At 34.3% G+C, this 115,343-nt stretch carries 108 protein-coding genes and 2 tRNA genes (1 of these 110 running past the window's edge); 62 read left to right on the plus strand and 48 right to left on the minus strand.

Annotation, left to right across the window (positions count from 1 at the left end; genetic code table 11):
- Positions 1 to 162 precede the first annotated feature (162 nt).
- Together AC061C_RS02095 and AC061C_RS02100 are read right to left on the minus strand one after the other, a co-directional pair.
- Positions 163 to 408, minus strand: a complete 246-nt coding sequence (locus tag AC061C_RS02095) for a GIY-YIG nuclease family protein (protein WP_478289822.1) — start codon at positions 406 to 408, stop codon at positions 163 to 165.
- A gap of 45 nt (positions 409 to 453) precedes the next feature.
- Positions 454 to 528, minus strand: a tRNA-Pro gene (locus AC061C_RS02100).
- Between the two features lie 404 nt (positions 529 to 932).
- Between AC061C_RS02100 and AC061C_RS02105 the strand changes: the two genes are divergently transcribed.
- The 6 genes from AC061C_RS02105 to AC061C_RS02130 all read left to right on the plus strand — a co-directional run bounded on the left by AC061C_RS02105 (position 933) and on the right by AC061C_RS02130 (position 6,338).
- Positions 933 to 1,700 (plus strand): ParA family protein, encoded by a 768-nt coding sequence (locus AC061C_RS02105; RefSeq protein ID WP_309759200.1) that lies wholly within the window; start codon positions 933 to 935, stop codon positions 1,698 to 1,700.
- Positions 1,701 to 1,704: 4 nt separating this feature from the next.
- On the plus strand, positions 1,705 to 2,604 hold the full coding sequence (locus AC061C_RS02110) for a ParB/RepB/Spo0J family partition protein (RefSeq protein WP_478289823.1): 900 nt from the start codon (positions 1,705 to 1,707) through the stop codon (positions 2,602 to 2,604).
- A complete protein-coding gene (locus tag AC061C_RS02115) occupies positions 2,604 to 3,161 on the plus strand; it encodes a DUF5683 domain-containing protein (protein WP_478289824.1) in 558 nt (185 codons plus the stop codon). The genes AC061C_RS02110 and AC061C_RS02115 overlap by 1 nt, the downstream gene beginning before the upstream one ends.
- Positions 3,162 to 3,217: 56 nt before the next feature.
- A complete protein-coding gene (dapB, locus tag AC061C_RS02120; protein ID WP_478289825.1) occupies positions 3,218 to 3,949 on the plus strand; it encodes a 4-hydroxy-tetrahydrodipicolinate reductase in 732 nt (243 codons plus the stop codon).
- A gap of 85 nt (positions 3,950 to 4,034) precedes the next feature.
- On the plus strand, positions 4,035 to 5,621 hold the full coding sequence (gene lepB / locus AC061C_RS02125) for a signal peptidase I (RefSeq protein WP_478289826.1): 1,587 nt from the start codon (positions 4,035 to 4,037) through the stop codon (positions 5,619 to 5,621).
- A gap of 90 nt (positions 5,622 to 5,711) precedes the next feature.
- Positions 5,712 to 6,338: a WbqC family protein gene (locus tag AC061C_RS02130; RefSeq protein WP_478289827.1), complete on the plus strand. Its 627-nt coding sequence runs from the start codon at positions 5,712 to 5,714 to the stop codon at positions 6,336 to 6,338.
- Positions 6,339 to 6,353: 15 nt separating this feature from the next.
- Here AC061C_RS02130 and AC061C_RS02135 read toward each other — a convergent pair whose 3' ends face one another.
- The 6 genes from AC061C_RS02135 to AC061C_RS02160 form a co-directional block, all read right to left on the minus strand.
- Entirely contained in the window at positions 6,354 to 7,400 is a 1,047-nt protein-coding gene (locus AC061C_RS02135; protein ID WP_478289828.1) for an endonuclease/exonuclease/phosphatase family protein, read from the minus strand.
- A gap of 43 nt (positions 7,401 to 7,443) precedes the next feature.
- Positions 7,444 to 8,313, minus strand: a complete 870-nt coding sequence (locus AC061C_RS02140; RefSeq protein WP_478289829.1) for a rhomboid family intramembrane serine protease — start codon at positions 8,311 to 8,313, stop codon at positions 7,444 to 7,446.
- Positions 8,314 to 8,366: 53 nt separating this feature from the next.
- Entirely contained in the window at positions 8,367 to 9,113 is a 747-nt protein-coding gene (locus tag AC061C_RS02145) for a rhomboid family intramembrane serine protease (RefSeq protein WP_478289830.1), read from the minus strand.
- Entirely contained in the window at positions 9,110 to 10,951 is a 1,842-nt protein-coding gene (gene mutL, locus AC061C_RS02150; protein ID WP_478289831.1) for a DNA mismatch repair endonuclease MutL, read from the minus strand. The genes AC061C_RS02145 and mutL overlap by 4 nt, the downstream gene beginning before the upstream one ends.
- 164 nt (positions 10,952 to 11,115) lie before the next feature.
- Positions 11,116 to 11,691 (minus strand): 6,7-dimethyl-8-ribityllumazine synthase, encoded by a 576-nt coding sequence (ribH, locus tag AC061C_RS02155; protein WP_309760475.1) that lies wholly within the window; start codon positions 11,689 to 11,691, stop codon positions 11,116 to 11,118.
- Positions 11,692 to 11,797: 106 nt separating this feature from the next.
- Positions 11,798 to 12,571, minus strand: a complete 774-nt coding sequence (locus AC061C_RS02160) for a tetratricopeptide repeat protein (protein ID WP_478289832.1) — start codon at positions 12,569 to 12,571, stop codon at positions 11,798 to 11,800.
- 231 nt (positions 12,572 to 12,802) lie between these two features.
- On the opposite strand from AC061C_RS02160, the gene recF reads away from it, so the two are divergent.
- From recF to AC061C_RS02210, 10 genes are all read left to right on the plus strand, one after another.
- Positions 12,803 to 13,882 (plus strand): DNA replication/repair protein RecF, encoded by a 1,080-nt coding sequence (gene recF, locus AC061C_RS02165; protein WP_478289833.1) that lies wholly within the window; start codon positions 12,803 to 12,805, stop codon positions 13,880 to 13,882.
- A gap of 79 nt (positions 13,883 to 13,961) precedes the next feature.
- The gene (locus AC061C_RS02170; protein WP_478289834.1) at positions 13,962 to 14,657 is read left to right on the plus strand and encodes a thioredoxin domain-containing protein; all 696 of its coding nucleotides are present in this window, start codon (positions 13,962 to 13,964) and stop codon (positions 14,655 to 14,657) included.
- Positions 14,658 to 14,667: 10 nt separating this feature from the next.
- On the plus strand, positions 14,668 to 15,339 hold the full coding sequence (locus AC061C_RS02175; protein WP_478289835.1) for a DUF2461 domain-containing protein: 672 nt from the start codon (positions 14,668 to 14,670) through the stop codon (positions 15,337 to 15,339).
- A 15-nt stretch (positions 15,340 to 15,354) separates the two neighbouring features.
- The gene (locus AC061C_RS02180; protein ID WP_478289836.1) at positions 15,355 to 16,422 is read left to right on the plus strand and encodes a glycosyltransferase; all 1,068 of its coding nucleotides are present in this window, start codon (positions 15,355 to 15,357) and stop codon (positions 16,420 to 16,422) included.
- A gap of 2 nt (positions 16,423 to 16,424) precedes the next feature.
- Positions 16,425 to 18,272, plus strand: a complete 1,848-nt coding sequence (asnB, locus tag AC061C_RS02185; protein WP_478289837.1) for an asparagine synthase (glutamine-hydrolyzing) — start codon at positions 16,425 to 16,427, stop codon at positions 18,270 to 18,272.
- A 49-nt stretch (positions 18,273 to 18,321) separates the two neighbouring features.
- Positions 18,322 to 19,335, plus strand: coding sequence for a UDP-N-acetylmuramate dehydrogenase (gene murB / locus AC061C_RS02190; RefSeq protein WP_478289838.1), 1,014 nt, complete (start codon positions 18,322 to 18,324; stop codon positions 19,333 to 19,335).
- Between the two features lie 124 nt (positions 19,336 to 19,459).
- A complete protein-coding gene (locus tag AC061C_RS02195; RefSeq protein ID WP_478289839.1) occupies positions 19,460 to 20,074 on the plus strand; it encodes an FMN-binding negative transcriptional regulator in 615 nt (204 codons plus the stop codon).
- 99 nt (positions 20,075 to 20,173) lie between these two features.
- Positions 20,174 to 21,280, plus strand: coding sequence for a glycosyltransferase (locus AC061C_RS02200; RefSeq protein WP_478289840.1), 1,107 nt, complete (start codon positions 20,174 to 20,176; stop codon positions 21,278 to 21,280).
- A complete protein-coding gene (locus tag AC061C_RS02205) occupies positions 21,271 to 21,822 on the plus strand; it encodes an RNA polymerase sigma factor (RefSeq protein WP_309756908.1) in 552 nt (183 codons plus the stop codon). The genes AC061C_RS02200 and AC061C_RS02205 overlap by 10 nt, the downstream gene beginning before the upstream one ends.
- Before the next feature lie 328 nt (positions 21,823 to 22,150).
- Positions 22,151 to 22,972, plus strand: coding sequence for an energy transducer TonB (locus tag AC061C_RS02210; protein ID WP_478289841.1), 822 nt, complete (start codon positions 22,151 to 22,153; stop codon positions 22,970 to 22,972).
- A gap of 56 nt (positions 22,973 to 23,028) precedes the next feature.
- On the opposite strand, the gene AC061C_RS02215 is transcribed toward AC061C_RS02210, so the two are convergent.
- The gene (locus AC061C_RS02215) at positions 23,029 to 23,880 is read right to left on the minus strand and encodes a M48 family metalloprotease (RefSeq protein ID WP_478289842.1); all 852 of its coding nucleotides are present in this window, start codon (positions 23,878 to 23,880) and stop codon (positions 23,029 to 23,031) included.
- A 143-nt stretch (positions 23,881 to 24,023) separates the two neighbouring features.
- Here AC061C_RS02215 and AC061C_RS02220 point away from each other — a divergent pair, with 143 nt between their 5' ends.
- The 4 genes from AC061C_RS02220 to AC061C_RS02235 all read left to right on the plus strand — a co-directional run bounded on the left by AC061C_RS02220 (position 24,024) and on the right by AC061C_RS02235 (position 28,383).
- Positions 24,024 to 24,176 (plus strand): hypothetical protein, encoded by a 153-nt coding sequence (locus AC061C_RS02220; RefSeq protein ID WP_478289843.1) that lies wholly within the window; start codon positions 24,024 to 24,026, stop codon positions 24,174 to 24,176.
- A gap of 44 nt (positions 24,177 to 24,220) precedes the next feature.
- A complete protein-coding gene (lipA, locus tag AC061C_RS02225; protein WP_478289844.1) occupies positions 24,221 to 25,120 on the plus strand; it encodes a lipoyl synthase in 900 nt (299 codons plus the stop codon).
- Positions 25,121 to 25,187: 67 nt separating this feature from the next.
- Positions 25,188 to 26,183, plus strand: a complete 996-nt coding sequence (gap, locus tag AC061C_RS02230; protein ID WP_478289845.1) for a type I glyceraldehyde-3-phosphate dehydrogenase — start codon at positions 25,188 to 25,190, stop codon at positions 26,181 to 26,183.
- 28 nt (positions 26,184 to 26,211) lie between these two features.
- Entirely contained in the window at positions 26,212 to 28,383 is a 2,172-nt protein-coding gene (locus AC061C_RS02235) for a tetratricopeptide repeat-containing hybrid sensor histidine kinase/response regulator (RefSeq protein WP_478289846.1), read from the plus strand.
- A gap of 1 nt (position 28,384) precedes the next feature.
- Here the strand turns inward: AC061C_RS02235 and AC061C_RS02240 are convergent, their stop codons facing one another.
- Both AC061C_RS02240 and lpxK read right to left on the minus strand, forming a co-directional pair.
- Positions 28,385 to 29,197 carry a purine-nucleoside phosphorylase gene (locus AC061C_RS02240; protein ID WP_478289847.1) on the minus strand — a complete coding sequence of 271 codons (813 nt, stop codon included), beginning with the start codon at positions 29,195 to 29,197 and terminating at the stop codon, positions 28,385 to 28,387.
- The gene (gene lpxK / locus AC061C_RS02245) at positions 29,169 to 30,218 is read right to left on the minus strand and encodes a tetraacyldisaccharide 4'-kinase (RefSeq protein WP_478289848.1); all 1,050 of its coding nucleotides are present in this window, start codon (positions 30,216 to 30,218) and stop codon (positions 29,169 to 29,171) included. Before lpxK ends, AC061C_RS02240 begins: the two co-directional genes overlap by 29 nt.
- A 96-nt stretch (positions 30,219 to 30,314) precedes the next feature.
- Here lpxK and AC061C_RS02250 point away from each other — a divergent pair, with 96 nt between their 5' ends.
- The 4 genes from AC061C_RS02250 to rluF all read left to right on the plus strand — a co-directional run bounded on the left by AC061C_RS02250 (position 30,315) and on the right by rluF (position 34,076).
- Positions 30,315 to 31,409, plus strand: coding sequence for a Nif3-like dinuclear metal center hexameric protein (locus tag AC061C_RS02250; RefSeq protein WP_478289849.1), 1,095 nt, complete (start codon positions 30,315 to 30,317; stop codon positions 31,407 to 31,409).
- 3 nt (positions 31,410 to 31,412) lie between these two features.
- Positions 31,413 to 32,192 (plus strand): zinc ribbon domain-containing protein, encoded by a 780-nt coding sequence (locus AC061C_RS02255; protein ID WP_309758218.1) that lies wholly within the window; start codon positions 31,413 to 31,415, stop codon positions 32,190 to 32,192.
- A 38-nt stretch (positions 32,193 to 32,230) separates the two neighbouring features.
- A complete protein-coding gene (locus tag AC061C_RS02260) occupies positions 32,231 to 33,073 on the plus strand; it encodes an alpha/beta fold hydrolase (protein WP_478289850.1) in 843 nt (280 codons plus the stop codon).
- A gap of 181 nt (positions 33,074 to 33,254) precedes the next feature.
- Positions 33,255 to 34,076: a 23S rRNA pseudouridine(2604) synthase RluF gene (gene rluF / locus AC061C_RS02265; protein WP_478289851.1), complete on the plus strand. Its 822-nt coding sequence runs from the start codon at positions 33,255 to 33,257 to the stop codon at positions 34,074 to 34,076.
- 62 nt (positions 34,077 to 34,138) lie between these two features.
- Here rluF and xrtN read toward each other — a convergent pair whose 3' ends face one another.
- The 9 genes from xrtN to argS all read right to left on the minus strand — a co-directional run bounded on the left by xrtN (position 34,139) and on the right by argS (position 45,081).
- Positions 34,139 to 35,443, minus strand: a complete 1,305-nt coding sequence (xrtN, locus tag AC061C_RS02270) for an exosortase N (RefSeq protein ID WP_478289852.1) — start codon at positions 35,441 to 35,443, stop codon at positions 34,139 to 34,141.
- The gene (locus tag AC061C_RS02275) at positions 35,374 to 37,872 is read right to left on the minus strand and encodes an XrtN-dependent VIT domain-containing protein (RefSeq protein WP_478289853.1); all 2,499 of its coding nucleotides are present in this window, start codon (positions 37,870 to 37,872) and stop codon (positions 35,374 to 35,376) included. The genes xrtN and AC061C_RS02275 overlap by 70 nt, the downstream gene beginning before the upstream one ends.
- A gap of 64 nt (positions 37,873 to 37,936) precedes the next feature.
- Positions 37,937 to 38,230, minus strand: coding sequence for a winged helix-turn-helix domain-containing protein (locus AC061C_RS02280; protein WP_417945710.1), 294 nt, complete (start codon positions 38,228 to 38,230; stop codon positions 37,937 to 37,939).
- 2 nt (positions 38,231 to 38,232) lie between these two features.
- Complete coding sequence (locus AC061C_RS02285) at positions 38,233 to 38,847, minus strand: hypothetical protein (RefSeq protein WP_478289854.1); 615 nt, start codon at positions 38,845 to 38,847, stop codon at positions 38,233 to 38,235.
- Positions 38,848 to 38,939: 92 nt separating this feature from the next.
- On the minus strand, positions 38,940 to 39,866 hold the full coding sequence (locus AC061C_RS02290; RefSeq protein ID WP_478289855.1) for a magnesium transporter CorA family protein: 927 nt from the start codon (positions 39,864 to 39,866) through the stop codon (positions 38,940 to 38,942).
- 221 nt (positions 39,867 to 40,087) lie between these two features.
- Positions 40,088 to 40,969 carry a bifunctional 5,10-methylenetetrahydrofolate dehydrogenase/5,10-methenyltetrahydrofolate cyclohydrolase gene (locus AC061C_RS02295; RefSeq protein WP_417945716.1) on the minus strand — a complete coding sequence of 294 codons (882 nt, stop codon included), beginning with the start codon at positions 40,967 to 40,969 and terminating at the stop codon, positions 40,088 to 40,090.
- A 77-nt stretch (positions 40,970 to 41,046) separates the two neighbouring features.
- Positions 41,047 to 42,408 (minus strand): signal recognition particle protein, encoded by a 1,362-nt coding sequence (gene ffh / locus AC061C_RS02300; protein ID WP_309756915.1) that lies wholly within the window; start codon positions 42,406 to 42,408, stop codon positions 41,047 to 41,049.
- Positions 42,409 to 42,533: 125 nt separating this feature from the next.
- Entirely contained in the window at positions 42,534 to 43,250 is a 717-nt protein-coding gene (locus tag AC061C_RS02305; protein WP_478289856.1) for a hypothetical protein, read from the minus strand.
- Positions 43,251 to 43,302: 52 nt separating this feature from the next.
- The gene (gene argS, locus AC061C_RS02310; protein WP_478289857.1) at positions 43,303 to 45,081 is read right to left on the minus strand and encodes an arginine--tRNA ligase; all 1,779 of its coding nucleotides are present in this window, start codon (positions 45,079 to 45,081) and stop codon (positions 43,303 to 43,305) included.
- Between the two features lie 294 nt (positions 45,082 to 45,375).
- Here argS and AC061C_RS02315 point away from each other — a divergent pair, with 294 nt between their 5' ends.
- Positions 45,376 to 47,784: a TonB-dependent receptor gene (locus AC061C_RS02315; RefSeq protein ID WP_478289858.1), complete on the plus strand. Its 2,409-nt coding sequence runs from the start codon at positions 45,376 to 45,378 to the stop codon at positions 47,782 to 47,784.
- A gap of 110 nt (positions 47,785 to 47,894) precedes the next feature.
- On the opposite strand, the gene AC061C_RS02320 is transcribed toward AC061C_RS02315, so the two are convergent.
- Positions 47,895 to 48,902 (minus strand): 3-oxoacyl-ACP synthase III family protein, encoded by a 1,008-nt coding sequence (locus AC061C_RS02320; protein ID WP_478289859.1) that lies wholly within the window; start codon positions 48,900 to 48,902, stop codon positions 47,895 to 47,897.
- Positions 48,903 to 49,189: 287 nt separating this feature from the next.
- Between AC061C_RS02320 and AC061C_RS02325 the strand changes: the two genes are divergently transcribed.
- Positions 49,190 to 51,601: an alpha/beta hydrolase family protein gene (locus tag AC061C_RS02325; protein WP_478289860.1), complete on the plus strand. Its 2,412-nt coding sequence runs from the start codon at positions 49,190 to 49,192 to the stop codon at positions 51,599 to 51,601.
- A gap of 228 nt (positions 51,602 to 51,829) precedes the next feature.
- On the opposite strand, the gene AC061C_RS02330 is transcribed toward AC061C_RS02325, so the two are convergent.
- The 3 genes from AC061C_RS02330 to AC061C_RS02340 all read right to left on the minus strand — a co-directional run bounded on the left by AC061C_RS02330 (position 51,830) and on the right by AC061C_RS02340 (position 54,070).
- Positions 51,830 to 52,777, minus strand: a complete 948-nt coding sequence (locus tag AC061C_RS02330) for an ABC transporter ATP-binding protein (RefSeq protein ID WP_478289929.1) — start codon at positions 52,775 to 52,777, stop codon at positions 51,830 to 51,832.
- A 103-nt stretch (positions 52,778 to 52,880) separates the two neighbouring features.
- Positions 52,881 to 53,576 carry a YiaD family glycine zipper/OmpA-like lipoprotein gene (locus tag AC061C_RS02335; protein ID WP_417970556.1) on the minus strand — a complete coding sequence of 232 codons (696 nt, stop codon included), beginning with the start codon at positions 53,574 to 53,576 and terminating at the stop codon, positions 52,881 to 52,883.
- Between the two features lie 17 nt (positions 53,577 to 53,593).
- Positions 53,594 to 54,070, minus strand: a complete 477-nt coding sequence (locus tag AC061C_RS02340; protein ID WP_478289861.1) for a hypothetical protein — start codon at positions 54,068 to 54,070, stop codon at positions 53,594 to 53,596.
- Positions 54,071 to 54,248: 178 nt separating this feature from the next.
- Here AC061C_RS02340 and htpG point away from each other — a divergent pair, with 178 nt between their 5' ends.
- The 4 genes from htpG to AC061C_RS02360 all read left to right on the plus strand — a co-directional run bounded on the left by htpG (position 54,249) and on the right by AC061C_RS02360 (position 59,680).
- Positions 54,249 to 56,150, plus strand: coding sequence for a molecular chaperone HtpG (htpG, locus tag AC061C_RS02345; protein ID WP_478289862.1), 1,902 nt, complete (start codon positions 54,249 to 54,251; stop codon positions 56,148 to 56,150).
- A 1,294-nt stretch (positions 56,151 to 57,444) separates the two neighbouring features.
- Positions 57,445 to 58,044: an REP-associated tyrosine transposase gene (locus tag AC061C_RS02350; protein WP_478289863.1), complete on the plus strand. Its 600-nt coding sequence runs from the start codon at positions 57,445 to 57,447 to the stop codon at positions 58,042 to 58,044.
- Between the two features lie 248 nt (positions 58,045 to 58,292).
- Positions 58,293 to 58,904, plus strand: coding sequence for a porin family protein (locus tag AC061C_RS02355; RefSeq protein ID WP_478289864.1), 612 nt, complete (start codon positions 58,293 to 58,295; stop codon positions 58,902 to 58,904).
- Positions 58,905 to 59,242: 338 nt separating this feature from the next.
- Positions 59,243 to 59,680 (plus strand): carboxypeptidase-like regulatory domain-containing protein, encoded by a 438-nt coding sequence (locus AC061C_RS02360; RefSeq protein WP_478289865.1) that lies wholly within the window; start codon positions 59,243 to 59,245, stop codon positions 59,678 to 59,680.
- Between the two features lie 115 nt (positions 59,681 to 59,795).
- Here the strand turns inward: AC061C_RS02360 and AC061C_RS02365 are convergent, their stop codons facing one another.
- The gene (locus AC061C_RS02365) at positions 59,796 to 60,263 is read right to left on the minus strand and encodes a hypothetical protein (protein ID WP_478289866.1); all 468 of its coding nucleotides are present in this window, start codon (positions 60,261 to 60,263) and stop codon (positions 59,796 to 59,798) included.
- A gap of 497 nt (positions 60,264 to 60,760) precedes the next feature.
- On the opposite strand from AC061C_RS02365, the gene AC061C_RS02370 reads away from it, so the two are divergent.
- Complete coding sequence (locus tag AC061C_RS02370) at positions 60,761 to 64,012, plus strand: S41 family peptidase (RefSeq protein ID WP_478289867.1); 3,252 nt, start codon at positions 60,761 to 60,763, stop codon at positions 64,010 to 64,012.
- Between the two features lie 314 nt (positions 64,013 to 64,326).
- On the opposite strand, the gene AC061C_RS02375 is transcribed toward AC061C_RS02370, so the two are convergent.
- Positions 64,327 to 65,880, minus strand: coding sequence for a DUF2254 family protein (locus AC061C_RS02375; protein WP_478289868.1), 1,554 nt, complete (start codon positions 65,878 to 65,880; stop codon positions 64,327 to 64,329).
- 533 nt (positions 65,881 to 66,413) lie between these two features.
- Here AC061C_RS02375 and AC061C_RS02380 point away from each other — a divergent pair.
- Both AC061C_RS02380 and AC061C_RS02385 read left to right on the plus strand, forming a co-directional pair.
- Positions 66,414 to 67,706 carry a M20/M25/M40 family metallo-hydrolase gene (locus AC061C_RS02380; protein WP_478289869.1) on the plus strand — a complete coding sequence of 431 codons (1,293 nt, stop codon included), beginning with the start codon at positions 66,414 to 66,416 and terminating at the stop codon, positions 67,704 to 67,706.
- Positions 67,707 to 67,891: 185 nt separating this feature from the next.
- Entirely contained in the window at positions 67,892 to 68,284 is a 393-nt protein-coding gene (locus tag AC061C_RS02385; RefSeq protein ID WP_417979342.1) for a DUF2721 domain-containing protein, read from the plus strand.
- 67 nt (positions 68,285 to 68,351) lie between these two features.
- Here AC061C_RS02385 and AC061C_RS02390 read toward each other — a convergent pair whose 3' ends face one another.
- Entirely contained in the window at positions 68,352 to 70,469 is a 2,118-nt protein-coding gene (locus AC061C_RS02390; RefSeq protein ID WP_478289870.1) for a TonB-dependent receptor domain-containing protein, read from the minus strand.
- A 147-nt stretch (positions 70,470 to 70,616) separates the two neighbouring features.
- On the opposite strand from AC061C_RS02390, the gene AC061C_RS02395 reads away from it, so the two are divergent.
- The 11 genes from AC061C_RS02395 to AC061C_RS02445 all read left to right on the plus strand — a co-directional run bounded on the left by AC061C_RS02395 (position 70,617) and on the right by AC061C_RS02445 (position 80,652).
- A complete protein-coding gene (locus AC061C_RS02395) occupies positions 70,617 to 72,005 on the plus strand; it encodes a DUF1800 domain-containing protein (protein WP_478289871.1) in 1,389 nt (462 codons plus the stop codon).
- 10 nt (positions 72,006 to 72,015) lie between these two features.
- Entirely contained in the window at positions 72,016 to 73,185 is a 1,170-nt protein-coding gene (locus tag AC061C_RS02400) for a DUF1501 domain-containing protein (RefSeq protein ID WP_478289872.1), read from the plus strand.
- A gap of 56 nt (positions 73,186 to 73,241) precedes the next feature.
- Complete coding sequence (locus AC061C_RS02405; RefSeq protein ID WP_478289873.1) at positions 73,242 to 74,138, plus strand: DMT family transporter; 897 nt, start codon at positions 73,242 to 73,244, stop codon at positions 74,136 to 74,138.
- 67 nt (positions 74,139 to 74,205) lie between these two features.
- Complete coding sequence (locus AC061C_RS02410; protein WP_478289874.1) at positions 74,206 to 74,559, plus strand: DoxX family protein; 354 nt, start codon at positions 74,206 to 74,208, stop codon at positions 74,557 to 74,559.
- A gap of 4 nt (positions 74,560 to 74,563) precedes the next feature.
- Complete coding sequence (locus AC061C_RS02415) at positions 74,564 to 75,172, plus strand: alpha-ketoglutarate-dependent dioxygenase AlkB family protein (RefSeq protein WP_478289875.1); 609 nt, start codon at positions 74,564 to 74,566, stop codon at positions 75,170 to 75,172.
- Positions 75,173 to 75,217: 45 nt separating this feature from the next.
- Positions 75,218 to 76,045 carry a sterol desaturase family protein gene (locus tag AC061C_RS02420; protein WP_478289876.1) on the plus strand — a complete coding sequence of 276 codons (828 nt, stop codon included), beginning with the start codon at positions 75,218 to 75,220 and terminating at the stop codon, positions 76,043 to 76,045.
- A 118-nt stretch (positions 76,046 to 76,163) separates the two neighbouring features.
- The gene (locus AC061C_RS02425) at positions 76,164 to 76,442 is read left to right on the plus strand and encodes a DUF2805 domain-containing protein (RefSeq protein ID WP_147673428.1); all 279 of its coding nucleotides are present in this window, start codon (positions 76,164 to 76,166) and stop codon (positions 76,440 to 76,442) included.
- Between the two features lie 59 nt (positions 76,443 to 76,501).
- Positions 76,502 to 76,846, plus strand: coding sequence for a hypothetical protein (locus AC061C_RS02430; protein WP_478289877.1), 345 nt, complete (start codon positions 76,502 to 76,504; stop codon positions 76,844 to 76,846).
- 1 nt (position 76,847) lies between these two features.
- A complete protein-coding gene (locus AC061C_RS02435; protein WP_478289878.1) occupies positions 76,848 to 77,789 on the plus strand; it encodes an alpha/beta hydrolase in 942 nt (313 codons plus the stop codon).
- A gap of 53 nt (positions 77,790 to 77,842) precedes the next feature.
- Positions 77,843 to 79,711: a M61 family metallopeptidase gene (locus tag AC061C_RS02440; RefSeq protein ID WP_478289879.1), complete on the plus strand. Its 1,869-nt coding sequence runs from the start codon at positions 77,843 to 77,845 to the stop codon at positions 79,709 to 79,711.
- Between the two features lie 230 nt (positions 79,712 to 79,941).
- Positions 79,942 to 80,652, plus strand: coding sequence for a DUF4369 domain-containing protein (locus AC061C_RS02445; RefSeq protein WP_478289880.1), 711 nt, complete (start codon positions 79,942 to 79,944; stop codon positions 80,650 to 80,652).
- A gap of 132 nt (positions 80,653 to 80,784) precedes the next feature.
- On the opposite strand, the gene AC061C_RS02450 is transcribed toward AC061C_RS02445, so the two are convergent.
- The 7 genes from AC061C_RS02450 to idi all read right to left on the minus strand — a co-directional run bounded on the left by AC061C_RS02450 (position 80,785) and on the right by idi (position 84,444).
- Positions 80,785 to 81,249, minus strand: a complete 465-nt coding sequence (locus tag AC061C_RS02450; protein WP_478289881.1) for a hypothetical protein — start codon at positions 81,247 to 81,249, stop codon at positions 80,785 to 80,787.
- 125 nt (positions 81,250 to 81,374) lie between these two features.
- A tRNA-Thr gene (locus AC061C_RS02455) sits at positions 81,375 to 81,448 on the minus strand.
- A 78-nt stretch (positions 81,449 to 81,526) separates the two neighbouring features.
- A complete protein-coding gene (locus tag AC061C_RS02460) occupies positions 81,527 to 81,793 on the minus strand; it encodes a hypothetical protein (RefSeq protein WP_099713324.1) in 267 nt (88 codons plus the stop codon).
- A 68-nt stretch (positions 81,794 to 81,861) separates the two neighbouring features.
- Positions 81,862 to 82,824, minus strand: coding sequence for a type I phosphomannose isomerase catalytic subunit (locus tag AC061C_RS02465; protein WP_478289882.1), 963 nt, complete (start codon positions 82,822 to 82,824; stop codon positions 81,862 to 81,864).
- Between the two features lie 151 nt (positions 82,825 to 82,975).
- Positions 82,976 to 83,434 (minus strand): peroxiredoxin, encoded by a 459-nt coding sequence (locus AC061C_RS02470; RefSeq protein ID WP_478289883.1) that lies wholly within the window; start codon positions 83,432 to 83,434, stop codon positions 82,976 to 82,978.
- Positions 83,431 to 83,841, minus strand: coding sequence for a 6-pyruvoyl trahydropterin synthase family protein (locus tag AC061C_RS02475; RefSeq protein ID WP_309757837.1), 411 nt, complete (start codon positions 83,839 to 83,841; stop codon positions 83,431 to 83,433). Before AC061C_RS02475 ends, AC061C_RS02470 begins: the two co-directional genes overlap by 4 nt.
- Before the next feature lie 75 nt (positions 83,842 to 83,916).
- Positions 83,917 to 84,444, minus strand: a complete 528-nt coding sequence (gene idi / locus AC061C_RS02480) for an isopentenyl-diphosphate Delta-isomerase (RefSeq protein ID WP_417970493.1) — start codon at positions 84,442 to 84,444, stop codon at positions 83,917 to 83,919.
- Between the two features lie 168 nt (positions 84,445 to 84,612).
- On the opposite strand from idi, the gene AC061C_RS02485 reads away from it, so the two are divergent.
- From AC061C_RS02485 to AC061C_RS02505, 5 genes are all read left to right on the plus strand, one after another.
- Positions 84,613 to 85,074, plus strand: a complete 462-nt coding sequence (locus AC061C_RS02485; RefSeq protein ID WP_417970491.1) for a GNAT family N-acetyltransferase — start codon at positions 84,613 to 84,615, stop codon at positions 85,072 to 85,074.
- A gap of 149 nt (positions 85,075 to 85,223) precedes the next feature.
- Complete coding sequence (msrB, locus tag AC061C_RS02490) at positions 85,224 to 85,784, plus strand: peptide-methionine (R)-S-oxide reductase MsrB (RefSeq protein WP_478289884.1); 561 nt, start codon at positions 85,224 to 85,226, stop codon at positions 85,782 to 85,784.
- Between the two features lies 1 nt (position 85,785).
- Positions 85,786 to 86,397, plus strand: coding sequence for a peptide-methionine (S)-S-oxide reductase MsrA (gene msrA / locus AC061C_RS02495; protein ID WP_478289885.1), 612 nt, complete (start codon positions 85,786 to 85,788; stop codon positions 86,395 to 86,397).
- A 200-nt stretch (positions 86,398 to 86,597) separates the two neighbouring features.
- Positions 86,598 to 87,905 (plus strand): amidohydrolase, encoded by a 1,308-nt coding sequence (locus tag AC061C_RS02500; RefSeq protein ID WP_478289886.1) that lies wholly within the window; start codon positions 86,598 to 86,600, stop codon positions 87,903 to 87,905.
- A 237-nt stretch (positions 87,906 to 88,142) separates the two neighbouring features.
- Complete coding sequence (locus tag AC061C_RS02505; protein ID WP_478289887.1) at positions 88,143 to 88,631, plus strand: nuclear transport factor 2 family protein; 489 nt, start codon at positions 88,143 to 88,145, stop codon at positions 88,629 to 88,631.
- A 131-nt stretch (positions 88,632 to 88,762) separates the two neighbouring features.
- Here the strand turns inward: AC061C_RS02505 and AC061C_RS02510 are convergent, their stop codons facing one another.
- Positions 88,763 to 90,325 (minus strand): NAD(P)/FAD-dependent oxidoreductase, encoded by a 1,563-nt coding sequence (locus AC061C_RS02510; RefSeq protein WP_478289888.1) that lies wholly within the window; start codon positions 90,323 to 90,325, stop codon positions 88,763 to 88,765.
- A 70-nt stretch (positions 90,326 to 90,395) separates the two neighbouring features.
- Here AC061C_RS02510 and AC061C_RS02515 point away from each other — a divergent pair, with 70 nt between their 5' ends.
- A complete protein-coding gene (locus tag AC061C_RS02515) occupies positions 90,396 to 90,635 on the plus strand; it encodes a hypothetical protein (protein WP_309757850.1) in 240 nt (79 codons plus the stop codon).
- Positions 90,636 to 90,641: 6 nt separating this feature from the next.
- Here AC061C_RS02515 and AC061C_RS02520 read toward each other — a convergent pair whose 3' ends face one another.
- Complete coding sequence (locus tag AC061C_RS02520) at positions 90,642 to 91,460, minus strand: purine-nucleoside phosphorylase (protein WP_478289889.1); 819 nt, start codon at positions 91,458 to 91,460, stop codon at positions 90,642 to 90,644.
- Between the two features lie 62 nt (positions 91,461 to 91,522).
- On the opposite strand from AC061C_RS02520, the gene AC061C_RS02525 reads away from it, so the two are divergent.
- The 6 genes from AC061C_RS02525 (at position 91,523) to AC061C_RS02550 (ending at position 96,375) form a co-directional block, all read left to right on the plus strand.
- Positions 91,523 to 92,269: a DUF547 domain-containing protein gene (locus AC061C_RS02525; protein ID WP_478289890.1), complete on the plus strand. Its 747-nt coding sequence runs from the start codon at positions 91,523 to 91,525 to the stop codon at positions 92,267 to 92,269.
- Between the two features lie 20 nt (positions 92,270 to 92,289).
- Positions 92,290 to 92,625 carry an arsenosugar biosynthesis-associated peroxidase-like protein gene (locus tag AC061C_RS02530; RefSeq protein ID WP_309757859.1) on the plus strand — a complete coding sequence of 112 codons (336 nt, stop codon included), beginning with the start codon at positions 92,290 to 92,292 and terminating at the stop codon, positions 92,623 to 92,625.
- Positions 92,622 to 93,689, plus strand: a complete 1,068-nt coding sequence (gene arsS / locus AC061C_RS02535; RefSeq protein WP_478289891.1) for an arsenosugar biosynthesis radical SAM (seleno)protein ArsS — start codon at positions 92,622 to 92,624, stop codon at positions 93,687 to 93,689. Before AC061C_RS02530 ends, arsS begins: the two co-directional genes overlap by 4 nt.
- A gap of 107 nt (positions 93,690 to 93,796) precedes the next feature.
- Positions 93,797 to 94,768 (plus strand): arsenosugar biosynthesis arsenite methyltransferase ArsM, encoded by a 972-nt coding sequence (gene arsM / locus AC061C_RS02540; protein ID WP_309756965.1) that lies wholly within the window; start codon positions 93,797 to 93,799, stop codon positions 94,766 to 94,768.
- Between the two features lie 53 nt (positions 94,769 to 94,821).
- Positions 94,822 to 95,415, plus strand: a complete 594-nt coding sequence (locus AC061C_RS02545; RefSeq protein ID WP_478289892.1) for a TIGR04282 family arsenosugar biosynthesis glycosyltransferase — start codon at positions 94,822 to 94,824, stop codon at positions 95,413 to 95,415.
- 6 nt (positions 95,416 to 95,421) lie between these two features.
- On the plus strand, positions 95,422 to 96,375 hold the full coding sequence (locus tag AC061C_RS02550) for a 1-acyl-sn-glycerol-3-phosphate acyltransferase (protein WP_478289893.1): 954 nt from the start codon (positions 95,422 to 95,424) through the stop codon (positions 96,373 to 96,375).
- Position 96,376: 1 nt separating this feature from the next.
- Here AC061C_RS02550 and AC061C_RS02555 read toward each other — a convergent pair whose 3' ends face one another.
- From AC061C_RS02555 to recQ, 4 genes are read right to left on the minus strand one after another with little or no spacing between them, the layout of a single operon-like run.
- On the minus strand, positions 96,377 to 97,405 hold the full coding sequence (locus tag AC061C_RS02555) for a VOC family protein (protein WP_478289894.1): 1,029 nt from the start codon (positions 97,403 to 97,405) through the stop codon (positions 96,377 to 96,379).
- Positions 97,406 to 97,417: 12 nt separating this feature from the next.
- The gene (locus AC061C_RS02560) at positions 97,418 to 98,209 is read right to left on the minus strand and encodes an SDR family oxidoreductase (RefSeq protein ID WP_478289895.1); all 792 of its coding nucleotides are present in this window, start codon (positions 98,207 to 98,209) and stop codon (positions 97,418 to 97,420) included.
- Positions 98,199 to 98,903, minus strand: coding sequence for a TIGR04283 family arsenosugar biosynthesis glycosyltransferase (locus AC061C_RS02565; RefSeq protein WP_417983972.1), 705 nt, complete (start codon positions 98,901 to 98,903; stop codon positions 98,199 to 98,201). The genes AC061C_RS02560 and AC061C_RS02565 overlap by 11 nt, the downstream gene beginning before the upstream one ends.
- A gap of 49 nt (positions 98,904 to 98,952) precedes the next feature.
- Positions 98,953 to 101,148 (minus strand): DNA helicase RecQ, encoded by a 2,196-nt coding sequence (recQ, locus tag AC061C_RS02570; protein ID WP_417979315.1) that lies wholly within the window; start codon positions 101,146 to 101,148, stop codon positions 98,953 to 98,955.
- A gap of 85 nt (positions 101,149 to 101,233) precedes the next feature.
- On the opposite strand from recQ, the gene AC061C_RS02575 reads away from it, so the two are divergent.
- From AC061C_RS02575 to lptB, 4 genes are all read left to right on the plus strand, one after another.
- Complete coding sequence (locus tag AC061C_RS02575; protein ID WP_478289896.1) at positions 101,234 to 102,199, plus strand: KpsF/GutQ family sugar-phosphate isomerase; 966 nt, start codon at positions 101,234 to 101,236, stop codon at positions 102,197 to 102,199.
- Positions 102,199 to 103,014: a twin-arginine translocase subunit TatC gene (gene tatC / locus AC061C_RS02580; RefSeq protein ID WP_478289897.1), complete on the plus strand. Its 816-nt coding sequence runs from the start codon at positions 102,199 to 102,201 to the stop codon at positions 103,012 to 103,014. The genes AC061C_RS02575 and tatC overlap by 1 nt, the downstream gene beginning before the upstream one ends.
- Complete coding sequence (locus AC061C_RS02585) at positions 103,007 to 103,360, plus strand: carboxymuconolactone decarboxylase family protein (protein ID WP_417946575.1); 354 nt, start codon at positions 103,007 to 103,009, stop codon at positions 103,358 to 103,360. The genes tatC and AC061C_RS02585 overlap by 8 nt, the downstream gene beginning before the upstream one ends.
- Before the next feature lie 104 nt (positions 103,361 to 103,464).
- Positions 103,465 to 104,205 (plus strand): LPS export ABC transporter ATP-binding protein, encoded by a 741-nt coding sequence (gene lptB / locus AC061C_RS02590; protein WP_417946574.1) that lies wholly within the window; start codon positions 103,465 to 103,467, stop codon positions 104,203 to 104,205.
- A gap of 85 nt (positions 104,206 to 104,290) precedes the next feature.
- Here lptB and AC061C_RS02595 read toward each other — a convergent pair whose 3' ends face one another.
- Together AC061C_RS02595 and AC061C_RS02600 are read right to left on the minus strand one after the other, a co-directional pair.
- Positions 104,291 to 105,154, minus strand: coding sequence for a glycoside hydrolase family 25 protein (locus AC061C_RS02595; protein ID WP_478289898.1), 864 nt, complete (start codon positions 105,152 to 105,154; stop codon positions 104,291 to 104,293).
- A 10-nt stretch (positions 105,155 to 105,164) separates the two neighbouring features.
- The gene (locus AC061C_RS02600; protein ID WP_478289899.1) at positions 105,165 to 105,881 is read right to left on the minus strand and encodes a CDP-alcohol phosphatidyltransferase family protein; all 717 of its coding nucleotides are present in this window, start codon (positions 105,879 to 105,881) and stop codon (positions 105,165 to 105,167) included.
- Positions 105,882 to 106,165: 284 nt separating this feature from the next.
- On the opposite strand from AC061C_RS02600, the gene AC061C_RS02605 reads away from it, so the two are divergent.
- Together AC061C_RS02605 and AC061C_RS02610 are read left to right on the plus strand one after the other, a co-directional pair.
- Positions 106,166 to 107,236, plus strand: coding sequence for a putative type IX sorting system protein PorV2 (locus AC061C_RS02605; RefSeq protein ID WP_478289900.1), 1,071 nt, complete (start codon positions 106,166 to 106,168; stop codon positions 107,234 to 107,236).
- A gap of 24 nt (positions 107,237 to 107,260) precedes the next feature.
- Positions 107,261 to 108,400, plus strand: coding sequence for a lipoprotein N-acyltransferase Lnb domain-containing protein (locus AC061C_RS02610; RefSeq protein ID WP_478289901.1), 1,140 nt, complete (start codon positions 107,261 to 107,263; stop codon positions 108,398 to 108,400).
- A 97-nt stretch (positions 108,401 to 108,497) separates the two neighbouring features.
- On the opposite strand, the gene AC061C_RS02615 is transcribed toward AC061C_RS02610, so the two are convergent.
- The 6 genes from AC061C_RS02615 to AC061C_RS02640 form a co-directional block, all read right to left on the minus strand.
- Positions 108,498 to 109,892: an exopolysaccharide biosynthesis polyprenyl glycosylphosphotransferase gene (locus AC061C_RS02615; protein WP_478289902.1), complete on the minus strand. Its 1,395-nt coding sequence runs from the start codon at positions 109,890 to 109,892 to the stop codon at positions 108,498 to 108,500.
- 201 nt (positions 109,893 to 110,093) lie between these two features.
- Positions 110,094 to 111,437, minus strand: coding sequence for an O-antigen ligase family protein (locus AC061C_RS02620; RefSeq protein ID WP_478289903.1), 1,344 nt, complete (start codon positions 111,435 to 111,437; stop codon positions 110,094 to 110,096).
- A 3-nt stretch (positions 111,438 to 111,440) separates the two neighbouring features.
- Positions 111,441 to 112,520, minus strand: coding sequence for a glycosyltransferase (locus tag AC061C_RS02625; protein ID WP_478289904.1), 1,080 nt, complete (start codon positions 112,518 to 112,520; stop codon positions 111,441 to 111,443).
- The gene (locus tag AC061C_RS02630; protein ID WP_478289905.1) at positions 112,520 to 113,635 is read right to left on the minus strand and encodes a glycosyltransferase; all 1,116 of its coding nucleotides are present in this window, start codon (positions 113,633 to 113,635) and stop codon (positions 112,520 to 112,522) included. The genes AC061C_RS02625 and AC061C_RS02630 overlap by 1 nt, the downstream gene beginning before the upstream one ends.
- Complete coding sequence (locus tag AC061C_RS02635) at positions 113,635 to 114,636, minus strand: glycosyltransferase family 2 protein (RefSeq protein ID WP_478289930.1); 1,002 nt, start codon at positions 114,634 to 114,636, stop codon at positions 113,635 to 113,637. Before AC061C_RS02635 ends, AC061C_RS02630 begins: the two co-directional genes overlap by 1 nt.
- Before the next feature lie 2 nt (positions 114,637 to 114,638).
- On the minus strand, positions 114,639 to 115,343 hold the 3' portion of the coding sequence (locus AC061C_RS02640; protein WP_478289906.1) for a glycosyltransferase family 2 protein. It continues 840 nt past the right edge of the window; the window shows 705 of its 1,545 coding nt (coding positions 841–1,545); its start codon lies off the right edge, out of view — the gene reads right to left on this strand; its stop codon occupies positions 114,639 to 114,641.

A 115,343-nucleotide genomic window follows, 5' to 3' on the forward strand; every position in this document is an offset into this window, starting at 1 on the left:
GTGATTTCGAAAAAAGTAAGTAGAAGTAAAACATTGCTTTTAAAAATAAAAAAAGCCGAACGATATCGTTCGGCTTTTGTCGGGGTGGCAGTGTTTATTCCGAAAACGGAAATTCGAACCTGCGGCCTTCCCGATTTGCAATCGGGACGCGATAACCATTGCCTATTTTGAAATTAATGCTTCTATTTTAACTTTACTTTTCCACTTTTTTATTTCCTGCTCGCGTGCAATTGCTAAAGATTTTTGGTCAAATAATTCAGAATAAACGACTTCCCAATCTTTGGCTCTTGCTGTAAATCCTTTATGAGCACTCAAATGACGTCGCAATCTTTCTTCTACAACCATGGAAGTAGAACCTACATAATAGATTTCGTGAGTTTTCGAAAAAAGGATGTAGACGTAAAACATTGCTTTTAAAAATAAAAAAAGCCGAACGATATCGTTCGGCTTTTGTCGGGGTGGCAGGATTCGAACCTGCGGCCTCCTGCTCCCAAAGCAGGCGCGATAACCGAGCTACGCTACACCCCGAAAGCGGGTGCAAATATACAATTCTTTTTAGCTTCTGCAAAACATTTTGAAAAATAAGAACAGTAATTAAATTGCAATTGCTACAACTTTTAAAATAGCACCAAAAACCTTTGTACAGCGAACTCTTTTTAGCCCAGATGGGAGCGAAAAGCTTTGCAGCATCACTGCTTTATTTTCTAGAACTAAAAGAGCGACTGAAAGAAGCTCCTTTTAGGGCTTTAGAAAATTTAGTAGTGATGCAAAAACTTGTAGCGTACAGCTGGATAAGCTCCTAGAAAGCAAAATTTAATTTGAAAATGACCCTACACAATATCCGACTAATCAAGCTTTAACGAATGTTAACAAAATAGATTTTTAGAAACCATAAATAATTGTATTTTTACGGTTCAAAATTTAGAAAATAAATGGGCAAAATCATCGCGATTGCTAATCAAAAAGGAGGAGTAGGAAAGACTACAACATCAGTTAATCTTGCTGCTTCATTAGGGGTTTTAGAAAAAAAAGTATTACTTATTGATGCTGATCCACAGGCAAATGCTTCTTCAGGATTGGGGATTGATGTTGAATCTGTTGAAATAGGTACGTATCAAATTTTAGAACACAGTCACACTCCGAAAGAGGCCATTGTAAAATGTTCTGCACCAAATGTGGATGTTATTCCATCACATATTGATCTTGTCGCTATTGAAATCGAATTAGTCGATAAAGAAAATAGAGAATACATGCTAAAAAAAGCATTGGAAAGTATTAAAGATGAGTATGATTACATCATTATTGATTGCGCTCCGTCACTTGGATTACTTACTCTGAATGCGCTGACTGCAGCTGACTCAGTTGTAATTCCTATTCAATGTGAGTATTTCGCTCTAGAAGGTTTAGGAAAATTATTGAATACGATAAAAAGTATCCAGAAAATTCACAATCCAGATTTAGATATTGAAGGACTTTTGTTAACCATGTTTGATTCTAGATTGCGTTTATCTAATCAAGTAGTTGAGGAGGTTCAAAAACACTTCAACGATATGGTTTTTGACACAATTATTCAAAGAAATGTGAAACTGAGCGAGGCTCCAAGTTTTGGAGAAAGTATAATAAACTACGATGCGACTAGCAAAGGAGCAATTAACTACTTGCATCTTGCCCAAGAAATAATTAAGAAAAATAGCAAATAGTTTTATGGCACAAGCAATTAAAAAACAAGCCTTAGGAAGAGGATTATCTGCATTATTGAAAGATCCAGAAAACGATATCAAATCCGTAGACGACAAAAATGCTGATAAAGTTGTAGGAAATATTATTGAGCTTGAAATTACTGCAATTGAGATAAATCCGTTTCAACCTAGAAGCAATTTCAATGAAGAATCGCTACGAGAATTAGCCACATCGATTAAGGAATTAGGAGTTATTCAACCCATTACGGTTCGTAAATTAGAGTTTAATAAATACCAATTGATATCTGGAGAACGCCGTCTTCGTGCCTCTACTTTGGTAGGCTTGACGACTGTTCCTGCTTATATTCGTATTGCAAATGATAACGAATCACTTGTCATGGCCTTGGTTGAAAATATTCAACGTCATGATTTAGATCCCATTGAAATTGCGCTTTCTTACCAACGCCTGATTGACGAAATTCAATTGACTCAAGAGCAAATGAGTGAGCGTGTTGGAAAAAAGCGTTCTACAATTGCGAATTACTTAAGACTTTTGAAACTAGATCCAATTATCCAAACAGGTATCCGTGACGGATTCATTAGTATGGGTCATGGACGCGCCATCATTAATATTGAAGACCAAGAGGTACAAACTGATATTTATCAAAAAATTGTTAGTCAAAATCTATCTGTTCGCGATACCGAAACACTAGTAAAAAACCACCAAGAAAGTTTAAAACCTAAGCCTGCAGGCAAACCAAAAGCAGCTTCATTTGAAATTGCAGATGCACATAAAAGTACTTTTACAAACTACTTTGGAACCAAAGTCGATGTTAAAGTAGCTGGGAATGGCAAAGGGAAAATTACTATACCATTTCATTCTGAAGAGGATTTCAACAGAATTATTAAATTAATAAACGAATAGTGCATAAAATAATTTTCATAGGTCTATTCCTTTTAGTCATTGGTAATACTGTTGTTTGTGCCCAAACAGAAACAGCAGCACTTGTAGTTAAAGACTCTTTGAAATCTAATGATATTGATCCGTTAACTCCTGCAAAGGCGGCTTTTTACTCTGCTGTTTTACCTGGTTTGGGTCAAGCTTACAACAAAAAATATTGGAAAATCCCGCTTGTTTACGGTGCTTTAGGTACTAGTATTTATTTTTATATTGACAATAATAAAAAATACCATCAATACCGAGACGCTTACAAAAGTAGACTTGAAGGATACACCACCGATGACTTAGCTTTTTTGGATAACAATCGATTGATTGCCGGACAAAAATTTTACCAAAGAAATCGAGATTTATCAGCCTTAGTCACCTTAGCATTTTATGCCTTGAACATCATTGATGCAAATGTCGATGCTGCATTAATACAATTCAATGTAGATGAAAACTTATCGATACGACCTGTTCTTTATCCCAATGATGTAACATTAAAGACTAATGTGGGACTAACTTTTAATTATAATTTTTAGAGCGAAAGCAATTCGATGCTTCGTTGTCTAAAATTGAAACCATAATATACAATCAAATGAAAATTGCGCTTTTAGGATACGGTAAAATGGGTCAGGTAATTGAACGAATTGCACTGGAAAGAGGCCATGAAATCGTTTTGAAAAAAGACGAGAACAATACGTTTGAAGGCCTTTCTATCGCTGACGTAGCCATTGATTTTAGTGTTCCAACGGCTGCAGTAACTAATATTTCTAGTTGTTTTCATGCCAATGTTCCCGTTATTTCAGGAACTACAGGCTGGTTAGATCATTACGATGAAATGGTAGCGCTGTGTGAGGAAAAGAATGGCGGTTTTATTTCTAGTTCTAACTTTAGTTTAGGAGTGAATGTTTTCTTTGAGCTTAATGCGTATTTGGCAAAAATGATGTCTAAATTCAAAAATTACTCTGTGATAATGGAGGAAATTCATCATACTCAAAAACTTGATGCTCCAAGTGGTACCGCAATTTCATTAGCCGAAGGTGTTATCCAAAATAGTTCATACACCAATTGGACATTAGAAAAACCAAAGACAACCAACCCGAGCGACAGCGAACAGGCGAAGCAAATTCAAATCGAAGCGAAAAGAATAGGTACAGTTCCAGGAACCCACACGGTAACTTATAATTCTGAAGTAGATGCCATTGAAATCAAGCATACTGCACACAATCGTGAAGGATTTGCTTTAGGTGCCGTAATTGCAGCCGAATGGATTGTAGGCAAACAAGGTGTTTTTACAATGAAAGATGTATTAGAATTAGATGCATAAACTTTCATATCGATAGATTTTTAGAAATCATAAACCGTTCAAATTTTAGAAAAAACAAATAACTCGTTAATCAAATAAACATATTATGTCAACATATCAATGGTTTGTATTCTTTCTGCTGGTGCAAATAGTTCATTTTTTAGGAACATGGAAATTATATGAAAGTGCCGGAAGAAAACGTTGGGAAGCTGCAATTCCCGTATATAATGCAATAGTTTTGATGAAAATAATAGGTCGACCAACCTGGTGGACAATTTTACTTTTTATCCCTATTATTAATCTCATTATGTTTCCTGTAATTTGGGTAGAAACACTACGTAGTTTTGGAAAACGTTCAGGATTAGATACTTTTTTAGTACTAATAACTTTAGGATTTTATATTTATTACTTGAATTATGCTCAAAAATTAGAATACGTAGCAGATAGAAGTTTGGTACCTCACAACAAAACTGCTGATACTGTTAGTTCGTTACTTTTTGCAATTGTAGTAGCAACAATAGTTCATACCTATTTCATACAACCCTTTACCATTCCAACTCCATCATTGGAAAAATCATTACTAGTAGGTGACTTTTTGTTTGTAAGTAAGATGAATTATGGCGCAAGAGTTCCTATGACTACTGTTGCTTTGCCTATGGTTCATGATTCTATTCCGTTGACAAAAAACAAATCTTACTTGACTTGGCCTCAATTGCCTTATATGAGATTGCCTGGAATTCAGAATATTGATCGTACGGATATTGTTGTTTTTAACTGGCCCGTAGATACAGTTTATAGGTTTTTTGACACTTCAAAAAGACGTGCTTTTAAACCAGTTGATAAAAAATCAAACTATGTAAAAAGATGTGTTGGAATTCCAGGAGATAACCTATCTATTAAAGACGGAATGGTATATATCGATGGTAAAATTTTACAATTACCAGAAAGAGCTAAACCCCAATTCTCTTACAAAGTAGCATTGGACGGTAAAACACCAATCGATTTTGAATATTTACTGAAAGAAATGGATGTTACCGATCCAGTGATGTTTACGGATCAAACCAAAAGAGATACCTTGTTTTTTAGTGCTTTGACAGATGCCAGCGCTGAAAGATTAAAAAATATACCCGGAATCACCGGAGTTACCAGACAGATAGCTACCGATATTGACCAAGCTAATAATGGAAAAGGGGTATTTCCACATATCAATAAGTGGAACAGTGATAATTACGGACCGATCTATGTTCCAGAAAAAGGGAAAACCGTTGCTTTGACAGTTGAAACCTTACCGTTTTACAAAATGATCATTACTGATTATGAAACTGCTGAAAATGACGTTAAAAACGAATTACAGGTAAATGGAACGGAAATAAGAATCAATGGTAAAGTAGTAAAAGAGTACACTTTTCAACAGAACTATTACTGGATGATGGGTGACAATCGTCACAACTCAGAAGACAGTCGTTATTGGGGATTTGTTCCTGAAAATCACATTGTTGGGAAGCCCATTTTTATTTGGTTAAGTTGGGATACTAATGGGAAAGGCTTGAATAAAATACGTTGGGACCGAGTTTTTACAACAGTTAGCGGCGACGGACAGCCACAATCCTATTTAAAATACTTCCTAATTGCTTTAGCAGCATTTTTCATAGGAGAATATTTTTGGAAAAAAAGAAAATTAGCTAAACAATAGTCAAAAGTTTGAAAGTCAGAAGTCATAAAGCCTATAGCCAATATAGCTTTATGACTTTTTACATTAAAATGATAATACATTACAACAAATATGAATATTCTCCTTCACCCAACTTACTTTCCATCAATTAGCCATTTTGCTGCCATGGTGCAATCAGAAAGTATCACCTTTGAAGTTGCCGATAATTTTCAGAAACAAACCAACCGCAACAGAGCTTATATTTATAGTCCAAATGGCATTCAGTTATTAAACATTCCTATAAAACATTCGAAAGAAAGTCATCCAAAAACGAAAGATATTAAAATTGAAACGGATTTTGATTGGCAAAAACAACACTTCAAATCACTGGAAGCAGCTTATAGAAGTTCGCCTTTTTTTGAATTTTTTGAAGACGATATCAGACCTATTTTCGAAAAAAAACATACCTTTTTAATAGACTTGAATTTTGAAGTTTTAGAAATTCTTTTCCACTGTTTTCGAATCAAACTAGATTACAAAACGACAACAGCATACATTCCAGAGGTTGATCCCACTATTATTATGGATTTTCGAACTTTAGTAAATGGAAAAAAAGATACTTCTTCTTTTGAAAGTTACACACAGGTTTTTGATGACAAACATGGTTTTATCAACAATTTAAGTGTGTTAGATTTGCTGTTTAACGAAGGGAAATACGCCATGGATTATTTAAAAAACCAACGCCTTAGTATCAAATAAAAAAAAGATTTGTGATCACTCCAGAGACAATCTGGCCATAATAGGAAAATGGTCTGAATTTATGAATTGTGGGAAGTTTTCGAATTTTTTCACTTTCATTTTTTCATCAGCAAAAATGTAATCAATTCTAGCTGGATAATATCGGAACTTATAGGTTTCTCCAAATCCTTTACCAGCCTCTTCAAAGCTATCTTTCAACTTCCCTTTGATATTGCGATACACATACGAATACGCACTGTTATTCATGTCACCACAAATAATCATAGGATAGATACATTTTATTTTATGCTCTTTAAAAATCTCTGCCTGCTGCTGCTGCTGCTTGAATGCTTTGCTTATACGTCTAAATAAAACTTGCGATTTCTGCTGATTCATAGCATCAATATTTTCATCAATTTCATTTACATCAGGCGATATTTTAATGGATTGGATGTGCATGTTGTACACTCTGATAATGTCTTTTCCTTTCTTGACATCTGCAAAAACAACGTTGTTACTAGAATTTGGGAAAATGATATTTCCTTGGTCAATAATTGGGAATTTAGAAAAAATAGCTTGACCCGTTTTAATTTGGTTGCCGTCTGTAAAAATATATCGGTGCGGATACACTTTCAAATCAATATTTGCTGATGACGAGTACTCCTGAATACACAAAATATCTGGGTTCTTATCATTAATAAAGGTGAGAATATCAGCTGGCACATCGTCTCTTTCGATCCATTTAAACACATTAAAAAGACGAACATTATAACTCATTACCGTAAAATCTTTTTCGGCTATTGGAAGTTCAAGAGAAGAGAATTTATAAAATTTATTTATAAAAGTAATCCCAATCAATAACACCAAACCCGAGACAATTAATTGCTTTTTAAATTGAAATGCCCAATAGACAAAAAACAACCCATTAAATATGAAAAAAAGCGGCATAAATAGCGTCAATACAGACAAAAGCGGGAAAGATTTGGGAGCCAAAAAAGGCAAAACATAGGCAATAAAGGTCACTATAGTCAGCACTATATTCAAAAAAAACATTCCTTTATTAAACCATGAAAGATTCCTCATTTTCTCTATTTTTTAAATTAAAGCATTCAAAAATTTCGTGTTATTATTTACCTACTTTAAATAAGAATTCTTTTTCCTCACTGCTCAAGCTATCATAACCAGATTGGCTAATTTTATCCAAAATCTCATCAATTTGTTGCTGTGATTTATCTTTTGTAACGATTTTTGAAACTGACTTCACCTCTGGCCGGCTGTAATTTTTGTGAACTTTTTTGAAAGGTGTTGACGGCTTTTTTTGGAACAAATTTGTAAAAAAATCAACAAAGCGAGATACAACTTTACTTAAATCAGTTCCATTCTGAAGCAATTTAATAAAAATAAATCCAAACAGAGCTCCAGCTAGATGAGAAATGTGTCCGCCCATATTTTCAGATCGCAATTGCATCAAATCGATAACAAGAATAACAGCTGTAACATGCCATAACTTGACATTTCCAATAATCAATAACCGCAGATCCATCAACGGATAATAGGTTGTTGTAGCAACTAAAATAGCCATAATAGCTGCTGATGCTCCCACAATAGGTGCATTTATATTCAGCAAATAAAAGATCAGAACATAACTAATCCCTGCAAAAATAGCGCTTAATATATACAGCCCAAACAATTGCTTGGATGTAAAATAGGTCATAAACAATCTGCCTGAAAAATTTAGAACAATCATATTAAAAACGATATGCATGATGCCGCTATGAAAAAAAGAATACGAAAGCAACGACCATGGTTTCCAGAGTAATAGCGCCCCATTAGATGATAAACTCACATAATTAAGGTAATCAATATTGATACCCAACAAAGATAAAAGTGCAAAAAACAACCACGGAATCACAAACAAAGCCACATTCCAAAAGATTAGCCGAGTCACTATTCCTCCTATCTTGTATTGTACTTTCAAGTCATCAATAATATTCATATATTTTTAATATTTGGTAGCCGATTTTAATTGTCTAAAAAAACTATTTTATTTTAATTCCATCGGTTTTGATTGAACTGATTTTTCTTCCAATACCACATAATAATAAATCCAAACAAAGCACCACCAACGTGCGCAAAATGGGCTATTCCTCCACCTCCAAAAATAGATTTTCCAGAAATACCCAAATATAAATCAACTAATACTAAGCCGGGTACAAAATATTTTGCTTTAATTGGTACAGGAATAAACATCAAAGCCAATTCAGCATTAGGAAACATAAAAGCAAATGCTACAATTATCCCATAAATAGCTCCCGATGCACCAACTGCGGTACCCGCAAAAGCACTAGTAAAGTTTTGAAAATCTCCAGCTGCTATAAATTGCTGCCATCTAGTATCAATTTTACCCTCGTTCAATAATTGTAAAATATCTTGTTTAGGAAATCCATTAGCGATTAGCGTATTCAAACCATCTTGAAAATAGTAATAATTGACACCCGTATGCAACAAAGCAGCGCCTAATCCGCAGGAAATATAGAAAAATAAAAATTTCTTACTTCCCCAGATTTGTTCTAATGCTGAGCCAAAAGAGTACAACGCAAACATATTGAAAAAAATATGCATAAAACCCCCATGCATAAACATGTGTGTAATAGGTTGCCACAATTGAAAGTCTTTATTTTCTGGAAAATATAAGGCTAATATTTTATAGGCCACATCACCTATTACCAGTGTACCTACAAAAAAAAGTACATTTATAATTATTAATTGTTTTACGGTTTCAGTTACGTTTCTCATAATGCAAATTTTTTATCTAAATCTTCCACACGCATCGTGATGAAAGTGGGTTTGTGAAATGGGGAAACATTGGGGTCTTTACAGGCAAAAAGTCCGTTAACCAAGTTCTCCTGTTCTTTTTCGGTTAAGTGTGTTCCTGTTTTTACCGCTAAACTTTTGGCCATAGATTTGGCAATTGTATCGTTTTGACTAAAGCTACTCTCTGGAATTCCGTCCTGCAAATCGCTTAATAATTGTTCTAAAACCAATGACACTTCGCTTTCCGTTACATTCACTGGAATTCCTGAAATAACAACATGATCGGTGTTGTTTTCTTCGAAGACAAATCCAGTGTTCATTAATGATAATTGTAATTCACCGATGAGTTCCATTTCGCTTGACGAAAAAAATAGATTCAAAGGAAATAACAGCTGCTGGCTAGATGCTTGATTCACAGTCATATTTACTAAAAACTGCTCATACAAAACCCGTTGATGCGCCCTTTGCTGATCTACAATTACCATTCCTGATTTGATTGAAGAAACAATGTATTTTTTATGAATTTGATACGTTTTATGAACAGAATGTTCTACTTCTTCGTCATTAAATAAAGAAGAAGTCACTTCTTCATTTTCAAAAGTCATCTGTCCTATTTCGTCAGTATCTTGTTTTAAACCTACGTATAAACTTTCCCAATTAGATGTTGGCTCTGGTTTTCTATAACTGGAAAATTGCTTACTGGGTTTATCCTCAGCAAAAGGATTGAAAGTACCATCTACCTGAATTGTTGGCGTAGCACCTTCTAAATCTTTATAATGATACGGTGTGTCCAGATTAGCATCGCGGTCAAAATCTAAAACGGGAGCAACATTAAACTGTCCTAAGCTATGTTTTATGGAAGCTCTTAAAATAGCGTAAAGCGCGTGTTCATCATCAAACTTAATCTCCGTTTTAGTAGGATGAATATTTATATCTATTGTGTTTGGAGGCACCGATAAATATAAAAAATAACTGGGTTGCGTACCGTCTTTCAATATTCCGTCATAGGCAGCCATAACCGCATGATGCAAATAACCACTTTTAATAAAACGATCATTGACAAAGAAAAACTGTTCGCCACGATTTTTCTTTGCAAATTCTGGTTTGCTTACAAATCCCTGAATGGTAACTATTTCTGTTTCTTCCTGAACAGGTACTAATTTTTCATTGGTTTTGCCCGTAAAAATAGTAACAATACGTTGGCGTAAAGTTGAAGGCGGCAAATTGAACATTTCACTACCATTGTGGTAAAAGGTGAAATGTATTTGTGGGTGAGCCAAAGCTACGCGTTGAAATTCATCGATAATATGGCGGTATTCCACCGTATCCGACTTTAAGAAATTACGTCGCGCTGGAATATTAAAAAATAAATTTTTGACAGCAAATGAAGTTCCTTTAGGCAAAACAGCAACGTCCTGAGATACAAATTTACTACCTTCAATGATAATATGGGTTCCAAGTTCTTCTTGTTCTTGCTTGGTTTTCATTTCTACATGAGCTATAGCAGCAATAGAGGCTAAAGCTTCTCCACGAAACCCTTTGGTATGCAAAGAAAACAAATCTTCGGCTTGACGAATTTTGGAAGTGGCATGACGTTCAAAACACAAACGCGCATCAGTAACATTCATTCCCAAACCATTATCAATTACTTGCACTAAGGCTTTTCCAGCATCTTTAATAATTAATTTAATATCCGTCGCTCGTGCATCAACTGCATTTTCAAGAAGTTCTTTGACCACTGAAGCAGGTCTTTGAACCACTTCACCAGCAGCAATTTGATTGGCAACATGATCAGGAAGTAATTGTATTATACTCGACATTAAAAAATTTAGGTTTAAAGTTTAAGGTTTAAAGTTTTTTAAAACCAAGAAATACAAATTTAATGAATTTCTATTTGGAATAATAGCTTAATCATTTTAAAAAAAACAAAAAACCTATACTGTTTTAGATAACAGTATAGGTTCATTAAGTAGTATGTTTAAAACTATTCTTTCAATTCTAAAGGCCCAGCCTCATCCAACTGGAGTGCTCCAGCAGACAGTAAGTGTTGATTATCAACTTGATGAGACAAAGAAGCTTGTTGACGAATATAAGCCATTTTTATAGCGGCAATTGCGGCCTCAGTTCCTTTATTTCCATGAATTCCTCCACTTCTATCAATAGATTGTTGCATGGTATTATCTGTTAAGACACAAAAAATAACTGGAATATCCGTTTGAACATTCAAGTCTTTTATGCCTTGCGCTACGCCTTCACATACAAAATCAAAATGTTTGGTTTGTCCTTGAATGACGCATCCTATAGCAATTACAGCATCTACGTTTTGTGTTTGCAACATTTTCTTGGAACCGTAAATCAACTCAAAACTTCCCGGAACATTCCAACGAATAATATGCTGAGCAGGAACTTGGTTTTCTAAAAGGGCTTCAAAGGCGCCTTTAAACAGACCTTCTGTTATGGAATCATTCCATTCTGAAACAACAATCCCAAAGCGAAAATTTTTTGCGTTTGGGATTGAATTTTTATCGTAATCGGATAAGTTTTTATTTTCGGTAGCCATTTGCTTTTAGTATTTTGATTATAGAATTTTGATTTCAGATCTTAAAGATAGCATTTTGAAATCAAAAATATCCAATCTTAAATCACCAATCTTGTATCATTGTTTACTATTGTGCTAATCCTATCAAAACATCAACTGAAGCAGCCTCTGGAGTTCCTTCAAAATTGTCTTTAATGTCTGTGAAATATTTTAATGCATCCGCTTTGTTCCCTAAAGCTAAAGCTACTTTTCCAGCTTTTAATAGAAAACGTGGTGTTGTAAAATCATTTTTATTTGACTCAGCCGCTTTTACATAATTCTCTAAAGCTTCTTGAGGTTGATTTTTTTGAGAATATGCATCTCCTATCGCTCCTTTTGCCACAGCGCTTAAAACAATATCATCTGATTTAAATTTACTTAAATAATCAATTGCTTCAGTATATTTTCCTGTGTTCAAATAAGCAATTCCAGCATAATAGTTAGCTAAATTTCCTGCATCAGTTCCAGAATATTCATCGGCAATTTTTAAGAATCCAAATTTACCTTCTGAACCATTAAGCGATAACTTATACAAAGAGTCACTTGCTACTCCATCAGTTGCTTTTTGGAAATTTTGTTGTGCTACAAACATTTCATTAGCTGCTTCCTCTTGTTGAGGAGCCGCAACAAATCTCTGATATCCTAAATATCCAATTGTAAAAATTGCAGCAGCAGCAACTAAACCAATAATCACTTTTTGATTTTTAGCAACCCAATCCTCAGTTCTTGAAGCTGTTTCATCTAATTTAGAAAAAACTTCAGCTGTCGTGCTGTCTTTATCGTCAATGATTACTGCTTCAACTCCTTCGTTTACCTCTTTTTCTTTTGGTGTTTTATATCCTCTTTTGTTATAAGTAGCCATTTATTTTAATTTAGTGAGTCGCAAAAATAAAATTTTTATTCAAACCCACGCAAAAAATATGCTTTAATATTAAAAAAAATTATACCCAAACAATCTTTCTGGGCCAAGCCAAAATAATTTTCATAGAAAAAATAGAAAAGTACTTTATATGGATATTTTTCAATAATTTGCACCCACTTTGAAAAAGTCCTCAAATAATATCAAAGTTCCCCATAACAGTAAGCTTTTTCCATGTATCTAAAAAAAATTTCATTATTCAATTATAAGAATTTTTCAGAAGCAAATTTTGATTTTGACAGTAAGATAAATTGTTTTGTAGGCAAAAATGGAATTGGAAAAACAAATGTGCTGGATGCCATATACCATTTATCTTACGGGAAAAGTTATTTCAATCCGCTAGCGGTTCAAAATATTAAACACGGAGAAGAATTCTTTGTAATTGATGCTGAATTCGAAAAAAACGAAAGAAATGAACAAATTCTTTGCAGTTTAAAAAAGGGGCAAAAAAAAATCTTGAAACGCAACGGCAAGGCTTACGACAAATTCTCAGATCACATTGGCTTTATTCCTTTAGTTATCATTTCTCCTGCTGACAGGGATTTAATTGTAGAAGGAAGCGAAACCAGAAGAAAATTCATGGACAGCGTGATTTCCCAACTGGATTCCCATTATTTACAGCAACTCATTCAATATCAAAAAGTAATGAGCCAACGCAATGCTTTATTGAAATATTTTGCATTGAATCATGTTTTTGATACCGATACACTCTCTATATATAATGAGCAACTCAACGGTTTTGGCGCTTATATTTTCGAGAAAAGAAAAGAATTTATTGGCCAGTTTATCCCTATCTTCAACACGCATCATCAAGCTATAACGGGTTCGCAAGAAACGGTTCAATTGGTATATGAAAGTCATTTATACGAAAAAGACTTATTGACTTTATTACAGGAAAACATTAATAAAGACAGAGCTTTACATTACACAAGTGTAGGGATTCACAAAGACGATTTAGCATTTGAAATTGATCAACATCCAATTAAAAAATTTGGCTCCCAAGGACAGCAAAAATCGTTTCTAATCGCCTTGAAACTGGCTCAATTTGAGTTTCTAAAAAAACAAAGTGGTGTAAAACCCATTTTACTTTTTGATGACATCTTTGATAAATTAGATGAAAGTCGGGTGGCAAAAATTATCGAAATGGTCAACAGCGATACTTTTGGGCAACTTTTTATTTCAGATACGCATCCGGAACGTACTGAAGCCATTGTAAAATCGACGCATCAGACGTATAAAATTTTTAATTTATAACTTTTATTTAGTACCTCATTGCATTCAAAAAATTGAAAAATTACCTAATTTAGCGTATTCAATTTTAAACACCACTACAATGAAATTCCCTTCTATATGCTACGCAATCTTACTTTTTGTTGTTTTTTCCTGCCAAGGACAAAATTCGGAGGCAATCAAAACAATTGATGCAAAAGCCTTTGCAGAAAAAATTGCAACAACACCAAAACAACAAATTCTGGATGTGCGAACTCCTGACGAATTCTCTTCTAACCATATTGAAAATGCCAAAAATATAAATTGGCTTGGAAGTACTTTTATTTCCGATGTAGAAAAAATGGACAAATCAGTGCCCGTTTTTGTATATTGTAAAAGCGGCGGAAGAAGCCAGAAAGCAGCTGAAAAACTAAATGAATTAGGCTTTACAACCATCTATCAGCTAGAAGGTGGCATACTAAAATGGGAGGCTGCGGGTCTTTCTAAACCCAGTAACAAAAAAATAGGCCTTTCGCTCCCAGAATACGATAAGCTGTTACAATCTGATAAAAAAGTCTTAATTAATTTCTATGCAGAATGGTGTGCACCATGCAAAATAATGACGCCTTACATATTACAGATGCAAAAAGATTTAGGTGAGGAAATAGTAATCATTCGACTGGATGCCGACAAAAACAAAACCGTTATGGCAGCCTTAAAAATCAGTGAACTTCCTACCTTATTATTATATGACCATGCAACAGTAACATGGAAACATTCTGGATTTATTAGCGAAGCAGATTTAAAAAAACAACTATAATAGGCCAACTATGCTTTCAAAAGATACACTACAATTTCTAGATGACTTAAAAGCCAATAACAATCGCGATTGGTTTTTGGATAATAAAAAACGCTACGAAGCTTTCAAGAAAGATTACCAACTCCTAGTAGCTGATTTATTGGATGCTATGAAACCACTAGATCCTTCATTGGAAATGCTCGAAGTAAAAAATTGTACCTTTAGAATCAATCGTGACATTCGGTTTTCTAAGGACAAGACTCCTTATAAATCACATTTAGGCATTTGGCTTTCCTCTGGGGCAAAAGGCTTGAATCGTTCGGGTTATTACATTCATTTAGAAAATGGATCCAGCTTTATTGCTGGCGGCTTGTATTGTCCTGAAGCCAATGATTTAAAAAAAATGCGCAAGGAAATTGCTTATTTCCATGAAGACTTGGAAGCAATTCTAAACGAGAAAGAGTTTAAAAAAGAGTTCAATGACTTTGATCGAGATGAAAAAAATACGCTAAAAAATCCGCCAAGAGGCTACGAAAAAGAACATCCCGCTATCGATTTATTAAAATTAAAAAGCTTTGAGTCCTCGCAGAAAATTAATTTTTCAACAGCTGGAACAAAAGATTTCGTTACTACTGTAAGTAAAAAATTAATCCTTTTAAAACCTCTAAATGACTTTATCAATAGAGCATTAACGTCTGAGTAATTATAGTTTACACTGATGAAAAAAAAGAAAATACTCTTTCTAGGAGAAACCTACAGGGCCGATGCCATCACTTGGATGGATGGCCTCAAGGAATTTGGTGGTTTTGAAATTGTTACCTGGGAATTAAAAACGCCAAGTAATTGCATTCATAACCGAATTTTAAGGATTTTCGAATTTAAATTGGCTATTTTTAAAATTAGGAAAATAATAAAAACACAAAGACCAGATATGGTAATTGCAGAACGAACAACCAGTTATGGTTTTCTTGCAGCATTATCTGGCGTAAAACCAATTGCCATTGCACAACAAGGCAAAACCGATTTATGGCCTGAAAAATCGATTTCATTACCGTTAAAAAAATTGCTGCAATACTATGCTTTCAAAAAAGCAGATTTAATTCATGCTTGGGGACCTGTAATGACCATTTCAATGATAGAGGCCAATGTGGATATGAATAAAGTTTTGGTTTTACCAAAAGGAATTGATCTGGTTAAATTTAACAATCAAAACACCGCCAATCCTGAAAAAATTTGTGCCATTGTAACGCGTTCTTTATTGCCAGAATACCGCCATGATATTATCTTAAAATCATTTGCCATTTTAAACCAAAAAGGAATTGATTTCGTACTTACCATAATAGGGGACGGAACACAACTTTCTAAATTAAAAGATTTAGCAAAAGATTTAGACATCGAAAATAAAGTAAACTTTACGGGAAGAATTCCAAATACTGAATTACCAAAACTGTTACAACAATCTAATATTTACATTAGTATGCCCATCACCGAGGGTGTTTCAGCTTCTTTATTTGAAGCATTGGCTACTAATTGCTACCCAATTGTAACTGATATTGTAGGAAATAAAAGTTGGATTACACACCGCAAAAACGGACAATTAGTTACAATTGATGATTACAGAATGCTTGCAGACGAATTAATCTGGGCCTTTAAAAACGAAAAATACCGCAACGAAGCTGTAGCAAACAATCGATTATTTTTAGAAAAAAATGCTGATTACTCCATAAATATGAAAATTATTGCCAATAAATACCACGAATTAATCAACAACAATAGCCCCAATTAACTATGTGTGGCATTAATGGAATTTTACATTTACAAACCCAGAAAAAAGTTGATGAACGTATTTTAACAAAAATGCGAGATTCTCTAGAGCATCGCGGACCTGACGATAAAGGGATTTTTATAGAAAAAAATATTGGAATTGGTCATAGAAGGCTTTCAATTTTAGATATTTCATCATCAGGACACCAACCTTTTGTCTCCGAAAACAGCCGCTATGTGATGACTTACAATGGTGAAATCTACAATTTTAAAGAATTTAATCCCGAGTTAAAAAGTAGTGGATTTGATATTAAAACCACTTCAGATACCGAAGTTTTAATGAAATTATTTCAATTGCATGGTTTAAAAATGCTCAACCGCCTCAACGGTATGTTTGCCTTTGCTATTTGGGATAAATTAGAAAAAAAGCTAACTCTTGTTCGGGATAGAATGGGTGTTAAGCCTTTATATTATTCTTTTTATAACGAAACATTTTATTTTGCCTCCGAACAAAAAGCACTTTTCACGGCTGGAGTTCCACTCAAAATGGCGCAAGATGGACTGGAAGAGTATATTTTTAACCGATTTGTTGCTGGAGAAAACACGCTATATCAAAACGTAAAAAAAGTATTACCCGGACATGTCATGACCATTGACGAAGATGGAAAAACCACCGCAGAAAAATGGTGGGATCTTAAAAGAGAAATTCAAAACCAACCTAAAATAAAAAATCCGGTAGAATGGTTTCGAGAAACGTTTGATGATTCTGTAAAAATGCGAATGGTGAGCGACGTTCCTGTAGGTGTTATGCTCAGCGGCGGACTGGACTCCTCCTCGATATTGGCTTCATTGCACCATCAAAAATACAAAGACATACAAACCTTTAATATTGGTTTTAGAGAGAAAGAACACAACGAAGCACATTTGGCTAAAATGATGGCAGAGAAATTCAATTATGGATTTAAAACCATGCAATTAGAAGACAAAAATCTTTATGACCAATTAATAAATGCTACTTATTTTCAGGATGAGCCCGTCATGCATTTAAGTGAGCCGCATCTTTTAGCGCTTTCACAAATGGCAAAACCTGCTGTAAAAGTGTTACTTTCTGGTGAAGGTGCCGATGAGTTGATGGGCGGTTATAAGCGCTACAAAGCCTTACAACATCCATCTCTTCTGCATGTGATTACGCTACTTGGCAATTTCGATCTGTTTTCAAAAAAACCACTGCACAATAAACTGTTGCGTTTTGCTCAAATTCAGAAAAAATCAGATCTCGTTTTATTTAATGGTTCGAATATCTATCCTAAGGATATTGCAACCACTTTTGGGATAGAAGAAACACCCACAAACGAATACCGAAAAAAAATATACGAAGAAGCAAAATCATTGTATCCAAATAATCTTCGGCGACAAGCACTTTACTTTGACCAACATACTTATTTATGCTCCCTTTTAGACAGGAATGATCGTTGTACCATGGGCGCATCGATAGAATGTAGAGAACCATTCTTGGACCCGAGGTTAATTGTTGGATTAGGATCATTAGAGGATAAATTACTTTTTACAGGAATAAAAGGAAAATTCATCCTAAGAAACGCCATGCAAGACCGTTTGCCAGATGAAATTTTAAAATTCATAAAAGTAGGATTGAGCGCACCTTGGGGTGATTACATTACAAAAAGTCCTGCTTTTAAAGACGAATTAGATTCTTTCTCGAAAAGTGATTTATTTCAAATGCCTTATTTTGAACACATCAACATTCAAAAATTGGTACGTAAATTACAGCACGGTGACACACAGATGACACCCTATATTATGCCTCTGTTTATGATGCATATCTGGATGAAAACCTATGCAACTAAATTTTAATGCTTACTTTTGGCGCAGCACAGAACAATTCAAAAAAGCCCTCTCTTTTATGGAAATAGTACCTAATTTCTCTTTAAAAAAATACAATACTTTTGGCATTGAAGCCAAAGCAAAACAATTCGTTGCTGTTCATTCTGTACACGATTTGAAAATGATTTTACAGGAAAACAAAGCACAACAAAAATTTATTTTAGGTGGTGGAAGTAACATGCTTTTGACCAAAGACATTGATGCATTGGTGATTCATATCGATTTGAAAGGAAAGAGAATAATTGAAGAAAACGAAGATTTTGTTTGGGTCGAAAGTCAGGCTGGCGAAAGTTGGCATGAATTTGTACTGTGGACTATCGATCAAAATTTTGGCGGTTTAGAAAACATGTCACTCATTCCAGGAAATGTGGGAACTACGCCAGTCCAAAACATTGGTGCTTACGGAACCGAAATAAAAGACACTTTTGTTTCCTGCGAGGCAATGGCAATAGAAAGTCTGGATATGAGAACGTTCACAAAAGACGAATGTAATTTTGGATACCGAGAAAGCGTTTTTAAAAACGAAGCAAAAAATCAATACATTATCACATCGGTTGTTTTTAAATTGACAAAAATCAATCATAAAATCAACACTTCTTATGGAGATATTTCGGGAGAACTAGCGAAAAATAACATCTCGAATCCAACATTAAAGGACGTGAGTAATGCCGTGATTAGTATACGTCAAAGTAAATTGCCAGATCCTAAAGAATTGGGAAACAGTGGTAGTTTTTTTAAAAATCCAATTTTATTAAAATCAGATTTCGAAAAAATACACCAGCAATTTCCTGAAATGAAATACTTTGATATTTCGGAAACCGAAGTAAAAGTTCCTGCAGGATGGCTTATAGAACAAACTGGTTTTAAAGGAAAGCGTTTTGGTGACGCCGGAATACACAAAAATCAGGCTTTGGTTTTAGTAAATTATGGCACTGCAACAGGACAAGAAATTTTGAATGTTTCAAGGGATATTCAAGAGACGGTTTTCAAAACTTTTGGTATTCATATTGAGGCCGAGGTTAATGTGATTTAGATTTCAGCTGGCAGCGTTCAGTCGCAGTTTTCAGTTTAAAAAAATCGGAATTATATATTAATTTCAGATTGTCGATACCAAAATAGTATTTCAAAACTTCTAAATCCTAATTTTTAAATTAAAGATGTACACTCCAGAAATCTACAAAAATGAAAATCAAGAAGAAATCAAAAAATTTCTTCTTGAAAATAGCTTTGGCATTTTAATCAATCAAACAAACGGAAAATTATGTGCCACACATATACCGTTAGAACTAGAAACTACTACAGAGGGTAACGCTATTTTATACGGCCATATTTCCGCCGAAAATCCACAAGCTGAAGGGTTACAAAATAACGATGAAGTTTTAGCAGTATTTTCAGGACCTCACAGTTATATTTCTTCCTCGTGGTATGATCATGAAAATGTGCCAACATGGAATTATATTGCCGTTCATGTGTATGGAAAAATCAAAATTATTGAAGGAGAAGCCGTCATCGAATCCTTAAAAAAGCTAGTTGATAAGTATGAGAAAAACTCACAAAATCCTATTCGAGTAGAAAATCTATCCAAAAAAACCATGATGCAAAGTCGCGGAATTGTAGCCTTTGAAATTGAAATAACTGAAATTCAAGCTACAAAAAAAATGTCTCAAAATCGTGACGATAAAAACTACCAAAATATCATTACCGAGTTGAAAAAAGTCAATACAAATCAGTCCATAGCAGTTGCAAACGAGATGAAAAAATGCCCTATATAAATTCTTTCGAAATTCACATATTCTATTTACAATTTACAATTCTATTCCTACCTTTGCACTCGTCGTAAAATACAAGATTACAAACTCACTAAACGCAAAATGCTTATACTAATTCTTTACTTTTTTATCTTTATTGTTGTTGTTCAAATTTCATATTACTTGGGCGTTTTTGGGAAATTTGCTTTTGCGAAAGCACAAAAAATTACGCCAAAAAGAATACCTATTTCGGTAATTGTTTGTGCTAAAAATGAAGAAGATAATGTACTTAATTTTATTCCGTTACTTGCGGAACAAAACTATCCTGATTATGAAATCGTGCTCATTGACGATGCCTCTAGCGATGCCACTTTAGATATTTTTGAAGGTTTTGAAAAGCAATATTCCAATATTCGTTTGGTAAAAGTACAGAACAATGAAGCCTTTTGGGGAAATAAAAAATACGCACTTACTTTAGGCATAAAAGCGGCCAAAAAAGAGTACTTGTTATTTACTGACGCTGATTGTTACCCTACATCAAAGGATTGGATAACCGCTATGAGTTCGCAATTTACGATGCAAAAAACAATTGTTTTGGGTTATGGCAAATATGAAAAAATACCGAATTCATTCCTGAATAAAATCATTCGTTATGAAACTTTATTAACGGCAGTTCAATATTTTTCATGGGCAAAAATAGGACATCCATATATGGGTGTAGGTAGAAATTTAGCCTATAAAAAAGATGAGTTTTTCAATGTAAATGGATTTATAGAACACATGCAGGTTCGTTCTGGAGATGATGATTTATTTATAAACCAAGCTGCAAATGGCAAAAACACAACCATTGCTTATGCAACGGAAAGCTTCACACTTTCTAAACCAAAAACGTCCTACACTGATTGGTTAATACAAAAAAGAAGGCATGTTGCTACTGCACATCATTATAAACTACTTGATCAATTACAATTAGGAACATTTTATTGTTCTCAATTACTATTCCTTTTGCTTCCCATCGTGTTATTAGCATTCCAATTTCAATGGATATTAGTTTTAAGTTTATTTGCGTTACGCTATATAGTGGCATGGATTGTGGTAGGATTTTCAGCAGGTAAACTAAAAGAAAATGATATTAAATTCTGGTTCCCGCTAGTTGAAATAGCCCTAATCTTAACTCAAATCAATATCTTTATTGCAAATATATTCTCAAAACCGGTACATTGGAAATAAACAAACAAATAGAGAAAGCAAAACAAGGCGATCAAGTTGCCTTTACTTTTCTATTGGATTATTATTGGAATGAAGTCTATGGCTTTATGCTAAAACGTACAGAAAACGAGACCAATGCCGAAGATATAACTATCGAAACCTTCTCCAAAGCTTTCGATAAAATAGCAACTTACAACTCCGAATTCCAATTTAATACTTGGTTGATTGCTATTGCAAAAAATGTTCACATCGATTTATTGCGAAAAAAGAAATCTAGTCTTTTTATCGAAATAACCGATGATCAGGATCGGCAAGCCTACAATATAGCAGACACTACACCATCTGCTGAAGATGAATTGATTACTGAGCAAAATCTTTCCCGATTACTCCAATTCATCAAAGAATTAAAACCACATTATCAAGAAGTTATTCAGTTGCGCTATTTCCAAGAATTGAGTTATCAGGAAATTGCCAATAAAATTGAGGAACCTTTAAGTAATGTGAAAATTAAATTACTTCGAGCCAAAAAACTACTAGCCGAAATTATTCAGAATAAAAGATAGTGCATTCTTAAGCATTAAAGATTCTCTTTTACCAAAAATCCACACTAGTTGCGACATTTTACCTGAATTTTTATGCAATACATTATTTAGATTCTATCCTAATGCCATCACTTAAATACTCTATTAGACGTATTGTTTCAATTATTCAGTTAAAAATAAATTTTGCATACAATTAAATACCCTAATAGTTAATTAGTTGCGTATAAATTATAATTATTCTAAAATAATTATTAAATTCATATACTAAAAATCTTATTTCTCACGTTATAAAATAAAAACACTTTTTGCTTATGATTTAATTGTACTTAACCACTAAATCCTATACACTATGTCAAAACTAAGCATTTATGAAACCGGCTGGATTAATCTAGTTTTTCAAGACAGAAACAAAGAATATGGAGCGTATCAACTGCGCATGGAAAGTACCAAAACGGCATTAACAGCATTGTTTATGGGCGTATTGCTTTTATCTGGATTACTGAGTATTCCTGTGATTATGACGTACATGAATCCCAACAAAGGAACTACTATAACAATACCAGAACTTACAAATACCGTCGTTCAACTTATAGACATTATTCCGAATGAGTTGCAACCACAAGAATCGCAGCCCAAGATAAAAACTAAAAATGTGGATCTTCCTGTAACAAGTGCTGCTCTAGTAAATCCAGAAATCGTAAAAACTACTGAAGCCAATCAGGATATTGCAAAAAATACAGATAATACAGCGGTAACCAATACCCCTTCTGAAGGGACTGGAATAATAGGTCTAAATCCTACCACATCCACTGGAAATGGCACTGCAACATCACCGCCTGTTGATTCAGGCAATACCATCGTTAGCAGTGTAACACTCGACAAACTTCCAGAATTTCCTGGAGGCATTGCTAAATTCTACAATTATGTAGGTAATAATTTTGAGAAACAAGAAATAGACGGTACTGGATCTATTCGAGTTTATGTTTCATTTGTCATTGAAAGAGACGGCAGCATGACCGATATTCAAGTAAAAAGAGATCCAGGTTATGGCTTAGGGAAAGAGGCCGTGAGAGTATTAAAATCCTTGAAAACAAAATGGGCCCCTGGAATGATTGATGGAAAAGCAGTTCGAACCGCGTATAACTTGCCCATCACCGTTCAGTTAAATTGATATAAAAAAAGCAGAATTTAAAAATTCTGCTTTTTTTTTGCCATCTCAAAAAAGGTTTACTTTTTCTTTTTTGCTGTTGTTGGCTTAACTGTTTTCGATTTAGCAGTACCTTTTGTTTGTTGCACATATGGTTTGTACAATCCATCATTTTCCGCTCTTTGTCTAGCTATTTCTGCTCTTTCTTTAGGATCAGGATGCGAACTCATCATTTTATCCAAAAAAGAAGCTTGAGCACCTTCACTCATTTTTGCTATAATAGAAAATGCAGAAGAAACAGCATTCACGTTATACCCGTTTTTTTTCATAAAATTATAAGAGAACTCATCCGCTTCTGACTCTTGCTTTCTACTGTGCTTATTATCAATCACTACACTAGCAATTTTAGCTAATTGACTGTCTGTAATGGCCGCCACTTTATTTGATTGTGAAGCCACTGCATCTACAAGCGCTTCCTTTTTGTAAGCAGCTTTAATGGCATCACGAGAATCATGATTAGCGACATGACCAATCTCGTGACCAATGACGGCAAGCAATTCATTGTCATCCATTACATCCATCAAACCACTGTAAACACGCACACTACCATCAGCAGTTGCAAATGCATTAACTTCATTTAACTTATACACTTTGTAATTTAGAGTATATCCATCTCCAGAAGTATATTTACCAAAAACTTTATTGAGCCTTAAAGTGTAGGGATCTTTAAGTCCAGCAATAATGTGTTCCGAGTCCATTTTATCTACAGCTGCTTTAGATAAAGCTGCTGCATCAGCATCACTAAATATTAATCCTGCTGCTCCTTTTTGCAGGGCTCCCAATGCCCTTTCTCCAAAATTGATTTGTGCATTGGCTTTAAAAAACCCTAGTAACACCAATAATGCTGCAATAAGTATTGATTTATTTTTCATAAGCTATTGTTTTTAAATTTCAAATGTACCATTTTTTAATATTTCAAAAAAAATAAAAATCTACCTAAAATAACAGGATTAAAACGTGCTAGCATACAAGCTACAAAAGTTACTTGTACGATTAGTTCTTAAATATTATTTTAATGACCCCAATAAGCATCTCTCCTCCATATATTACAGATGGAATAAAAGCAAAAGCAAATGATACATTTAAACTCATCCTTCGGGCTTGGTCTAGTAAATACAGCTTAAAACAATTCTACTTTAGGCTCTTAAATCCTAATTCTAAAATCTAATTTCTTAACAAGTTTACTTATCTTTGTGCTTTGAAAATTGATATATGGAAACTGTTTTAGAAAATATTTTACCGCAAGGAACTCTGGGCAAAGGCGAACTAAACGTAGCTAAACCAAAATGGTTGAAGGTAAAACTTCCAATAGGCCAGAAATACACAGAACTTCGTGGCTTAGTAGACAAATACAACTTGAATACCATTTGCACCTCAGGAAGTTGCCCAAATATGGGAGAATGCTGGGGCGAAGGAACCGCAACCTTTATGATATTAGGAAATGTGTGTACACGTTCTTGCGGATTTTGCGGTGTAAAAACCGGAAGACCCGAAACTGTTGACTGGGACGAACCAGAAAAAGTGGCGCGTTCTATCAAAATCATGAACATTAAACATGCAGTAGTAACAAGCGTTGACAGAGATGATTTGAAAGATGGCGGGTCTATTATTTGGATAGAAACCGTGAAAGCCATTCGTAGAATGAACCCAAACACCACGCTAGAAACGTTGATAGGTGATTTTCAAGGCATAGAAAGAAATATAGATCGCATCGTAGAGGCCAACCCTGAAGTAGTTTCGCATAATATGGAGACGGTACGTCGATTAACGCGTGAAGTACGAATTCAAGCAAAATACGATCGAAGCTTAGAAGTGTTGCGTTACTTGAAAGAAAAGGGAATCAACAGAACAAAGTCAGGAATCATGCTTGGACTTGGCGAACAAGAGGAAGAAGTTTACCAAACCATGAGAGATTTACGTGATGCCAATGTTGATATTGTAACTATCGGTCAATATTTGCAACCCAGTAAAAAACACTTGCCCGTGAAGGAATTTATTACGCCTGAACAATTTGCAAAATACGAGCAATTTGGTTTAGAATTGGGCTTCCGACATGTTGAAAGCGGCCCATTAGTTCGTTCTTCATACAAAGCACAAAAACACATTTTATAAATAGTTTGTTCGTTTATTTGTTTAATCGGTTAACCAAATAAACGAATAAACGAATAATCATATCCATTTGAAAACAAGAATTGCCATAAACGGTTTTGGAAGAATCGGTAGAAATTTATTCCGATTGCTAATAAACCATCCCTCAATAGAAGTTGTTGCCATAAACGATATTGCAGATAAAAAAACAATGGCGCACTTAATTAAGTACGACAGTATACATGGAGTTTTACCATTTACGGCAAGCCATGACGAAAAAGGAATTCTAGTAGACGGAAAACACTTTTTATTTTTTCATGAAAAAAAAATATCAAATTTAGACTGGAAAAGTTTAAACATTGATTATGTAGTGGAATCAACCGGCAAGTACAAAACCTTTGATGAATTAAATTCCCATATTACAGCTGGAGCCAAGAAAGTAATTCTTTCAGCACCATCTGAAGTTGACAGTATAAAAACTGTTGTACTTGGAGTAAACGAAGGCATTTTAGACGGAGGCGAAACCATTATTTCAAATGCAAGTTGTACAACTAATAACGCCGCACCCATGATTAAAGTCATCAACGATCTGTGCGGAATTGAACAGGCCTATATAACAACTATTCACTCCTACACAACAGACCAAAGTTTACACGATCAACCGCACAAAGATTTACGTCGTGCTCGTGGAGCAAGTCAATCTATCGTTCCTACAACTACAGGAGCTGCCAAAGCATTAACAAAAATATTTCCTGAGTTTGAAGGTAAAATAGGTGGATGTGGGATACGAGTACCTGTACCTGATGGCTCATTGACCGATATTACTTTTAATGTAAAACGCACAGTATCAATAGAAGAGATTAATGCAGCTTTCAAAACAGCTGCACAAACTAATCTTAAAGGTATTTTAGACTATACAGAAGATCCTATTGTATCTGTTGATGTAATTGGCAACAAAAATTCTTGTATATTTGATGCACAACTTACTTCAGTTATAGATAAAATGGTAAAAGTAGTAGGATGGTATGATAATGAAATTGGATATTCCTCACGGATTATTGATTTAATTTTACTTACCAAAACGTAAATAATTTAAATAAAAAACGTTGCTATACATGAAGTATATTTTTGCTTTTATTGTTGTTTTTTATACATCATTACAAGCTCAGCCCAATGAGAGAGTTGACAGCACAACATACTATAGCAATTTAAGCAAGACCGAAATCCAATCGAACAATTACAAAGAGGCCTTATTCAATAGCCAAAAAGCTATCCGGTTTGCTGCAAAAAACAAAAATATTAAAGACCAAGCAAAGCAAACTTTTACCCTCGGAAAAATTTATTTAGATTTAAAAAAATACGATGATGCGACAGAAGCTTTTTTAAAAAGTGCTATGTTATTCTCTAATTTTGGTCCTAGCCCTCAACAATCGGCTACTTATTACCATACTGGGCTTTGCTACATGCAAAAAAAAAAATACCCACAAGCTGCGGCATACTTTGAAAAAGCAAAATCTGTCAATACTCAATTAGGAATTACTAATTTTGATGAATTATTACAACTTCAAAATGGGTTGCTGTACAAGGCCAGTAATAATATAGATTTAGCTTTAGCTTCCTTCAAAACGATACTTGCCAAATCGGACAAGGTCGCTATAATCAACACTAAAAGCGAAGCCTCCTACCAAATCGGGATAATTGAAGCCAGCCGAAACAGAAATAATCTAGCTATAAACTACCTCAATAAAGCTGTAGAGTTAAACAGTAAAACAAAAAACTCAGAACAAAAATCAAAGATTTTACTGGCCTTAAGCGAAGTGTATGAAAAAACATTAGACAAGACCAATGCCTACTTCTATTTAAAACAACATTTAAATTTAAAAGAAAGCATTTCCATTTTAGATAATGAAAGATTGGGCATCGACGATTATCAAAAGTTTAAGGAATCTGAGAAATTGAAAGAAATTGCACAAATCAATTATCAGAACAAAGAACAGGAAAAGACTACTAAATTTACTAAGTTAATAAGTATTTTTGCAATAGCCTTGATTTCAATATTATCCCTATTAAGCTTGTCTTTATACCGAAATAATATTATTAGAAATAAGTCTAACTTGTTATTACAAGACAAAAACCAAGAACTAGAAATTGCCAAAAACAAAGCCGAAAAGGCCTCGAAAGCGAGGTCTGAATTTTTATCAACAGTAAGTCATGAGCTTAGGACACCTTTAAACGCTATCAACGGAATTACTCATTTATTATTAGAAGAAAATCCGAAGAAAACACAATTGGATTATCTGTCCTCCCTAAAGTTTTCAGGAGATTATTTAACGAAATTCATCAACGAAATTTTGGAAATAAATAAAATTGAGTCCGATACTATCGAAATTGAATACACTACTTTTAATCTCAAAAAATTATTAGAGGATATTAAACATTCTTTAAAAGAGCTGGCAGTTGTTAACAACAATACTTTTTGTCTAGAAGTCGACCCCGAAATCCCTGATTATTTAATAGGCGACCCCACAAAATTATCTCAAATTATTCTGAATTTAATTAATAATGCTTTAAAATTTACCAAAAACGGATCGGTTACTGTTTTCGCAAATCTACAGCAATTAAAAAATTCAAAAGCCACATTGTATTTTGAAATAACAGATACTGGAATTGGAATACCTGAAGATAAATTAGCTACTGTTTTTGATAGCTTTTCTCAAGGCTCTATTGAAGTAAATCGTAAATATGGTGGTACAGGATTGGGTTTAACTATTGTGAAAAAATTAATTAAAATTCTTGGAGGCAATATCCAACTTAAGAGTATTGTGGGAGAAGGATCTTCCTTTTACTTTTCGTTAGATTTCCCAATAAGTACACTGCAGGAATCACAATTAGAAGACAAACCTCTTGTAAAATATGACGCTTCTAAATTAATGAATAAAAAGATTCTTGTGGTTGAGGATAATAAAATCAATCAGATGATAACTAAGAAAATGCTCGTAAGTAAAGGCATCACTTGTGAAATCATTGACAATGGCGAGGAAGCAATTGATGTATTAAAAAATAAAATATTTGACTTAGTACTTATGGATGTACACTTGCCTGGCATAAATGGCACCATCGCAACTGAAACCATACGACGCTTTAATAGTAAGACACCAATTATTGCACTAACTGCAATTTCATTGCTAGAAAATCGTGACTTATTATTGTCATTTGGCATGAACGATGTGATTACAAAACCGTTCATACCCGATGAATTTTATAGGATTATTGCTGAGCACATATAACCTAATAGTTTAAAATCAATTCCTTTATCAAGCTTCTTACTTTAGGTTCTGCATTTTTTGCAGCTTCAAGAACTTCATCGTGTGAAATCGTACCTATACTTTCTGCATCACCCATATCAGTAATTACTGAAATCCCAAAGGTTTCTAAGTCCATGTGACGCGCTACAATTACTTCTGGTACTGTTGACATTCCCACGCAATCTGCACCTAGGATTTTAACCATTTTGTATTCTGCAAGAGTTTCAAAAGTAGGTCCTTGCAACCCTAAATATATTCCCTCTTGGACTTCAATATTCAATTCTTTTGCAATTTCAGTCACTTTTGAAATCATTTTTCTCGAATAGGGTTCGCTCATATTTACAAACCTTGGTCCAAAACGTTCGTCATTTTTTCCACGCAAAGGATGTTCTGGAGTCATATTGATGTGGTCTGTAATCATAACAATAGAACCCACTTTATAATTAGGATTTACACCACCAGAAGCATTAGAAACCACTAATTTTTCAACTCCTAAAAATTTCATCACTCGTACCGGAAAAGTCACCTCAGTCATCGAATAGCCTTCATAAAAATGAAAACGGCCTTGCATTGCTACTATTTTTTTATCTCCAATGCTCCCAAAAACCAATGCTCCTTTATGTCCCTGAACTGTTGAAACTGGAAAATTTATAATTTCATCATACGGTAACGTATACGCCACTTCCATTTCATCTGTAAAATTCCCTAATCCTGAACCTAAAATTACACCGTATTCTGGTGTAAAATCGATTTTCTCCTTAATCTGGTTAACGGTTTCTTGTACTTGTTCCCACATATTCTATAATTGTTTTATTAAATTTTTTTGTTTCTTCAACTGCATCAAAATCTTCACTTGAAAGAAAGTCACTTTGTATCGGTAAATAGAAAAGTTGCTCACTTGGCAATCTTCCTTTTAGTCGTACATAATCTTTTTCGGTAGTTATAATAATTTTGTTTTGAGCTAAATTTTTAATTTCTAAAATGTCTTTTTCGTTAAAATTATGATGGTCTGGAAAAGACAAACAGACATCATCTGTATCTTTTAAATTGGCAAAAAACGGTTCTGGTTTTGCAATTCCTGCAATCAGCACTTTAGCAACTGATTGTATATCAAATACCTGCTTTTTACTTTTTTCGTTGTACACAAAAGTGTCGTAGGTTACATAGGTAAAGTATACTTCTTGATCTGATGCAACTTTTAATCGGCTTTTAATTTCTTTTTGTTCCTCGATCGAAAGATCTGCGGGACACTTCGTTATAATAATTACATTCGCCCTTTTAGCTCCACTTCTACTTTCACGTAAATTTCCAGTGGGTAGTATCCAATCATCTGAATACAAATCATCATAGGAAGTCAGTAAAATATGAAATCCTGCCTTAACCTTTCGGTGCTGAAAAGCATCATCGAGTAATACCACTTCTGGCTTTTCGGGTTGCAAAAGTAGTTGTTCTATTCCATTTTTTCTATCTGCATCAACAGCTACCTGAATTTGTTCGAATTTTTCAAAAAACTGAAAAGGTTCGTCTCCCAGAATTTCCGCATTGGTATTGGCTTGAGCCAAAATAAAACCTTTAGATTGTCTTTTATAACCTCGGCTTAATGTGGCTACTTTATATTGATCTGATAGCAACCGAATTAAATATTCGATTTGAGGTGTTTTTCCGGTTCCACCAACGCTAAGATTCCCAACAGCAATAACAGGCAAATCAAAAGAGTACGATTTTAAAATCCCTGTATCGAAAAAAAAATTCCGCATACTCGTGATCAAACCATATAAAACGGAAAACGGAAACAGTAATTTTCGCAGTAAATTCATTTCACGAAAGTAGAATATTTTATTTTAAAGTTGATTTGTTATTTCGTTAATTTGTTTAGTAGAAAAAGCCGCTTTAAACCATCAATAAACCGCCCAATGAAAATCAAAGAAATAATTACTGTACTGGAAGAAATGGCACCTCTCGCCTACGCCGAAGACTTTGACAATGTGGGTTTATTGGTTGGAGATCAAGAATCAGATGCAACAGGTATTTTAGTTTGTCACGATGCACTAGACAATATAATTGACGAAGCGATTGCAAAAAATTGTAATCTGGTGGTTTGCTTTCATCCCATATTATTTTCAGGTTTAAAAAAAATAACAGGGAAAAACTATGTCGAACGCGCCATTATCAAAGCCATAAAAAATGATATTGCCATTTATGCCGTTCACACCGCTTTAGACAATCATCAAGAAGGTGTAAATAAAATATTTAGTGACGCACTTGGATTAATAAACACCCGAATCCTTATTCCGAAAGAACATTTTATTCGAAAATTAGTAACCTACACGATTCCTGAAAATGCCGAAACAGTGCGTAATGCCTTGTTTGATGCTGGAGCAGGAACTATCGGGAATTATGAAAATTGCAGTTTCAATTCGAAGGGAACAGGAACTTACAGAGGAAACGAGCAGAGTAATCCAGAAATAGGAGAACGATTTGAGTTTGTGCAAGCTAACGAGATTAAAATCGAGGTCACTTTTGAGAAGCATCTCGAAAATAAAATCCTAAAAGCTTTATTTAAAAGTCATTTATATGAGGAAGTGGCTTATGAAATCTATAATTTAGAAAACAAACACCAGAATATTGGTTTGGGAATGATCGGGGAATTACAAACCCCCATGAAAGAAAAAGATTTTCTACTTTACGTAAAAGAAAAAATGCACTGTGGCGGAATTCGTCATTCGGATTTTATAGGAAAGGAAATCAAAAAAGTGGCTGTTTTAGGTGGAGCAGGAAGTTTTGCCATAAAAAACGCCATTCAAGCGGGAGCAGATGCTTATTTGACCGCCGATTTGAAGTATCATCAGTTTTATGAAGCCGAAAACCAACTGCTATTAGCCGATATTGGACATTTTGAAAGTGAACGCTATACAAAAAATTATATTGTTGAGTATCTTCGGAAAAAAATCCTTAATTTTGCAGTTATTTTATCAGAAGAAAATTCAAATCCAGTTAAGTACTTATAGAATATGGCGAATACGAAAGAATTAAGTGTTGAAGACAAGTTAAGAGCAATTTACGATTTACAGCTTATTGACTCTAGAATTGACGAAATCAGAAACGTAAGAGGAGAACTTCCTTTAGAAGTTGAAGATTTAGAAGATGAAGTGGCGGGTTTAAGCACACGTTCAGAAAAATTGAAAAGTGAACTTGAAGTTGTTGAAGATCTTATCAAAGTAAAAAAGAATGCAATTGATGAGCACAAAGAGGCTATCAAAAAATATACGAAACAACAAGAAACAGTTCGTAACAACAGAGAATTTAATTCGTTGACAAAAGAGGTTGAATTTCAAGAATTAGAAATTCAATTATCTGAGAAGCAAATTAAAGAAATGAAAGCTTCTATTGAACATAAGAAAGAAGTAATTGCAAATTCTAAAGAAAGATTAGAAGCAAAGTCAAATCACTTAAAGCATAAAAAATCAGAATTGGATGCAATCATGGCAGAAACTGCTAAGGAAGAGGCATTCCTATCTGAGAAATCAATTGAATACCAAAACTTAATCGAAGCAAGATTATTAGCTGCTTACACGAGAATTAGAACAAGTGTTCGCAATGGTTTAGCTGTAGTTTCTATTGAGAGAGGTGCATCTGCAGGATCGTTCTTTACGATTCCTCCACAGACACAAGTTGAAATTGCTTCTAGAAAAAAAATTATTACGGATGAACATTCCGGAAGAATATTAGTAGACAGCGTATTGGCTGAAGAAGAAAAAGAGAAAATGGAACAATTGTTTTCAAAATTCTAAATTCATTTGAGTCCCGATCCACATCGGGACTTTTTTTTATGAAAAAAATAATATATTTCATACTCACTAAATCCATTGGATTATACATTAACATCTTGAGTTTTGTATTTCCTAAAAAAGCTTCGCAATTAGCGTACGCTTTTTTTAGTGAACCTCGAGAAGGTAAATTATCTCAAACCGGGCTTCCTAAAATTCTACAAGAAGCAAAATCCGAGACCTTTCAACACAAAGAACATTCCTTTCAAACTTATTCATGGCAGGGAAATGATACCGTAATTCTTTTGGTTCATGGTTGGGAAAGTAATGCATCTCGCTGGGAAAATTTACTGCCATATTTAAAAAAATCTGGAAGTACTATAATTGCCATTGACGGTCCTGCACATGGATTGTCTAGCGGAAAAGAATTTAGTATTCCAAAATATGCAGAATTCATTCATATTGCTGTCGAAAAATTCAAACCTCAGTACTTAATAGGCCATTCACTTGGTGGAAAAACGTGTTTGTATTACCAATCGGTTTATCAAAGTGATTCCCTGAAAAAAATGGTGATTTTAGGTTCACCTAGCGATTTCAAAATTATCTTGAACAATTATATTGCCTTATTAAGCTTGAATGCTAAAATTACAAAATCCTTAGAGGCACATTATTTGCACCATTTCAACCTACAGCTAGAACATTTTTCAGGTAAACTATTTGCATCCAAAATAAATATAAAAGGACTAATCGCTCATGATATTGACGATGCTGTAGTATTATTTGAAGAAGGAAAAAAAATAGCGGCTGCTTGGAGAAATGCAATTTTTATTGAAACTAAAGGTTTAGGGCACAGCATGCATGACGATGAACTGTATAGAAAGGTATCTGATTTTTTATTTGATTAATTTTAAAAAAACTGTTTCGCAAAGATTCACAAAGGAAACACAAAGCAGCACGAAGTTTTTTATGATTTCTTTCAAAAAAAAATTCACTTTAGCTGCGTTACATTTTTGAGCATCTTTGAAACAATACTTTTCAAATCAACTTTAAATAGTATCTAATTATCAAAATGATTACTTTTGCATCATGGAAGATAATCTAAAACGCCTCAATAAATTCATAGGAGAAACGGGATATTGCTCTCGACGAGAAGCTGATAAAATCATTGAAGAAGGTCGAGTTACCATCAATGGTGTTGTCCCAGAATTAGGCACGAAAGTTTCTCCACATGACGAAGTGCGTATTGATGGAAAACTGATCCGAGAAAAAAGAGAGCAATCTATTTATTTAGCTTTCAATAAACCTGTAGGAATTGAATGCACAACCAACTTAGAGGTTCGTGGTAATATTGTAGATTATATTAACTATCCTACTCGCATTTTCCCTATCGGTCGTTTAGACAAAGCATCTGAAGGGTTGATTTTTATGACAAATGACGGCGATATTGTCAACAAAATTCTTCGTGCTAGAAACAATCACGAAAAAGAATATACGGTAACGGTTAACAAATTGATTACCGATCGTTTTATTGAAAAAATGAGTAATGGCGTGCCTATTTTAGACACGGTCACCCGAAAATGTAAGGTAGAAAAAATAAGCTCGACCACATTCAAAATCATTTTAACACAAGGTTTAAACCGTCAAATTCGCAGAATGTGTGAGTATTTGGGTTATGACGTTATTGCTTTGAAGCGCATCCGAATTATCAATATATCGCTAGATATTCCTGTTGGCAGATTCCGTGATTTAACTGATGCAGAAATCAAAGAACTTAACGAACTCATTGAACCATCAAGCAAAACCGAGGAAGCCAGTTTACCAAAGCCTGAAAAAATTGAAGTTTCTAGAAAAAGAACTGAATTTATAAAAAGAGACGATCCTCGTTTTAAGAAAAAGGGAGATTATTAAAAGGTAAAGCTACTGTATTAAAAAATATATTTGAGACAACTTCTATTTTTACTCCAAAAACATTATAACAATCTACTCGTTTCATTTATCAATCGAATCGGCTGGTTATAAATCAATTTCATACACATTACTTCTAGAAATGAGGTGTATTTTTTCCCACCGCATTCATACCACCATAAGGATTGGTATTGAATATCATTTTTTTCCATTTTATTGAACCATATTTTTTCATTTTTAAAAAAAATCTCTTTGGATTCCATAATTGTGTAGCCATTTCCAGTCCAGCAAATCAGTGGTTTATGGGATGGTGTTTTGATATAAATGAGTTTATTTGGTGTAGCTATTTTAAATACCTCATCATTTACCCAAATACCATTTTTAATATTGTATTCTGGATTCAGGTTCGTCAATAAATTATCATTTTTTGGGTTTTTAACTTCCAGACTAGTTATAAATAGCATTACAAAAGTCAGAATAATTGGGATTCTTTTAGATTGAAAATTGGCGACTTCAATTTCATTTATTTTAGGTTTAAAATAGTTGATAATCAACACCATTGGAACCACTTGATATATCCCAAAACACAGTAAACCAACCAAATGATGTAATGTATTTTCTTGTGTACAATCTAAAATAATTAAAGTCACAATTCTGAAATAATTAGAAAATACATTCAATACAATCACAACAAAACAAAAAGTAACAATCGGCATAATACCAAAATATTTTTTTTGCTTTTTTTCTTCTAATGTTAATAAAATTGCTCCAGTTAATAAACCCGTTTTAAACATTGACAATCCCATACAAGCGGTATCAATTGTAATTTTGGCATTGTTGATATAAAAATTAACTCCTTCTATCCTATCCACAGTCATAAAGTTTTTTAAAGTTAAAAAAACTACATAACACAATCCTTGTTTAATTTCAGAAGTAAGATGTTCGAAAAATTTATTGAAAATTGTTGAAAATAATAAAAGACAAATAAAAGCCACAAAGGAAAATTTACCCGTAAAACTATAAAAAATCAAACATAAAAAGAGAATCAAGGATAAGAAATGTAATGATTTTGTACGCAATCTGTAACTTACAAACTCTAAAACAAAAATCAATGCCATTAACCAATAATTAATTTTGAAATTCGTTTTTCTGCTTCCAAAAACAAATAACAAAGCAGAAAAAACGATTCCAAAAAAATCATTGTCCAAACCAAAAAAGAGAACATTATAATTTATTACAAAGAGAGAGCAAATTGCAAAAATCCATATTCCTATTTTATATTCAGTTAACAAATTATACATTAGTTCAACATTTTTTGTTTTCTGTAATAAAAGAAAAGTGTCGTTAGTCCAATGATAATCAATAACCATTCGTGTGGTTCTGGAACTGCTCCATCATTATTTATTGAAGCATTTCCAAGCGTATTTACATTTTTTTCGATACCATTTTTCTTGTAATCTTCATCAGTTTCTAGAACAATCAAGGATGAAATTGGAGTAACTATATTGGCCTCTTTCGCTAAATCCACAAATTGGTTTTCCTTCAAAGAGTCGTTTTGTATAGTTACTTGTTCTTGTAAAACTTTGCCAAAAGCATACATTCTATAAATATGATTAGATCCAATATTTTGAATTTTTGAATCTATTTCCGTTTCCTGAATAGAAATATTTGCAGGTTCAACATTAATGGTATTTTTTAATGTTTTGAATTCTATAAATTGATTTTCTTTTATTAATTTCAAACAATTATTCAAATCAATTTTTAAATAAGAAACCATTTTTTGCTCTTTTACGGTTTGCCAAAATGGATTCAAGTTTTCTGATATATTAATTACTTTTATATTTTTTAGGTAAGTATTTGATTTTAATTTTTTCAAATAATCAGAGGTTTCTAATTCCTCAAAATTGGCAGAAATAGAACCACATTTGGTGATAACTAAACTATTTTTATTTAGATTATAAAATGGTAATAACGAATAAGTCAACTCTTCGAATTGGGCAAAAACTGTTTCATAATTGGCACTATTTATCGCTTGTTTTTGATTGTTATTCCACACAAAATAGTTGCTATTAGAATGATTTACTATTTTTTTAATTTCACTTGTTGTCCAGCTGCTGTTCAAATCCAAAATAATTTCGCTTGGATTGAAAGCTATCTTTTGTTTTTGAATTTCGTTGATTTTATACGCTTTATTTTTCCAAACAAAAGCAGTTGAAAATACTTTACTAGTTATTGGTAATTCGGCTTCCCATGCATCTAAACCTGTTGATTCGTTTGTATAAAAACCTTTTTCCAATTCAAACCTTTTACTAGTTACAAACTTTTCGTTACCTGCCATCTGAATTCTTGAAATGGTTTTGGCCCCATTTGTATTAGGTCCTTTAATGTCCAAACTTATGTAATTTATAGTGTTGTTCTCTACTTTTAACGGTGTAGTAAAGCCACATTTAAAAGTTCGGGGTAGATCATATCGTATTGGAAAAATACGAACCACTACTTTATTCCCTTCTCTCCATTGCATCAATGAAGGGTCTCGATATTCTACTCCTACAATTTGATTATAAGCTTTTTTTGCTTTTTCCTTGGTAGTCAAAACTCCTTTTCTTTCGATTCCATTTACCCATAATGACAAGGAAGTGGCTACTGCCCCTTCGGGTAGTTGAAACGAATATATAGCCTCTTTATCACCCCAACTTTTTTCTGCACAGGCGATATCCATAGTAATTTCGGTATATGCCAAACGATCATTTGCATAAATTTTCACGTCTTCTTTAATGTTTTTTGTAAACAAATCTTTGCCATCCCACAGTTGTTCTTCGGTCTCCAATCGTTTATTAAAATTAGATTTTAAAATATTTATTCTGTCATCTGCACTTAAATCTAGTCTTGACGTAAATAAAAAGGCAAGATTTATTATCGGATCATGTGTTTTTCTCTTATTATATTGTTTGTTATTTCCAAAAGAATCAAAACCTCTAAACTGAAAGAAATTATCAGAAGCAATATAAACTATATCCTTTTTGAGGAGAATTTCGTTAAAAAAATTAGGTTTTAGATTCTGTGAAATGGTAATGTATTGAGGTAAATCTGTATTTACTTTCTCAAAAGAATTGGTAACGGTATTTTTTGAAATCTTTTGACTTTCCCTATTTAATTCTACTGTAAAAATTGCAAAACCAATACAAACTATTCCGATTCCGATTCCAAAAGCAAATCCATTTTTTCTGTTTTCTATAAAGTTCTGAATCAAAATTACTGTATGAATGATAAGTACAATCATAGGTACAAGTCCATAAAAACCAAGTCCCAAAGCCAAAATACCAACACAAGAAATCGGCGCAAAAGGAATAAGATAAATGGCATAATATAAAATCAGTAAATATGAAATTCCGTTTGCAAAATAAAGCGCTGTATTTAAATACTTATGTTTGAAATTGCTATAAATTGCAAAATTTGATAAGCAAAACAAGAAAGTAACTACAAAAACCCAAATTGGTAAGTTTTCAAAAATATTAATAAAAACATTAGTGGAGAAGCAACCAATAAACCAATTTAGAAATAAAAAAGGTATAAGATGTTGGTATTTTTCTTTGTTTTTTAAGGCATTAAATGTAACAAGTACACCAAAAAGGAATTCAATTATAATGCTAAAAAAACATAAGACTTCGAGTTTTTCATAATCAAATTCGCTTCCTACCAGCGAACTTATGAGAAGTATAAGACTCAACAAAGTAACTACTATACTCGCTTTCACACCAATTTTTTTGGTAAAATCATTAATTTTAGTTTTAATTTTCATTGTTTTTTCTGTTTATATATTTAAAGTACTTTGTATTTCAAAGTGAAAAGTTAAAAAAAAAGGTTTATTTAGATTTGAATAATTTTTCAAGACTATTTAAGTGCGAAACAAAAGCTGCTCTACCCATATTGGTAACTCGATACGAGGTTTTTGGTTTTTTACCTACGAATTCCTTTTTTACTTCTATGTATCCAGACTTTTCTAATGAAGAAGAGTGGCTTGCTAGGTTTCCATCAGTAGTATTTAATAACGCTTTCATTTCTGTAAAGTCTATCCAATCGTTCACCATCAATACAGACATTAATCCTAATCGGATTCGACTTTCGAAATCTTTATTTAATTTATCGATAATACCCATGATTATCTATATTTTTTAAACATAATCGTTCCGTAAACTATGTGTAGAATTCCAAAACCAAGGGTCCAAAAAACCAATCCATATCCTAGAAAAAATAAAGAAACACTGCCAATAAATAATTGAAAGTAACCTAAATACTGAATATCTGAGTAGGTATACTTACCTGCATTTACCAACGCTAATCCGTAAAAAAGTAAAGTAGATGGCGCTAATAAGACAAAAAGACCATGAAATATTAAGGCCAAGCAAAAGACGCCACCAACTACTAAAGGAATTGCTAAGTGCAAAAGCATCACTTTTGTGGTGGATGTCCAGATTGGTAAATTATTTTTTTTACTCTTTTTAAAAGTGAATAGAAATCCAGAAAGAAGCGCAAGAACTAAAATTACAATCCCAACTACAATTAGTTTGTCAATCAAATCATCACTGTACACTTTCTCCAATCCATCAAAATAAGACATCTCATTTGACTCAAACAAAAAAGCAACATAACCCGCACCAAGTAGCGCAAAGATTCCTGCGAAAACACCTGACAATCCGCTAAGGGAAATAAACCTTGATGAACGCTCCATCATGGAACGAATGTGAACTAAATCTTCGTGACTATTTTGACTCATAATAAAAGTACTTTGAAATACAAAGTTACATGTTTAAATGAATAATCCAAGAAAAGGAAGAAGAAAAAATAAAATTATTTAAACAATGTTTCTCAAAACCATTTTTTCTTTTTGAACAAAAATACTCCAAAGCACGAAAGCATAATAGAAACGGCAATCACAATCCAGATCCCGTACCTATTATTCTCTAAAGCATTGGGTACATTCATTCCGTATAAACTAGCAATCAAGGTTGGAATCATCAGGATAATCGAAATCGAAGTCATTTGCTTCATAATCGTATTCATATTATTCGAAATCACAGAAGCATACGCATCCATTGTTCCCGTTAGTATGTCGCTGTAAATATTAGTAGTTTCCTGCGCTTGACGCAATTCAATTTCTACATCTTCCAGCAAATCCAAATCAAAATGTTCTTTTTGGGATTTTATATTCTTGATTCGGTGCAATAAAATATCATTCCCTTTCAATGAAGTCATAAAAAATACCAAGCATTTCTCAATTTGAAGCAACGCTTGTAGTTCCTCGTTCTTGATCGATTTTTCAAGATTATCCTCGGCCAATTTTATTTTTTGATTGACTTGCTTGAGGTATTTCAAAAACCAAACACTCGATGACAATAGTAGTTTCAATACTAAATCAAAATTATCTTTGATATTTATGTTTTTCCGATTGGTATAAATCACAAAATCTGTAAGCATTTCTGTTTGATGAAAACTGATGGTAATGCAAACTTCACCTTTAAACACAACTCCAACAGGAATGGTATGAAAGGGCAATTTTACATCGTTGCTTTTCACCGGAATTCGCATAATAATCAACGTCCAACCATTTTCAATTTCTATCCTTGGTCTTTCGTCAATGTCTTCGATATCGTTATAAAATGCTTCTGGAATTTGTAATTCTTCTAGTAAATATTTTTTCTCTGCTTCGGTAGGACATTCTATATTAATCCAGCAGTTTGGAGTCCATTCAGGAATGGCAAATAATCCGTTATTGTTTTTGTAAAAAGCTCTCATTTCAAAATTCTATAGGTTTAGGTATAGCCTCTTGAAAACTGTTCAAGTGCTATATTAATTTAACATTTCCGAATAATAATCGTCCATTATCAATTTCTTTAAGTGTTGCAAAAGTATTCTTTAAAATAAGATACAAAGCATTAATTCTTTTATTTAAGTTCTTCTTAAGACAAAAAAAAGCCTCAAATATAATTTAAGGCTTACTTTTCAAACAATTTATTTTATTTATTTCTTTTCATCTCTCTTGCTAGTAGGGTATTTTTCAACAACATCGCAATTGTCATAGGCCCTACTCCACCTGGAACTGGCGTAATAAAAGATGCTTTTTCACTAACCTGATCAAAATCGACATCACCCGTAATCACATACCCTTTTGCATTCGTTTCATCGGGAACGCGTGTAATACCAACGTCAATGACTACAACGCCCTCTTTTACCATATTTGCCTTTAAATAGTTAGGAACACCCAAAGCGGTAATAATAATATCTGCCTGAACAGTAATTTCTTCAATATTTTTAGTGTAGCTGTGTGTAAGGGTAACAGTCGAATTCCCTGGAAAGCCTTTTCTACCCATCAAAATGCTCATTGGGCGACCCACAATATGGCTGCGTCCAATAACTACGGTATGCTTTCCTTTGGTTTCCACGCCATAACGCTCTAGTAATTCTAAAATTCCGAAAGGTGTCGCAGGAATAAAGGTAGTCATGTCTAATGCCATTTTTCCGAAGTTCTCCGGGTGAAATCCATCGACATCTTTACTAGGATCAACGGCCATTAATACTTTTTGCTCATCAATTTGTTCTGGAAGTGGCAACTGAACAATAAAACCATCGATTTCATCATTTTCATTCAGTTCCTTAATCTTTTTCAGCAATTCGATTTCAGTCGTAGTACTTGGCATTTTGACTAGTGTAGATTCAAAACCTACTCTTTCGCAGGCTTTCACTTTACTTCCTACATAAGTTAAACTGGCACCATCATTCCCTACTATAAGCGCTGCTAAATGGGGAACTTTCTCGCCTTTGTCTTTCATTTTTTGGACCTCAACAGCAATTTCGCTCTTGATGTCTTCTGCTGTTTTTTTTCCGTCTAGTAGTTGCATTGTTGTTTGTTTAATATATTAAAGCCGAAAGTCTTAAAATCATTGCGACTTTAAGACTTTCGGTTTTTGACTCTTATTTATTTCATTCCTGGCATTCCGTTTGGCATTCCGCCTTTCATTCCGCCCATCATTTTCATGAGGTTTTTTCCTCCTGGCCCTTGCATCATTTTCATCATCTTGCTCATCTGATCAAACTGTTTCATCAACTGATTTACTTGCTCAATTTTGGTTCCAGAACCCTTTGCAATTCTTGCCTTTCTTTTGACATCAATCAAAGCAGGCTTACTTCTTTCTATTGGCGTCATAGAATGGATAATAGCTTCAATGTGTTTGAAGGCATCGTCTTCAATCTCGACATCTTTCATGGCCTTTGAAGCACCAGGTATCATTCCTACCAAGTCTTTCATGTTACCCATTTTCTTTACTTGTTGAATTTGAGAAAGAAAATCATCAAAGCCAAACTCATTTTTAGCAATTTTCTTTTGGATTTTTCTGGCTTCTTCTTCATCAAATTGTTCTTGTGCCCTTTCTACCAAAGACACGACATCTCCCATCCCTAGGATTCTTTCGGCCATACGAATAGGATAGAACACATCAATTGCATCCATTTTTTCGCCTGTACCAACAAACTTAATTGGTTTGTTTACAATCGTTTTAATCGAAAGTGCCGCTCCACCGCGTGTATCACCATCTAATTTTGTTAAGATTACCCCATCAAAATTCAACCTATCGTTAAAAGCTTTTGCTGTATTTACCGCATCTTGACCTGTCATTGCATCTACAACAAACAAGGTTTCATTTGGCTGAATCGCTTTATGAACGCGTTCAATCTCGTTCATCATTTCCTCATCTACGGCCAAACGACCTGCAGTATCCACGATGACAACATTAAATCCATTTGCCTTAGCATGTTTGATTGCGTTTTGAGCAATTTCAACTGGATTTTTATTTTCAGGCTCTGAATACACCTCAACACCTATAGAATCTCCTACTACATATAATTGCTGAATAGCAGCAGGACGGTATATATCACATGCTACTAATAGTGGTTTTTTGTTCTTTTTTGTCAAAAGATAATTAGCCAATTTTCCAGAAAAAGTCGTTTTTCCTGAACCTTGCAAACCAGACATTAAGATAACCGATGGATTTCCAGAAAGATTAATTCCGGCTACATCACCACCCATCAATTCTGTCAATTCATCTTTTACTAACTTCACCAATAATTGTCCTGGTTGAAGCGTAGTCAATACATCCTGACCAATCGCTTTTTCTTTTACTTTGGTGGTAAAATCTTTGGCAATTTTAAAATTAACATCGGCGTCAAGCAAAGCACGACGCACTTCCTTCAAGGTTTCTGCTACATTTACCTCAGTAATTTTTCCGTGACCTTTAAGTATATGAAAGGCTTTATCTAGTTTATCGCTTAAATTATCGAACATAGTATTGATTTATTTTGAGATGCAAATTTAGGCATTTGATTTTGAAGTTTAAATAGTATTATAAATAAAAAGAGGCTGTCTTATTAAGATAGCCTCTTTTATTACAAAATCAATCCAATTGAAGATTAATCCTTATCGTCTAAATCTGTTTCCTGTTCTAGTAAATCTTTTATGAAGTCTCCAATATCATTGTGACTATCATCAGTACCTGTACTAATTTCGATAACTCCGTCTCCATCGGTATCTAACAATAAGCCTTGGTTTGCCAAAGTTGCTAGTTTATTCATCAAAGCATCTAGCTGAATTTTAATATTTAAAGAAATATCATTACCATTTATTGTGAAATCTTTGTTATTGTCTTCAAAATCCAATTCAAGTTCGGCATCCTCATCGCTCCAGATCATAAATGGTTTCCCATTTATGGTTCCTTTAATCAAATACGTTTTGCCATTCATTTCGCCAACTACAGTTGACTTTTCGAAATTAAATTCGATTTCCTCATATCGCGCATTCGGAACATTTACAGAGGTAATAAACGGACTTAACGTTAGGTTTGGATCAAGCAAATCCAATAAAAAAGGCCCAACAAGTTTAACGTCATCATATATGGGATCAGTACTGTACATCGCATCATCCATGTCGGTTTCAAATTCGATATTTCCAATATTAATCTTAAAATCAGTCAAAACTACTGTAGAGGCAGCCGTACGCGCAGTTAAAGAAGTCTTACCTGTTGTGGACACCGCAGAGGCTTTCAAGGTTACATTCCCGTCTGTACTGGAATCATTTGTACAAGAACTTATTACAAGTGCAAGTAACGCTATAATTGAAATTCTTTTCATGGTGGTATTTTTAAATTATTATATAATTGTTAACGCAAAAAAAATGCTATTATTACATTCTTTCTGGTACATCAATACCTAGTAACTTAAATGATGCCGCAATCGTATCTGCCACTTTTTTAGACAATTGAACTCTGAAAATCTTTTTCTCTAAATCGTCTTCGCCTAAAATTGGAACTGCTTGGTAGAAAGAATTGTATTCTCGAACTAAATCATAGGTGAAATTAGCCAATAAAGCCGGACTGTAATGTTGCGCTGCATTTTGAATTACCTCAGGAAATAATTCCAATTGCTTGACCAATTCTTTTTCCTTTTCATGAAGCACTTTTATATCTGCTGTATTTGAATAATCAAAATTCGCTTTACGGATAATAGATTGAATTCTGGCATACGTATATTGTATAAACGGCCCAGTATTTCCAGCAAAATCAACTGACTCTTCAGGATTAAATAGGATTCGTTTTTTTGGGTCTACTTTCAGAATGTAATATTTTAAAGCTCCTAGACCAATTGTACTGTATAATTTTGATTTTTCCTCTGGAGAATAGGAGTCTAATTTCCCTAAATCTTCGGAAATTTTTTGTGCAGTATCTGTCATTTCTTGCATCAAATCATCGGCATCAACAACGGTACCCTCACGACTTTTCATTTTACCCGATGGCAAATCTACCATACCGTAGGATAAGTGAAATAAGTTTTTAGACCAATCAAAACCTAATTTTTTCAAGATTAAAAACAATACTTTAAAATGGTAATCTTGTTCATTCCCAACCGTATATACCATTCCGCCCACATCCGGATAATCCTTTACACGTTGAATGGCCGTTCCAATATCCTGCGTCATATACACCGCAGTACCATCGGAGCGCAATACAATTTTACGATCCAAACCTTCATCAGTCAAATCAATCCATACCGAACCGTCTGGGTCTTTTTCGAAAACGCCTTTATCCAAACCTATTTGCACCACATCTTTTCCGAGCAAATACGTATTACTTTCGTAATAAAATGCATCAAAATCGACACCTAAATTTTTATACGTGATAGCAAAACCATCATACACCCATTGATTCATGGTTTTCCAAAGCGAAAGTACCGATTCATCACCAGATTCCCATTTTAGTAGCATATCTTGGGCTTCCAGAATAATCGGAGCTTGTTTTTTAGCTTCTTCTTCGGTTTTACCAGCACTCATTAATTGCGCTATTTCTTCTTTATACGCTTTATCAAAAACTACATAATAATTACCAACTAATTTATCTCCTTTTAAACCTGAAGATTCTGGCGTTTGTCCGTTTCCGAATTTTTGCCAAGCCAACATCGATTTGCAAATATGAATTCCTCTATCGTTAATGATTTGCGTTTTATATACTTTTTTTCCCGAAGCCTTGATGATTTCAGCAACAGAATATCCTAAAAGATTATTACGAACGTGCCCAAGATGCAAGGGTTTATTAGTATTTGGAGAAGAATATTCGACCATAACTGCTTTGTCATTTACCGAAGGCGTCACAAAACCAAAAGCAGGATCGTCTTTTATCGTTTTAAAGTAATCCAAATAATATACATCAGAAATAACAATATTCAAAAAGCCAGAAACTACATTAAAACGACTTACCGTAGCAACGTTTTCGACTAGATAGTTACCTATTTTTGTTCCTAATTCTACTGGGTTGCTTTTTACAACTTTCAACAACGGAAAAATAACCATTGTGATATCGCCTTCAAATTCTTTACGCGTAGTTTGAAACTCTATTTTATCAATAGTGACGTCAAATAAAACGTGTATTGCTTTTTCAATTGCGGGTTTCAGCATTTGTTGTAATGTCATTTTGTGTTTTTATTTTAAGATTGCAAAGATAGTCATATTGCAGGAATTTGGAAAATTGGAAATTGAGATAATTTACACCTGTAAATGAAGTAATTATACCACATCAAGAGCGGTTTTTACGAATTATTTAATAATTGATGTAACAATTTCCTGCCTCAACAGTCTATTACGTACCAATTCATCACTGGGTATTTGTTAAAATATGTCAAACAGTATTAAAAAAGGTATTATGTTTAGCATAGTATCATATAAAACAATATATTTGCACCATCAATCATTTAAATCAAATCAATCATGAAATTAAAATTAATTTTAATCTGCTTTATCGGAACGTTGTTTTCGATGCAGGCACAAACTTCGGTCAAACCGGTAATGCTCGAGAATTCTGGAATGATATCTGGAAAAATAATCGACAAAAAAACAAATGAACCCTTACCGTATGTCAATATTGTAATAAAGGAAAACAGCAAAGTGGTAACTGGTGGCATCACATCTGACAAAGGTACTTTTCAAATAAAAAATTTAGCCGTAAAAGATTATACTATTGAAATTCAATTTATTGGTTACAAAACAATTTTACAGAACGCTAAACTAACCGAAAACAGCAACCTCAACTTGAATACTATTGCACTCGAAGAGGATGCCATTCAACTTAAAGGAGTTGAAATTGTAAGCGAAAAATCTTCCATCGAGCAAAAAATTGATCGTAAAGTGATCAATGTTGGAAAAGATCTTATTTCTGCTGGCGCAACTGCCTCAGAAATCATGAACAATATCCCCTCTGTAAACGTAGATCAAGACGGAAAATTATCGTTGCGCGGTAATGAAAACGTGCGAGTTCTAATTGATGGCCGTCCCAGCAATATTGAAGCTTCGCAATTGTTAAAACAAATTCCATCGGCATCTATCAAAAAAATAGAATTAATTACCAATCCAAGTGCCAAATACAATCCAGAAGGAATGTCTGGAATTATTAATATTGTCCTACATAAAAACGCTACCGATGGGTTTAATGCAAGCATCAATACTGGTTTGACATTTGCAAGAACTCCTAAAATTAGTAATTCAACTAATATGAATTACCGAACTGGGAAAGTGAACTTCTTTTCTACTTATGGAAATAATTTTGGGAAAAAATTTAATGAAGGCCTAATTTCGAGACTAGATGATGATTCTAAACAACTATTTGATATCCGAAACAATGACAAATCACACTTGTTAAAATTTGGAATGGATTATTACATCAATGATAAAAATACGCTCTCTGTTTATACCAATCAAAACAAAGTGAATAGTGATAACAACATAGACGTGAATATCATGAATCCAGATGCTACTGACAATATCATACAAAAATCGAATTATAAATCTGATAACAGTGACGGAACGTACAATTTAGCTTTCAAACATTTGACTAAAAAAGAAGGCGAAACATTAGATTTAGAAATCAATCACAGTATATATTCAGAAAAACAAAAAGGTTACTTCCAGACCCTTTTTAATGATCCTATCTTCACAAATAGTAGCTATACCGATCAACTTATTGACAAAAGACAAAACTCCACCATTAATTTAGATTATGTAAATCCACTGAGTGAAAAATCAAAATTAGAGCTTGGTGCTGAAAGCAGAATCATTCGTACAGAAAACAACTACGATACCAGCAATAGTTCTTTGTCCAACTCAAATTACACGTATGACTTAGACATTCATTCTGCTTATGTTACTTTTGGACAAAAATTCACAAAAATAGGATATCAGCTTGGCGGTCGTTTTGAAAGCTACAATGTACGCGCCAAACTGAATGGTGCAACGGCATTCAACGATGATTATATAACTGTTTATCCATCGGCTTCGATGACTTTTTCTCCAAACGAAAAAAATCAATTTCAAATGAGTTATAGTCGTCGTGTAGATCGACCAGGATTAGAACAAACTAAACCGATTCGTGAGTTTAGTACTCCAAGAGTAACTTCTGTTGGAAATCCCGAATTAGAGCCTCAATTTACGAATTCATTAGAATTAAATTATACTAAAACCATCAAAAAAGGAACTATTACCACAGGCGTTTTTGTACGATCAATAAATAATGAAATCAACAGAATCATTTATCCTGATCCTCAAAATACAGAAAACCAAATTTTGAGTTTTGACAATTTTGATACCAACACTTCATTTGGTTTTGAAATATCTTCTAATTATAAAATTACAAAATGGTGGGATATTCAACCTGCAATAGATTTTTCTAGTATCAAACAAAAGGGATTAATTTCTGTACAAAATACTAATACCAACTCTTTTGAATTAGTACGTAAAGAGGTAAATGCAGAGGCTTTCAACGCCCGTTTAAATAGTAATTTTAAAGCCACAAAAAACCTGCGTTTCTTATTGTTTGGTTTTTATAGATCTGGTGTTGACGGAATACAATTTAACGGAAAAAAAATGTATAAAATAGATGCGGGAGGACGTTATTCATTCTTAAATGATAAAGCTACCGTAAGTCTTCGTTTCAACGATGTATTCAACACGATGAAAGCTGGTTTTGATGGTGCAAATCCGTATCCGCTTCGAGGACAATTTACATGGGAAAGTCAATCTGTTTACTTAGGTTTTAATTATATGTTTGGAGCTGGGAAAAGCAAAAGTCTGCAACGCAAACAAAGAGATAACGACACCAATAAAGGGGGCGGAGGATTGTTTTAAAAATAAATTATTGAATTTGTTATAGTAGTTAATTACCAAAAGAAAACCCCGGAGTTTGCCAACTTCGGGGTTTTTCGATTTGAAACTATTTTTTTAATCTAGAGTACTTTTTACCATTTTATTATGGCACTTCCCCAGGTAAAACCACTACCAAATGCAGCCAAAACAACCGTATCTCCTGATTTTATTTTTCCTTGCTCCCATGCTTCTGTCAATGCAATTGGAATAGAAGCTGCAGTAGTATTTCCGTATTTTTGAATGTTATTGTATACTTGATCGTCTGTCAAATTGAATTTCTTTTGGATAAACTGTGAAATACGTAAGTTCGCTTGATGCGGAATCAACATATCAATATCAGATACCTGTAAATTATTAGCTTGCAAACCTTCATTGATTACTTCACTAAAACGAACGACTGCGTTTTTAAATACGAACTGTCCGTTCATGTACGGGAAATAACTTTCATCATCTGGATCATTGTCTGCCAAAATATCTGTAATCCAACGGCCTCCCATTCCTGGAGCTTTTACAATTAATTCCTCGGCATGTTGCCCTTCAGAATGTAAATGTGTCGATAAAATTCCTTTGGTCAGATCTTCTTCTCTACTCAAAATAGCAGCTCCTGCACCATCACCAAAAATCACTGAAACACCACGTCCGCGGGTAGTCATGTCTAATCCTGTAGAGTGTACTTCAGATCCAATAACCAATATGTTTTTATACATACCCGTTTTAATATATTGATCAGCCACCGAGATTGCGTATATAAATCCAGAACATTGATTTCTTACATCTAACGCACCAACTGTTTTTAATCCTAAATCGCGTTGTACTAAAACTCCTGGACCTGGAAAATAATAATCAGGGCTAAGGGTAGCAAAAACAACAAAATCAATATCTTCTTTTGCAATTCCAGCGCGCTCAATAGCAATTTCAGCAGCTTTCACTCCCATTGAGGTAGTGGTATCTTCTCCTTTTATAATGTGACGTCGTTCTTGAATCCCGGTACGCTCTTGAATCCATTCATCATTGGTATCTATAATTTTTGACAAATCCTCATTTGTCACTACGTTTTCGGGAACATAATAACCCAATCCCGCTATTTTTGAATGGTACATACTATTGTTATTTTATTAAAATCAGATTGCAAATTTAAAACATACTCTAAAATAAGAGGCGCTAAATTACCACTTTTTTAGCAATTTACAATTTTTTACCATTTTGCAGTACTTTATATCAGTTGAAACAAAGGAATAAACTACCGTACAATAAAAATAGTTCTGCCCCAACCAGAAGAAAACAGATCAAAAGTTAAAAAAAAGTAAATATTTTCAAATGTAACTAAGTTGCTTTATTTTAGTACCCTTATACCAACCCTTAATGCTAATTTAAAATCATTCAAATTATGAAATTGAAGATCTCATTGTTTTTTCTTCTTGGACTGAGCCTAACCAGTTTTGCGCAAGAAAACCTTTCCTACCAAAAACCTTCTGCATCTATACTAGAACTGGCAGATTATGAAAGAGCGCCTTCGGTATCGATGGATACCAAAAAAGAATATATGTTGTTGACCTACAGAAATACCTATAAGTCACTCGACGATTTGAATCAAGATGAATTGCGTTTGGGTGGATTGCGTATCAATCCAATCACCAATATTTCTAGCGCTGTAACCTACGTGAACAACTTAAAAATACGCAAAATAAAAGATAGTAACGAGATGCAAGTAGCTGGATTACCAGAAAACCCTCGCATCAGTAACATTGCTTGGTCGCCAGATGATACTAAAATATCCTTTTCGCACACGACTGCAACTGGTGTTGAACTTTGGGTGATTGAAGTGGCTTCGGCTAAAGCCAAAAAATTGACTGAGGCTATGGTCAATGCCAATATCGGAAATCCGTTTAGTTGGTTGAACGACAATGCCACGATTTTAGTAAAAATGCTTCCTAAAAACAGAGCGGCTTTATTGGACGCAAAAAAAGATTTACCAACTGGACCGATTATCTCGAATGCTGATGGTGCCAAATCTCAAAACAGAACGTATCCAGACATGTTGAAAAACAAGAACGACGAGGCTAACTTTGAGAATATCATGACCTCTGAATTGTATAAAGTAACGCTAGATGGTACTGCAACTTTATTCAAAAAAGCAGATATGTATGCAGGGGAAAGCTTCTCGCCTGATGGCAATTACATTATGTTGACCACCATTAAAAAACCATTCTCCTATATCGTTCCTTTGAGTCGATTTCCGTCAAAATCGGTGATTTGTGATAAAAACGGTCAAGAAATCAAAGTAGTCAATGAAGTACCGCTAACTGAAATTATCCCAAAAGGTTTTATGGCAGTTCGAAAAGGCAAAAGAAACATGAGCTGGAGAGCAGATAAACCAGCTACTTTAGTCTATGCCGAAGCTTTAGACGGCGGAGATCCTGCAACTAAAGTAGATTTTAGAGATGAAGTTTTTCTTTGGAACGCACCGTTTGATGCCGCAGCAACTACATTGGTAAAAACACCACAACGCTATTCAGGGATCATTTGGGGAAATGACAATACTGCCATCGTATCAGATGAATGGTACGACACTCGAAATACAAAAACGTATTTGATAAACCCATCAAATCCGAGTCAAGCTCCAAAAGTTATTTTCGACAGAAACTCCCAAGATGTGTATTCCGATCCTGGAAATTTTGAAACTAGAAAAAACCAATACAACCGCTATGTTTTAGCGATCGAAAATAACAATGCCTATTTAATTGGACAAGGATTTACAAAAAATGGACAATTTCCGTTTATAAGCGAATTCAATTTAAAAACAGCACAAGCAAAACGTTTGTACACTTCGACATACACCGATAAAAAAGAAGATGTAATAGAAATTGAGGACTTCAAGAAAGGAACTGTTTTAGTACAAATTCAATCTAAGAACGAATATCCGAATTACTATTTGAGAAACATTTTCCAAAAAAACAAATTAACTCCGATAACCACATTCAAAAATCCGTTTGAAAGCATCAAAAACGTGAGCAAAGAAGTGATTAAATACAAACGTAAAGATGGTGTAGAGTTATCTGGAACTTTATATTTACCCGTTGGATATGATAAGACCAAAAAAGAAAAGATGCCTTTGTTGATTTGGGCTTACCCAGCAGAATACAAAGACAAAAATTCTGCAGGGCAGAGTACGCAAAACCCAAATGAATTCACGTTTCCTAATTATGGTTCGTTTGTGTATTGGGTAACCAAGGGCTATGTTGTACTGGATGATGCTGCTTTTCCTATTATTGGCGAAGGAACAACAGAACCAAACGATAATTTTATTACGCAATTAGTTGATAATGCCGAGGCAGCAATCAATGCAGTAGATGCTTTAGGTTACATTAACAGAAAAAAAGTAGCCGTTGGTGGTCACTCGTATGGTGCCTTTATGACCGCTAATTTATTGACACATTCTAACCTTTTTGCATGCGGAATCGCTCGAAGTGGTGCCTACAATAGAACGTTGACACCTTTTGGTTTCCAAATGGAACAACGTAATTACTGGGAAACTCCTGAAGTGTACAACACAATGTCGCCATTTATGAATGCGGACAAAATGAAAACGCCAATGCTTTTAGTGCACGGTGAAGCTGATAATAATCCTGGAACTTTTACCTTGCAAACAGAACGTTATTTTCAAGCACTAAAAGGTTTAGGTGCTCCTGCACGAATGGTAATTCTGCCAAAAGAAGCGCACGGTTATGTAACCAAAGAAAATATTTTACACTTGCTTTGGGAACAAGATCAGTTCTTAGAAAAATATTTGAAGAATTAAAGCTTTAGTTAGTGAGTAGTCAATTAGTAAGTAGTGAGTAGTCTCTCGTGACAAGTGGGTATTCCATCGTCTCTAGTGATTAGTTTTTAGTTATTGCTAATTAATTATCAAGTGATTTAGAAGTTAAAGCAAAACCCCAAAATCGGACTGATTTTGGGGTTTTGCTTTTATAGCTATTTTGAGCAAGTAATAACTGAACACTAAATACTATTAACTGAACACTTATTTTCAGGATAACATCAAAAACACTTCTTGGTTGAGTTCTAATTCCGTGTCATGGTCAAAGAAAATGGCTCTTCGTTCAAAAGCGGCTTTGACTAAATAATGACTTCCTTTAAAATAGCATTGCTTTACTACTGCTTTCATAATAGCGTTATCTACCACTCGCAATTGATGCGGACGCAACAAAAGCGCTTCATCTTCATCGTCTTCTAAATCTATTAATTGCGACAATTTCAACTCATTGACCTCTCCAAAAAGAGAGGCAACATACTTATTTGTTGGATTTTCATATATCGTTTTTGAATCCCCTTTGGCAACAATTTTTCCGTTTTGAATCACAATGGTTTCATCCGAAAAAGACAAGGCATCGGTGCTGTCATGGGTGGCAATAATACAAGTAATTCCTTTTTTCTTCAAGTAGGCAAACAAATTGCGTCGTAACGCATTTTTTCTAAAATTATCAATGTGACTAAAGGGCTCATCCAACAATAAAATTTCTGGCTCCAACGCAAGAACTTTAGCCAAAGCTACTCTTTGCTGTTGTCCGCCGCTCAGGTCTTTTGCTTTAACCTTAGCATACTCTGTCATTTCAACCATTTCTAAGAGCTCTTGAATTCTAAGTTTCTTGATCGGTAAAAATGAATTCGATAAAAACTTCCCCACATTTTCCTCTACAGTTGTGTACGGCATTAAATCAAAATCTTGAGCTAAGTACTTGATGTAATCTACCCCAGGGATTAGGTTGTATTTTGGTCCTAAAATGGGTTTTTCATTGTACGTTATGGCACCACTATTTAAATCATATAATCCATAAATAAGCTTGAGCAAGGTGCTTTTTCCGCAGCCGCTCTCTCCTATTAGTGCAATGTTTTGACCGCTCTCTATTGTACAACTTATATTTTCAATAACGGGCTTATCAGTGTAAGCAAACGTTATGTCTTTAATCTCTAGCATCATCTGTGTTTAAAGCTGCAAATTTACAATGTTTATTCAAATTTAGGCACAAAAAAAGGCTGCTTCTTAACGAAACAGCCCTTGTTTTTAAAGTACTTTTTGCTTAGTTTTTCACTTCAGCTTCAGCATCTTTTTTCATTTTTTCGTTTGCAGTGATTGCAAATTCCACACGACGGTTCATTGTTCTACCTTCAACTGTTTCATTAGAAGCAATTGGGTCAGCAATTCCTAAACCAGTTACTTGAAATCTGCTAGAAGCAACTCCTTTACTGTTCAAATAGTTTTTTACTGAAGCCGCTCTTTCTCCTGAAAGTTTCAAGTTATAATCTGCTGGACCTGTACTATCTGTATACCCATAAATAGTGATATCTGTATCTGGATATTCCTTAAAAACAGGAACTAATTTATCTAAATTTGCTTTTGCAGTAGAAGTCAAAGACGATTTATTGGTATTAAAACGTACTGCATTTTCATTTAATACTAATTTAATTCCTTCTCCTACACGCACCACCTCAGCTCCTGGAAGTACGGCATCAATTTCTCTAGCTTGCTTGTCCATTTTGTTACCAATAACTCCACCGGCAACACCACCAATAACACCACCTAAAACAGCTCCTACTGCACCATTACCACCTTTACCAAGATTGTTCCCAAGAACTCCTCCTAATACCGCTCCTGCAACAGCACCTATTCCTGCTCCTCTTTGCGTTTTATTTGTATTTTTTACTGCTTCACAACTTGTGAATATTGATCCTATAACCATTATTGTTGCCATTGCAACTATTGAAATCTTTTTCATATCTAAATATTATTTAATTAGTTTGCTTTTTGAAATTGGTATACCACATCGATTGTTTTTCCTTCCACTATCCCTTTGTCAAGTAATTGGAATGAAGTCTCTGTTTGATTAGCTACATTTAAGACATATCCGTCTCTAACTTTTCTTGCTTTTTCACCAGCATTAAGTACCTTTAGAACAAACTGACCTTGCTTGTTTACAAACCAAGTAATTGGTGAACTAAATGAGGTGCAATTTGCGCTTGCTAATGACATTGTCCCTTTGTTATTATTTGAAACTAATTTCCAGTTACTACCTACAAAACATTGAGAGTCTGCAAGGTCAAAAGAGTTTACTTTAATGTATTCAGAACCTGGATAGGTTACAGAGCTAACCGTCCAGTTCCCTTTCATTGCTACTTGAACTTTATTATTTGTATTTGTACCCGTAACTGATTTTGACTTACATGCAAAAACCAATACTGCTAATGTGCAAAGTAAAATTATTTTTCTCATTTTCTTAAATTTTAATGAATTAATACTTACACAAATATACAAATGAACCCAATCAAATTGTTTCAGAATTTTATCAAATTGTATCATAATTAACACTTACGACAATTTGTCACTTCCATTACAATTGGTATTCTATTTGAAGACTAAATAGCATTAAAATAAACTTAAAACACAAAATATGACAACAGGTAAAATTAATGTTTCGGTTGAAAACATCTTTCCCTTAATCAAGAAATTTTTATACAGTGATCACGAAATTTTCTTGAGAGAATTGATTTCGAATGGTACTGATGCCACTCTAAAATTAAAACACCTAACCAGCATTGGCGAAGCCAAAGTAGAGTACGGAAACCCAATTATCGAAATCAAAGTCGATAAAGAAGGTAAAAAAATTCACATTATTGACCAAGGTTTGGGAATGACTGCAGAAGAGGTTGAAAAATACATCAACCAAGTAGCTTTTTCTGGAGCCGAAGAGTTTTTAGACAAATACAAAGATTCTGCTAAAGATTCTGGAATTATTGGTCACTTTGGTCTTGGTTTCTACTCTGCTTTTATGGTAGCGGAGAAAGTAGAAATCATCACTAAATCATTCAAAGACGAGCCTGCTGCACACTGGACTTGCGACGGAAGCCCCGAATTCACATTAGAACCAGCCGACAAAACGACTCGTGGTACTGAAATCATTTTGCACATTGCCGAGGATTCACTGGAGTTCTTAGAAGATTCAAAAATCAAAGGCTTACTGAATAAGTATAATAAATTCATGCCTATTCCAATTAAATTTGGAACCAAAACTGAAAAAATTGAACAAAAAAAGGGTGAAGAAGTTGCTGCTGAAGATGTAGAAAAAACGTTTACAGAAGTAGAAGTTGACAACATCATCAACAACCCAAATCCAGCTTGGACCAAGCAACCAACGGATTTAACTCCAGAAGATTACAAAACATTCTACCATGAGTTGTACCCTATGCAATTTGAGGAGCCGTTGTTTCACATACACTTAAACGTAGATTACCCGTTTAACTTAACAGGTATTTTGTACTTCCCAAAATTAGGATCTGATTTACAAATCCAGAAAGATAAAATCCAGTTGTACCAAAATCAAGTGTACGTAACGGATAACGTAGAAGGAATTGTTCCTGAGTTCTTGATGATGCTAAAAGGTGTGGTCGATTCTCCAGATATTCCCTTAAACGTATCGCGTTCAGGCTTGCAAGCAGATGCTGCCGTTAAAAAAATATCGAACTACATCACCCGTAAAGTTGCCGATAAATTAAAATCATTATTCACTGAAAGTCGGGAAGATTTTGAGCAAAAATGGAACGATATCAAAATCGTTTTAGAGTACGGAATGCTATCTGAGGATAAATTCTACGAAAAAGCAGGTGCTTTTGTTTTATACCCAACAGTTGACGATAAATATTTTACTTTAGAAGAATTAAAAGAAAATCTTGCTGCCAATCAAACTGATAAAGATGGCAAGTTAGTAGTATTATATGCCGGAAATAAAGAAGCGCAGCACTCGTATATAGAAATTGCAAAAGAAAAAGGCTACGAAGTACTATTGCTAGACTCTCCTATTATTTCGCACTTAATTCAAAAAATAGAAGGCGATAACAGCAACCTGACTTTTGTACGTGTCGATTCAGACCATATCGATAATTTGATCAAGAAAGAGGAAACAACGATTTCTAAATTATCTGAGGAAGAGCAAACTAACTTGAAAACGGTTTTAGAAACTATAGTTCCAAAACAAACCTACAGTGTGCAACTGGAAGCACTAGACAGCAACTCAGCGCCATTCATCATCACGCAACCAGAATTCATGCGTAGAATGAAAGAAATGAGCCAAAGCGGCGGTGGCGGAATGTTTGGGATGGGCAACATGCCAGAAATGTACAATTTAGTAGTAAACACCAACTCTGAATTGGCAACAAGCATCCTAAACAACAAAGACAAAGGCGCTCAAGAAAGTTTAGTAAAACAAGCGCTAGACTTAGCTAAATTATCGCAAAACCTATTAAAAGGCGAAGCTTTAACTGCTTTCGTGAAAAGAAGTTTCGAGTTGATTAAATAAATATTAGATTTTTAGATCGTTAGATTTTTAGAGTAAACCTGCAAGCGACCCCGAAGTATCGGGACTTGCAGGTTTTTTTTTTGGGGAGCACAGCAGGCATTTTTAGCAGGCGTTTATTCCCGCTATGCGCTACACCCGAGCGAAGCGAACTGACGAAGTAATCTTTGCTTTTAGCTACCGCCACCGCAAAGGATTTCTGCTGCTATCGGGGCTATTTGAGACGGATAATTTTTACAAACTCGTTTTTTTTAAAAATACAATTTGTAAGATTATTTTAATATATTTGAGAAATGAATAAGGCGAGATGGAACTTTTATAATTCCGCAAAATTGGTGGAGTTGGGAAGGTTTGTTACACCAATTTTAAGTAACCAGTAATAGAAAACGAAACCTTGCAGAAAATGAAAATCTCCAAAATTTTATTAGAAACTATTCTTCCTATTACAATTGGAGCAATAATTATTGTTGCATATTTTTTTATAACAGATAGATTCTTTCGAGAACCAGGTTTAGAAGATTGTGAAAGTTGTTATCCAAGTACCTTAGTATATTTAAAAAACATATTAGCGATTGTATTACCTATCAGTTTCTATCAAATAACTATTGGAAATTCGATACTCAAAAGAAATGGAAATAGTATGAAGCTGTGCTTTCTAAACACCATTGTATTTGCAATTTTAGTCCTTGGGATATTAATTGTGATAAATTTATTTCTAAGAAAACTTGAATGGGATTTCTATCCGATAATCTTTATAGCGCTTATTTTTTTGGGATTAATATTTACAGTACTAATTAGATTTAGTCGAAAAATATTTGCTGATAAATTTATAATTTAAGTTATATCAGCTACTCGAAGTGTTAAAAAAAACGTTCATATAAATCACTGCTATCGGGGCTATTTGAGAAGGATAATTTTTACAAAGTCGTTTTTTTAAACACAATTTGTAAGATTATTTTAATATATTTGAGAAATGAATAAAGTGAGATGGAACTTTTTTTGATTCAGCTAAACTGTTGGTATTGATAGATTTGAAATGCCAATTTGTAAGTTGGCAGTCAGACTACAACAGAATCAAAAAAAAAAAAAAAAAAAAAACACAATACAAGAAGTAGTAAAAGTAAATGAATATAAAATTTCAAGTTTTCGTAAGCCCAGCTGCTCGAAGTATTATTAAAAAAAACGTTATTTAAATTCTGGGCTGCTGTGCGAATGTCTCTGACTTCGCACCCACTCCAATAGGCAACAAACACAATTTTTTACAAATACGATAAATAATTACATTTGATAAAAAGCAATGTCAGAAGGATATAAAATAAGAGACCAAACTTTACCGCATTTTATAACTATCACCGTTGTAGATTGGATTGATGTTTTTACCAGACAAACTTATAAAGATGTAATAATTGAAAGTTTAGATTATTGCATCCAGAATAAAGGAATGATTTTGTTCGGATATGTCATAATGAGTAATCATATCCACATGATAATACAATCACAAGAAGCAACACTATCTGACTTAATTAGAGATTTCAAAAAATTTACAGCCAAATCAATTTTAGAGAAAATTCAAAATAGCCCTGAAAGCAGAAGAGATTGGATGTTGGAACGCTTTAAATTGGCAACCGAAAGTCATTCCAGAAACAAAAATTATCAGTTGTGGCAATATGGCAATCATCCAGAAGAAGTGTATAGCAACAAGTTTATGTGGACAAAGCTAGATTATATTCACCTGAATCCTGTTAGGGCTGGAATTGTCGAGAAAGCTTCGCATTATGTTTATTCCAGTGCCAGTACTTATGTTTCCGATTCAGGATTATTGAAAATAGAAAAAGCAGACACTCCAATTGTTGATGTTCTGAATTTAAATAATTTTACCAAATACAATGAATATTGAGTTTGATAAAGTTGGAACGGCATATAGGAATGGGTGCGAAGTCAGAGACATTCGCACAGCAACTAGTTCTAATAACATTTTGTGCTAAAAAGGAAGACTTCGGGGTGGGGGGACTTTCCCCAAAAAGAATTTTAATTGTAGTTTAAATCACATATATTTACTCACTCATTAACAAAATAAAGTTCGTTTAGAGGTTTTTAGACGAACTGCCTTTAACAGTAATTACAAACCTAAAGTCTTTAAAAAAAATGAAAAAAATTATCCTTATTATTATGTTTTTTATGTTATTTAATTATTCAAAAGCACAGAATTTAAACTATGGAACAATTCTAGGATTTAATGCTTATGATGTTGAAATTGATGGTCCAATAAATGCTGGTGCAGGATATAGTGGAGTGAATTTCGGAGGGTTTTTAGAATATCAACTTAATAATAGTTTTGGAGTTAGAGGAAACTTGATATATAGTAGTGTGAAAGAAGATAATTATTATTTATTAAATGGAAATCAATTTGGAGGGGATTTGTTTAAAGAGTCTGAAATAAAATCTTTGCAAATACATACACTTCTGAGATATGATGTTAATAAAGAATATAATAAGGGATTCTATTTGATTGGTGGTTTTAGAATGACAAACATTTTGAATGCTAAATTTGATGGACAAGAAAATGATAATTTTTATAAAAAAGTCATTTTCGGCGGAATGCTAGGTTTTGGTGTAAATTTTGCAAAACATTTTGGCATTGAATTCATTCCAGAAGTTAATTTAACTAACACAATTGATTCAGAAAATAACAAGTCCAAAAATTTTGGAGCCTATTTAAACTTAACAGTAAATTTAGAATCGATAATTAATAAATAACTACTGCCAACATGTAGAGATTCGTTGCGTGCGTAGCAAGAACAATAAAACCCTGTTAGGGCTGGAATTGTCGAGAAAGCTTCTCATTACGTTTATTCCAGCGCCATCAATTATGTTTCTGATTCAGGATTATTGAAAATAGAAAAAGCAGATACTCCAATTGTTGATGTTATGAATTTGAATAATTTTACCAAATACAATGAATATTGAGTTTGATAAAATTGGAGCGGCAAATAGGAATGGGTGCGAAGTCAGAGACATTCGCACAGCAACTAGTTCTAATAACATTTTGTGCAAAAAAGGAAGACTTCCGGGACCGGGGGTTAAAAACGTAAGTTATGAGACAAAAAACAGTATTTCTTTTTTTTATTACAATTGTATTAACGTTTACTAGATGTTCATCAATTGAAAAAGGCCTAATCCCTACATACAATAAAGGTGGGTATAAAATCATTCCAAATAACACAATAAGTACAAATGATTCTGACGAAATTAATATTAGTGGTAAAGTATTGGATGTGTCAACAGGTAAACCGATTGTCAATGCTACATTAACAGCTACATGTTTTAAAACTAATGTTTCATCTAAAGGAGAATACTCTTTTAAAACTGAAAAATCTACATACAAAAGTTTTTTTATAACCGCTTATGCAATTGGTTATAAAACAATAGAAACTAATTTTATTGATTTAAGTAATAATATAGAGGTGAATTTTTACTTAATTGAAGACGACAAACCTTTTATTCATTGCGAAGGCATTAGAAATAATAAATAATCTATTTTTTATTCCGCTGGCATTCGTTTGCAATGAGAGTCTACTTACCCTGCTAAAACAAATAAAGCCGTTTTTTCTGAACTAGAAAAAACGGCTTTTTACAAAGATCAATATATTAAAAAAGGCCTAATCGTACGCTAGGAGCACGCACTCCTATTTGTGTACGTACCGAAGTATTGCTTGGTCTTCTTTGATAATTTCTTTGATCATATTCATAATAATAAAATCCTGCGTATCCATAAAAGGCATCGCTGTGATGACAATGGGAATCACAATGAGAATGATGCGTTGTATAAACATCTTCCTTGCTGGCAATATAGGCCTGATACGCTTTTCTATTCTTTTTCTTTAACTCCTTTTCGTACTCTTTTTGCTCTTTCCAGAAAGCTTTTTCTTCGGCTTTGGTTTTGGCAGTAAAAGTCAACTCATAATTAGCATCTTCTCTGCCCCTTTGCTGATAATATGTAATTTTATCCGCATTGAAATTTACATTTGTTTCACTTTTTACACTGGCTTCTTGTGCATGTGCAGTTGCTATTGTTCCCAAAAAAAGTAGGATCAGTAAAGATTTAATTGTTTTCATGATTATAATTTTTTGTTACAGTTACTATCTTTTTTATTTCTAGCTTCAATAGTAAGACAACTAGAAAGTATTTTACCCTACCTAAGAATAGTATTATTTCAAAAAAGTATTAAAAAACTGCACGGTAATCCTTCACTTTTAAGCATATGCTAATTTGCAATGCTTGCCAATGAACGAGACTTAAACTTAACTAAACCACTATGGACTTAAAGTCCATAGATTTTGTTTGGCAGACTGAAAGTCTGCGAGGTTAAAATGTAAAATCCACCGCAAATTCGCAAATTTAAAGACTTGCAACGTAAAAAATAATTTGCGAATTTGCGGTAAATATTTTTAGAACCTGAAAGGGAAATGCACTAAAGTACATAGTTTTAACTATTTTTGAGACCAATAAAATCTTCTCCTTTTTTGCTTTTTCAAATCTCAAAAAAACAAAGTAAACCTGTAACAAAATCTCAAAATAAGCTACTAAATAAAGAACCAAACTCTTATTACTTATGAATTTAAAATCATCTCTATATTGTGGCTTATTGTTAGTAGCAAGCACAGTATCATTCGCACAAGATGCCCTCTGGTTGCGCCATCCCGCGCTATCGCCTGATGGCAAAAACATTGCTTTTGGCTATAAAGGCGATATTTATGTAGTCAATGCCCAAGGTGGTACTGCAGTTCCTATTACCATTCATGAAGGACATGACATGATGCCCATATGGAGCAAAGATGGAAAGCAAATTGCTTTTGCTAGTGACCGCTACGGTAATTTTGATGTGTTTACGCTACCCGTAACCGGAGGAACTCCTACCCGACTAACCTTTAATTCAGCGGCTGATTATCCGTATGATTTTTCACCTGATAGTAAAAATGTATTATTTGGTTCTAGCCGTCAAACAAGCAGCAATAACATTCATTTTTACTCGCCGCGTTTGTTCCAAAACTTATATACAGTTGCGGCAACTGGCGGAAAACCGGTGTTAGTTACTGAGGGCGGAATAGAATATGCTCGCTACAATGCAGCTGGAAATCAAATTGTTTTTCAAGACCGCAAAGGGTACGAAGATGCCTTACGTAAACACCACACCAGCAGCGTAACGCGTGATATTTGGGTATTTGACGTCAATAAAAAAACCTACACGCAGTTAAGCACTTACGAAGGTGAAGACCGCGAACCGGTATACAGCAACGACAATCAACATATTTTCTTTTTGAGCGAAGCCGATGGCAGCAATCAAAATATTTTCAAGCAAAATCTATCTGCTAAAACAGCAACGGCCTTAACTACTTTCAAAAACAATCCGGTACGCCATTTAAGTGTGGCACAAGACAATACTTTGTGCTTTTCGCAAGACGGTGAAATTTATACTTTGAAAGAAGGTCAAAGCCCACAAAAAGTAAAAATTACAATCCAAAATGATGGCAAAGGCAATGTAGAGAAAAACGTACCTATTGCAGGTTCTATTTCAGAGTTTGTGCCAAGTCCAAACGGAAAAGAAATTGCAATTGTTTCTAGAGGCGAAATTTTTGTTACCAATGCCGATGGTGGAAGTACCAAAAGAATTACCAACACACCAGAGCAAGAGCGCCACGTGCAATGGTCACCAGACAATAAAACGCTGATTTACGCTTCAGAGCGTGGTGAAAGTTGGGATCTTTACACCGCCAAAGTAGAACGAAAAGAAGAAGCTTATTTTTATTCAGCTACCTTAATTAAAGAAGAAAAACTAATTCCTTCTGATAAGGAAGAGTTTATGCCTAAATTTAGCCCAGACGGCAAAGAAATTGCTTTTGTTGAAGAGCGCAATATTGTTCGTGTCTACAATTTGGCTAGCAAAACTTCAAGAACCATTTTACCGGAAGGTAGAAACCACAGTTATTCTGATGGCGATTTTGGTTTCAATTGGAGCGACGATAGCAAATGGCTTTTTGTAGATGATAGCATGGGGAATTTTAATGCAACCCATACCGCGATGATCAAAGCCGATGGTTCTGAAACTAAATACCCAATTATGAGTGGTTTTGGCGAAGATGCGGCCAAGCAACAAATGAAAGGCAAAGCGCTTGCTTGGTTAAGCAGCAAAGAAGGTCGAAAATCATTGGCCAATCAAGGCAGTAGAGAACTCGATGTGTACGCCGTATTTTTCGATAAAAAAGACTTTGAAAATTTTAAATTATCCAAAGAAGAAGCGGCACTTGCCAAAGAAATAAAAGACAAAGAGAAAGAAGTCGAAGACAAAAAAACGACATCTAGCACTGACAAAAACAAGAAAGACACTCCTAAAAAAGAGGATGTAGTAGTTTGGAATCCAGATTTGACTGATCTTGAAACCAGAAAAGTGCGTGTAACCATCAACAGCTCATCTATTGCTGATTTTGTATTTAATGATGACGGAAGTAAACTGTTCTATTTAGCTTCTTTTGAAAAAGGATTCGATCTTTGGGTAACCGATACCAAAACCAAAGAAACTAAGATTTTGGCCAAACTAGGATCATCTCCAAGTACCTTATTTTTGAGTAAGGACAATAAAACATTGTTTGTACGAAACGAAGGAGGCTTATCTAAAATTGAAACCGAAAGTGGTAAAATTACGGGGATCAGTGTATCGGCAGAGATGGTTTTAAACACCGAAGCAGAGCGCAACTACATTTTCAATCACATGTGGAGACAGACCGCTAAGAAATTTTACGACCCAAAATTACATGGCGTAGATTGGAAAATGTATAAAGAAACTTATGCTAAATTTTTACCACACATCAATAACAACTATGATTTTCAAGAATTATTGAGTGAAATTTTAGGAGAACTCAACGCCTCACACACCGGAGGACGCTACAGTTTTACGCCTCCTAATATGGATGCTACCGCATGTTTGGGTTTGCTATACGATGAAAAAAATGCCGCTGACGGTTTAAAAGTTACTGAGGTTATCGTAGGCGGGCCTTTTGATAAAACAGGCTTAAAGCTTAAAGCAGGCGCCACTATCAACAAAATTGACAACGAACCAATTACTGCAAATACGGATTGGGCTAAGTTTTTGAACAGAAAAACAGGTAAATTAATACTAATTTCTGGTGTTGATGCTAATGGTGTGGCGTTTCAAGAATCGGTGAAGCCGATTTCATTTGGTGAAGAATCGGGTTTAATGTACAACCGTTGGATTCGTAAGATGAATCAAATTACTGAAAAATTGAGTAACGGTAAAGTAGGCTACGTACACGTACAAGGAATGAATGACGGTAGTTTTAGAGAAGTTTTTGACCAAGTAATGGGCAAAAATTTCGAAAAAGAAGCTTTGATTGTAGACACTCGTTTTAATGGTGGTGGCTGGTTACACGATGATTTGAATACCTTATTGAGCGGCAAACGCTACCTTGAATTTGCACCACAAGGCAACCGATTAAAAGATGCAGAACCATTAGGTAGATGGACCAAACCAAGTTGTGTATTAATGAGCGAAGGCAATTATTCAGATGCATTTATTTTCCCATATGTGTACAAGCAAAACGGAATTGGGAAATTAATTGGAATGGGCGTACCAGGAACAGGAACCGCCGTTTGGTGGGAAACACAAATTGATCCTACTTTAGTTTTCGGAATTCCAATGGTTGCTACTATCGGAAAAGAAAACAGACCTACTGAAAACTTACAAGTAAATCCAGATATTCCAGTTGCATTGAAATACGAAGATTATTTGAACGGACAAGACAAGCAATTAGAAAGAGCTGTTGAAGAAATGCTAAAAACCATTAAATAAGATGTGAATTTTAGAAATTTCATTCAAAATTTAAGCAACACTTATTAAACTAAAATAAAGAGAGGCTGTTCCAAATTAACTTTGGAAAGCCTCTCTTTTTAGTTTACTTATTGTACAATTCTATAAAAACAAACACCGATCGTGCAAATTTACAATCCATGCTCGCATGGTATATCGGACAAAAGAAATCCTCAATTTAAAATTAAAAAAAAGAGTCCTAAACCATTGACCATTGGAATGCGCATGGATTACAAATCCTCTGACGGTTTCCAAATAAGACAAGAATCTTCAATCGCAAACTTGCAGGTTTTTTTTTATGCTATTTCATTTCCAATGTTATAAATAGTTTCGTCTACAGTTTTGAAGGCTTTTAGATATTCAATCGCCTCAATTTCAGCTCTTGTAATTTCATTATTATCCGAATAATGATTGTTTTCATAGTGTTTCAGAATGCCTTTTAACTCTAAAGTTTTTATTTGTTGTTTCGCTTTCTGATTAAAATTAGCCAACTCGACTTCAATAGTATTGAGTTTTTCCTTTGAGATTTTCAAATTCCCGTTTTCATAATTCGATAAATTGTAAATGGTCATCAACTCCATTTCGACTACTTGCTGAATCAAAATTTTTAAATGAAAAGGATTTTGTACTAAAGGCAGTATGATTCTAATTGATCTAAGAAGACGCTTAACAACTGTAGGATCGTACTTGCCCCACTGAAAAATTTGATCGTAGCAGAAATCTATAAACTCTTCAAAACTAAATTCGTTGACTTGTATATTTTTGGACTCGACAGCTCTAGAATCTATTGATGGAAATTCTTTCAAGGATAATTCTTTGGCTATTTCGCCTATTTGATCAATACAATTCAAACAAGTCGTAGGATCATTAACTGCTGGCGAAATTGCTTTGATGGCAATATCAACCAATTTGCGTACGCCAAAATTTATGTCTTGCGTATGACTCCTAAATTGCTCTACCTTGAACGCATCACGTACAATACTATTCACTTCCTGTCGCAATTCGGCTATTTGGTTGGATGCAATTTCCTGATTAAAAACCAATGCCAAAAGTACGGTTGTGTCTTTCATTATAAATTCGCCAACGATTGGTTTTTGATACGCATTCTCAAAATAAGGCGCCATTGCTGAACGTGAAATGTAAGTTGATAGTCTTTCTAATTTTTTATAATTCACACTGTCTAAGTAGCCTGATTCAAACGGACTCGCAATCTGGATTTTGAACTTATTAGGATCAATGAGAGAACGTTTGTTCAAGAGATTTTTACCCACACACCAGGTATCAGGATACAAAATATTAATTTCTTCAACCATATCAATCTTTATGCGATTCGTAATGCTGGCTACATTCATATTAATGCTCAAATAGGTAATCATCCTAGGATAAGACCAAGCCAAACCATAAAAAGCAAAAAGGGAACCCACAAAAAGTGTTAAAAGAAAAGGAGTTTGAGGAAAAAACACCGATACTAATTGCGGCAAAACACAAAGCGAAATAGTACCTACAAATAAGCCCACAAACTTTTGCATTTTAAAATCATTGACTAAAAAATGCCTCAAAATTCTGGGAGAAAATTGCGACGAAGCCAATTGCATTACCACAAATATCACTGAAAACGTAGTAAGTGAAATCCCGATAAGAATAGATATCAAGATATTAGCTACCCCTACTAAGCGCGTGTAAGTTTCTAGTATATTTAATTGAAAAAGCAATCCAAAATTAACATGGTATTCTAGAAACATCAAAGCCGATCCAATAAAGAGGGCATAAACAGCACTTAAAAAGGTCCCGAGATCTTTCAATCGGTGAATGAATATTTTTTTAAGCGTGTATTTTAGTTTATGTCTCATGGTCTATCTATAAAAAGTAAAACTACTAAAAATCAATTTACAAACGTTGATAATCTTTCGATACAAAAACAACATTTCTTTAAAAATTAACATTTCAAAATTATGGCTCCAAGTAACTCTTTTTACTGGAATCTTATTTACATTTAATGGGAATAAACCAGCAAAATTGAGTTATATATTTATGCTAAAATGTATTTACTGATCTCGGTTTTACAATCCGTGCCCGCAAAGTTGAACAAACAATTCAAGTAAAAAAGTTATATTTTTTAAAACTAAGAAAATTATTTTACGTTAAGATTTGTAGCATTCCTGCTTGGTTAAAACATCGCGTTTTTTTGTTGCCAATTAGAGTGATACAGCATAAACAAAAGCGATAGCGAACTGAAGAGGTATTTCGGCGCTACTGGAGTTTTCTTATTTGGAAAATGAAATAGAAATTTTTGATTAGATTTGTTTTAACATGAAGCCTTTGTAGCTGTGAATTGCAAGTTCTCGCGACCAGAAGGATAATTAGAATTTTAAAATGTACCATAATGAAGAAAATACTCCTATCACTTTGTTTTTTAATTGCTTTTATCAATGGCAAAGCACAAAATTTATCTAATACAGAAAAAAAGATCGTTGCCTATGTCAATGAGCATTTGCCAGAAACTAAAGATTTACTTGTAAAAACAGTCAACATCAATAGTGGAACATTAAATATTGAAGGTGTAAAAAAAGTAGGCGCCATTTACAGTGCAGAGCTTGAAAAAGCTGGACTTAAAAGCGAATGGGTAAGCTTGCCAGATAGTTTGCAACGAGCTGGTCATTTAGTGGCCACCAAAAAAGGAACTAAGGGAAAACGTATCTTTATTATTGGGCATTTAGATACGGTTTTTGAACCAAATATGCCTGCCAATAATTGGACAATGTTAAATGACTCAACAGCTACAGGGCAAGGTGCTATTGATATGAAAGGGGGTGATGTAGTAGTTATTGCAGCATTGCAAGCCTTAAAAAATTTAGGCTTATTAGACAAAGCATCAATAATAGTTTATTTTACAGGAGATGAAGAAAGAGCTGGTCTACCCATTAGCGTAAGCCGTAAAGATTTTATAACACGAGCTCAGCAATGTGATGTAGCATTAGGTTTTGAAACAGCCATGGGTCTCAACACGGTTACAACAGCTCGTCGTGGAGCTAGCAGCTGGACATTAAATGTGACTGCCAAAACTGGCCACTCTCAGGGTATTTTCAGTAGTAATTCTGGCTATGGTGCTATTTATGAATCTGCAAGAATTTTAAATGATTTTCGTTTGCAATTGAGTCAAGAAAAGTATTTGACCTTTAATCCAGGATTGATAGTTGGCGGCTCAGAAATGAATTATGATGCTGATAAAGCCAAAGGTGATGCAATAGGTAAAACAAATATCATTTCGCCTACAGTTACCGTTGTTGGTGATTTACGTTTCTTGACCGAAGAACAAAAAGAAACAGCCAGAGAAAAAATGAAAGCTATTGTAGCCAATAATCTAAATGGCACAAAGGCTACAATTAGTTTTAGCGATGGTATACCTGGAATGGCTCCAAAAGATGGTAATAATCGCTTACTTGCTACTATTAGTACTATTTCTCAAGACATGGGAATAGGTAAAACAGTTGCCGGCGACCCAGGTTCTAGAGGTGCCGGCGATATTTCGTATATAGCAAAATATGTAGATTGTATAGATGGTTTAGGTTCTTCTGGAAGGGGTGCTCATGCTGCTGGTGAAACTATTAACCTAAAAGAATTTCCGTATTTAATTCAACGAGCTGCGATTTTAATTTACAGATTAACGCAAAATTAAAAGACATTTACAGCTTTCTTTAGGAGTAGGAGTTTACAATTGTATGGAATTGAATTCCATTTAAGAATAAACAAGCCTACTTTAGAAAACGCTCAATGTAAAGCAATTAACAACTTTTGTACATAAGAAAGTAGTTATCCCAATTTGTTTATCGAAATTTGCATCTTCAATTTAAACGATCAAAAATGATATTACAAATAGAAACTCCTGCCCTACTTTTTGGTGCTACTTCGCTAATTTTACTGGCGTATACCAATCGTTTCTTGACACTTGCTACTATTGTACGTGGGCTGAAAAAAACATATAAAGAAAAAGCAAACGACCTGATTTTATTAGAAATCAAAAATCTAAACTTGCGCTTAACCCTTATTCGAAATATGCAATTAGCGGGCGTATTGAGTTTATTTCTATCTGTTTTCGCAATGTTACTCTTATTTTTAGAGCAACAAACCGCTGGTGTTTATCTTTTTGGGATGAGTTTATTGGGATTATTGATTTCCTTGGGATTATCATTTTGGGAAATCAGTATTTCTGTGAATGCCTTACGTTTGCATTTAAGTGACTTGATGCATAAATAAGCACCTGATTTTACAAAAAAGAGCTGTAAAATAATCTTACAGCTCTTTTAAAAATTATTGTAAAATGTTATTGCGTTATAATTCCTTCTTCTTCTTTCTTCTCTTTGTTTAATAAATTCGGGGTTTCTTTGGCCAATTTATTTTTGGTTGGAATTTTATAATTTAAGCTAAAGCCAAATTTCCTAGTGTCTTGTTTGCTGCTAATTAACAAAGGTGTTTCAAAAGCGTTGAAAGCATTCCTATTGGTATTCAATACATCATCGGCAAAAACAGAAAGTGTCAATTGGTCTTTCAAAAACTTTTTAGAAAAGGTTAAATCCAATGAATTTCTTAGCGGTTCTACTGCGATAAAATAAAAATAGTTTCCTTTTGGCACAACGTAATTATAGTTGGCTACAAACTTTATCTTTTTTGGAAGTACTATTTGCGACATGAAGTTAAACATCCAAAAACCATTGGTGTCAACATTTGGAATTTGGTGGTATTGGTAGCCTGTATACACGTATAAAAAGTTCATGGTGTCTGGATTCACATTCATTTTCATAGTTTCAGCGAAGCCTTTAGTAAACAACATATACGGAATTGGCATGCCCACACTAAAATTATGAATCTTCACTTCGGGAATATTCTCATTTGTATTGATTACTACATCATTATTAAGTGCCACTCTGTTGATCACTTGGTTCTTTGCCGAACTGATGTTGTAACTAATAAAAGCATAATCAAAGGCGCTTAACTTTACTTCGTAATTATCAAAAATCGTAGGCTGCAGGTTCGGATTACCAGAATAATCTACATTTGGGTTTTGATAATTGGTATTGTTTGGGTTCAAAGCAGAAGTGCTTGGTAAGGTGATTTTTTTATTATAATTCACATTAAAATTAACGGATGTACTAAAATTGTACTGTGCACTTGCATTAGGAAAAAAGCGGAACTGTTTGAAAGCACTCAAAGCAGCCACATCCGTTTTACCTGTTATGTTGTAATCTTCAGCACGACCACCAACAATAAAATTTATTTTGTCAAACTTAGTCTGGAATTCTAGATACGATGCAGTCGTTCTACGTTTGTATTCCAAGTTAGTGGTTCCCATACTCTTTGCATCAAAAAGCAACTCTTCGTATAATGCGCCAAAACTAATTTTCCCTTCATCCGAAAACTTCATAGGTTGTGAGTAATCAAACTTAACGTTGTATAAATTTTGATTCGATGAATTATCTAACGTTGACGTTGAACTTCCCACTGGATTCAATTGAAAATCATTCGTGTTGTTGTTGTAATTGAATTTAAATTCCAACTTTTTAGCAGCTTCTTTAAATTTTTTCTGATAGGTCACGACAGCATCTTGGCGCAAGCCCGTACTTTGAGAATCATCATTGGTGCTAAATCCTGGTCCGCTTCCTAATGTATTGCTATCATTATTGTTGTGCGTTACATCATAATTAAGCAACAAACGATCTTTTCCAATATCAAATGTGAGCGCCGATTTGATAAAATTATTTCTCCCTGTACGATCGGCATCCGTTTTAGAAAGTAAGGAATTCATGCCATTTTCCTGTTTTTGAAGAGAAGACCACACGGCGCTTTCTCTATAATTTTGGCCAAGATTTAACTGCCATCCAAAATATTTATTCTTGGCACTCAACAAAAGACTGTTGTTCATTCTCAACCGCACATCATCATAACTCGTAAAACTTGTACTGTTGGTATAGGTTGCACTCAGGTAGTTTTTTGCATTTTTATTGGTAATAATATTTAAAATTGCACCACCAGAAGTGGCAGGAAACTCTGCTCCTGGTTGTGTAATAATTTCAATTTTTTCAATTGCATTAGCTGGCATCCCTTCTAGAAAAGCGTTCAACTCATTCGTAGAAATATTCAATGGTCGGCCGTCCATAAAAACATCCAATTGTTTTCCTTGATACATCATTCCAGCAATATCTGAAGCGATTAAACCAGGTAATTTTTTGATCCCTTCTAGCACAGAACCAGTATTCAAATTGGGCTGATCGGCAAAGTTAAATATTGTACGATCTGCTTTTTGCTCTATCGCTTTTTTAGTTTTTATAATAGTAACCTCGTTTAATTCGGTTGTTTTTTCAGGAGCTTTTTCGGGAGTAGTTTGAGCCGAAAGGGTATAAAAACTGGCAAGACTCAACAAGGCAATCAATTGTATTTTTTTCATGATTTTTATATAGATATTCCATAAGTCCGCGTTTTAGTTGATATGTTACAACAAGAATGAAAAAATATCAACATCAAAACACCAATAAAGCTTTAGATTAAACCCTAGAACACGTTTTAAGTCTAACTCGTATAGCACTTTACGATTATGAACAATCACACCCTTTGGTCTTTACGACTCGGATATTCAGCGCAACAAGCGGCTACCATCAAAAAATTAGGTTTAAAAAACTTCTTGGAGCAATCCTTTGCCACTCCATTTGATGCAAACCTTCCTGATTTTTTAGAAAATAGTCCAAAAACTATCAGTGAATATAAAGAACTCCGAAATAAGCTGAAAAACGCTAGTCCAGAGCAAGTAAAGGAAATTCGCAAACAAGAAGGACAATCTACAATTGCCATGAAAGCGTGGTGGATTGAAAAAATGTATCACAATGAGTTGCCATTGCGTGAAAAAATGACCTGCTTTTGGCACAATCATTTTGTCGCCACTTCCCAAAAAGTAAAAGTGAATTACTGGATTTTTCAGCACAACCAAATTTTACGCGAACATGCTTTTGGTAATTTCAAAACCTTGACCAAAGCGATTATTCAAAGCAATGCAATGGTGCGCTATCTGGATAATGTGGACAATCGAAAAGGAAAACTGAACGAAAATTTAAGTCGGGAATTATTGGAACTTTTTACGCTTGGAATAGGAAATTACACAGAGGAAGATATAAAAAATGGCGCTAAAGGTCTGGCAGGACTCGGTATTGGAGAAGAAAACGCGGTTTATCGTAAATTTTTTGAAGAGCAAGAGAACTTTATTTACTTGGGCAAGAAAGGAAATTTCAAACTGAACGAAATGGTGGATATTATTTTTGATCAACCCAATATTCCGTATTTGATTACTCGAAAAATTTTGCAATGGTTTATTTACGATCGTCCAAAAGAAGATTTGGTGCGTTATTATGGTGACTATTTTAAAAAGATGAACTTTGAAATCAAACCGCTTTTAGAAAAAATTTTTACTGAAGAGTATACTAAAAACACTGCTGGTTCTAAAATTAAAAACCCTTTAGAATACAGTTTGCAGATCATGAACGAACTACAAATTGTTAATCCGAATACCAAACTAATAGCCTTTTTTATCAAACAACAAGGGATGGATTTATTTGATCAACCCAACGTGAAAGGTTGGGACGGTGGCAATTCTTGGTTGACATCACAGATCTTTCTGCAACGAAACAATGCTGCCGATTTACTTTGCAATGGTAAAAGTTTGAACCATGGTGCTAAAAATGAAGGCACTATGATGCGACAAAATCCCAAAAAGCTACTCTCAGTGCAATTAAATTGGAACAAGACTGGCACTAACAAGGAAATCATAAGCGAACTCAAAGACCGATTGCTGTTTGATACAGACGATTACAGTCAAGCCGATTTTGCAAAAATATTGAAATATGATTTTGATCCTAAAACAGCGGGTTCCGAAAATGCTGTGATGCGCTTGTTCAATTACATGATTAAAACACCTGAATTCCAACTCATTTAAAACTACAATTATGAACAGAAGACATTTTTTGACACTGACCGGAACCTTTACAGGAGGTTCACTTCTATTGCCTGATTTTCTGTATTCCTTCGGTTCGCAAAACAATCTAGTGATCGGCGAACAATGTGTTGTTTTTGTACAATTAAATGGTGGAAATGACGGATTAAATACATTCATTCCGTTTGAAGATGCACTCTATTATGACTTGCGTCCAAAAATTGCACTCACCAAAGATGAAGTGCTAAATGCAGCTAAAGGAATGGCGTTTCATCCTGCTTTAAAGGGATTTGCGCGTATGCAGCAAAACGGAGATCTATCGGTTATTCAAAATGTGGGCTATCCCAATCCTGCACGTTCTCATTTTCGAAGTCAAGAAATTTGGCAGACTGCTCCCACCAATCAAGAGTATTTAAATGATGGTTGGTTGGGTCGCTACTTGGATTTGCAATGCAAAGAACACCAACCTACAGCAGGTATAAATATTGACAGTATCGATAATTTAGCACTCAAAGGCGAAGAACCTAACTCGATTACTGTTAAAGATCCCAACCGATTTGTTACTAAAAACAAACTGGAAAATGACAGCCAATTATCGAATAACCCACAGTTAGATTTTGTTCGAAAAATAGCCAATTCTGTTGTAGAGGGATCTGATGACATTCAGAAAGCCATAACAAAATCAGTACCCTCGGACGTAGTGTATCCCAAAACAGGATTGTCAAAAAATCTCGAATGGATTGCCAAACTAATCAAAGGCAACTTAAATTCAAAAGTGTATTATACTTCGTTGGGAGGTTTTGACACGCACGATAACCAACTCGCCATTCATAAAAACAAGCTCACAGAACTGAACGATGCTGTTTTTAATTTTTATGAAGATTTAAAAAAAGCACAGCTGTTGCAAAATGTAACCATTGTAGTGTTTTCAGAGTTTGGTCGCCGCGTTAGAGATAACAGAAAAGGAACTGATCACGGAACAGCCGCTCCAATGTTCATCATTGGTGGAAACAACCAAGGAAAAATAATAGGTAAAAATCCTAATCTTGCTGATTTAGATCAAGGTGATTTAAAACATGATATTGATTTTAGAAGTGTATATGCTTCGATTTTGAAAAATAAATTGGACTTTGATCCTACTCGAATTGGCATACAAAACTCTATTTTGAAAGGACTTTTTTAAGTTTGCCACGAATCACTTTAAAAACCTATCTTTGCCCGCTTTTTAAAATTGAAAAAATGACAAAGAATAGTGTATTAAAAGGAGTTTTCTTAGTAGGTCTTGGCGCAACCAGTTATGGTATGCTAGCGACTTTTGTAAAAATAGCCTACGGCGAGGGGTTTACTACACCCGAAGTTACGATAGCCCAATTTGTATATGGGATCTTAGGAATGCTGCTCATTAATTTGTTTCAAAAAGCTAAAAAAGGAAATGACGTTATAAAAGCATCCAAGAAAAATATTACGCAACTAATGTTAGCAGGAACTTCGCTGGGAATGACGAGTATTTTTTATTATTTGGCCGTTAAATACATTCCCGTTTCGATTGCTATCGTTTTATTGATGCAAACCGTTTGGATGGGCGTTTTATTCGAAATGATTTTAGAAAAGAAAAGACCTTCTACCCAAAAAATAATTTCTGTTATCATCGTTTTAACAGGAACGGCGTTTGCTACGAATTTGATCCAAAGCAATGTAGAATTGGACTGGCGCGGTATCGTTTTAGGACTTTTGGCGGCAACATCTTTTACCACAACCATGTTTACCGCAAATCGGGTGGCGACAAATATTTCATCGGCACAAAGAAGTTTGTATATGCTCTTGGGCGGTGCTGTGATTGTTACCGGTTTTGCTATTGCTACACAAACAGCTCCTTTTAATTTTGAAATTTTCATGAAATGGGGAATCATCCTAGCATTGTTTGGAACTATAATTCCGCCTTTATTGTTTAATGCGGGTTTCCCACTAACAGGAATTGGCCTTGGGAGTATCGTTTCGGCATTAGAATTACCCGTTTCAGTATTAATGGCTTATTTTTTATTGAATGAAAAGGTAATTCTGATTCAATGGATTGGAATTATTCTAATCATTTTGGCAATTATAATAATGAACGTAAATTTTAAGAAAAAAGGGTAATTTCTATTTAAAACATTTGTGCTAATTTCATTTAAATTTTTATAAATTCGTTATAAATAACTTTATTATGAATTTACCTTGGCATTTATATGTGATGGCTTTTGTTTACTTTATTGCAGGATTAAACCATTTCAGAAACCCGAGACTGTACCTGAAAATCATTCCGCCTTATTTCCCGAATCCAAAATTACTAAATCACATCAGCGGTTTAGCCGAAATCATTTTGGCCATTGCCTTATGTTTTCCTGCGCTGTCCCACTATGGCGCTTGGGGAGTAATTGCTTTGTTGATTGCTATTTTTCCAACGCATTTATATATGTATTTTGACGAAAAGGCGCGTATGGGCTTGCCAAAATGGGTGTTACTCTTGCGCATGCCGTTGCAATTATTTCTAATTTTTTGGGCGTACCAATATACCTAATCCCGTGCAATCACTTTTTGAATCCCAATCAGAACCACTCATTCTTGACTTGCCAGACGCTGAGATAATTTATTATTCTCAATTTTTTGATACAGAATTGGCTGACAGTATTTTTGCTCAACTCACCCATGATATTCCTTGGCAGCAAGATGATATTAGAGTATTTGGAAAAATTCATCCGCAACCTCGTTTGACCGCTTTATTTGGAAATGAAGGAAAACCGTATTCGTATTCGAATATTACGATGCAACCGCATCCATGGAATTTGCTGTTGCAAAAGCTAAAAACACAAATAGAAGCTGTCGCACAAACCACTTTTACAACCGTATTACTTAATCAATATCGCGACGGAAAAGACAGCAATGGCTGGCATGCTGACAACGAAAAAGAATTAGGTATAAATCCAATAATTGCCTCCTTAAGTTTTGGTGCAGAGCGAACGTTTCAACTAAAACATAATACTATAAAGGACCTAAAAAAAAGCATTGTACTGCAACACGGAAGTTTACTATTAATGAAAGGTACTACACAGCATTTCTGGAAACACCAAATACCAAAAACCGCAAAACCTATTGGTCACAGAATTAATGGTACTTTTCGGGTAATCAAATAATTATTTCTATAAAAAGTATTAAATTTGAAATAAATATTTTTTTTTATGAATGACATCATAGCTTATTTTTCTACTATTCCGTCTTCCCATAGAAGCTTAATTTTAGTGGGTGGTATCACTTTTTTTTGGTTGATTGAAAATGCGTATCCACTTTTTAATTTCACGTATAAAAAATGGCATCATGCAAGCATTAACATCTTCATGACGATTACCACCATTATTGTCAACTTTTGTTTGGCTTTTATATTATTACAAACCGCTGATTGGACGATTGCTCATAATTTTGGAATTTTACAGTGGCTGCCAGCGTTACCTGTTTGGTTGTACGCTTTAATTGGGTTGTTATTGTTGGATTTAATTGGAGCCTATTTAGTGCATTTAGTCGAGCATAAAACCAAAGTCTTGTGGCGTTTTCATTTGATTCATCATACGGATACTTGGATTGATACCACAACTGCCAACAGGCATCATCCTGGAGAAAGTGTTATTCGATTTACGTTTACCGCGATAGGAGTTTTACTTATTGGAAGTCCGATGTGGTTGGTTTTCCTGTACCAAACCTTATCCGTTGTGGCTACGCAATTCAACCATGCTAATATTTCGCTTCCAAAAAAAGTAGATACTGTTTTAAGTTATTTCATAGTCTCGCCAGACATGCACAAAGTCCACCATCATTATGTTTTGCCCTATACAGATAGTAATTATGGCAATATATTTTCTATTTGGGACCGTCTTTTTGGAACTTTTATGACCCTCCCAAAAGAGGAAATTATCTATGGAATAGATACCCATCAGAAGCCAGAAGAGCACAATGAACTTAAAAATTTATTAAAAATACCCTTTCAAAAAAAGCAACAAAAGGAAATTAATTAAATTATAAAAAAAAATCCCTTTTTGAGAAAAAGTATTATTTATTTTTCTTAATATTGAATGTAATTAAAAAATGCAATTTATTAATCATTAACAACTTATTTGAATTAATTTTCACGTGATGAAAAAGAGTAACCGAAAAGAATTGAACTGGGAACAAACAGAAAAACTTGTTACGATGGCTTTAGAAGAAAAAAATCCTTTTGAAATCATCAAAAAAGAATTTGGTTTAGTCGAGAAGGAAGTTCTTGAAATTATGAAAAAGAAAATGCCCGCAGAAAAATTCGAAATGTGGAAGAAAAAAGCGGCTGCGAATAAACCCAAACCAAAACCAGTTAAGATTGATGATTTTGATGAAGATTTAGATGGTAAATATTACATAAAAAATAAATTAGATTAAACACAAAACTCCTGATTTTTAGGAGTTTTTTTGTTTTTTAACTAATACTCAAATTAATTATGGTCTCAATAACAGCCACCGAAAACGAATTTATTTTTGATATCCTAGGCAGTCATAAATTTTGGGCTTTCGAAAATAAGATTAGGGTACCAAAAGAAAAAATTATCCATGCGTATCAAAGTAAAGACGAGTTTACTTTTTGGATTGGTTGGAAAATACCTGGAACTCAAGTACCGTGGGTGATTACAGCAGGAACGTATATAAAAAAAGGAAAACGAAATTTTTGGGACGTTTGCAATAAAAAAAATGCAATCATTGTTGAGCTAACCGATTCCTATTACCACAAATTGATTATCGAAGTTGAAAATCCAGAACTCGTAATGCAACAACTAAACGCTAAATAACATGAAAAAAATACTAATCCTTTTACCGCTACTTTTTGTATCATTGGGATATTCTCAATCTAAGACTGAAATTTTCAAAAAGGAGGAAATTAACATCAACACCTTACTAAAAGGTTCGTTATACACTCCATTAAAAAATTCAAAAAAAGAAACTCTTGTCATTTTGATTGCAGGTTCAGGACCAACAGACAGAGATGGAAATCAAAAGAATGTAATCAATAACTCGCTGAAATACCTTTGTGAAGGCTTAGCGCAAAATGATATCGCAGCATTTAGCTACGACAAACGCATGTTTGCTCAAATATCCTTAGGAACTCTTAATGAGGCTACTCTTTCATTTGAAGATTTTATCAATGATGCGAAAGCCGTTTTTACCTATTTCAAAAACCAAAAAAAATACAATAAAATAATCATTGCAGGTCATAGCGAAGGATCTCTCATAGGCATGATTGCTGCCAATGATAATGCTGATGCCTTTATTTCTATTGCCGGTCCTGGAAGAACTATTGACGCTGTTGTTGTCGAGCAAATAGAGAAACAAGCTCCCTTTTTGAAAGAAGAGGTGCTTAAAAATTTTGAAATACTAAAAAGCGGAAAAACATTTGAATTGAAAAATGAAATGCTTGCTTCGCTTTTTAGGCCAAGTGTGCAGCCTTATATGATTTCGTGGCTCAAATACAATCCACAAGACGAAATCAAAAAGCTTAAAATTCCAACTTTGCTTCTTAATGGAACTAAAGATTTACAAGTTAGTGTGGGCGAAGCAGAATTACTAAAAAAATCAAAACCAGATTCAGAGCTGGTTATAATTGATGCTATGAATCATGTTTTTAAGGAGATAAAAGGAGATACTTCTGAAAATATGAAATCGTACAACGATCCAAATCTACCGATATCAGCTCAATTACTGAATACAATAACGCGTTTTATAAAAGCGTTATAGCTGTAACTAATTATCACTTTGTACGACTGATACACAAAATAAAACAAATTAAAATGAAAAGAATATTTTTAACGTTAGCATTTGCTTCGGTATTGTGGAGCTGCAAAACGGCGAGTACTGCAACAAATAACTCGAAAACCGACACTAATCTAGTACAAGTTTCCATTAATTTGAATGATGTAAAAGAAGACAAAGTATTGGTAACCATTACTGCACCAAAAATAACCACCGAAGACGTAACGTATAGTATTCCTAAAATTGTTCCTGGAACCTATTCTATTGATGATTACGGGAAGTATATCGAAGAATTCAAAGCATTTGATAGCAAAGGAATCGCATTAATAGTAACTAAAACCGATGACAATACTTGGAATATCAAGAATGCAAAATCATTGGCAAAAATTACCTATTTGGTAAACGATACCTTTGATACAGAAAAAGGTGGAGGTTTTGGTCAAAATGATATTTTTTCACCAGCAGGAACCAACATTGATGCCGGAAAAAACTTCATGTTAAACATGCATGGTTTTGCTGGTTATTTTCAAGATAAAAAAGATCTTCCGTACCGCGTGACTGTCACTCATCCTGAAACATTATGGGGCGCAACTTCAATGACCGATCTTGATGCTAGTGCAACATCTGATGTGTTTACCACTGCACGTTACGCTGAGTTAGTAGAGAATCCAATCATGTATGCAAAACCAGACTATACCACTTTTACTGTTGATGGAATGGAAATTTTAATTGGTGTGTACTCCCCGTCTGGAAAAGTGACAGCTGAAAGTATCACTCCAGAAATGAAAACAATGATGATCGCCCAAAAAACCTTTTTAGGAAAAATAAATGCGACAAAAAAATACACCGTGCTACTTTATCTTTCAAGCATGACCCCAACAGACGCGAAGGGTTTTGGAGCCTTAGAACACCCAACGGCAACCACGGTGGTTTTACCTGAAATGATGCCTAGAGAGGAATTAGTTAAATCAATGAAAGATGTCGTTTCACATGAATTTTTTCATATCGTTACACCATTGACCATTCATTCTAAAGAAATCCATTATTTTGATTATAATTCACCAAAAATGTCAGAACATTTATGGATGTACGAAGGAGTAACAGAATATTTTGCCAATCTTTTTCAAATCAATCAAGGATTAATCCCTGAAGAAGAATTCTATTCGCGCATGGCTGAAAAGATTGAAAATGCAAATGCCTTGAATGATACTATGCCATTCACTACGATGAGTGCAAATGTATTGACAGAACCGTATAAAGCACAATACTTGAATGTATACGAAAAAGGCGCACTTATTGGTATGTGCATCGATATCATTATCCGAGAAAAAAGTAATGGTGAAAGAGGAATTCTTGATTTGATGCAAAAATTATCCATTGAATATGGTGTAGCTAAACCATTTGATGATGCTGACCTTTTTGCAAAAATAACTTCCTTTACCTATCCTGAAGTAGGTGCGTTTTTAGCTACTTATGTTTCAGGATCAACTCCAATTCCGTACCAAACGTATCTTTCTAAAGTAGGCGTTACAAAATCAATCGAAAAAGTACCTGGGAATGTATTTCTAAAAGGGCAATCACCATACATAACTGTCAATCAAGCGACCAAAGAAATTATCGTTCTTCCAAATATAGAGTTGAATGTTTTCTATACCAACCTAGGATTGAAAGGTGGAGATATTATAGTATCGATCAATGAAAAACCGTATTCATTGGATACTATCTATGAAATGATAACGGAAAGCACCAACTGGAAAGAAAATGATGCGATTACTGTGAAAATAAAACGCGATGGTAAAGAGCAAATCATAACCGGAACAGTAAAATTCCCGTATGAAGAGAAAGAAGGTCTTAAGGCTACAGATGCAACCAAAAATACTTTAAAGGATGCTTGGTTGAAATCTTAATTTCAAAAACTGTTAAAAGAAATACCAATTTTAGACTGCCCCCAAAAAGTTAGACACTATTTGGGGGTATTTTTTTTGAAAATTGAACGCATTAGCAAAATCATTCCAACAATTTTCTTTATTTTGCACCACAATAGTAATGACTAGAAAATAATAGCGATGGAATCGCAAAATTTAAAATTAATCAAAAAAATAGCGAAACCTTTGCTTCTCAAACAAATTAACTAAACATGAAAAAATCGATTATTGCATTTGTCACACTTATTCTTTTGGCCTCTTGCAACAACAATACATCAAAAACCAACTTACACATTACGGGAAATATTAAAGGACTAAAAAAAGGTACTTTGTATATCCAGAGAATCCTTGATAATAAATTAGTTGCCATTGACACTATAAAAATGGATGGAAACTCCTCTTTTGAAAGCAATTTAGACCTTAAATCTCCAGAAATGCTCTATTTATTTTTGGATAGAGGCGTAACCAATTCCTTAGACAATAATTTACCATTTTTTGCTGAACCAGGAAACATTACTATTGAAACAAGTTTAGATCGGTATTTATCTGATGCTAAAATTAAAGGATCAAAAAATCAGGAAATATATGAAGAGTATAAAAAAATCAATACTCGTTACACAGACGAAAATCTTTCCTTAATTGAGCAAAAATTCAATGCCATCAAAAGTAAAAACACGAAAAAGATTGATAGCATCATCATAAGACAAGATTCAAATATCAAAAGAAAGTATTTATTTGCCACTAATTTTGCACTAAATAATAGGAAATTTGAAGTAGCGCCTTTTATCGCACTTTCAGAAATATACGATATCAATATCAAATATTTAGATACAATACAAAAATCAATGTCTCCCCAAGTAGCCAATTCATTATATGGAAAAAAGCTAACACAGTATATTGCAAGTATTAAAAGTCAAAAATAGAAAGCGCAGTCTGACTTTTCCTTTTCCTTATTTAAAACAAAAAATCATCTTGATTTCACAAGATGATTTTTTTGTTTTAAAACCCAAGCAATACTTAAAGCACAATAAAACAGAATTAGATATAAATACAAATTACATGCTACCCATTGCTGCACCACCAATAAACGCGATAATGATCATTAAAAAGTATAAAGAAAAAATAACTATCGTCATTATGCCAATAAACTTGTAATGCGATTTTAAGTATTGAAATGAAACCGTCAATTTATCGGAATCGTTTGTTGCACATGCGATTTTAGCATTTGAAGCAAACTTGTTTAAATAATATACTGGAAAAAAATAAAGAGCGGCGAGGAGTAAATAAACGACAGCCATGATTATTCCAAAAGAGCTGCCCATACTGCTCATGGCAGGATTCATTTTTCCCATTGCAGAGAATAGTGTACCTGCAAATAAACCTGCAAGAACTATAAAACCAATTCCTACATACCCCAAAATGGATAAAAAATAAGCCCATTTCGCGGTCTCTTTCAAAAAGTCTTTTGCAGACTCGTTTAGTTTCATTTCTAAATTCTCAGTAATTGAATGCTCTTCCATAATTTCTTTTTTTAGTTAGTCATCAAATTTAACATAAAAAATAGGACATCCAAATAAAAAGAATTTTATTCATGTAGTACTAAAAACAAAAAACCATCCCGGATGAAAGGGATGGTTTTATTAAGAGCCGGCGGAGGGACTCGAACCCACGACCTGCTGATTACAAATCAGCTGCTCTAGCCAACTGAGCTACGCTGGCGACTCATTACGGGTGCAAATATAAGTCTGAATTTCTATTTTGCAAAACAAATTCAAACTTTTTTTGCTTTTTTTTTGACTACAATTCGTTGATTTTAGCAATCAATTGATTAGCAGTTTGTTCCAATTCAACATTGATTTGTTTGAAATGTGCTTTTTTATTTTCAACTTTTTTTGCATTCACTTTTGTGATTAAAGCGTCAAAAGCAGCGATAGCTTCATCAATTAAATCATTAGTTTCAGTTGTTGGTTTTCCTGTTGTAGAAATTTCGAACAAGTAAACTGCTTCAATAATATCTCCTAAAACGTAGTTGATGTCTTTTTTTAAATTTTTAACGTTTGCCATTTTTATTTTTTTAAAATTTGAATTTTAATTTGCGTCTGCAAAAGTACACATAATCTTTCTATTACCGACTATGAAATGTAAATTTCTAAAATGGAAGCTTTTCCACTGAGAATGAACGCATTCATTGCCGCAGGAATCAAAACCGTATCTCCTTTTTTATATTGCGTTTTTGAGCTACTATATTCCAGTTCAAATGCCCCTTCTGTACACATATAAACCGTAAAGGATTTAGCAGATTTAGAAATAGAAATCTGTCCGTCTAAAGGAATAAAATTAGTCGTAAAATAAGGACACTCGACAATTTCGTTTGAACTATTTATTTTCTTAGTATACTCTTTCTTCGTTTCGACTTTATCATAATTGATAGCTTCCAAAGCTAAATCAACATGTAATTCCCTTGTATTACCATTGGCATCTAGCCTGTCAAAATCATAGAGACGGTATGTAATATCCGAAGTTTGTTGTATCTCAGCAACCACTAATCCAGCACCAATAGCATGAACGGTTCCTGTTTCTAAAAAGAAAACATCACCTGATTTCACTTTTATATCGTCCAGAATAGAAAGTAAGGTTTTGTTTTCTAGATTTTCTAAATACTCACTGGCATCCGATTTTTCTTTGAAGCCCACAATTATTCGGGCGTCATCATCAGCTTGCATGATATACCACATTTCTGTTTTACCAAAAGAATGATGTCTTTTTTTGGCCAACTCATCATTTGGATGCACTTGTATGGACAAATCTTCGCGAGCATCTAAATATTTGAAAAGCAACGGAAATTGTTTTCCAAATCTAGTATAAACTTCAGTTCCCAAAATTTCGACCGGTGCATTATCAATAATAGCAGTCAATGATTTGCCTTTCCATGCTCCGTTTGCAACAACACTTACATCACCTTCAACAGTAGACAACTCCCAACTTTCTCCAGTAATTGTTGATGTTATTGGTTTATTAAGTAGTGTTTTTAGTTTTTCACCTCCCCAGATTCTTTCTTTGAAAATGGGTTCAAATTGTAAAGGATAAAGTTTCATTCAGATGATTATTTTGAATTTGTAAGATATAAAAAATCCATATTATTCTCGAGAATATAGATTCTCTTTTTACAGAAATCAATAAATGACCAAAAACAAGGCATAAATTGAAATCTATCAGAATAGCCTTCAAGTAGATTTTTACTATAAATTACACTAATTTTTTAATAGCTTCCAGCGCTTTGGGAATATGTTTTGTAGCCAGCATACTATCAAAAATCATTTGAATCACTCCATTTTTATCAGTGACATAGGTAACTCTTCCCGGCAGTAAACCGAACATTCCCGTGGGAACACCAAAAAGTTTTCTAATTTTTTTATCTGAATCTGACAAAAGAATAAAAGGTAGTTTGAATTGTTTAGCAAATTTTTGATGGGAAGCAATAGTATCACTACTAATACCTATTACTTCTGCCCCAAGATCCTTAAAATCTTCGTATAAATCTCTAAAACTACAAGCCTCAGCTGTACATCCTGGTGTATTATCTTTTGGATAAAAATAAATCACAAGCGGCTTTTGGCCTACTAGGGTTTTACTATCAAATTCACTCCCTGTAGCATCTTTAGCAATAAAATGGGGAATGGTATCCCCTACTTTTAGTTCTTTCATTCTCCTTTATACGTTACAAAATTTCTAGGGGTTTCATATAGAACCACTTCTAGTTCAAATTCTGGTTTGATTCTTTTTCTGATTTTATTCCAAATAACGACTACTATATTTTCGGCAGTTGGATTCAAATCCTGAAACTCTGGCACATCCAGATTTAAATTTTTATGATCAAATTGATTCTCTACATCTTCTTTAATAATGTCGCTTAAAAACTTTACATCCATAACATATCCTGTTTCGGGATCAATCTGGCCAGTAACACTAACTATTAGTTCATAGTTATGACCATGAAAATTGGGATTATTACACTTCCCAAAAATCGCATCGTTTTGTTCCCATGTCCAATCCTTGCGGTGTAATCTGTGAGCCGCATTAAAATGGGCTTTGCGCGAAATAGTAACTTTCATGATATATAATTTAAGATTGCGATGCGTTAGAAAATCTATTTGTAATGTTCTGTTATTGATTTTTTAGCGACAGCGCTATATTTTGTGGTCTTCTAGAAAATGATAAAACTCATCGAAAATAATTTTGAACCAAACCGTATACAAAGCCGGATGTGTCTCCATATCTGATTTTACATCTTCAATTTTCATCCACTTCCAGTCTTCTACTTCCTCCCGATTTATATTTGGTGCATCGTCATAATACCCAATCATAACGTGATCAAGCTCATGTTCTGTTAAACCATTATCAAAAGGAGCTTTATAAATAAAATGAAAAAGCTCTTTGAGTTCTGTATTAAAACCCATTTCTTCAAATAAACGACGACTTCCTGCTTGAATATTAGTTTCTCCATCGCGCTGGTGACTACAACACGTGTTGGTCCACAGCAATGGCGAATGGTATTTTTGACTGGCGCGCTGCTGCAACATAATTTCATTTTTGCTGTTTAAAACAAAAACTGAAAAAGCACGATGTAAAACTGCTTTTTCATGTGCTTCGAGTTTAGGCATCAATCCGATTTGCTCATCGTTGTGATTAACTAATATTACGTTTTCTTCTACCATAGTATTCTTTTGCTGATCAAAAATACAAAAAAGATTATTAGAGACGGGGGCTTTAACGTTCTGTTTCGAATTGTTGAAGTGAATTTATTTTGTTGCTAATCTAAGCAAATTCAATGTTTACTTTCAAAAGTTTTTTTTGTAATTTTAAATACTATAACAATCAATAAGATGCACCAAATAATCATTCGAAAAGCACATCCAAACGATTTAGAAAAACTCCTTGAATTTGAACAAGCAATTATTACTGCCGAACGTCCTTTTGACCCCACTCTAAAAGCAGAAAAGATACATTATTATGACATCGAAAAAATGATTTCAGCACCACATATACAAATAGTAGTTGCCGAAATTGATCTGGAACTCATAGGCTCTGGATATGCGCGAATAGAGGTCGCGAAACCTTATTTGAATCATCTGAACTATGCCTATTTAGGATTTATGTACACAGTTGCTAATCACAGAGGAAAAGGAGTAAACGCTAAAATTATTGAAGCGCTCAAAAAGTGGTGCATTCTTCAGGATGTATTCGAAATGAGACTGGATGTATACAACGACAATACTTCGGCAATAAAAGCCTATGAGAAAGTAGGCTTCAAAAAACACCTTATCAATATGCGAATGATTGTATAATTATAAGGCTTTGTTAATTCTAAATCCAGAACTGTATTTTACCCGTAACTAACGTTAGTTAAAACTTACTTAAATAACTATTAATTTGCAAAGTAGGCGACATTTTTTGTTTCAAAATCGCTTTACATTTGTAGTATAAAAAGAAAATTATGAAAACAACAAGATATTTTTTAAGCCTATTATTTTTACTTCCTTTATTCATGTTTACTGCCTGTGGACAAACGAAAAATAAAAAGGACAGTACCGAAAAATCTATAGCAATGGGAAATTCAATCAACAAACCAGGGAATCCATATTATTCCAATACAGACACTAAAAAACTGAAGGTTAGTGATGCCGAGTGGAAAAAGATTTTACCCGAAGATGTTTATGAAGTATCCCGTAACGCAGATACCGAAAGACCTTTTACAGGAAAATATTGGGACACCGATGAAAAAGGAACGTATTACTGCGCCGCTTGTGGAAATAAACTTTTTCGCTCAGGGGCTAAATTTTCGAGCAATTGCGGTTGGCCAAGTTTTTTTGAACAAGACAGTAAAAGCAGCGTGGTGTACAAAACAGACAACTCTCTTGGAATGGAAAGAATCGAAGCCCTTTGCGGAAGATGCGATGGGCATCTAGGACATCTTTTTGATGATGGACCTGCGCCTACTGGCAAAAGATATTGCATGAATTCTATCGCACTTGACTTTATACCAGATACCAAATAAAATGAAAAAAGTATTGCTACTGTGTTTAATAACCGCTACTAGTTTATTTGCACAAAAACCTGCAAACAAACAACCCAATTTTGAAACCATTACGCTAGCGGGAGGTTGTTATTGGTGTGTTGAGGCCGTTTATGAAAATTTAATTGGAGTAAAATCAGCCGTGTCTGGTTACGCTGGAGGTAAAAATGCTAATCCTAGTTACGAAGATGTTTCTACGGGAAGATCGGGCTATGCCGAAGTAGTGCAAATAACCTATGATAAAAACGTCACAAATCTTGATGAAATTTTTAAAGTGTTTTTCACAGTGCATGATCCAACTACACTAAACCGACAAGGTGCTGATGTAGGAACACAATACCGTTCTGCTATTTTTTTTAAAAATGATTTACAAAAAAAAGCAGCACAATCGGTTATTACTGCGATGAAAAAAGCAAAAATTTATGACAGCGCAATCGTAACCACATTAGAACCACTTACTAAATTTTACAAAGCGGAAGACTACCATCAAAATTACTATGTAAATAATAAAAGTCAACCGTATTGCCAAATGGTAATCCAACCTAAAATGGAAAAGTTTGAAAAACTTTTTAAAAGCCGATTGAAAAAAAAATAAAATACCAAACCAACGCCTTGTCCTTTAAAACATGGCGTTTTTTTTTGCTCATAAAAAAATTAAATTACAGTAATCTTTCATGCGACTGAAAACTTTAAAATTTTGTTATATTTGTTTAAATCGAAGTCAATTGACAGCCCTTCAAACTGAATTTCAGTAATGTAAATTGACATTAACCAACCAAAACCACCTTTCAATTCATGAAAAAAATCATTCTTTTCACAAGCATATCGTTATTCTCCGTTATTGCATCTGCGCAAAACACAGCGCTCAAATCTAAAATTGACACAAAAGCAGCATCATTAGAATCCAAAGTTATTTCTTGGAGAAGAGACTTTCATCAAAATCCAGAATTAGGAAATCGCGAATTTAAAACCGCTGAAAAAATTGCTGCACATTTGCGCAGTTTAGGTATCGAAGTACAAACCGGAATCGCAAAAACAGGTGTTGTAGGTATTTTAAGAGGAAGCAAACCAGGACCAGTTATTGCTCTTCGAGCAGATATTGATGCGTTACCCGTAAAAGAGCGAGCAGCAATTTCTTTCGCTTCCAAAGTAGAGGGAGAATACAACGGAAAAACAGTTCCTGTAATGCATGCTTGTGGTCATGATACCCATACTGCAATACTCATGGGAACTGCCGAAATTTTAGCTTCTATAAAAAGCGAATTAAAAGGGACTGTGAAATTTATTTTCCAACCAGCCGAAGAAGGTCCTCCCGAAGGTGAAGAAGGAGGAGCAAAATTGATGGTTAAAGAAGGCGTTTTGGAAAACCCTAAAGTCGAGGCCATTTTTGGTTTGCACATTAACGCTCAAACCGAAGTAGGCAAAATAAAATACCGTTCACGTGGTACTATGGCGGCTTCGGACTGGTTTACCATAAAAATAAATGGAAAACAAACGCATGGCGCCTATCCATGGTTGGGTATTGACCCTATTGCTACAGCAGCACAAATCATCATGGGAATTCAAACTATTGTTAGCCGAAATATAAATCTTGCAGAATCTCCAGCAGTGATCAGTGTCGGACAAATAAACGCTGGAGTAAGAAGTAATGTGATTCCCGAAGAACTAATTATGACTGGAACCATTCGTTCTCTTGATGTTAAAGTTCAGGAAATGTTGCATGCTAGATTAAAAAAAGTAGTAACGTCTATCGCTGAAAGTGCGGGAGCAACTGCCGAGGTTAACATAACAAACCAAACACTTATTACATACAATGATCCCACATTGACGGAAAAAATGATCCCTACACTTGAAGCTACAGCCGGAAAGGAAAATGTTTCAATTACTCCTGCTGTAACTGGTGCTGAGGACTTTTCTTATTATCAGGAAAAAATTCCAGGTTTGTACTTTTTTCTTGGTGGTGCCCCAAAAGGCAAACCAATATCGGAGACAGCGCCGCATCACACGCCTGATTTTTACATCGATGAAAGCGGTTTTCTGTTAGGAATGAAAGTATTATCCAACTTAACAATTGACTATATGGAAATGCAATCCAAAAAATAACAACTAGCAATTTTTAGAACTATCGATATTAAAAACAAAATAGTTACATCGCCAGTTCGAGCGCAATCGTGAACGAAAAGTCAATGTAGACTTATGATTCATCAAGGGCAGCCAAAAACTAGTTTTAAACATTTTTAATTACAAGGAGTAAAATTATTTGATAATATGGTACTCTCAATTGATACTTTTTGAACCTTATATTTTTTGCCATCTACCATTTTCATAAAAAAGCGAACTATGACACAGATTAGATCTTTCTTTAAACATAAAATACTTTTTACACTAGCGTTACTCTGTATTCAAAATATAGCAACCGCTCAAGAAAAGAAAGTTGCCCCTACATCTAATGAACTGTATCGAGAAATAGAAAAAATGGACGAGATTATGTTCAATGCCTTTAATGAAAAAGATTTTGAAAAATTTAAATCTTCCTTCACCAATGACTTAGAGTGGTTTCAAGACAATGACGGATTGTTAAACTATGAAAAAGTTTTTACTAATTTTTCCAATATGTTTAAAAATGAAAATAGACTAACGCGAAAACTTGTCAAAGGTACACTCGAAGTACATCCCATAAAAGACTACGGCGCAATTGAAACAGGAACGCACGAGTTCCGTCATATGGAAAACGGAAAGGAAGAAATTGGAACCTTTAAATTTCTTATGATTTGGCAAAAAAAAGACAATCAATGGAAGATTTCAAGAGTGGTGAGTTACGATCATTAGCGTAAAGCCCAAATTATTTTGTCACTTTCAAATTGAGTTTAATAGTCAAAAATAGTTGGTAAAAACCTTTCTAGCCACCATGAAATATGATGTTTCCAAAAGTTTATTGAAATTCGTTTCAATAAACTTTTTTATTTGTTCAAAATAGCTCCAATCATCAGTGCACATTTTTCTCCATCAATAGCTGCCGAAATTATTCCGCCTGCATAACCCGCTCCTTCACCACAAGGGTACAGGCCTTTTATTTGAATATGTTCATACGTTTGTGGATCTCTTGGAATACGCACCGGTGATGAAGTTCTAGATTCTGGTGCATGAAGTATGGCTTCATTTGTCAAATAGCCACGCATAGATTTTCCAAATTCTGTAAATCCTTCACGTAATATGTTTGTTAAAAATTTGGGGAAAACCGCTCCCATTTCAACTGAAGTGGTTCCGGGCACGTAAGACGTTTTAGGAATATCTGAGGAAACTCTCTTTTGTGTAAAATCGATCATACGCTGTGCAGGAACTTTTTGACTTTCCCCAGCCAAATGCCATGCATTTTGTTCAATACTTTTTTGAAATTCCATTCCAGCTAAAGCACCAAATTTGGCAAAAGGTTTGAAATCTTCTAACTGTAGCTCAATGACGATTCCAGAATTAGCGGTAGCCTGATCCCTTTTAGACGGCGACCAACCATTGGTCACCACTTCTCCGGGACTTGTTGCACAAGGTGCAATAACGCCGCCTGGACACATACAAAACGAATACATTCCCCTACCTCCTACTTGCTTCACGATTGAATATGGTGCCGGTGGCAAATAATCGCCCCTATAATCACAACTGTACTGAATGCTATCTATCAACGTTTGTGGATGTTCTGCTCGTACGCCCAAGGCAAAAGGTTTGGCCTCAATAAAAATTTGTTTTCGATCTAATAATTCAAAAATATCACGAGCTGAATGTCCCGTGGCTAAAATCAGTTTATTAGCAAGAATTGTTTCTCCGGTATGCGTAACAATACCCTGTACCTCATTGTTTTTTACTAAAATATCGGTCAAACGGGTTTCAAATAAAACCTGTCCGCCACATTCAATAATTTTCTCTCGAATATCTTGAATGATTTGTGGTAATTTATTGGTTCCAATATGTGGATGTGCCTCAATCAAGATATCTGGTGAAGCGCCAAAAGCAACAAACAGTTCTAAAACCCGCGTAACATCGCCTCTTTTTTTAGAACGTGTGTATAATTTTCCATCAGAATACGTTCCTGCGCCGCCTTCGCCAAAACAATAATTAGAATCTTCATTGACAAGATGATCGACATTAATCGCTTTCAAATCTCTACGACGTCCACGTACGTCCTTTCCACGTTCAACCACAATTGGTTTTAACCCCAGTTCAATCAATTGCAAAGCAGCAAATAATCCTGCAGGCCCAGCTCCTACAACAAGTACTTCTTGAGCATTTGTTACATTTTTATACTCTGGTATATTTATTTTTTCTTGATTTACTGTTTCTCCAATAAAATATACATCTGCTTTGATGTTGAACTTAATTGCTTTTTGACGGGCATCAATAGAGCGTTTTAAAATTATAACTTTTTGAATTTCCTGCACAGAGGTATTGAAAAACTTTGCAACATAATCATTCAATAATGATTCATTATGAGCTACTTCTGGTGATACTTGGGTTTGAAATACGCGAGGCATAGTACGATTTTTGGCAAAAATAGTAATTTGAAAATTGTTATCGTAGTTTTGCCATCCAACAACAAATAAAATGTCTAGAAAAATAAAACTTATTTGGGATTTTCGTGGGCCTGCCTCAGCGAAAACAGCAGAACACCACGAAATTCATTTGAAAGAATATATTGCCATTGAAAAGCTGCCATTGAACATCACCGGTTTTGAAACGCAAGGCGAAATGCAAGCCATTGCTTTCATGGTAGTAACTGATGATCATATGATCCAAGTTCGCGATGCCTTAAAACCACATCGGGGCGAATTGTATCAGGAATAAATTGTTTTATAGCTTTTGAATAGTTTCAAAAAACAATTGACTCAATTTGGCATCAGCCATCCCAGCAACCTCCATTATTTCAGGGATATTAACGGGTTTTAAATTATCTGGATCACATTCATCTGTAATCACACTTATCGCTGCACATGGCAATCCTAGTTGATTCGCCACAATAACCTCTGGTGTGGTACTCATACCTACCATATCTGCGCCTATAAAACCCAAATACCTGTATTCTGCTCTAGTTTCTAATTGAGGTCCAAAAACAGAAGCATACACTCCTTTTTTTAGATTTACGTCTAAGTTTACTGCTTGCTCCACCAAAATACTGTTCAATCGGGCGTTGTATGGCGCACTCATATCTGGAAAAATACCACCGAATTCAAAACTATTCAAGCCAGAAAGCGGACTGCCTCCTTGTAAATTGATGTGATCATCTAGCACTATTAAATCTCCTTTTTTGAAGCTTTTATTGATTCCACCAGCCGCATTACTCAAAAGTAATTGTTGAATTCCTAATTTTTGCAAAACGCGAATTGGAAACGTTATTTGTTGCAAACTGTACCCTTCGTAAAGATGGAATCTACCTTGCATCACAATAACTTTTTTAGAACCTATCGTTCCATATAATAATTTCCCCTTATGAAATTCTACTGTAGAAACTGGAAAGTGTGGGATTTCAGCATAATCAATGGTCTGTTCGACCTCTAAATAATCTAAAAATTTACCTAGCCCTGTGCCCAAAACGAGACCGATTTCTGGATTTAATATTCCTTTTGAAACCAGATAATCAGCCGACTGCGAAATTTGTTCTAAATATGTCATACTTTAAAAAACTATTGTTGGTAAATTTCGTAAATATTAATAGATTTACAAAAAAACATTCTATGAAACATCTAGTAATATTATTTTTTTTCACACAAATGGGTTGGTCTCAAACCACAGATTATGTTAGAATTTCACAAAAACTTATAGAATCTTTAAAGTCTAAAGAAACTAATACGAAGGAATATATAGACATTATTGCTAATGCAAATGAGGAGGAGTTAATCAAACAATTAAAAACTGATGATTTAAAAAAAGCTTTTTTCATTAATGTGTACAATGGTTTTACCAATTATTCTTTAAGAAAAAATCCAGGACAATATAAAGACAGAGGAGCTTTTTTTAAATCGGAACAGTTTACTATAGCAAAGAATAAAGTGAGCTTAGACCTTATTGAACATGGGTTCTTGAGAAAATCGAGTGTTAAATTGAGTTTGGGTAAATTGAGTAAAATTTTCCCGCCCCAAATAGAGAAAAAATATCGAGTCGACAAAATCGATTACAGAATTCATTTTGCTTTAAACTGTGGGGCAAAAAGTTGTCCACCCGTTTCTGCATATGACCCAAAAAACATAAATGAGCAATTAGACAAGTCAACAAAGAGTTATTTAATGACAGATGCTAAATACGACAAGACGAAAAATATTTTGTTTGTGCCTTCATTAATGAGCTGGTTTAGAGGTGACTTTGGCAATAAAAAAGGAATTTTAAAAATTTGTAGTGACCTAAAAATCATTCCGAAAGAGGCAGATCCAAAGTTAGAATACAATGATTACGATTGGACTTTATATTTAGAAAATTTTAAATAATAATAAAAATAATAATACTTATGGACAAGAATTATTACAATTCAGACGATTTAAAAAAATTTGGTAACATAGTCGATTTTCAAAAGGAAATGGGCGAAAAATTCTTTGGGTATTACGGTGAAGTTTTCAAAGAAGGCGCCTTGACAGCCAGAGAAAAATCATTGATTGCTTTGGCAGTATCCCATGCTGTTCAATGCCCGTATTGTATTGATGCTTATAGCTCTGATGCTTATGAAAAAGGATATAGTGAGGCTCAAATGATGGAGGCGGTTCATGTTGCAGCAGCCATCCGTGGTGGTGCAAGTTTAGTTCACGGAGTTCAAATGATGAATAAAGTTAAGAAAATTAGTTTATGAGTGAATTTAAAAAAATAAAACTGAAATCTTTAAAAGCCAACTCTAATTCGTTATCTAAAGCAGCCAATCAAATTATTATTTTAGAACAAAATCCAGAGGAGTTCACTCCATTTAGAACGAAACTAAATGAAATTAATTTGAATCCTTTAGTGCCAACATCACTTGAAGTTTTTCAGATTAATTTGGGTAAAATGTGCAACCAAGTTTGTACTCATTGCCATGTAGATGCAGGTCCCGATCGTAAAGAGATCATGACCAAAGAAACCATGGAAATAATTTTAGAAATTTTAAAATTAAATCCTAATTACAAAGTGGTTGATATGACGGGTGGCGCACCAGAGATGAATCCAAATTTTAGATGGTTTGTCGAAGAAATTAGTGCACTAGGCATTCAAATGTATGTAAGATGCAATCTAACGATCATCACCGCCAATAAAAAATACAATGACTTACCGGAATTCTTTAAAAAACACAATGTAGAAGTAATATCCTCTTTGCCCTCTTACTCTAAAGATAGAACTGACAAGCAACGAGGTGATGGTGTTTTTGAAAGCTCCATAAAAGCATTAAAAATGCTGAATGAAGTAGGATACGGGAAAGAGGCTTCTGGCTTAACATTAAATTTAGTTTACAATCCTGCAGGTGCTTTTTTACCTCCAGATCAAAATGCCCTCGAAAAAGAGTATAAACTTGCACTTGAAAAAGATTTTGGTATTGTGTTCAATAATTTATTTGCGATAACCAATTTACCAGTATCTCGTTATTTGGATTACTTAGTCTCCTCTGGAAATTTTGAAGACTATATGAGTAAACTTATTGACGCTTTTAACCCAACAGCCGCATTGAATGTGATGTGTAGAAATACCATTTCTATTGGGTGGGATGGCTATATTTATGATTGTGATTTCAATCAAATGCTTGAGTTAAAAGTGGCTTGCAGAGATTCCCAACACATTTCAGAATACAATTCCGATTCGCTATTAAATAGAAACATCATTGTTAGCAATCATTGTTATGGTTGTACGGCTGGCTCTGGAAGTAGTTGCGGCGGTGCAGTTGCTTAATTAATAGCAACTAAAAAAATATAAGTCAACCTAAATTAAATCAAACAAAAATAAACTTTAGAAGTTCAATAACAAAAGAACAAACTTAAAAAAAACTACTTACTAAAATGGAAAATTATTTAGACGCAACCGTCAACCTATACCGAGATGCAGCACTAACCCCAGACGTAGGATTATGTTGTACAACCACACCTATTTGGAAATTCCCAGGCCTTGAAATTCCAAAAATAATGCAAGAAATGAATTATGGTTGCGGAAGCACTATTTCGGCTCAAGACTTGATTAACAATCCAAAAATTTTATATGTAGGAGTTGGAGGCGGAATGGAGTTACTACAATTCTCCTACTTTTCTCGTCAAAAAGGGGGTGTTGTAGGTGTAGATGTTGTTGACGAAATGCTAGAAGCTTCACGCCAAAATTTTATAATCGCAGAGCAAGAAAATGATTGGTTCAAAAGCGAATTTGTAGAGCTTAAAAAAGGAGATGCTTTAAACTTACCAATAGAAGATGAAAGCATTGATATTGCAGCACAGAATTGCTTGTTCAATATTTTTAAGACGGACGATTTGAAAAAAGCATTGCAAGAAATGTATCGAGTGCTAAAACCACGCGGACGATTAGTGATGAGCGATCCTACCTGTGAACAAGAAATGAATGAAACCTTGAGAAACGATGACCACCTGAGAGCACTTTGCCTAAGCGGAAGCATTCCAATTAAGGAATACATACAAATGCTGACTGATGTTGGTTTTGGAACTATCGAAATTAGAGGCAGAAGACCGTACCGAATTTTAGATACGGAGAACTATGCTACTGATGAGCTTATCTTTATCGAAAGTATCGAAGTGTGCGCTATAAAAGACCCAATGCCAGAGGATGGAGCATGTGTATTTACTGGTAAAGCCGCTATTTATTATGGTAAAGATGCCTATTTTGATGATAAAAAAGGACACACATTATTGAAAAATCAACCTTTAGCAGTGTGCGATAAGACCGCACAAGCACTTGCTGATTTGAACAGAGACGATATTTACATTAGCGAATCAACCTTTCACTATAACGGTGGAGGCTGTTGCTAAAACAACAAAAGCTGCAACTAACATTTTAGTTGCAGCTTTTTATTATACTTTTTATGCAAAATAAAAATGCCATACTACTATTTACCAAAAATCCGGAACTTGGGAAAGTAAAAACGCGCCTAGCAAAAACTATTGGTAACGAAAGAGCACTTGAAATTTATAAAAAACTTTTGACCCATACCCAATCTATTGCAAGTCCAATTGATGCGGATAAATTTGTCTTTTATTCGGATTCCATCAATAATGACGATCAATGGAGCGCTACTGATTATTATAAAAAACTACAGTTTAACGGAGACTTAGGACAACGCATGGCTGCCGCATTTGAAGAAGTTTTTAGCCTTGGATATCAATCGGTTTGTATAATCGGGAGCGATTGTTTTGAATTGAACTCAACAATAATTTCTGACGCTTTTTCAAAATTAGAGAGTCATGATGTTGTTATCGGACCTACTTATGATGGAGGTTATTATTTATTGGGAATGAAACTTTTGCATGAACCTCTTTTTCAAAATAAAAACTGGAGCACAGATACTGTTTTTTCAGACACTATACTTGATTTTGATACGCTCTCGTTATCATCATATAGTCTAATAAAATTGTCAGATATAGACGAAGAAAAAGATTTACCTGAACATTGGAAATAAAATACTGTGTATCATCTCTTTAAAATAGCTGCATCTAAAGCAATAAAAATCTATTGCCGGAAAGCTGTGGCTTATTTTGATCCAAATTTTGTTTTGGATGGACCAAAAATCATAGCGTGCAATCATCCTAACTCTTTTTTTGATGCAATAAATATTGCAGTTCGGTACCCCAAACCTATTTATTTCCTGGCTCGTGGAGATGCTTTCAACAAACCATTAGTTGCCTTCTTTTTAAAAAGCTTGCATTTAATTCCCATTTACAGACTAAGTGAAGGAAAAGAAAATCTAAGTAAAAATATGGAAACTTTTGAAATGTGTCTGACGCTGCTGAAACAGAATCAAACTATTTTAATTTTTTCTGAAGGAATTTGTGTCAACGAATGGAATCTAAGACCTTTGAAAAAAGGGACCGCTCGACTTGCTTTACTCGCTTTAAAGGAAGGTATAACAAACTTAGAAATAGTGCCTACCAACATCAATTATTCTTCATTTTCAAAAAACCCAAAAGACAGTATTCTTAATTTTAACGCGAGTTTCAAACCTGAAACTTTAACTAAAAACCCAGAAGCTACATTCTACAATTCGTTTACCGAATTGCTAAAAGTTGGTGTTTTACAAAATATGATTGTGAAAAACGATCTTTCGGATGTTACTTTATTTCCTAAGTCAAATACAATAGCAACCAAAATTAAGAAGATTTCGCTGGCTATTCCAGCATTAATCGGCTTTTTAGGGAATTATTTGATCTATCACATTTTTAAAATAATGGCTTTGAAGAAAACAAAAAATACGGTATTTTACGATTCAGTATTATTTGGGATGTTACTGCTTTTTTACCCTATTATCATTGTACTGCTTTCTATAATAATTACAATACTTCTCAATTTTAAAATTGGACTTTTATTTTTCATGACAATGCCCGTGAGTGCCTGGTGCTACAAACTGTACAAGAGTTTGTAAATTACTTTACTTTACTTAAAGCCAACATTTTTATCATCCATTTGGGTAATGGTTTTTCCTGATTTCGCTTTCTTAAATCTAAATACCAACCCATTTTTTTCAGGATAGGCACTCTATGAGTTTCAACGAGTTCAATTAAGGTACCATCAGGATCTTCTATGTAACAAAAGCGACCAGACGCATTATCCATTGCAAAGGTATTATTGCTATCAACAGTAAAATCTAATCCCCGACTTTGTACGTGTGTTTTTAAATCATCCATGGCTATTACATCAAAACAAAGGTGAATAAAACCACAATCACCCCAATACCTATTTCTGTAAATTTTGGGTGCCTGCTGATCTAAATTTTGAATCAATTCAATCGTAACATTTCCTAATAATTTATTAAAAGCACCTTTACCAGTAGCGCTTTTATGGAGTCCAATTTTTCTGAAATTATGATTATTTTCATTTATTTTGATATCATAAAGTACGGTGTCTAGCCCCAGAATAGTTTGGTAAAACTCGATCGAATGCTCTATATTCGACACTCCTATTACCGCCCCTATAACACCTCCCAAATCATGTTTGTCTTTTTGAAACCAATCCTCGGATGGAACTATTTTGAATGTATTGCCTTGGTTATCTGTTACATAAAAATAGTGAATACCACTTTGACAAATATGTAATTTTGAAGTATTTAGTCCCGAAATAGTAGAAAGCCTTTGATGTGATTTATAAATATCAGCCGATTTAATAATGGCAGCAAAAATTCCGATATCACCCAAATTGACCGTATTTACTTTGCTCGGAACTCGATCCAAGAACTGCCATAGCTCAAAACCGCCTCCGCCTTGTAAATTCATCGTTAAGATTGCTCTTCTATTGAATTCCTGGCCGCCAGTATATTGCGTCATTAAGCTGGCTTTAGCTTCATCATCAAAAATTAAAACATCCATTCCAAATAAATGTTTGTACGTATGTTTGGCCGTTTCGGCATCACATACTCCAATTCCGATTTGTTGAATTCCTGATAAAAATTGATGCATACCCTACTTAAATTATTTTTGTAAACCTTTTGAATGTGCGATTTTATAGTACAGCGAAGGAACAAACCACCACAACCATAACAAGAGCCGCTCCGCTTGACCAATAATAACCATTTTTTTATTGGATTTTATACCACTAATTATTTTTTTGGCACAAACATCGACTTTCATGCCAACTTCATTGTTCGCGTCAGTTGCACCAAATTGCTGACCATCACCCAGTAAGGCATTTTTAGAAATGTTGGTATCTATCCTTCCTGGATATACGATAGAAACAGTAATATTGGTTTTATACAATTCGCATTGTAGCGTTTCTAAATACCCCTTAATGGCGTGTTTCGATGCGGAATAACCCGAACGAAGCGGAAAACCAATTAAACCAGCAATACTACTAATTACGGTAATATTGCCTTTATTGTGTTTTTTAAAATGAGGCAATATGGCTTGTGTAATTGCAACTGGAGCAAAATAATTGAGGTCCATTAATTTTTTATAAACAGCAATAGCCGTTTCTGATGCTTCGGCACGCTGACTAATTCCCGCGCTTTGGATCACGCAATCAATAGTACCTTCTAGTGCTAAAGCAAGGGATACAAGATCGGGCAAACCATCTATATTCAATAAATCATACGGTAAAATATAGACTTTTGAATAGTTCAATTCAGCTGCTACATCCTTCAAAAGTGATTCATTAGAAGAGGTTAGAATAAGTGTTGCACCTTGTTGAGACAATTGAATGGCTAATTCTTTGCCAATACCAGATGAAGCACCAGTTATCCACACCACTTTATCTTTAAAATGCATTTTTTCGGTAGCTTAAAAGTTCTTTATATTCATTAATCATATCCGATTGCGAAGCACCTTTTTTATACATCTTAACTATTTTTAAATTAGCCAGCTGAACGGTTAACCAGGAGTTTTCCTCATATTTTCTTGCAGAAACTAACGTTGCTTTTGGAATAAGTTTGAAAGTAGCATTTTTCCAAAGACGCTCCAAATAGTCATAGTCTTCCATAATAAACATTTCCTCATTGTATGAGCCCACTTGATCCCACACTTTTTTGGTCACAAAAATGCCTTGGTCACCACCTCTAAAAAAAAGGTAATTGAATTGAGTAAAAAAAGAATTTATTCGGAGCAACAAATTAGAACTATCAAATCGTGTTCTAAAACTGCCACAATCGAAATTGTTTTGAATTGCATTTTCTATCAGATCAAAAAAAGTAGGTGGTGGTAAACAATCTGCATGAACAAAAAAGTAAACTGTTCCAGTAGCATTCTGTGCACCATAATTCATTTGTCCGGCACGCCCTTTGAGTGGTGAGTGCAATGCTTTTATGCCTAAACTTTCCGCTATTGCAATGGTATTATCGGTACTGCCAGCATCTGAAATAATTATTTCATACGCTTTGCCCAACAGATTATTTTGCAAATACGTGATTGTTTTTCCAATTATTGCTGCTTCATTAAATGTTGGGATAATAATGCTTAAAATCATACAGAGAAATTTAATAGTATTCTAATACCTTTTTGAAAGTGAGAGCCTGTTAATTAGCTACTTCACTTATGAATTTGATGCGCATCAATCGCAGTTCATCAATATCATAATCTCCATCAAATTCTCTGAGTGCATTTTCTATATTATCCGATTCCGATTCCATGAAATAGTCATGAATTTCTTCCTGTTGCTCATCGTCTAGCATATCATCAATCCAATATTTAATATTCAGTTTGGTTCCTGAATACACTATTTGTTCCATTTCTTTTATCAAATCATCCATCTTCAACCCTTTAGCGGAAGCGATATCATCAAGCGATAATTTTCTGTCGATGTTTTGAATAATATATAGCTTATTAACTGAGTTGACTCCAGTTGACTTTACTACCAAATCTTCTGGGCGAATAATATCATTATCAGCGACATAACGGCTTATTAATTCTAAGAATGCTGCACCATATTTTTTAGCTTTACCCTCTCCTACTCCATGGGCGTTTATTAATTCCTCTTGTGAAATAGGATATTTCAAAGCCATATCTTCAAGCGAAGGATCTTGAAATACCACAAATGGAGGCACGCCTAATTTTTTAGCTACTTTTTTACGCAAATCACGCAACATACCCATTAATACTTCATCGGCGGTACCACCAGCTTTGGCGGCAGTGACTATGGCTTCATCTTCTGACTCGTTGTATTCATGATCTTCAGACATCATAAAGGATTCCTTATTCTTGATAAAATCCAATCCCTTTTCGGTAATTTTTACAATACCGTACGTCTCAATGTCTTTGGATAAAAATCCAGCTACAAGAACCTGCCTCAATAATGCCATCCAATATTTTTCATCAAACTCAGAACCACAACCAAAAAACGACTGTGTATCTGTTCGATGTGCCTTTATGACTGCATTGACACGTCCAATAAGCGTAAAAACAACTTCTTTTGATTTGTATAAATGTTTGGTATCGCGAACTACTTCTAGTAATTTCACCACTTGATCGCAAGCTTCTACTTTTGTTTTTGGGTTGCGAACATTGTCATCCATATCGGCACCATCTCCTGTCACTTCATCAAATTCCTCTCCGAAATAATGCAACAAGAATCTCCTTCTAGACATTGATGTTTCGGCGTAAGCCACAACCTCCTGCAATAAAGCAAATCCTATTTCTTGCTCTGCTATAGGTTTGCCCGACATGAATTTTTCTAATTTTTCTACATCTTTATACGAGTAATACGCTAAACAATGCCCTTCGCCACCGTCACGACCTGCACGACCCGTTTCTTGATAATAACTCTCTAGTGATTTAGGGATGTCATGGTGTATCACAAAACGCACATCTGGTTTATCAATTCCCATCCCAAAAGCAATTGTAGCCACTACTACATCTACATCTTCCATCAAGAACATATCTTGATGTTTGGCGCGAGTTTTAGCGTCCAATCCCGCATGATACGGCACGGCACTAATTCCGTTTACTTGTAGCACTTCAGCAATAGCCTCTACTTTTTTGCGGCTTAAGCAATAAATAATTCCTGATTTTCCTTTATGTTGTTTGATAAAACGAATAATATCCGATTCTATATTTTTCGTTTTGGTACGTACTTCGTAATATAAATTTGGCCTGTTAAAGGACGCTTTAAAAGTAGTCGCGTCAGACATATCCAAGTTTTTAAGGATATCTTCTTGAACTTTGGGGGTAGCAGTTGCGGTAAGACCAATAATAGGAACATCGCCTAATTGCTTAATGATGTGCTTTAGATTTCGATATTCCGGTCTAAAATCATGGCCCCATTCAGAAATACAATGCGCTTCATCTATCGCTACAAACGAAATTGTTACATTTTTAAGAAAGTTCACATTCTCCTCCTTTGTCAGGGATTCAGGCGCCACATAAAGCAATTTTGTCAATCCAGACGTAATATCTTTTTTTACTTGTGTGATTTCAGTTTTGGTAAGAGAAGAATTTAATACATGAGCGACCCCATTTTCTGAAGATAAACTTCGAATGGCATCCACTTGATTTTTCATTAAAGCAATTAGAGGCGAAACTACTATAGCAGTACCCTCTTGAATCAAAGCAGGCAATTGATAACACAGTGATTTTCCTCCTCCTGTAGGCATGATCACAAAGGTATTCTCTTGGTTTAAGATACATTTTATGACTTGTTCCTGCAGCCCCTTAAATTGGCTAAAGCCAAAATATTTCTTTAATTCTTTGTGTATGTCAATTTCGTTTGAATTCATTCTTTATTATATGGTATTTTGTTTAAATTTGCGATACCTAAAGGTACAAATTTCTTTTACACACACAAATTTTAATCATTCTGTTTTGATATCTAAAGAAAATATATTGGCTAGCGCCAAAAAAACTATTTTATCGGAAAGCGAATCTATTGCAAAACTAACTGATTTTCTTGATGAAAACTTTATTGAAGCAACACAAAATATCTACAATTCTAAAGGACGATTAATTGTAACAGGAATAGGAAAAAGTGCTATTATTGCTCAAAAAATGGTCGCAACATTTAACTCGACTGGAACGCCATCGCTATTTCTTCATGCCTCAGAGGCAATACACGGGGATTTAGGAATGATTCAAAATGATGACAGTATCATTTGTATCTCTAAAAGCGGAAACAGTCCAGAGATTAAAGTTCTGGTACCACTTTTAAAACGATTTGGAAATACAGTAATAGCAATAACAGGAAATACGGGTTCTTTTCTGGCAAAAGGTGCCGATTTTGTTTTGAACACCACAGTAGATTCTGAAGCTTGTCCTAATAATTTAGCGCCAACAAACAGCACCACCGCACAATTAGTTATGGGCGATGCACTTGCAGTTTGCTTAATGGAAATGCGCGATTTCAAACCAGAAGATTTTGCTGTTTACCATCCTGGTGGCGCATTAGGCAAAAAATTATTGTTGCGCGTACAAGATATATTAGAACATACTCTAAAACCTATGGTTTCACCTGATGCGTCAATTAAAAAGGTTATTTTCGAAATTTCTGAAAAACGTTTGGGTGTTACAGCAGTGGTCGATGCAGAAAGAGTAGTAGGAATTATCACAGATGGAGACATAAGACGCATGTTGAACGACAGAGATTCATTTAGCGATTTGACGGCAAAAGACATTATGACCAAAAATCCAAAATTAATTCCATCTACCGCTATGGTCGTAGATGCATTGAATATCTTGGAAGATTTTTCTATCACACAATTAGTTGTGGTCGATGAAGGGGTGTACCAAGGAGTGTTACATTTACATGATATTTTAAAAGAAGGAATACTATAATGGCAAAAAAAAACTTAAACGAAATGTCGTTTTTAGATCATCTTGAAGAATTAAGATGGTTGTTGGTTCGAAGCACTATTGCAATTTTAATCCTTGCAACCGTTACTTTTTTTGTGAGTGATTACATCTTTGACGTGATCATTTTTGGTCCAACCAATGCTAATTTCGTTACCTATCGGTTTTTTTGCGACCTGTCTAATCAATTGGGTTTCGCAGAGAGTATTTGTGTGACAGACATGCCTTTCATCATTCAAAACACCAATATGGAGGGTCAAATTAACGTTTTGATTTGGACCTGTATCACTGCCGGATTTATTCTGGGTTTTCCATTTATCCTTTGGGAAGTATGGAAATTCATCAGTCCTGCCTTGTATGAAAAAGAGAAAAAACACGCAAGACTTTTTATTGTCTCCTCTTCTTTACTTTTCTTTTTAGGAGTATTGTTTGGCTATTTTGTCATTGTACCCATGTCTGTGAACTTTTTTGCTACATTCACCGTTAGTACGGTTGTCAAAAATCAGTTTAGTATCGACTCGTACATCGGAATGGTAAAAACAAGTGTAATCGCTTGCGGATTATTTTTTGAATTACCCATAATTATCTATTTCCTGACCAAGTTAGGATTAGTAACGCCGGAATTCCTAAGGAAATACTGGAAATATGCAGTAATTATAATTTTAATTGTAGCAGCAATTGTAACTCCTCCAGACGTTGTGAGTCAAATTATTGTAACCATTCCGATGTTGTTAATATATGAAGCTAGCATCTTCATTTCAAAAATAGTAGTAAAAAATCAAAAAAAAGTAAATGGCTGATATCATAGAAGAATTCAACGAGTACCGTTCTAAAATGAACGAAAAATTATTGGCAGACAATAATAAAATTGTAAAACGCATTTTTAATCTAGACACCAATGCCTACGCTGCGGGAGCACTAGATGTAAAAACAAAAGAACTTCTGGGACTAGTAGCCTCAGCTGTTTTACGTTGTGATGACTGTGTAAAATACCATTTGGAAACCAGCCACAAGGAAGGGGTTACCAAAGAAGAAATGATGGAAGCCATGGGAATAGCGACTCTAGTTGGCGGAACAATTGTAGTTCCTCATTTACGAAGAGCCTATGAATTTTGGGAAGCATTAGAAGAAGCAACAACCAAATAAATTGTTAAGAAGTTAAATCGTTTAATTGTTTATTCGTTTATTTATACGATTAAACAATTAAACGAATAAACAGTTAACCCGTTTAAACGATCAAACTAAAAAAAATGAAATTAAGAGCCGAAAATTTAATCAAAACCTACAAAGGAAGAAGTGTAGTAAAAGGCATTTCGGTAGAAGTGAATCAAGGCGAAATCGTGGGGCTTCTTGGTCCTAACGGTGCCGGAAAAACAACTTCATTTTATATGATTGTAGGATTGGTTAAACCAAATTCCGGGAATATATTTCTGGACGATTTGAACATCACTGATTACCCGATGTACAAGAGAGCACAACAGGGAATTGGATACTTAGCGCAGGAAGCTTCTGTTTTTAGAAAATTAAGCATCGAAGACAACATATTAAGCGTACTGCAATTGACTAAACTTTCCAAAGCCGAACAAGTCGCAAAAATGGAAAGTCTAATTGAAGAATTCAGTTTAGAACACATTCGCACCAACCGTGGGGATCTACTATCTGGTGGCGAACGCCGTCGTACCGAAATAGCACGTTGTTTGGCTACTGATCCAAAATTCATATTATTGGATGAACCTTTTGCGGGTGTCGATCCTGTAGCTGTTGAGGACATTCAAAGAATTGTAGCCCAATTGAAAAATAAAAATATCGGAATTCTTATTACCGACCACAACGTACAGGAAACCTTGGCTATTACTGACAAAACCTACTTGATGTTTGAAGGTGGAATTCTTAAAGCTGGTATTCCGGAAGAATTAGTAGAAGACGAAATGGTGCGTCGCGTGTATTTAGGGCAAAATTTTGAATTGAGAAAAAAGAAATTGGAATTTTAGGAAAGTGGTCAGTGTTCACTTTAAAAAAAGTGATCAGTATTCTACATTTTTTTCACTATTTACTAAAAACTAGTCATTAAAAAAACTACTCCACAGTAATATACCGCAACTGTTGCAAATCACCATTGTAAATATTTATATCTACATTACCTTTAATTCCAGGAATGGAAGCCTTTTCGGTAAATTGCCAAAACAACCAATCTTCGGCTATTTCTTCTCTGTAAAAATTATAATTGGCAATCCAAAAAAGATAATCGCTGAACTCTTCTTTCAAAAAATCATCGTAATACCGCTCGCCTGTATAAATGATAGGTTTTACACCATAATGCGCTTCTACAGCATTTAACCATCTTTTCAATCCTAATTTAAGATTTTCAATCGACTGGTTTTTAGGCAATTTTTCAATGTCTAAAACGGGAGGCAAATCGCCTTTTTGAAGTCGTACTGTTTTAATAAAAAGTGCCGCTTGTTCTAGTGAATTTTCATTGGGACGATAGTAATGATAGGCACCACGAATCATTTTGTTTTCTTTGGCGCCAAGCCAATTTTTATTAAATTGAAGATCTTTCCGATCTTTTCCAACAGTAGCCCGAATAAACACAAAATGCAATGGGTATTTTTTTTCTAAAGTGTCAACATAACTCCAACTTATCCTTCCTTGGTATTCGGATACATCCAAACCGATACTTTTTCCCTCATGTTTTTCCAAAACCTGATAGTTTCGAACATCAGAAATACGTTTGGCCTCGCTTTCTTCCCGCAGTACTTTATCTGATTTAAAACTAAAATAGTATGCTAAACCACCCCTGTAATGATAAACTGTGAGAGCAAAAAGCATGAATAAAACGGCAACAATACAGTAATGCAAAAGTTTTCCGGATAAAACAGTTCCTTTCTTTTTAGGTTTACGAACTACCGTAGTTTTTCTTATGATCGTTTTTCTTTTCATTCAAAAAAAACTACTTTTTAAGCACTTTATTATTCACTACAGACAACACGACATAAAAAATAATAACTAACGGAATTCCTAAATAGCGCAATAATATCAATAGTAAAAGGGACAAAGTTAAAAAGACAATTTGAAGTGCATTTTCTTTAAAACTAAATTTCTTGATCTTCAAAGAAAATAACGGAATTTCAGCATTCAACATATAAACACTCAAAACAGATATCACTAATAAAAACCAAGGAGTTGTCAATAGTTCGATGTTAATCAAAGAATCAGTATATTTTAACACCAAAGGCAAACTTAAAATAAACAAGGCATTTGCTGGCGTTGGCAAACCTATAAAAGAGTCGGTTTGACGGGTATCGATATTAAAATTCGCTAAGCGGTAACAAGAACCCACTGTAATCAAAAAGCCCAAATAAGGAAACCATTGCATATGGGCGACAACTGCAGTAGACGAATGATCAATCATCATTTGAAACATTACTAAACCCGGTACCACACCACTGGTAACCATATCTGCCAAAGAATCCAATTGTAAACCAAGCGGACTCGAAACGTGGAACAACCGTGCAAAAAACCCATCAAAAAAATCTAAGAAAATACCCAAGCAAACAAAATAAAATGCCATTTCAAAATCTTGGTTGAATGCAAAAACAAGGGCGATGCAACCGCAGAAAAGGTTGAGTAAAGTAATCGTGTTGGGGATGTGTTTTTTGATTGTCATATGTATACTATTTGGTAAACCACAGTTGGCAAATTTAGTATAATATGTTGATCGAAAATACGTTTTGTAAGGAAGATTTGAAAGAAACTCTACTGGCATTATTATTAACAGCACCAAAATTTAGAAACATCTGAATTTCTAAAGAGACAGAAGATGTACTAACAATATTCTATTGCAGCTCATTCATTCTTAAATTTATTTGTTGAAAAGGAGAAATAAGCTCGCTAAAAAATTATATTTTTGATAAAAATTAAACAGTCCTATCGACTGTAAAAAAGCCCACATTGAAAACAAGCTTCCTAATAGCCGCGGTATTGGTCAGTACACTTCATTATAGCCAAACCGTACGTAAATACTCGAATGAGTTTATGAATATCGGCGTGGATGCCCAAGCATTAGGCATGTCTAACACGATGGTGGCTGCGACTAGCGACGTGAATTCTGGGTATTGGAATCCATCGGGATTAATCAATCTTGAGGACCAACAAGTGGCCGCCATGCATGCTAATTATTTTGCCAATATAGCCCAATACGATTATTTGGCTTATGCTAGCCCTATTGATGATAGAAGTGCTTGGGGAATTTCCTTAATTCGTTTTGGTGTTGACGATATTTTAAATACAACAGAATTAATCGACAGTCAAGGCAATATTGATTACAATCGCATCAGTCTTTTTTCAACGGCTGACTATGGCTTTACTTTTTCGTACGCACGCAAACTGCCTGTTCCTGGATTTCAATATGGTGTAAACGCGAAAGTGATCCGAAGAATTATAGGTAAATTTGCCAACTCCTGGGGTTTTGGTTTTGATGTAGGAGTACAATTCGAAAAAAAAAATTGGCAATTTGGATTGATGCTACGAGACATCACAACAACCTATAATGTGTGGAATATAGACGAGGAGGAATATAAGAAAATCGCAAATGCCATACCTGGAGAGAATCAAGAATTACCAGAAAGTACTGAGATTACAGCCCCAAAAGCACAATTGGGAATCGCTAAAAAATTCATTATCCGATACGATTATAGCATTCTGGCTGCTGCCAATATGAACATGCGGTTTGCTAAAACCAACGACCTTATTGCTACTGATTTTGTAAGTATCGATCCAGCTTTGGGATTAGAATTTGGCTACACTGATTTGGTTTTCGTTCGTGCTGGTGTAGGTAATTTTCAAAATGTACAACAACTTGACAATTCTGAAAAAGTTGGTTTTCAACCTAATATTGGATTGGGATTCAAATACAAAGGGATTCAAATTGATTATGCTCTTACTGATCTAGGCAATCAAAGTACAGCGTTGTACTCTAATATATTTTCTATTAAGGTGGACTTAGGCATGTTCCGAAATTAATTTAAAATTCAAAAATTTAAAAAAATGAACCTACCTTCTTTCAAAAAAACAGTGCTACTTTTTCTTTTGATTTTTACAGCTAGTTATAGTTTTGGACAAACCATTTCCTTATCAAATGCAGCAAAAGTCAGAATTATTACTTGTGGAACAGGAAATGAATCCTACTCTCTTTTTGGACATACAGCTATTCGCGTTAGTGATGCGGTTCTAGGTGTTGATGTGGTATACAATTATGGTGCTTTTGATTTTAGTACTCCAAATTTTGTTATGAAATTCATGAAAGGTGACTTGCAATATTTTGCAGTTGCACATCCCTATCTGGAATTCATTAATCAATATGGATACGAACAACGATCCGTTTATGAGCAGGAACTTATTATTTCACTTGCCATGAAACAAAAATTATTTGATAACCTGAATACCTCGTTAGCATCGGGTGATAGCCATTATACCTATAAGTTCATAGACAAAAACTGCACTTCGATGGTTGTTGATATTATCAATAAAACACTAAACACAACCGCTATTGTCAAAAATTCAGATACAGATCGTACCTACAGAACTATTTTATTCCCCTATTTTGATGGTCATTTTTATGAAAAACTAGGAACCAGCATTATCTTTGGCACAAAAGTAGATGAAATGGGAACCAAAATTTTTCTACCCTTTGAACTGCTTAAAAGCTTACAAAAAGTTTCTTATGAAGGTCATCTACTAGCCTCAGAAAATAAAACTTTAATTGAGTTCAAAAAAGAAACACCGATTTCGTGGTGGAACAATCCATACACCTATACTCTCTTCCTTGCGTTTATTGTGTTATTAAACAAGAAACCCATCAATCTATTTTACCTCAGCGTAATGGGATCATTAGGAATCTTTTTTACTTGGATTGGTCTGTATTCGTCACATTTAGAATTAGGATACAATTACAATATATTACTTTTTAATCCTACATTATTAGGGTTACTTTACTTCTATTGGACCAAAAACAAAAAAGGAATTTACAATCTGGCGGTGGTAAATGTATTCTTTTTAATTATTTACATTTTTGTACTGATCAACAAAGCACATTTTCTGTTAGTATTACCTTTAGTAGTATGCAACGGATTTATTTTAGTGAGAATAGCAATTCAAAATAAAAAACGCATTCCAATTATCATTTAAAATTGGACTAAAATCCTATGCAATTGAGTAAAACCAATTTTTATTACAAAAAGCAAAGGCACTATCAGAATTTGAAATAATAATTTAAAAATTTGAATTACTGTCCTCTGTAAAACAAAACAGTAGTAATTGTTTTGAAAGCAATGCTTAAATCGAGAAAAATACTTCGATGTTTTATATAATACAAGTCGTATTGTAATTTTATCAAACTCTCATCTATAGTGGCACCATACGAATAATTCACTTGTGCCCATCCTGTGAGACCTGGTTTTATGATATGCCGTGTTTCATAAAAAGGCATAATTTTAGCAATTTCTTTAACAAAAAAAGGACGCTCAGGTCGTGGACCAATCACTGCCATATCGCCTTTTAAAATATTTATGAATTGAGGAAATTCATCAATTCGAGTTTTTCTTAAAAATTTTCCAAATACCGTCACTCGCTCATCATTTGTAGTTGTAAAAACAGCACCATTCGTTTCGGCATTGCTAACCATAGTCCTAAATTTCAAAATTTCAAAAACAACGCCATCTTTACCCACACGCTCTTGGGTATAAAACAACTTCCCGCGATTTCCTATTGTATTTCCTACTACCACAAATGGAGTTACTATAATGCCAATGATTGCTCCAAGCAATGAAAGTAAAACTTCAAAAATCCGAACACTCATGAGGTAGAGTTTGTTTTGGTTGCTTCGGCTAAAAGGAAAGAAACAATAAAAATCCCGAGACATATGCTGTACCGGAATGCGTTGTGTTTTACTTTCATATACCTGAGTATATTCTCTAATGATGATGCTTGATTCTAATAAACGAAGTAATTGCTGATATAAATCAGGAGTCATTCCATCCGTTTTTTGGGATGCAATCACTACTTCGGATATGTTGTTTTGTTTCACAAAAGAGAATAAGGAATCTCTTTTTATATTTTTACAATAGGGATAATCGGTTGTGGCATCTTCGGCAGTATCGGAATTAACGAATGCTATTATTTTATAATTAGGGTCAATATTCTCTAATCCTGCAATCAATTCTTGAACCTGCTCGGTATCACAAATTAAAACTGCATTTTGAAAAAAACGATTAGAAGCTAAAAACGAAACATAAAACATGCGCCACATCAATAGAGCAAAAAAAACAACCAGATAAAATAAAACAATCTGAATTCTATTCGAAGGAAGTTCGGGAGAATAAATCGGTGTTAATAAGTACACGAAAACAGTTGTCGATGCGGTAAGGATTAAACTCCTGAATACTTGAAACTGATTGCTGGCAACTTGAAGATTATACATTTCGAAAATAGTACCAAAAAAATTAAGGTAGACACCAAGAAATAACATCCAATACCAAGTATTTGTAACTCGAACTAAATAATCTACATCAAAATAATTTCCAATTAAAATTAAAAAAACAAAAACAAAAAACACATCAAAAACTCGAAGGATCATCTTTCGCTCTGATATTTCAAAATGTATTTTGTTATCTAAAAACATAATTCATATAGCTTTACAATTGCAATTTAGTGCTTTTGATTTCAAATAAATTTAAGAAATGTTACTATTTTTAACAATTTTTTAAATAATTGGCAATTTCGTTTCTCATCTGTCAATTTTGAAGTCCAAACTTGAATAGTAATTTTACAAAAGAAGCATTAAAAAGTTAAAGATTTATGATAAAATTTGTGTGTACCACTATCAATCGTCTCTCTTTTTGCTAGGAAATCCCAACTGGATATTCAATAGTGATAAGGAATAAACAAAAGCAGGCGCTGCGGTTCGCATGGCGGCATGATTAATAGTCAAAAACCAAAAAGCAACAAAACACAACAAAAACATATTAAACTTGTTCTCTAAGTACAATACTAAAGGGGTGAAAAATAAAATCAATAATCCTAAGATCCCAAGCGTTCCGTGTTCGGCCAGCATGCGCGTAATTTCATCATGAGACAAGACTTTAACTCCTGTTTCGTCCTCTCTAATTTCGGCTCCTTTGCCCACTCCTACCCCAAAAATTGGGTTTTTCAAGAAGCTGACAATCTCGTTTTGAGCAACATCTTCCCTTCCTGTAAATTGACTCTCTTTAGCCCTTCCTGCGGCATCTTGATTGGCGTATCGTTTGTCAATAAGTCCGCCCGTTTGATAAGACGTATAGGTCCAAGTAGCTATTATCCCGATAATCATAAAAACAATAATGTAATTGAGTTTAACCCTGCCACTAAAATTAGATTTAAAATATAAAAAAGCCAACAACAAAATAATCATCAAAAAACCCGTAATCATACCTCCTCTGGAAAACGTAACCATCCCTCGATACGTGATATTTAAAACCAGTATCAGGTTAAGAATGGTTTGGAATTTTGTTTTTGAATCTAAGATGATTCTCGAAAAAAAAATAAACATTCCCAATCCTAAAATAGTAGCCACTTGGTTGGGCCCGTAACCACCTGAAGTCTCAAAATTAGACTGCGTACTGGTGATCACATCGCGAATATTAGGAGTGTACAACGTTAAATAAACCATACAAGAAACAATGGGCAGTCCCATACTTAACAAAGCCATATTAATCTCTTCTAATGTCATCTTACGTCTAAAAGTGTACAAAGATGCTAAACCCAAACAAACTGGACCTGAAATATTAAATGCGATCGCCTTTCTAATATTCGTATCAAAATTTAAAGTAAAAGTTGAAATAATAACACTTGGAACAAGCAAAAGCAGGAAAACCCAATAAGGCACTGCACCTTTCGAAAAACCGCTGTAATACATCCCTATAAAAATAAAAACAATAACCCCATATTTAGAAATCTCATACAAAGGATTGCCATCGGTCATTCTCAAAAAAACTTCACTCCCTACAACATAAGCCGCTGCAATTAGTGCTTCATTATTTCTATTTTGTTTTTTAACAATGTAGTATGTCCCAAAAATAAAAATAGAATATCCAAATATCTTTGAAATTAAGGGTATATAGAAAGCCAAAGCTCCAATTAGCACATGGAACAAAATTAAATAGAGATAGGATTGGTCTTCTTTTTTCATTTTTTACATTAGAATTGCAGCATACTTTTGTATTACTGCTTGAATAATCTTTTCTCTCGAATAGTTTTCAATCACTTCAAGCTTCAAATTTACAGCAATATGATTTCGAAAATCTGAATTACTAATCAATATTTTTAATTGATTTTGAAGTTCTTGAATATCATTCGGATTGAAAAGCAAACCACTAAAATTTGGCTTAATAAGACTCGAACAATAGCCGACATTAGTAGATAAAACGGCCAGTTGCGCTAATCCATATTCGAGTAAAACTAACGGAAATCCCTCAGCTGTTGAGGCCAGTATTCCAATAGTTGATTGAGATAAAATATGCTGAATGTCATGTTGAGCATCATAGATAAAAACACTATTATTCAAATCAAAATTGTCAACATACTCTTTCAAAGCAGTTGAATAATCATCCTGAAAATCCTTGCCTACAAAGTGCAAACTCCATCCTAATTCATACAATTGTAATTGATTAAAGGCACAAAGTAACGCTATATGATTTTTAGGCTTTTTTAAATTTGCTATACATACAATTCGTTTTCCTAACTGTCCTTTCAAAATAGTTGACTCCAGATTCACATTTGCAACCTCAACAAAATTGGGAATAAAAAACACCTTTTTAGCAAATAAATTACTTAGAGCCCATTCTTTCATTTTTGGGTTTACGACGAAAATGGCAGAAAAAGTGAATGAAGTAAGAAGAAGTGAAAGATTTTGCATTTTACTCTGCTTTTCTCGTATTCCTAAATGATCATGCCAAACCAACTTTATAGATGGCAAAACTAACTTCAATATAAACGCAAAGAAAAACGAGGTGCCGTGTGCGTGAATAATTTCAATATTATTTTTTAAAATGAATTTTCGTAATTGGAGTAACGCAATACTATCCAACGTACTGCTTTTATTTAGAAACAAATACGGAACATTATTGTTGATCTGATTTCGCAAATCACCTTCCTTTCGAGTTACCACGAGTGCCGAAAAATCAATTTCATTAGCCAACGCATTAGCATAATTTACTGCCATTCGCTCTGCGCCTCCTGCCTCAAGTGAATCTATAATTTGAACAACGCGCATTATTTTAAAATCTTTAGTATTTCTAATTCAAAAAGCTCTGTAGTATATTTTTGGGACCAAGTCGCCGCTTGATTTTGCATATTGTCATAAAGAGGTTGATTTTTAATAATTTTTTCTATTTGTAAACAATCATTTGCTAAATCCATAGTCATTAGTAACCCTCGATTTCCAAAGTCTAGCATAAAAGGAATACAAGAAACTTTAGTTGCAAGAGGAACACATCCCCAAAACATACCTTCTGCAATAGCTTTAGGCCAACCTTCGCTAGCGGATGGCAAAATCACAAAATGACTTTCTTGATACGCTTTTTGAATTATTTCTCTATTTTGATTTCCCTTTAAAAAAACTATTGAATCTAGCTGCTTTGTTTCAATATAATTTTCGAGTAGTTTTCGTTCAATACCTTCTCCATAAATACACAAGCGTACCGGAAGGCCTTTGAGATGCAAACCCTCTATTATTTTAATGGCGTATAAAGGATTCTTTCCTGTGACTAAAGCCCCTACAAATGCAAAATCAATCGATGTTTGTAATTTTTTTGGAATTAATCGTACTTTGTCTATTTCAGAATAGCTCGCCGTAAAAAAAGGATAAATATTTTGAGTCTGACCTTCCCAAACTCCATACACTAAGACTTTCATATTTCTGGTTAAGAAAGTATTGCTTAAAATCCATTGTTGCAATTGATACGACCACGGCTTTTTGGATTTTGGATCCCAATTACCGGCATATTTAGCGGACTTAGGCGTTTTAGGAAAAAGAATTTGAACCAAGCAACCCAACAACCCAATATTACTTGGGCAACGCAAATGAATGTGATCTGCAACTCGCATGGCTTTGTATAGGGTCCAAAACAAAATAGGAAGTTTAAAAAAAGTACGCAGAATAGCGTTAACAGTTAACAAATCAAAACTTGGAATCGAAATAAACTGCATGTTTTGATGGGTATATGGAGCATCAATAACCGATAGTTCTTTACATACTAAAGGAGCAACAACTACAAATTCATCTACATGTTTTGTCCAAATATTCATTTCGCTAACATAAGGCGAATACGCAAAGTACAGGTCATCAACTTGATGATGCGGAACATTTGTGAAGAGTACAAACTTCATTACGATTTTAGTATTGGTTTATTAAAACACAAACTCCACCAACCTACAGTGCGCCCCAAAGCCTCAGTAAAAGCTTGCTTTTTTGTGGCAGTTGTAAATGCATTTGTAAATCTAATAGCCGTTAACAATACAGTAATGGCATGCCACTTGAACCAGTCTCTCCATTTTGGATCTGGATTTTTCACTCGCCAAACATACCAGCCATTTCGCACTACCATTTTCCCGTATTGGTATTGATTGGGTCTTCCTTCAACATCATGATAATGGTACAGTTGCGCTGCTGTATTCAAATATAGTTTTCCCATTTTTGCTACCCGCAAAGCAAAATCAGCATCTTCATACAAGCCATACCCTTCAAAATAATTTGAAAATTGTTGTTTCTCGAATACCTCATTTCGATACGAAGAAACTCCTCCCATCAACAGCTCTACTTCATAAATTTTACCGCTTGGAGGCAGGAAACCCACACTTCTACCATGTGAATATAATGAGGAGTATCCCGGTGGACAATCACTGTCTAATCCCAATTTCTTTCTTAAAATAAAACGACTTCCATCGTTTCTTGTCCATCCATCAAAACAATATTCTGTTACTTTTGGCTGATAATCTACACCTACAAATTCGGTTTTAGACTCATTAACAATATAACCACCTGCACCCAAAGCTTCGGGATGGATTTCGTATGTTTTTAATAATTGTTCAAAATAATCCCATTCTAAAACGGTGTCGTCGTCCAAAAAACAAATTACCTCAGCATCAGCATTTACTCTTGCGATACCATAGTTCCTTTGTTTGGTGAGTCCGCGTGTTTCCGGCGGTACGTTATAGTACTGCAAATTCACAAAAGTACTTTCTGCAATTACTTTTTGAGTTGCTTCGTCTGTTGATCCATCTATAATTAAAATTTGATTGGGATAACAAGTCTGTTTCGCAACCGATTGCAATAAGTTAAGCAAGGGCTGTGGGCGCATGTACGTACATACAATTAAAGAGAAATTTATCATTACTTAGTTCTTTTTCCTAGTATTAACAATTTTCTAGCATAAAATAGGGATTTGGCAAATTGCCTATTTTTATAAGGTATTCGGATTAAGCGCCATAAGAATGAAGTTTTAGACCCTTTGAAAAGATACAGAAAAAAATGCTTTTTTTTGTATTCTAAAACTTGTTTTGCGCTGTAATGTTTAAGAATACCATACAAAACGGTTGGGCTAGGAACTGGACGTATGCCACTTACAGGTACATCCAGTTCCCAAGGTTGTTTTTTTCTTAGTTTTCCACTAATCTTAGCTTGGTTTCCCCAAAACCGATAACCGCCTGTTGCTGGTTTGAGGTGCAAGTTTACAGAAAAAGGATTGTGCAAAACTACAACTCCAATTTGCGATAAGGACATCCCAAAATCACTATCCTCTCCGTAACCTCCGTCAAAATTAATATCGTTTCCTACTAATTGATTGACAAACGTTCTTTTTACACAGGAATTAGCATTACTAAACATTTGTGTCGCGCCAACTATCCATCTTTTAGATTCATAATCCAACACCTTTTTTCGCAAATCTTCCAAGTTTTGTATCTGATTATCCGCTCGGATATCCAAGCCGTTGCAAGCACTGGCATTATAGGTTTGCAACAAGCGAATATGATTCTCTATAAAATCTGGCGGAATACGAATATCATCGTCCCCGAAAACAATATAATCCCCTTTACA

Source organism: Flavobacterium sp. GNP010, from assembly GCF_056428945.1.

What these genes read in the sequence shown, in the direction of transcription:
- AC061C_RS02430 (WP_478289877.1), top strand. Translation starts at nt 76,502, where the DNA reads ATGGTCTCAATAACAGCCACCGAAAACGAATTTATTTTTGATATCCTA.
- AC061C_RS02630 (WP_478289905.1), bottom strand. Translation starts at nt 113,635, where the DNA reads ATGAAGTTTGTACTCTTCACAAATGTTCCGCATCATCAAGTTGATGAC.
- AC061C_RS02445 (WP_478289880.1), top strand. Translation starts at nt 79,942, where the DNA reads ATGAAAAAATCGATTATTGCATTTGTCACACTTATTCTTTTGGCCTCT.
- AC061C_RS02380 (WP_478289869.1), top strand. Translation starts at nt 66,414, where the DNA reads ATGAAGAAAATACTCCTATCACTTTGTTTTTTAATTGCTTTTATCAAT.
- AC061C_RS02470 (WP_478289883.1), bottom strand. Translation starts at nt 83,434, where the DNA reads ATGAAAGAACTAAAAGTAGGGGATACCATTCCCCATTTTATTGCTAAA.
- AC061C_RS02140 (WP_478289829.1), bottom strand. Translation starts at nt 8,313, where the DNA reads ATGAATATTATTGATGACTTGAAAGTACAATACAAGATAGGAGGAATA.
- AC061C_RS02285 (WP_478289854.1), bottom strand. Translation starts at nt 38,847, where the DNA reads ATGAGTCAAAATAGTCACGAAGATTTAGTTCACATTCGTTCCATGATG.
- AC061C_RS02215 (WP_478289842.1), bottom strand. Translation starts at nt 23,880, where the DNA reads ATGAAAAATAAATCAATACTTATTGCAGCATTATTGGTGTTACTAGGG.
- AC061C_RS02385 (WP_417979342.1), top strand. Translation starts at nt 67,892, where the DNA reads ATGATATTACAAATAGAAACTCCTGCCCTACTTTTTGGTGCTACTTCG.
- AC061C_RS02160 (WP_478289832.1), bottom strand. Translation starts at nt 12,571, where the DNA reads ATGGCTACTTATAACAAAAGAGGATATAAAACACCAAAAGAAAAAGAG.
- argS (WP_478289857.1), bottom strand. Translation starts at nt 45,081, where the DNA reads ATGACATTACAACAAATGCTGAAACCCGCAATTGAAAAAGCAATACAC.
- AC061C_RS02260 (WP_478289850.1), top strand. Translation starts at nt 32,231, where the DNA reads ATGAAAAAAATAATATATTTCATACTCACTAAATCCATTGGATTATAC.
- AC061C_RS02435 (WP_478289878.1), top strand. Translation starts at nt 76,848, where the DNA reads ATGAAAAAAATACTAATCCTTTTACCGCTACTTTTTGTATCATTGGGA.
- AC061C_RS02450 (WP_478289881.1), bottom strand. Translation starts at nt 81,249, where the DNA reads ATGGAAGAGCATTCAATTACTGAGAATTTAGAAATGAAACTAAACGAG.
- AC061C_RS02545 (WP_478289892.1), top strand. Translation starts at nt 94,822, where the DNA reads ATGCAAAATAAAAATGCCATACTACTATTTACCAAAAATCCGGAACTT.
- mutL (WP_478289831.1), bottom strand. Translation starts at nt 10,951, where the DNA reads ATGTCGAGTATAATACAATTACTTCCTGATCATGTTGCCAATCAAATT.
- AC061C_RS02350 (WP_478289863.1), top strand. Translation starts at nt 57,445, where the DNA reads ATGTCAGAAGGATATAAAATAAGAGACCAAACTTTACCGCATTTTATA.
- AC061C_RS02210 (WP_478289841.1), top strand. Translation starts at nt 22,151, where the DNA reads ATGTCAAAACTAAGCATTTATGAAACCGGCTGGATTAATCTAGTTTTT.
- recQ (WP_417979315.1), bottom strand. Translation starts at nt 101,148, where the DNA reads ATGAATTCAAACGAAATTGACATACACAAAGAATTAAAGAAATATTTT.
- AC061C_RS02585 (WP_417946575.1), top strand. Translation starts at nt 103,007, where the DNA reads ATGGCTGATATCATAGAAGAATTCAACGAGTACCGTTCTAAAATGAAC.
- xrtN (WP_478289852.1), bottom strand. Translation starts at nt 35,443, where the DNA reads ATGGTTATTGATTATCATTGGACTAACGACACTTTTCTTTTATTACAG.
- AC061C_RS02110 (WP_478289823.1), top strand. Translation starts at nt 1,705, where the DNA reads ATGGCACAAGCAATTAAAAAACAAGCCTTAGGAAGAGGATTATCTGCA.
- AC061C_RS02505 (WP_478289887.1), top strand. Translation starts at nt 88,143, where the DNA reads ATGACACAGATTAGATCTTTCTTTAAACATAAAATACTTTTTACACTA.
- AC061C_RS02220 (WP_478289843.1), top strand. Translation starts at nt 24,024, where the DNA reads ATGACCCCAATAAGCATCTCTCCTCCATATATTACAGATGGAATAAAA.
- AC061C_RS02405 (WP_478289873.1), top strand. Translation starts at nt 73,242, where the DNA reads ATGACAAAGAATAGTGTATTAAAAGGAGTTTTCTTAGTAGGTCTTGGC.
- AC061C_RS02420 (WP_478289876.1), top strand. Translation starts at nt 75,218, where the DNA reads ATGAATGACATCATAGCTTATTTTTCTACTATTCCGTCTTCCCATAGA.
- AC061C_RS02515 (WP_309757850.1), top strand. Translation starts at nt 90,396, where the DNA reads ATGTCTAGAAAAATAAAACTTATTTGGGATTTTCGTGGGCCTGCCTCA.
- AC061C_RS02595 (WP_478289898.1), bottom strand. Translation starts at nt 105,154, where the DNA reads ATGAAAAGAAAAACGATCATAAGAAAAACTACGGTAGTTCGTAAACCT.
- AC061C_RS02475 (WP_309757837.1), bottom strand. Translation starts at nt 83,841, where the DNA reads ATGAAAGTTACTATTTCGCGCAAAGCCCATTTTAATGCGGCTCACAGA.
- msrA (WP_478289885.1), top strand. Translation starts at nt 85,786, where the DNA reads ATGAAAAAAGTATTGCTACTGTGTTTAATAACCGCTACTAGTTTATTT.
- AC061C_RS02615 (WP_478289902.1), bottom strand. Translation starts at nt 109,892, where the DNA reads ATGTTTTTAGATAACAAAATACATTTTGAAATATCAGAGCGAAAGATG.
- AC061C_RS02610 (WP_478289901.1), top strand. Translation starts at nt 107,261, where the DNA reads ATGAACCTACCTTCTTTCAAAAAAACAGTGCTACTTTTTCTTTTGATT.
- AC061C_RS02365 (WP_478289866.1), bottom strand. Translation starts at nt 60,263, where the DNA reads ATGAAAACAATTAAATCTTTACTGATCCTACTTTTTTTGGGAACAATA.
- msrB (WP_478289884.1), top strand. Translation starts at nt 85,224, where the DNA reads ATGAAAACAACAAGATATTTTTTAAGCCTATTATTTTTACTTCCTTTA.
- AC061C_RS02485 (WP_417970491.1), top strand. Translation starts at nt 84,613, where the DNA reads ATGCACCAAATAATCATTCGAAAAGCACATCCAAACGATTTAGAAAAA.
- AC061C_RS02440 (WP_478289879.1), top strand. Translation starts at nt 77,843, where the DNA reads ATGAAAAGAATATTTTTAACGTTAGCATTTGCTTCGGTATTGTGGAGC.
- AC061C_RS02335 (WP_417970556.1), bottom strand. Translation starts at nt 53,576, where the DNA reads ATGAAAAAGATTTCAATAGTTGCAATGGCAACAATAATGGTTATAGGA.
- AC061C_RS02180 (WP_478289836.1), top strand. Translation starts at nt 15,355, where the DNA reads ATGAAAAAAAAGAAAATACTCTTTCTAGGAGAAACCTACAGGGCCGAT.
- AC061C_RS02465 (WP_478289882.1), bottom strand. Translation starts at nt 82,824, where the DNA reads ATGAAACTTTATCCTTTACAATTTGAACCCATTTTCAAAGAAAGAATC.
- AC061C_RS02145 (WP_478289830.1), bottom strand. Translation starts at nt 9,113, where the DNA reads ATGAGAAACGTAACTGAAACCGTAAAACAATTAATAATTATAAATGTA.
- ffh (WP_309756915.1), bottom strand. Translation starts at nt 42,408, where the DNA reads ATGTTCGATAATTTAAGCGATAAACTAGATAAAGCCTTTCATATACTT.
- murB (WP_478289838.1), top strand. Translation starts at nt 18,322, where the DNA reads ATGGAAATAGTACCTAATTTCTCTTTAAAAAAATACAATACTTTTGGC.
- AC061C_RS02425 (WP_147673428.1), top strand. Translation starts at nt 76,164, where the DNA reads ATGAAAAAGAGTAACCGAAAAGAATTGAACTGGGAACAAACAGAAAAA.
- AC061C_RS02360 (WP_478289865.1), top strand. Translation starts at nt 59,243, where the DNA reads ATGAGACAAAAAACAGTATTTCTTTTTTTTATTACAATTGTATTAACG.
- AC061C_RS02355 (WP_478289864.1), top strand. Translation starts at nt 58,293, where the DNA reads ATGAAAAAAATTATCCTTATTATTATGTTTTTTATGTTATTTAATTAT.
- AC061C_RS02175 (WP_478289835.1), top strand. Translation starts at nt 14,668, where the DNA reads ATGCTTTCAAAAGATACACTACAATTTCTAGATGACTTAAAAGCCAAT.
- AC061C_RS02130 (WP_478289827.1), top strand. Translation starts at nt 5,712, where the DNA reads ATGAATATTCTCCTTCACCCAACTTACTTTCCATCAATTAGCCATTTT.
- AC061C_RS02500 (WP_478289886.1), top strand. Translation starts at nt 86,598, where the DNA reads ATGAAAAAAATCATTCTTTTCACAAGCATATCGTTATTCTCCGTTATT.
- AC061C_RS02295 (WP_417945716.1), bottom strand. Translation starts at nt 40,969, where the DNA reads ATGCAACTACTAGACGGAAAAAAAACAGCAGAAGACATCAAGAGCGAA.
- ribH (WP_309760475.1), bottom strand. Translation starts at nt 11,691, where the DNA reads ATGGCTACCGAAAATAAAAACTTATCCGATTACGATAAAAATTCAATC.
- AC061C_RS02325 (WP_478289860.1), top strand. Translation starts at nt 49,190, where the DNA reads ATGAAATTGAAGATCTCATTGTTTTTTCTTCTTGGACTGAGCCTAACC.
- arsS (WP_478289891.1), top strand. Translation starts at nt 92,622, where the DNA reads ATGAGTGAATTTAAAAAAATAAAACTGAAATCTTTAAAAGCCAACTCT.
- htpG (WP_478289862.1), top strand. Translation starts at nt 54,249, where the DNA reads ATGACAACAGGTAAAATTAATGTTTCGGTTGAAAACATCTTTCCCTTA.
- lipA (WP_478289844.1), top strand. Translation starts at nt 24,221, where the DNA reads ATGGAAACTGTTTTAGAAAATATTTTACCGCAAGGAACTCTGGGCAAA.
- AC061C_RS02520 (WP_478289889.1), bottom strand. Translation starts at nt 91,460, where the DNA reads ATGACATATTTAGAACAAATTTCGCAGTCGGCTGATTATCTGGTTTCA.
- AC061C_RS02305 (WP_478289856.1), bottom strand. Translation starts at nt 43,250, where the DNA reads ATGAAAAGAATTTCAATTATAGCGTTACTTGCACTTGTAATAAGTTCT.
- AC061C_RS02330 (WP_478289929.1), bottom strand. Translation starts at nt 52,777, where the DNA reads ATGCTAGAGATTAAAGACATAACGTTTGCTTACACTGATAAGCCCGTT.
- AC061C_RS02105 (WP_309759200.1), top strand. Translation starts at nt 933, where the DNA reads ATGGGCAAAATCATCGCGATTGCTAATCAAAAAGGAGGAGTAGGAAAG.
- asnB (WP_478289837.1), top strand. Translation starts at nt 16,425, where the DNA reads ATGTGTGGCATTAATGGAATTTTACATTTACAAACCCAGAAAAAAGTT.
- AC061C_RS02280 (WP_417945710.1), bottom strand. Translation starts at nt 38,230, where the DNA reads ATGGGTATTATCGATAAATTAAATAAAGATTTCGAAAGTCGAATCCGA.
- AC061C_RS02395 (WP_478289871.1), top strand. Translation starts at nt 70,617, where the DNA reads ATGAACAATCACACCCTTTGGTCTTTACGACTCGGATATTCAGCGCAA.
- AC061C_RS02170 (WP_478289834.1), top strand. Translation starts at nt 13,962, where the DNA reads ATGAAATTCCCTTCTATATGCTACGCAATCTTACTTTTTGTTGTTTTT.
- AC061C_RS02340 (WP_478289861.1), bottom strand. Translation starts at nt 54,070, where the DNA reads ATGAGAAAAATAATTTTACTTTGCACATTAGCAGTATTGGTTTTTGCA.
- AC061C_RS02240 (WP_478289847.1), bottom strand. Translation starts at nt 29,197, where the DNA reads ATGTGGGAACAAGTACAAGAAACCGTTAACCAGATTAAGGAGAAAATC.
- rluF (WP_478289851.1), top strand. Translation starts at nt 33,255, where the DNA reads ATGGAAGATAATCTAAAACGCCTCAATAAATTCATAGGAGAAACGGGA.
- AC061C_RS02235 (WP_478289846.1), top strand. Translation starts at nt 26,212, where the DNA reads ATGAAGTATATTTTTGCTTTTATTGTTGTTTTTTATACATCATTACAA.
- AC061C_RS02400 (WP_478289872.1), top strand. Translation starts at nt 72,016, where the DNA reads ATGAACAGAAGACATTTTTTGACACTGACCGGAACCTTTACAGGAGGT.
- AC061C_RS02625 (WP_478289904.1), bottom strand. Translation starts at nt 112,520, where the DNA reads ATGCGCGTTGTTCAAATTATAGATTCACTTGAGGCAGGAGGCGCAGAG.
- AC061C_RS02600 (WP_478289899.1), bottom strand. Translation starts at nt 105,881, where the DNA reads ATGACAATCAAAAAACACATCCCCAACACGATTACTTTACTCAACCTT.
- AC061C_RS02315 (WP_478289858.1), top strand. Translation starts at nt 45,376, where the DNA reads ATGAAATTAAAATTAATTTTAATCTGCTTTATCGGAACGTTGTTTTCG.
- lepB (WP_478289826.1), top strand. Translation starts at nt 4,035, where the DNA reads ATGTCAACATATCAATGGTTTGTATTCTTTCTGCTGGTGCAAATAGTT.
- lpxK (WP_478289848.1), bottom strand. Translation starts at nt 30,218, where the DNA reads ATGAATTTACTGCGAAAATTACTGTTTCCGTTTTCCGTTTTATATGGT.
- AC061C_RS02290 (WP_478289855.1), bottom strand. Translation starts at nt 39,866, where the DNA reads ATGAGAGCTTTTTACAAAAACAATAACGGATTATTTGCCATTCCTGAA.
- AC061C_RS02370 (WP_478289867.1), top strand. Translation starts at nt 60,761, where the DNA reads ATGAATTTAAAATCATCTCTATATTGTGGCTTATTGTTAGTAGCAAGC.
- dapB (WP_478289825.1), top strand. Translation starts at nt 3,218, where the DNA reads ATGAAAATTGCGCTTTTAGGATACGGTAAAATGGGTCAGGTAATTGAA.
- AC061C_RS02095 (WP_478289822.1), bottom strand. Translation starts at nt 408, where the DNA reads ATGTTTTACGTCTACATCCTTTTTTCGAAAACTCACGAAATCTATTAT.
- AC061C_RS02460 (WP_099713324.1), bottom strand. Translation starts at nt 81,793, where the DNA reads ATGGCAAACGTTAAAAATTTAAAAAAAGACATCAACTACGTTTTAGGA.
- AC061C_RS02375 (WP_478289868.1), bottom strand. Translation starts at nt 65,880, where the DNA reads ATGAGACATAAACTAAAATACACGCTTAAAAAAATATTCATTCACCGA.
- AC061C_RS02410 (WP_478289874.1), top strand. Translation starts at nt 74,206, where the DNA reads ATGAATTTACCTTGGCATTTATATGTGATGGCTTTTGTTTACTTTATT.
- idi (WP_417970493.1), bottom strand. Translation starts at nt 84,444, where the DNA reads ATGGTAGAAGAAAACGTAATATTAGTTAATCACAACGATGAGCAAATC.
- AC061C_RS02510 (WP_478289888.1), bottom strand. Translation starts at nt 90,325, where the DNA reads ATGCCTCGCGTATTTCAAACCCAAGTATCACCAGAAGTAGCTCATAAT.
- AC061C_RS02390 (WP_478289870.1), bottom strand. Translation starts at nt 70,469, where the DNA reads ATGAAAAAAATACAATTGATTGCCTTGTTGAGTCTTGCCAGTTTTTAT.
- AC061C_RS02525 (WP_478289890.1), top strand. Translation starts at nt 91,523, where the DNA reads ATGAAACATCTAGTAATATTATTTTTTTTCACACAAATGGGTTGGTCT.
- AC061C_RS02620 (WP_478289903.1), bottom strand. Translation starts at nt 111,437, where the DNA reads ATGAAAAAAGAAGACCAATCCTATCTCTATTTAATTTTGTTCCATGTG.
- AC061C_RS02195 (WP_478289839.1), top strand. Translation starts at nt 19,460, where the DNA reads ATGTACACTCCAGAAATCTACAAAAATGAAAATCAAGAAGAAATCAAA.
- AC061C_RS02530 (WP_309757859.1), top strand. Translation starts at nt 92,290, where the DNA reads ATGGACAAGAATTATTACAATTCAGACGATTTAAAAAAATTTGGTAAC.
- AC061C_RS02135 (WP_478289828.1), bottom strand. Translation starts at nt 7,400, where the DNA reads ATGAGGAATCTTTCATGGTTTAATAAAGGAATGTTTTTTTTGAATATA.
- AC061C_RS02275 (WP_478289853.1), bottom strand. Translation starts at nt 37,872, where the DNA reads ATGAAAATTAAAACTAAAATTAATGATTTTACCAAAAAAATTGGTGTG.
- lptB (WP_417946574.1), top strand. Translation starts at nt 103,465, where the DNA reads ATGAAATTAAGAGCCGAAAATTTAATCAAAACCTACAAAGGAAGAAGT.
- AC061C_RS02255 (WP_309758218.1), top strand. Translation starts at nt 31,413, where the DNA reads ATGGCGAATACGAAAGAATTAAGTGTTGAAGACAAGTTAAGAGCAATT.
- AC061C_RS02320 (WP_478289859.1), bottom strand. Translation starts at nt 48,902, where the DNA reads ATGTACCATTCAAAAATAGCGGGATTGGGTTATTATGTTCCCGAAAAC.
- AC061C_RS02560 (WP_478289895.1), bottom strand. Translation starts at nt 98,209, where the DNA reads ATGCATTTTAAAGATAAAGTGGTGTGGATAACTGGTGCTTCATCTGGT.
- AC061C_RS02200 (WP_478289840.1), top strand. Translation starts at nt 20,174, where the DNA reads ATGCTTATACTAATTCTTTACTTTTTTATCTTTATTGTTGTTGTTCAA.
- tatC (WP_478289897.1), top strand. Translation starts at nt 102,199, where the DNA reads ATGGCAAAAAAAAACTTAAACGAAATGTCGTTTTTAGATCATCTTGAA.
- arsM (WP_309756965.1), top strand. Translation starts at nt 93,797, where the DNA reads ATGGAAAATTATTTAGACGCAACCGTCAACCTATACCGAGATGCAGCA.
- recF (WP_478289833.1), top strand. Translation starts at nt 12,803, where the DNA reads ATGTATCTAAAAAAAATTTCATTATTCAATTATAAGAATTTTTCAGAA.
- AC061C_RS02565 (WP_417983972.1), bottom strand. Translation starts at nt 98,903, where the DNA reads ATGATTTTAAGCATTATTATCCCAACATTTAATGAAGCAGCAATAATT.
- AC061C_RS02250 (WP_478289849.1), top strand. Translation starts at nt 30,315, where the DNA reads ATGAAAATCAAAGAAATAATTACTGTACTGGAAGAAATGGCACCTCTC.
- AC061C_RS02555 (WP_478289894.1), bottom strand. Translation starts at nt 97,405, where the DNA reads ATGCATCAATTTTTATCAGGAATTCAACAAATCGGAATTGGAGTATGT.